At 46.4% G+C, this 115,343-nt stretch carries 104 protein-coding genes and 1 riboswitch (2 of these 105 running past the window's edge); of the genes, 36 read left to right on the top strand and 68 right to left on the bottom strand.

The genetic code is table 11. From position 1 onward, the window contains the following. The 17 genes from MKY66_RS02430 to serS form a co-directional block, all read right to left on the bottom strand. Positions 1-592, bottom strand: the 5' portion of a protein-coding gene (locus tag MKY66_RS02430) for an arsenic transporter (RefSeq protein ID WP_076215979.1). The gene continues 701 nt to the left of window position 1, outside the view; 592 of the gene's 1,293 nt are visible here — the first part of the coding sequence; the start codon lies at positions 590-592; its stop codon lies off the left edge, out of view. A 152-nt stretch (positions 593-744) separates the two neighbouring features. Next, positions 745-2,832, bottom strand: a complete 2,088-nt coding sequence (locus MKY66_RS02425) for a methyl-accepting chemotaxis protein (RefSeq protein WP_083657352.1) — start codon at positions 2,830-2,832, stop codon at positions 745-747. A 173-nt stretch (positions 2,833-3,005) separates the two neighbouring features. Beyond that, complete coding sequence (locus tag MKY66_RS02420; protein ID WP_076215982.1) at positions 3,006-4,064, bottom strand: EAL domain-containing protein; 1,059 nt, start codon at positions 4,062-4,064, stop codon at positions 3,006-3,008. A 211-nt stretch (positions 4,065-4,275) separates the two neighbouring features. Next, complete coding sequence (locus tag MKY66_RS02415; RefSeq protein ID WP_076216090.1) at positions 4,276-6,543, bottom strand: bifunctional 2',3'-cyclic-nucleotide 2'-phosphodiesterase/3'-nucleotidase; 2,268 nt, start codon at positions 6,541-6,543, stop codon at positions 4,276-4,278. Positions 6,544-7,026: 483 nt separating this feature from the next. Further along, the gene (locus tag MKY66_RS02410) at positions 7,027-7,443 is read right to left on the bottom strand and encodes a pyridoxamine 5'-phosphate oxidase family protein (RefSeq protein ID WP_074093246.1); all 417 of its coding nucleotides are present in this window, start codon (positions 7,441-7,443) and stop codon (positions 7,027-7,029) included. A gap of 650 nt (positions 7,444-8,093) precedes the next feature. After that, on the bottom strand, positions 8,094-8,552 hold the full coding sequence (locus MKY66_RS02405) for an NUDIX domain-containing protein (RefSeq protein WP_076215984.1): 459 nt from the start codon (positions 8,550-8,552) through the stop codon (positions 8,094-8,096). Positions 8,553-8,638: 86 nt separating this feature from the next. After that, on the bottom strand, positions 8,639-9,412 hold the full coding sequence (locus tag MKY66_RS02400) for a 5-oxoprolinase subunit PxpA (protein ID WP_076215987.1): 774 nt from the start codon (positions 9,410-9,412) through the stop codon (positions 8,639-8,641). After that, entirely contained in the window at positions 9,412-10,428 is a 1,017-nt protein-coding gene (locus MKY66_RS02395; RefSeq protein WP_076215989.1) for a biotin-dependent carboxyltransferase family protein, read from the bottom strand. Before MKY66_RS02395 ends, MKY66_RS02400 begins: the two co-directional genes overlap by 1 nt. Beyond that, positions 10,425-11,141, bottom strand: a complete 717-nt coding sequence (gene pxpB, locus MKY66_RS02390) for a 5-oxoprolinase subunit PxpB (RefSeq protein ID WP_076215992.1) — start codon at positions 11,139-11,141, stop codon at positions 10,425-10,427. The genes MKY66_RS02395 and pxpB overlap by 4 nt, the downstream gene beginning before the upstream one ends. Before the next feature lie 61 nt (positions 11,142-11,202). Beyond that, on the bottom strand, positions 11,203-11,793 hold the full coding sequence (locus MKY66_RS02385; protein WP_076215994.1) for a histidine phosphatase family protein: 591 nt from the start codon (positions 11,791-11,793) through the stop codon (positions 11,203-11,205). Then, positions 11,790-12,380, bottom strand: coding sequence for a DUF1572 family protein (locus MKY66_RS02380; protein WP_076215997.1), 591 nt, complete (start codon positions 12,378-12,380; stop codon positions 11,790-11,792). The genes MKY66_RS02385 and MKY66_RS02380 overlap by 4 nt, the downstream gene beginning before the upstream one ends. Before the next feature lie 68 nt (positions 12,381-12,448). Continuing rightward, complete coding sequence (locus MKY66_RS02375; RefSeq protein ID WP_076215999.1) at positions 12,449-12,778, bottom strand: DUF952 domain-containing protein; 330 nt, start codon at positions 12,776-12,778, stop codon at positions 12,449-12,451. A 51-nt stretch (positions 12,779-12,829) separates the two neighbouring features. Then, a complete protein-coding gene (locus MKY66_RS02370; protein WP_076216002.1) occupies positions 12,830-13,387 on the bottom strand; it encodes a GNAT family N-acetyltransferase in 558 nt (185 codons plus the stop codon). Between the two features lie 28 nt (positions 13,388-13,415). Further along, positions 13,416-13,823 carry a DUF2809 domain-containing protein gene (locus MKY66_RS02365; protein ID WP_076216005.1) on the bottom strand — a complete coding sequence of 136 codons (408 nt, stop codon included), beginning with the start codon at positions 13,821-13,823 and terminating at the stop codon, positions 13,416-13,418. Positions 13,824-13,827: 4 nt separating this feature from the next. Continuing rightward, positions 13,828-14,379 (bottom strand): GrpB family protein, encoded by a 552-nt coding sequence (locus MKY66_RS02360; RefSeq protein ID WP_076216008.1) that lies wholly within the window; start codon positions 14,377-14,379, stop codon positions 13,828-13,830. 337 nt (positions 14,380-14,716) lie between these two features. Next, a complete protein-coding gene (locus MKY66_RS02355; protein ID WP_076216012.1) occupies positions 14,717-15,823 on the bottom strand; it encodes an Ig-like domain-containing protein in 1,107 nt (368 codons plus the stop codon). Positions 15,824-16,096: 273 nt separating this feature from the next. After that, positions 16,097-17,395: a serine--tRNA ligase gene (serS, locus tag MKY66_RS02350; protein ID WP_076216015.1), complete on the bottom strand. Its 1,299-nt coding sequence runs from the start codon at positions 17,393-17,395 to the stop codon at positions 16,097-16,099. A 388-nt stretch (positions 17,396-17,783) separates the two neighbouring features. Between serS and MKY66_RS02345 the strand changes: the two genes are divergently transcribed. Further along, a complete protein-coding gene (locus MKY66_RS02345) occupies positions 17,784-19,019 on the top strand; it encodes an MFS transporter (protein WP_076216019.1) in 1,236 nt (411 codons plus the stop codon). Positions 19,020-19,438: 419 nt separating this feature from the next. Here MKY66_RS02345 and MKY66_RS02340 read toward each other — a convergent pair whose 3' ends face one another. Continuing rightward, positions 19,439-19,873: a hypothetical protein gene (locus tag MKY66_RS02340; protein WP_339806784.1), complete on the bottom strand. Its 435-nt coding sequence runs from the start codon at positions 19,871-19,873 to the stop codon at positions 19,439-19,441. A 203-nt stretch (positions 19,874-20,076) separates the two neighbouring features. Next, positions 20,077-21,366: a phospholipase D family protein gene (locus MKY66_RS02335; RefSeq protein WP_339806782.1), complete on the bottom strand. Its 1,290-nt coding sequence runs from the start codon at positions 21,364-21,366 to the stop codon at positions 20,077-20,079. A gap of 539 nt (positions 21,367-21,905) precedes the next feature. Next, a riboswitch (TPP riboswitch) is annotated at positions 21,906-22,018 on the top strand. A gap of 221 nt (positions 22,019-22,239) precedes the next feature. On the opposite strand from MKY66_RS02335, the gene MKY66_RS02330 reads away from it, so the two are divergent. The 5 genes from MKY66_RS02330 to MKY66_RS02310 all read left to right on the top strand — a co-directional run bounded on the left by MKY66_RS02330 (position 22,240) and on the right by MKY66_RS02310 (position 26,397). After that, a complete protein-coding gene (locus MKY66_RS02330) occupies positions 22,240-23,280 on the top strand; it encodes an ABC transporter substrate-binding protein (protein ID WP_076216025.1) in 1,041 nt (346 codons plus the stop codon). 216 nt (positions 23,281-23,496) lie between these two features. Then, a complete protein-coding gene (locus MKY66_RS02325; RefSeq protein WP_076216027.1) occupies positions 23,497-23,787 on the top strand; it encodes an MTH1187 family thiamine-binding protein in 291 nt (96 codons plus the stop codon). After that, entirely contained in the window at positions 23,787-24,545 is a 759-nt protein-coding gene (locus MKY66_RS02320; RefSeq protein WP_076216030.1) for an ABC transporter permease, read from the top strand. The genes MKY66_RS02325 and MKY66_RS02320 overlap by 1 nt, the downstream gene beginning before the upstream one ends. A 37-nt stretch (positions 24,546-24,582) precedes the next feature. Then, positions 24,583-25,485: an ABC transporter ATP-binding protein gene (locus MKY66_RS02315; RefSeq protein ID WP_179088579.1), complete on the top strand. Its 903-nt coding sequence runs from the start codon at positions 24,583-24,585 to the stop codon at positions 25,483-25,485. A gap of 81 nt (positions 25,486-25,566) precedes the next feature. Then, entirely contained in the window at positions 25,567-26,397 is an 831-nt protein-coding gene (locus MKY66_RS02310) for a TatD family hydrolase (RefSeq protein ID WP_076216033.1), read from the top strand. A 320-nt stretch (positions 26,398-26,717) separates the two neighbouring features. Here the strand turns inward: MKY66_RS02310 and nfsA are convergent, their stop codons facing one another. The 20 genes from nfsA to MKY66_RS02210 form a co-directional block, all read right to left on the bottom strand. Beyond that, positions 26,718-27,461: an oxygen-insensitive NADPH nitroreductase gene (gene nfsA, locus MKY66_RS02305; protein ID WP_076216035.1), complete on the bottom strand. Its 744-nt coding sequence runs from the start codon at positions 27,459-27,461 to the stop codon at positions 26,718-26,720. Beyond that, on the bottom strand, positions 27,454-28,053 hold the full coding sequence (locus MKY66_RS02300; protein WP_076216037.1) for a TetR family transcriptional regulator: 600 nt from the start codon (positions 28,051-28,053) through the stop codon (positions 27,454-27,456). The genes nfsA and MKY66_RS02300 overlap by 8 nt, the downstream gene beginning before the upstream one ends. Positions 28,054-28,208: 155 nt before the next feature. Continuing rightward, the gene (locus MKY66_RS02295) at positions 28,209-29,369 is read right to left on the bottom strand and encodes an ABC transporter permease (RefSeq protein WP_047840376.1); all 1,161 of its coding nucleotides are present in this window, start codon (positions 29,367-29,369) and stop codon (positions 28,209-28,211) included. 351 nt (positions 29,370-29,720) lie between these two features. Further along, entirely contained in the window at positions 29,721-32,198 is a 2,478-nt protein-coding gene (locus MKY66_RS02290; RefSeq protein ID WP_076216099.1) for a heavy metal translocating P-type ATPase, read from the bottom strand. 224 nt (positions 32,199-32,422) lie between these two features. Further along, a complete protein-coding gene (locus tag MKY66_RS02285; protein ID WP_036673156.1) occupies positions 32,423-32,623 on the bottom strand; it encodes a copper ion binding protein in 201 nt (66 codons plus the stop codon). A gap of 59 nt (positions 32,624-32,682) precedes the next feature. Further along, a complete protein-coding gene (locus tag MKY66_RS02280; RefSeq protein ID WP_256704334.1) occupies positions 32,683-33,081 on the bottom strand; it encodes a metal-sensitive transcriptional regulator in 399 nt (132 codons plus the stop codon). Positions 33,082-33,205: 124 nt separating this feature from the next. Continuing rightward, positions 33,206-33,694: a GNAT family N-acetyltransferase gene (locus MKY66_RS02275; protein ID WP_076216040.1), complete on the bottom strand. Its 489-nt coding sequence runs from the start codon at positions 33,692-33,694 to the stop codon at positions 33,206-33,208. Positions 33,695-33,817: 123 nt separating this feature from the next. Then, positions 33,818-34,003 (bottom strand): hypothetical protein, encoded by a 186-nt coding sequence (locus MKY66_RS02270; protein WP_036616704.1) that lies wholly within the window; start codon positions 34,001-34,003, stop codon positions 33,818-33,820. A 266-nt stretch (positions 34,004-34,269) separates the two neighbouring features. Further along, entirely contained in the window at positions 34,270-34,539 is a 270-nt protein-coding gene (locus MKY66_RS02265) for a hypothetical protein (RefSeq protein WP_339806778.1), read from the bottom strand. 351 nt (positions 34,540-34,890) lie between these two features. After that, complete coding sequence (locus MKY66_RS02260) at positions 34,891-35,424, bottom strand: hypothetical protein (RefSeq protein ID WP_076216042.1); 534 nt, start codon at positions 35,422-35,424, stop codon at positions 34,891-34,893. A gap of 554 nt (positions 35,425-35,978) precedes the next feature. After that, positions 35,979-37,805 (bottom strand): ABC transporter ATP-binding protein, encoded by a 1,827-nt coding sequence (locus tag MKY66_RS02255; protein WP_076216048.1) that lies wholly within the window; start codon positions 37,803-37,805, stop codon positions 35,979-35,981. A 26-nt stretch (positions 37,806-37,831) separates the two neighbouring features. Then, positions 37,832-38,359: a hypothetical protein gene (locus MKY66_RS02250; RefSeq protein WP_076216050.1), complete on the bottom strand. Its 528-nt coding sequence runs from the start codon at positions 38,357-38,359 to the stop codon at positions 37,832-37,834. A gap of 280 nt (positions 38,360-38,639) precedes the next feature. Then, entirely contained in the window at positions 38,640-42,689 is a 4,050-nt protein-coding gene (locus tag MKY66_RS02245) for an FtsX-like permease family protein (protein ID WP_083657358.1), read from the bottom strand. Beyond that, complete coding sequence (locus MKY66_RS02240; protein ID WP_076216053.1) at positions 42,683-43,378, bottom strand: ABC transporter ATP-binding protein; 696 nt, start codon at positions 43,376-43,378, stop codon at positions 42,683-42,685. Before MKY66_RS02240 ends, MKY66_RS02245 begins: the two co-directional genes overlap by 7 nt. A 671-nt stretch (positions 43,379-44,049) precedes the next feature. Further along, a complete protein-coding gene (locus MKY66_RS02235; protein WP_076216056.1) occupies positions 44,050-44,838 on the bottom strand; it encodes a nucleoside phosphorylase in 789 nt (262 codons plus the stop codon). A 228-nt stretch (positions 44,839-45,066) separates the two neighbouring features. Beyond that, the gene (locus MKY66_RS02230) at positions 45,067-45,738 is read right to left on the bottom strand and encodes a sulfite oxidase-like oxidoreductase (RefSeq protein ID WP_017691010.1); all 672 of its coding nucleotides are present in this window, start codon (positions 45,736-45,738) and stop codon (positions 45,067-45,069) included. 46 nt (positions 45,739-45,784) lie between these two features. Then, positions 45,785-46,708 (bottom strand): ABC transporter permease, encoded by a 924-nt coding sequence (locus tag MKY66_RS02225; RefSeq protein WP_017691011.1) that lies wholly within the window; start codon positions 46,706-46,708, stop codon positions 45,785-45,787. After that, positions 46,692-47,759, bottom strand: coding sequence for an ABC transporter permease (locus MKY66_RS02220; RefSeq protein ID WP_076216059.1), 1,068 nt, complete (start codon positions 47,757-47,759; stop codon positions 46,692-46,694). Before MKY66_RS02220 ends, MKY66_RS02225 begins: the two co-directional genes overlap by 17 nt. Next, positions 47,756-49,255 (bottom strand): ABC transporter ATP-binding protein, encoded by a 1,500-nt coding sequence (locus MKY66_RS02215; protein ID WP_076216061.1) that lies wholly within the window; start codon positions 49,253-49,255, stop codon positions 47,756-47,758. Before MKY66_RS02215 ends, MKY66_RS02220 begins: the two co-directional genes overlap by 4 nt. 114 nt (positions 49,256-49,369) lie before the next feature. Beyond that, positions 49,370-50,401: a BMP family protein gene (locus MKY66_RS02210; protein WP_017691014.1), complete on the bottom strand. Its 1,032-nt coding sequence runs from the start codon at positions 50,399-50,401 to the stop codon at positions 49,370-49,372. Positions 50,402-50,677: 276 nt separating this feature from the next. Here MKY66_RS02210 and MKY66_RS02205 point away from each other — a divergent pair, with 276 nt between their 5' ends. The 4 genes from MKY66_RS02205 (at position 50,678) to MKY66_RS02190 (ending at position 56,616) form a co-directional block, all read left to right on the top strand. After that, entirely contained in the window at positions 50,678-52,099 is a 1,422-nt protein-coding gene (locus MKY66_RS02205) for a hypothetical protein (protein ID WP_083657359.1), read from the top strand. A gap of 354 nt (positions 52,100-52,453) precedes the next feature. Next, complete coding sequence (locus tag MKY66_RS02200) at positions 52,454-53,632, top strand: IS110 family transposase (protein WP_076217271.1); 1,179 nt, start codon at positions 52,454-52,456, stop codon at positions 53,630-53,632. Positions 53,633-53,881: 249 nt separating this feature from the next. Beyond that, a complete protein-coding gene (locus MKY66_RS02195; RefSeq protein WP_076216483.1) occupies positions 53,882-54,472 on the top strand; it encodes a DUF5317 domain-containing protein in 591 nt (196 codons plus the stop codon). A 311-nt stretch (positions 54,473-54,783) separates the two neighbouring features. Next, complete coding sequence (locus MKY66_RS02190) at positions 54,784-56,616, top strand: diguanylate cyclase (protein WP_076216485.1); 1,833 nt, start codon at positions 54,784-54,786, stop codon at positions 56,614-56,616. A 133-nt stretch (positions 56,617-56,749) separates the two neighbouring features. Here the strand turns inward: MKY66_RS02190 and MKY66_RS02185 are convergent, their stop codons facing one another. Further along, positions 56,750-56,917, bottom strand: coding sequence for a hypothetical protein (locus MKY66_RS02185; protein ID WP_017691019.1), 168 nt, complete (start codon positions 56,915-56,917; stop codon positions 56,750-56,752). Between the two features lie 304 nt (positions 56,918-57,221). Between MKY66_RS02185 and MKY66_RS02180 the strand changes: the two genes are divergently transcribed. From MKY66_RS02180 to MKY66_RS02165, 4 genes are all read left to right on the top strand, one after another. Then, positions 57,222-58,052, top strand: coding sequence for a histidine kinase (locus tag MKY66_RS02180; protein ID WP_076216487.1), 831 nt, complete (start codon positions 57,222-57,224; stop codon positions 58,050-58,052). A gap of 1 nt (position 58,053) precedes the next feature. Beyond that, positions 58,054-58,710, top strand: coding sequence for a response regulator transcription factor (locus MKY66_RS02175; RefSeq protein WP_036616682.1), 657 nt, complete (start codon positions 58,054-58,056; stop codon positions 58,708-58,710). Positions 58,711-58,959: 249 nt separating this feature from the next. Continuing rightward, entirely contained in the window at positions 58,960-60,675 is a 1,716-nt protein-coding gene (locus tag MKY66_RS02170; protein ID WP_083657378.1) for a copper resistance protein CopC, read from the top strand. Positions 60,676-61,137: 462 nt separating this feature from the next. Continuing rightward, positions 61,138-61,914: a YcnI family protein gene (locus tag MKY66_RS02165; protein ID WP_076216489.1), complete on the top strand. Its 777-nt coding sequence runs from the start codon at positions 61,138-61,140 to the stop codon at positions 61,912-61,914. Between the two features lie 227 nt (positions 61,915-62,141). Here the strand turns inward: MKY66_RS02165 and MKY66_RS02160 are convergent, their stop codons facing one another. The 4 genes from MKY66_RS02160 to MKY66_RS02145 form a co-directional block, all read right to left on the bottom strand. Then, a complete protein-coding gene (locus MKY66_RS02160) occupies positions 62,142-62,414 on the bottom strand; it encodes a hypothetical protein (RefSeq protein WP_076216491.1) in 273 nt (90 codons plus the stop codon). Between the two features lie 51 nt (positions 62,415-62,465). Beyond that, positions 62,466-63,806 carry a hypothetical protein gene (locus tag MKY66_RS02155; protein WP_256704352.1) on the bottom strand — a complete coding sequence of 447 codons (1,341 nt, stop codon included), beginning with the start codon at positions 63,804-63,806 and terminating at the stop codon, positions 62,466-62,468. Between the two features lie 15 nt (positions 63,807-63,821). Further along, positions 63,822-64,103, bottom strand: coding sequence for a hypothetical protein (locus tag MKY66_RS02150; RefSeq protein ID WP_076216493.1), 282 nt, complete (start codon positions 64,101-64,103; stop codon positions 63,822-63,824). Between the two features lie 353 nt (positions 64,104-64,456). Further along, positions 64,457-65,713: a DUF445 domain-containing protein gene (locus tag MKY66_RS02145; RefSeq protein ID WP_076216495.1), complete on the bottom strand. Its 1,257-nt coding sequence runs from the start codon at positions 65,711-65,713 to the stop codon at positions 64,457-64,459. Positions 65,714-66,046: 333 nt separating this feature from the next. On the opposite strand from MKY66_RS02145, the gene MKY66_RS02140 reads away from it, so the two are divergent. The 3 genes from MKY66_RS02140 to MKY66_RS02130 all read left to right on the top strand — a co-directional run bounded on the left by MKY66_RS02140 (position 66,047) and on the right by MKY66_RS02130 (position 68,515). Continuing rightward, complete coding sequence (locus tag MKY66_RS02140) at positions 66,047-66,874, top strand: aldo/keto reductase (protein ID WP_076216497.1); 828 nt, start codon at positions 66,047-66,049, stop codon at positions 66,872-66,874. Between the two features lie 274 nt (positions 66,875-67,148). Further along, the gene (locus MKY66_RS02135) at positions 67,149-67,667 is read left to right on the top strand and encodes a sigma-70 family RNA polymerase sigma factor (protein WP_036616657.1); all 519 of its coding nucleotides are present in this window, start codon (positions 67,149-67,151) and stop codon (positions 67,665-67,667) included. Beyond that, the gene (locus tag MKY66_RS02130) at positions 67,664-68,515 is read left to right on the top strand and encodes a hypothetical protein (RefSeq protein WP_076216499.1); all 852 of its coding nucleotides are present in this window, start codon (positions 67,664-67,666) and stop codon (positions 68,513-68,515) included. Before MKY66_RS02135 ends, MKY66_RS02130 begins: the two co-directional genes overlap by 4 nt. A 152-nt stretch (positions 68,516-68,667) precedes the next feature. On the opposite strand, the gene MKY66_RS02125 is transcribed toward MKY66_RS02130, so the two are convergent. Next, a complete protein-coding gene (locus MKY66_RS02125; RefSeq protein ID WP_076216501.1) occupies positions 68,668-69,126 on the bottom strand; it encodes a cupin domain-containing protein in 459 nt (152 codons plus the stop codon). Between the two features lie 200 nt (positions 69,127-69,326). On the opposite strand from MKY66_RS02125, the gene MKY66_RS02120 reads away from it, so the two are divergent. Further along, positions 69,327-70,178: an AraC family transcriptional regulator gene (locus tag MKY66_RS02120; protein ID WP_076216503.1), complete on the top strand. Its 852-nt coding sequence runs from the start codon at positions 69,327-69,329 to the stop codon at positions 70,176-70,178. Positions 70,179-70,332: 154 nt separating this feature from the next. Here the strand turns inward: MKY66_RS02120 and MKY66_RS02115 are convergent, their stop codons facing one another. After that, positions 70,333-71,946, bottom strand: a complete 1,614-nt coding sequence (locus tag MKY66_RS02115; protein WP_083657379.1) for a glycoside hydrolase family 28 protein — start codon at positions 71,944-71,946, stop codon at positions 70,333-70,335. Between the two features lie 447 nt (positions 71,947-72,393). Here MKY66_RS02115 and MKY66_RS02110 point away from each other — a divergent pair, with 447 nt between their 5' ends. The 4 genes from MKY66_RS02110 to MKY66_RS02095 all read left to right on the top strand — a co-directional run bounded on the left by MKY66_RS02110 (position 72,394) and on the right by MKY66_RS02095 (position 75,693). Next, a complete protein-coding gene (locus MKY66_RS02110) occupies positions 72,394-73,122 on the top strand; it encodes an amino acid ABC transporter ATP-binding protein (protein WP_051449904.1) in 729 nt (242 codons plus the stop codon). A gap of 39 nt (positions 73,123-73,161) precedes the next feature. Continuing rightward, positions 73,162-73,995 carry a transporter substrate-binding domain-containing protein gene (locus MKY66_RS02105; RefSeq protein WP_076216505.1) on the top strand — a complete coding sequence of 278 codons (834 nt, stop codon included), beginning with the start codon at positions 73,162-73,164 and terminating at the stop codon, positions 73,993-73,995. A 101-nt stretch (positions 73,996-74,096) separates the two neighbouring features. Continuing rightward, the gene (locus MKY66_RS02100) at positions 74,097-74,819 is read left to right on the top strand and encodes an amino acid ABC transporter permease (RefSeq protein WP_076216507.1); all 723 of its coding nucleotides are present in this window, start codon (positions 74,097-74,099) and stop codon (positions 74,817-74,819) included. Positions 74,820-75,042: 223 nt separating this feature from the next. Further along, positions 75,043-75,693 (top strand): amino acid ABC transporter permease, encoded by a 651-nt coding sequence (locus MKY66_RS02095; protein ID WP_076216508.1) that lies wholly within the window; start codon positions 75,043-75,045, stop codon positions 75,691-75,693. A 451-nt stretch (positions 75,694-76,144) separates the two neighbouring features. Here MKY66_RS02095 and MKY66_RS02090 read toward each other — a convergent pair whose 3' ends face one another. From MKY66_RS02090 to MKY66_RS02045, 10 genes are all read right to left on the bottom strand, one after another. Further along, positions 76,145-77,482: an FAD-dependent oxidoreductase gene (locus tag MKY66_RS02090; RefSeq protein ID WP_143760397.1), complete on the bottom strand. Its 1,338-nt coding sequence runs from the start codon at positions 77,480-77,482 to the stop codon at positions 76,145-76,147. A gap of 58 nt (positions 77,483-77,540) precedes the next feature. Further along, the gene (locus tag MKY66_RS02085; RefSeq protein ID WP_076216510.1) at positions 77,541-78,395 is read right to left on the bottom strand and encodes a carbohydrate ABC transporter permease; all 855 of its coding nucleotides are present in this window, start codon (positions 78,393-78,395) and stop codon (positions 77,541-77,543) included. Continuing rightward, positions 78,379-79,293, bottom strand: coding sequence for a sugar ABC transporter permease (locus tag MKY66_RS02080; RefSeq protein ID WP_076216512.1), 915 nt, complete (start codon positions 79,291-79,293; stop codon positions 78,379-78,381). Before MKY66_RS02080 ends, MKY66_RS02085 begins: the two co-directional genes overlap by 17 nt. Before the next feature lie 276 nt (positions 79,294-79,569). Next, entirely contained in the window at positions 79,570-80,280 is a 711-nt protein-coding gene (locus MKY66_RS02075; protein WP_076216514.1) for a hypothetical protein, read from the bottom strand. A gap of 30 nt (positions 80,281-80,310) precedes the next feature. Next, a complete protein-coding gene (locus MKY66_RS02070; protein WP_076216516.1) occupies positions 80,311-81,606 on the bottom strand; it encodes a sugar ABC transporter substrate-binding protein in 1,296 nt (431 codons plus the stop codon). A gap of 103 nt (positions 81,607-81,709) precedes the next feature. Then, the gene (locus MKY66_RS02065) at positions 81,710-82,477 is read right to left on the bottom strand and encodes a response regulator (RefSeq protein ID WP_076216518.1); all 768 of its coding nucleotides are present in this window, start codon (positions 82,475-82,477) and stop codon (positions 81,710-81,712) included. Between the two features lie 5 nt (positions 82,478-82,482). Continuing rightward, positions 82,483-84,306: a sensor histidine kinase gene (locus tag MKY66_RS02060; RefSeq protein ID WP_076216520.1), complete on the bottom strand. Its 1,824-nt coding sequence runs from the start codon at positions 84,304-84,306 to the stop codon at positions 82,483-82,485. Between the two features lie 241 nt (positions 84,307-84,547). Continuing rightward, entirely contained in the window at positions 84,548-84,736 is a 189-nt protein-coding gene (locus tag MKY66_RS02055; protein ID WP_036616818.1) for an aspartyl-phosphate phosphatase Spo0E family protein, read from the bottom strand. A gap of 310 nt (positions 84,737-85,046) precedes the next feature. Further along, positions 85,047-85,571: a pyruvate kinase gene (locus tag MKY66_RS02050; protein ID WP_076216522.1), complete on the bottom strand. Its 525-nt coding sequence runs from the start codon at positions 85,569-85,571 to the stop codon at positions 85,047-85,049. A 209-nt stretch (positions 85,572-85,780) separates the two neighbouring features. Beyond that, a complete protein-coding gene (locus tag MKY66_RS02045; RefSeq protein ID WP_339806760.1) occupies positions 85,781-86,995 on the bottom strand; it encodes a transcriptional regulator in 1,215 nt (404 codons plus the stop codon). Positions 86,996-87,430: 435 nt separating this feature from the next. On the opposite strand from MKY66_RS02045, the gene MKY66_RS02040 reads away from it, so the two are divergent. Continuing rightward, positions 87,431-88,555, top strand: a complete 1,125-nt coding sequence (locus MKY66_RS02040; RefSeq protein ID WP_076216526.1) for an LLM class flavin-dependent oxidoreductase — start codon at positions 87,431-87,433, stop codon at positions 88,553-88,555. 100 nt (positions 88,556-88,655) lie between these two features. Here MKY66_RS02040 and MKY66_RS02035 read toward each other — a convergent pair whose 3' ends face one another. Then, positions 88,656-89,234: a TetR/AcrR family transcriptional regulator gene (locus MKY66_RS02035; protein WP_076216527.1), complete on the bottom strand. Its 579-nt coding sequence runs from the start codon at positions 89,232-89,234 to the stop codon at positions 88,656-88,658. A gap of 280 nt (positions 89,235-89,514) precedes the next feature. On the opposite strand from MKY66_RS02035, the gene MKY66_RS02030 reads away from it, so the two are divergent. Beyond that, complete coding sequence (locus MKY66_RS02030; RefSeq protein ID WP_076216529.1) at positions 89,515-90,729, top strand: MFS transporter; 1,215 nt, start codon at positions 89,515-89,517, stop codon at positions 90,727-90,729. 112 nt (positions 90,730-90,841) lie between these two features. Here the strand turns inward: MKY66_RS02030 and MKY66_RS02025 are convergent, their stop codons facing one another. Beyond that, a complete protein-coding gene (locus MKY66_RS02025; RefSeq protein ID WP_076216531.1) occupies positions 90,842-91,252 on the bottom strand; it encodes a DUF2000 family protein in 411 nt (136 codons plus the stop codon). Beyond that, the gene (locus tag MKY66_RS02020; RefSeq protein WP_076216533.1) at positions 91,249-91,812 is read right to left on the bottom strand and encodes a hypothetical protein; all 564 of its coding nucleotides are present in this window, start codon (positions 91,810-91,812) and stop codon (positions 91,249-91,251) included. The genes MKY66_RS02025 and MKY66_RS02020 overlap by 4 nt, the downstream gene beginning before the upstream one ends. A gap of 217 nt (positions 91,813-92,029) precedes the next feature. Between MKY66_RS02020 and MKY66_RS02015 the strand changes: the two genes are divergently transcribed. Together MKY66_RS02015 and MKY66_RS02010 are read left to right on the top strand one after the other, a co-directional pair. Beyond that, entirely contained in the window at positions 92,030-93,271 is a 1,242-nt protein-coding gene (locus MKY66_RS02015) for an ATP-grasp domain-containing protein (RefSeq protein WP_076216535.1), read from the top strand. Positions 93,272-93,337: 66 nt separating this feature from the next. Next, positions 93,338-94,621, top strand: a complete 1,284-nt coding sequence (locus MKY66_RS02010) for an MFS transporter (RefSeq protein WP_076216537.1) — start codon at positions 93,338-93,340, stop codon at positions 94,619-94,621. 45 nt (positions 94,622-94,666) lie between these two features. On the opposite strand, the gene MKY66_RS02005 is transcribed toward MKY66_RS02010, so the two are convergent. Beyond that, entirely contained in the window at positions 94,667-95,722 is a 1,056-nt protein-coding gene (locus MKY66_RS02005) for an alkene reductase (RefSeq protein WP_339806756.1), read from the bottom strand. 164 nt (positions 95,723-95,886) lie between these two features. Here MKY66_RS02005 and MKY66_RS02000 point away from each other — a divergent pair, with 164 nt between their 5' ends. Beyond that, on the top strand, positions 95,887-96,750 hold the full coding sequence (locus MKY66_RS02000) for a LysR family transcriptional regulator (protein WP_076216541.1): 864 nt from the start codon (positions 95,887-95,889) through the stop codon (positions 96,748-96,750). 153 nt (positions 96,751-96,903) lie between these two features. Here the strand turns inward: MKY66_RS02000 and MKY66_RS01995 are convergent, their stop codons facing one another. The 4 genes from MKY66_RS01995 to MKY66_RS01980 all read right to left on the bottom strand — a co-directional run bounded on the left by MKY66_RS01995 (position 96,904) and on the right by MKY66_RS01980 (position 102,960). Beyond that, positions 96,904-98,979, bottom strand: a complete 2,076-nt coding sequence (locus tag MKY66_RS01995; RefSeq protein WP_076216543.1) for a methyl-accepting chemotaxis protein — start codon at positions 98,977-98,979, stop codon at positions 96,904-96,906. A 232-nt stretch (positions 98,980-99,211) separates the two neighbouring features. Further along, the gene (locus MKY66_RS01990; protein ID WP_076216545.1) at positions 99,212-100,318 is read right to left on the bottom strand and encodes a Glu/Leu/Phe/Val dehydrogenase; all 1,107 of its coding nucleotides are present in this window, start codon (positions 100,316-100,318) and stop codon (positions 99,212-99,214) included. Positions 100,319-100,605: 287 nt separating this feature from the next. Further along, positions 100,606-101,235 carry a sporulation-specific diadenylate cyclase CdaS gene (cdaS, locus tag MKY66_RS01985; RefSeq protein WP_083657381.1) on the bottom strand — a complete coding sequence of 210 codons (630 nt, stop codon included), beginning with the start codon at positions 101,233-101,235 and terminating at the stop codon, positions 100,606-100,608. Between the two features lie 210 nt (positions 101,236-101,445). Continuing rightward, positions 101,446-102,960: a DUF6359 domain-containing protein gene (locus tag MKY66_RS01980; RefSeq protein WP_256704356.1), complete on the bottom strand. Its 1,515-nt coding sequence runs from the start codon at positions 102,958-102,960 to the stop codon at positions 101,446-101,448. A 389-nt stretch (positions 102,961-103,349) separates the two neighbouring features. Between MKY66_RS01980 and MKY66_RS01975 the strand changes: the two genes are divergently transcribed. Then, positions 103,350-103,505 (top strand): hypothetical protein, encoded by a 156-nt coding sequence (locus tag MKY66_RS01975; protein WP_017691064.1) that lies wholly within the window; start codon positions 103,350-103,352, stop codon positions 103,503-103,505. A gap of 124 nt (positions 103,506-103,629) precedes the next feature. Next, entirely contained in the window at positions 103,630-104,187 is a 558-nt protein-coding gene (locus MKY66_RS01970; protein ID WP_076216551.1) for a GNAT family protein, read from the top strand. A 114-nt stretch (positions 104,188-104,301) separates the two neighbouring features. On the opposite strand, the gene MKY66_RS01965 is transcribed toward MKY66_RS01970, so the two are convergent. Continuing rightward, positions 104,302-105,078: a Crp/Fnr family transcriptional regulator gene (locus MKY66_RS01965; protein ID WP_256704353.1), complete on the bottom strand. Its 777-nt coding sequence runs from the start codon at positions 105,076-105,078 to the stop codon at positions 104,302-104,304. A gap of 373 nt (positions 105,079-105,451) precedes the next feature. Between MKY66_RS01965 and MKY66_RS01960 the strand changes: the two genes are divergently transcribed. The 6 genes from MKY66_RS01960 to MKY66_RS01935 all read left to right on the top strand — a co-directional run bounded on the left by MKY66_RS01960 (position 105,452) and on the right by MKY66_RS01935 (position 109,662). Further along, a complete protein-coding gene (locus MKY66_RS01960; protein ID WP_076216553.1) occupies positions 105,452-105,883 on the top strand; it encodes a GAF domain-containing protein in 432 nt (143 codons plus the stop codon). Positions 105,884-105,990: 107 nt separating this feature from the next. After that, positions 105,991-106,641 carry a response regulator transcription factor gene (locus MKY66_RS01955; RefSeq protein ID WP_017691068.1) on the top strand — a complete coding sequence of 217 codons (651 nt, stop codon included), beginning with the start codon at positions 105,991-105,993 and terminating at the stop codon, positions 106,639-106,641. After that, entirely contained in the window at positions 106,634-107,749 is a 1,116-nt protein-coding gene (locus MKY66_RS01950; RefSeq protein WP_076216555.1) for a PAS domain-containing protein, read from the top strand. Before MKY66_RS01955 ends, MKY66_RS01950 begins: the two co-directional genes overlap by 8 nt. A gap of 270 nt (positions 107,750-108,019) precedes the next feature. Further along, positions 108,020-108,514, top strand: a complete 495-nt coding sequence (locus MKY66_RS01945) for an Lrp/AsnC family transcriptional regulator (RefSeq protein ID WP_036616550.1) — start codon at positions 108,020-108,022, stop codon at positions 108,512-108,514. Between the two features lie 12 nt (positions 108,515-108,526). Then, positions 108,527-109,114: a chromate transporter gene (locus MKY66_RS01940; protein WP_076216557.1), complete on the top strand. Its 588-nt coding sequence runs from the start codon at positions 108,527-108,529 to the stop codon at positions 109,112-109,114. A gap of 2 nt (positions 109,115-109,116) precedes the next feature. Next, the gene (locus tag MKY66_RS01935; RefSeq protein ID WP_017691072.1) at positions 109,117-109,662 is read left to right on the top strand and encodes a chromate transporter; all 546 of its coding nucleotides are present in this window, start codon (positions 109,117-109,119) and stop codon (positions 109,660-109,662) included. A gap of 189 nt (positions 109,663-109,851) precedes the next feature. On the opposite strand, the gene MKY66_RS01930 is transcribed toward MKY66_RS01935, so the two are convergent. Further along, positions 109,852-112,227 (bottom strand): Ig-like domain-containing protein, encoded by a 2,376-nt coding sequence (locus MKY66_RS01930; protein ID WP_339806750.1) that lies wholly within the window; start codon positions 112,225-112,227, stop codon positions 109,852-109,854. Between the two features lie 208 nt (positions 112,228-112,435). Here MKY66_RS01930 and MKY66_RS01925 point away from each other — a divergent pair, with 208 nt between their 5' ends. Continuing rightward, positions 112,436-113,041 (top strand): class I SAM-dependent methyltransferase, encoded by a 606-nt coding sequence (locus MKY66_RS01925; RefSeq protein ID WP_036616541.1) that lies wholly within the window; start codon positions 112,436-112,438, stop codon positions 113,039-113,041. Between the two features lie 345 nt (positions 113,042-113,386). Here the strand turns inward: MKY66_RS01925 and MKY66_RS01920 are convergent, their stop codons facing one another. Together MKY66_RS01920 and MKY66_RS01915 are read right to left on the bottom strand one after the other, a co-directional pair. Then, the gene (locus MKY66_RS01920; RefSeq protein ID WP_076216561.1) at positions 113,387-114,523 is read right to left on the bottom strand and encodes a glycoside hydrolase family 88 protein; all 1,137 of its coding nucleotides are present in this window, start codon (positions 114,521-114,523) and stop codon (positions 113,387-113,389) included. Positions 114,524-114,723: 200 nt separating this feature from the next. After that, a protein-coding gene (locus tag MKY66_RS01915; protein ID WP_076216563.1) for a glycosyl hydrolase crosses the window boundary here: on the bottom strand, positions 114,724-115,343 show its 3' portion. The gene runs 1,333 nt beyond the window's last position; the window shows 620 of its 1,953 coding nt (coding positions 1,334-1,953); its start codon lies off the right edge, out of view — the gene reads right to left on this strand; its stop codon occupies positions 114,724-114,726.

Raw genomic sequence — 115,343 nt, 5'->3', positions numbered from 1 at the left:
ACAAAAACAACATCCCCGTACTCGCTACGATGGAGAACAAATTGGGTACAACCATGCGTACCGCATACTCCACAAAGGTAATACCAAAGAAATCGGCCGATACAATGTTAACCAGATTGCTGACGACCAGCGGTAACGATGTGGTATCGGCGATAAACCCACTCGCCATCACAAAAGCCAGCACCATTCGCTCATCAAACTTCAATGCACGCACCATTGCCAGCACAATTGGCGTCAGAATGAGCGCGGCACCATCATTCGCGAACAGAGCAGACACCGCGCCTCCCAGCAGAATGGAGTAGAAGAACAATCTGCGACCGTCTCCTCCAGCCAGCCTTGCCATATGAAGCGCAGCCCATTCGAAGAAACCCGTCTCGTCGAGAATGAGAGAAATCATAATAATGCCGACAAAGGCCAGCGTTGCATTCCATACAATGGATGCTACATCCGAGGCATCATTTAAGCTAACAACTCCACATAACAGGGCAAGCAATGCCCCGCCAGAGGCAGTCCAACCGATACCCAACCCACGAGGTTGCCAGATCACCAAGGTGATTGTCACTACAAAAATCAGTATTGCTACGTATACCATAGAGCCTCCTGCTGTACCCTGTATCAATATATTATTTATATGCGCGGAATGACCAGACGATATATTTATACAGGGCAACAGGAACATTGTCTATCTTTATTTTCTTCTATTATAAAAGATGTGGTAAATTATAGTGTTTACAATGTTAGATTTTATACTTTGCCCTTATCCTTCGGTGTATCCTCCACCATCTTGAACATGCCAAGCAGTCCTTGTAATTGTTCCGCCATGCTGTTCAGATGTGCCGACGATGATGCGATCTCTTCTACCGATGCCAGTTGTTCTTGCGAAGATGCAGATACAGATTCTGTATTTGCAGCCGATTCCTGGGTCACATTCGAAATATCACTCATCGCCTTGGCAACGTGGGATGCACCACTCTCCAGTTGTTTCGTTGTTGCGGACAAGTCATCCAATGTATGAACAGCATCTTCCACCGCCTCCCGAATCTGAGCAAAGGATTGTCCTGACGTATTTACAGCCTGAATTCCTTCTCCCACCCGAGTCTGTGCTGCATTCATGGCGATTAGAGCGGCATCCATGTCCTGACGGATATTATGAACCACCTCACCGATCTGCGCTGCCGAACTTCCGGATTCTTCTGCCAGTTTGCGTACCTCACCGGCTACAACTGCAAACCCACGACCCGCATCCCCCGCTCTTGCCGCTTCAATAGAAGCATTTAATGCGAGCAAGTTCGTTTGTTTGGAGATGGATGCAATGACATCAACCATGCTACCAATCTCAACCGAACGGGCATTCAGAGATTGAACCACCGTCCCCAGCTGCTCCACTGTTTCCTGGATACTGTTCATCTGCTCCACAGCCTGTCCTGCTGCCTCATTACCAGAAGAAGCTGCTCCGGACGTATTCCGCATATTCGCCGTAATCGATTGCACACGCTCCGACATCATTCGAACATCTTCTGCCATTCGGCTCATCTGTCCAGATCCGTCTTTCACGCTGTTTACCTGCTGCTCTGCACCTTCAGCCAGTTCCTGAATGGCCTGTGTTGAATGTTCAATCGCTTTGGTGGTTTGTTCTGCACTCGCAGACAACTCTTGAGAAGAAGCAGATACCTGCTCTGTCGTTTCCTGTACGCCCAGAATCATCATCCGCAGGTTATCGACCATTCGTTCAAAATACTTCGCAAGTTCTCCGACTTCATCTTTACGCCCTGTTTCCATTTTCACGGTCAGATCACCTTTACTTACAGCTCTGGCTGATTCCTGCAGACGCTTGATTGGGCGCAGCATGGAGCGTGTAAACCAGATAATAAAGAGGAGCGTAAGGAACGTAGCCGCCAGAATAACAATAAATGTGGCCATACGAATATCCTTACTCGCATTGGTTATTTCACTCTTAAACATCGTGCCGGCAATTTTCCAGCCTGTTGCTTCATTTGTTGAGAAAATCATCATCTTCGGCTGATCGTTGTACACGTAATCGAATTGACCTTCTGTACCTTCATACATCTCATCCAGCAAGCCACTCGTTTCCGGCGTACCTGCATCTGCTACAGGGGATACAACATAGTTTTTGTTTGCATCCATAATAATGACGTAGCCTTCTTTGCCCACCTTAATGGATGCCTGTTCTTGCAGGTCTGTCAGGTCGAGAGACAAACCGACAACACCGGATTGGTCCTTTAATGTTTTGGAGATAAACACAACTGCAACACCATCCGTATTAACAGACACAGCGGATACAACAGCTGTACCTGGCTTTTCCATCGCTAGTTTGTACCACTCCCGCTCCCTAGGATCGTATGCATCTCCCCGTGTGCTGCTCGCTGTTGGTTTACCTCGAACCATGACTCCGTCTGTTGTTCCTACAAAAATATTCATGGCATCGGGATGCAAACCCAGGTATTGCTCCAGCTTCACCTGAAGCTCGGGACTATCGTTCTCCCCTTTGACCAGGCTCGGATCAAGGGCATCCGCGAAATAGTTAATGTCATGAATCTTATATTTCACTTGGCTTTCTACAATGGTATTGGCAGTGCTCACACTTTGCATGGCACTATCCACTAATTGTCCTTGTACGCTATCTTCGGCTATCGTTAGTGTGATCAAGCCGATCGCCAAGCTTGGCAGAAGCAGAACGGCCAGGAAGGAGACCAATAGTTTGTTCCTTATATTCCAAACAAAACCTTTCTTTTTCTTCTTTTTATTTTGATTATGTTTTGGTTTGGCAGGTTTAGCTGCTTTCATTGGTTTATTATCCTGAGTTTCACTCATGTCTTTCTCCCCCTCAAAATGTAAAAATGCCCTCTTTCTTTGTATGTATGGATCAATCTAAAAGGCTTATCTTATATATCGGCTAAATGAAGGTTTTTATTTGAGAGAAAAATGTGCAGGCACGCCAAACAAGCCACCTCTGATCAGAAGCGACTTGTACAAGGTACAGGCTACTAATTATTACATGAATTAGATGAAGTATTGCAGTACGGACCGCCTGGGGGTTGTGCCGAGGGTTTCCCAAAATAGTAGCCCTGTGCAAGCTCAATACCTATGGAACGACAGAATTCAAACTCTTCCATTCGTTCGATCCCCTCGGCAAGGACTTGCCCTCCAAATCGACTCGACATCTCAACAATATGAAGAATTTGCTGTTGTTTGGTCGAATCCTGATCACAACGGTCGATAAGACTTCGATCTATTTTGACAAAATCTGGTTCTAACCGGTTCATCAACTCTATTGTTGAATATCCGGCACCCACATCATCCAGTGCAACCGACATTCCACGGGAGCGATACACCTCAAATATTTGCTGTAAGATGGGCATATGCTGAATCTGCTCTGTTTCCACGACTTCAAACACAAAATCTTTAGGGTCCAGCGAAAGGCGTTCAATCGCTTCAAACGTATGTGTCAGACAATATTCGGGATTGTATATGGAGGAAGGCAGGAAATTTACGAAGCGTTTGACACCATGCGGTAGAAAAAGGGCACTGGTCTCAATAGCAGTAATACGCGCCAATCGATCCAGAAAAGAATGCAGTCCAGTCTCACGCGCAACTTCAAATAATTCATAGGAACTGAAGGATTTTCCATTCTCAGCAGGACGAAGCAAAAACTCATATCCGATAATCTGCTCTGATGCATCAACGATGGGTTGCATATGACTGCTGAATTGGTGCTCCAGAATAATGGAAACAAGCTCCGCATGCTTGAAACGGGACTCCTGCATGGTTAGACTAATCCAGCTTTCTTCATTAGCCTGTTCGTATATAGGCATAATCTGAACAGTTAGGGAATCACGTAATGTCGGATCCATTTCGCCGATCTTTTCTATTAAGCTCTGCACCGTCTCCAGATTCGAAAAATGCATCCACATCATGTCATCCGACGTCTCGATAAGTCTTCCCGGCGTTTGTAGCGCTTCCAGCAAAGCGGGGGAAATGGGACGCAAGTATAAGGTACCTTGGCCCTCTATAGGATAGATTGGACTGCAGCCACTGCAATTCATGTAGGACCCCCCTTGCCAATTTAGATTCCATGTCCATTAATGTTCACTTGTATATACCCAAAGTTTGTAAATATTATATCATGGGTCTTAAAATTAATCTCTACTGTTTTGATGACTTCCTGTATGACGGTTCTTGGAACAAATATATTCAAATTTGCAGAAAAAAGACCGACAGTCTGATGACTGTCGGTCTCCCTCAACTTATAAAACTTTAAGAAGTGGGAATTACGATTTTCTGTCCAACTTTCAGGTTGTGTACATCTGGGATTACGTTAAATGTGACAATCTTGCGCCAGTCCACACCATATTTTAAGCCGATACGGTACAAGTTATCCCCTTTTTTCACCACATATACCACTTTGCCGCCCGCTGGTTTCTCAGGCTGTGGCTTGGTCGTTGGTTTGGTTGGAGTAGTCGGCTCCGTAGGTTTAGTTGGCTTTGTAGGCGTAGGAGCAGGCTCCGTACCTGGTTTCGGAGTTGTTGTTGCTTCTCCAGTCAATTTCATGCCGTATTCAGCAAAACCATCATCATTTGTACCAATGAAAGACATCGCCGGGTTCGCTTCTACCAGATTTTTGGCATCCGGGGAAGATGCGAATACCACTTCAAGGTCGTTAAGTGCTGCTGCGGTTAACCCAGCAGATGGTTTGATTGGTGCCAGGGACCAGTTCCCGTCCGCTGCCGGATTAATCGTTTTATTCTCACGGATGTAGTCGATGATCACTTGACGGTTCTCATCCGGTGCAGCCAGAACGATCCGTTTGCCGTCCGGGTTAGCCAGTTTGGATGAAGAAGCACGGTAGTTATTTGTCGCTACAATGAATTTTTGTGCTGGGTCAACCGGTTTGCCGTTAAAGCTCAGGTCCTTGATCCGGCTTGCGGATGCATTTACAACGGTTGCTTTGCCGTCATACTTGGCTGGTTGTGTCACATCGATCTGATACGTCACACCATCGATAACATCAAAGTTATACGTTGGGAAGTCCATATTGATCAGTTGTTGTTGTCCACCTTTAGCCGGGTCGATCTGGTTGAACTGGCCTGCAGACCATTCCAGCCATTCTTTCAGTTCTGCGCCGTTAACCATTACAGCATGTACCGTATTTGGATATACGTACAGGTCAGCAACGTTTTTGATCGCAATGGTGCCTTTAGGAATATTCGTGTAATACGAAGCGCCTGAACGTCCACCGGCTTTGAATGGTGCACCTGCGGACAACACAGGGATTTTTTCATATTCCGTACCTTGCATATGTTTTTCGACATACCATTTCTGTGCATTCGTTACGATCTGAATGGATGGATCATCCTGAACCAGAGCGAAGAAGCTGTTGATAGGTGCAGTCGTTTCGCCCACCGGACCACGAACATACTCCAATGTACCTTCATGCTCTTCATGAACCGCATCAATGATGTCCTGATCCGCATCTACCAGTGGCTTTTTGCCCGCTGTGTCATAGATTGGGCGTGCTTCCGTTTTGGAATCTACCACTTTCCATTTGCCATCAACCAGCTCCAGATCCAGGTCGATAATACCAAGATGATCACCCCAGAACCCTGGCTCTACAGCAGGAACGCCGTTAATTGTACCTTTCTCAAGGTCTACCCCTTTTTTGCCGGCAAAATCAGCACTTGGGAATACTTTGTGAGCATGTCCAAACAGAATGGCATTAATGCCTTCTACCTGGCTCAGATACAGTACGGAGTTCTCCATCAGATCCGTTTGAGGGATCTCCTCAAATCCGGAGTGAGGGATGGCTACAATAATGTCGGCACCTTCAGCCTTCATTTTTGGAATGAATTTTTTCGCGGTAGCAATAATATCCTTGGCGATTACTTTGCCTTCAAGGTTAGCGCTGTCCCACTGCATGATTTGAGGCGGTACAAATCCGATCACACCCACTTTAATCGTATGTTCCTTACCAGTTTCGTCCGTTACCTTTTTATCCAAAATCTCATACGGTGTGAAATAGTTCTTGTCATTTGTCTCATCATCATCACCATCGTCTACATAGACATTGGCATTAATGTAAGGGAAGTTCGCTCCCTCCAGCGTCATGTCCAGGAAGTCCAGACCATAGTTGAACTCATGGTTACCGATGTTACCTGCATCATAATCGAGCAGATTCATCGCTTTATATACAGGGTGAGTCTCACCCTTTTTCAATGGATCAATTTTGGCAGTGTAGTCTCCCAGCGGATTCCCCTGAATTAGATCCCCGTTATCAAACAGCAGGCTGTTCTTCGCTTCGTCACGGGCTTTCTTAATCAGTGTTGCTGTTTTGGCGAGTCCATATTGGTCTGTCTCTTTGTCGGAATAATAATCATAGTTAACCAGATTGGTATGAATGTCTGTGGTCTCCATGATCCGCAGTTTAACTTTGGCAGCATCCGCAGCCGACACAGGTACCGGAAATACCGCAAGCACGTTTAATGCAACCAAAGCGGCAGTCAGGCTTGATAATACTTTTTTTCTCATTTTCAAAATAACCCCTCCCGGTTATGTACATTGAATCATGCATTAATGGGCAAACGAAGAGCGCAGAAAAAAGATAGATTTCATGGGTTGTGCGTACTGACGCTCTGATGACATGCATCGGAATTTCAGGTAAGTTTATCTCACATGAACATCTATTTATGTCTGTGCTTGTCGTTTACATTCCAAATCATAACGCAATGTTCAGTCATTGAAAAGCATTATTTTTTACATTACCCGCACATACCTAGGCAAGTTTACATTATCATGCGTGAATTCGACAATTTTTTCAACATTTTAGTAGGTATATAGTGCTTATTATCTTTAAAATACGTATATTACATGTGTCTTACATGTATATCCAATTCAGCGTTATTCATCCACACCAAAAACCGTGAAACCTTAATGGCTTTCACGGTTGGATTAAACTCTGCGCGTATTTTCGCATAAGGACGCTACTTTGCAGAGGTTATGTTCATATTCGGATTATTGTTCCCACACATGATGTTCATGATCTTTCCCTGTGTATTCAATACGAGTCGGGGTGATGTCCAGAATGACATAGTTCGGATCATTAGGTCCATCGAACCACGCCTTCAGTTCGTCGTTCCACACTTGCTCACGCAAGCCTTCGTTCTTTGTCACTTCACAGGTTCCTTCAATCTCAACTACTTCCTTGGAACCACCAGCCTCATAACCAAGTAGCAGGCTAACATTCGGATTATTCTCCAGTTCCTCTACTTTGTGTGTACGGCGGTTCGTTGCCAGATGAATGTTCAGTCCATCGTTGAAAAGCGCCATATAGCGGGATTTCGGTTTACCATTCTCCACAGTGGAGAAGCTGCAAAAAGGGTTGTTTTCCAATGCTTTTACAATGTTTTGTTCCAATTCAGTCTGGTTCATGGGAAGTGCTCCTTTCGGTTTGGGGGAATATTGGAAGGACTATGTAGAAGGCCGTTGCGGGTACGGATCGTTCTTTGGATCGCTGTTATCTCGCAATAATCCTGATCTCTTCATCGTATACATTGGATTAAAGACGATTTACACTGACACTACGATGACAGAATAACCTTCCAATCGCTGTTAGCCCCAGATTTTTTTGATTCCCTTTTCTCAAGGGAAAAATCCGGTGATAAAGGCGACCGCTTCGCTTTTTCAGGTTTCTTCTGTCCTCTCCGTTATCGTGTAAATGTTTAATTCAATGGATATACAAGTGAAAATCCAGGATACCAGCAGACACTTCGCTTCCTCAGAATCGATTCCGTCCCCTCCACTACTTCTACCGTTCTTCCAATTTGAGGAGTGGGTAAGCTAAAGTTCAAACAGAAACCTGTACTTAACTTAGCAGGTTTCGCTTCTTTAGGTTTTATCCGCTCCGTTGCTGTGTATAAGTACAGTCAACTTACGTTAGGTGTAATAAGCCTGTACTTATAGTGTACCCACCTCACCTATGGTGAATCCATGAACCGATACGCTAACGTGACAAAATTGGAAAAGTTCTTTATAAAAATGTTTACATAAAGGGGTTAGCACGATATTTCTTCTTGGCTGATTTAATTCAGATCTCCAAGATAGATTGAAGAAGAGCCTGATTTAAGAAGCAATTCGCCAATTGTTTTTGGATATAAACGAATGTTGGACAGCTCTTCAAGTGCAATCCATTCCACGGCGACTTGGTGGTCGTCTGGATTGGAGCCTTCAAAAATAGTTGCAGCCGGATCTATCAGGCTGCACGCAAAATAAAATTCAACCTGGTGGATGTCTGCATCCCACTCGGCGAATTCATGATTTTTACCGATATACTCCCGGATATGTAACAGCTCTCCCACGTTCACGGCCTGACCAATCTCCTCCAGACATTCGCGTGCGACCGCATCCTTGAGTTCTTCACCTTTCTCCTGTCCTCCACCTGGGAACACATAAGCGGTACCATATTGGTCTTCCAGCCGGATGACCAGCAATCGTCCATCCTGCACAATGACAGCCTTTGCCGAGTTGCGTATGGGTTTCATTCTGTTCATTCACTCCTTGTCATTCCAAAATTTCAAAGTTCAATCCAAACAACCTGGTACTACTATTGTTCTGCTGAACATTAATATCATCCAGTGGTATGCGCGGATAACTTAATGCCTTCCGATTCCAACACACGACGAATCTCTTGAGCAAATGCGAGAGCATATGCTCCGTCACCATGGATACAGACCGTCTCTGCCTTAATGGGAACCAACGTACCATCCGTGGATACAACGACTTCGTCTTTCACCATCCGAAGCACTTGAGCAATCGCTTGTCCCGATTCTTCAATGAGGGCCCCAGCTTGGCTGCGAGGGGTTAGCTTACCATCCGCCCCATAGGTTCGATCTGCAAACACCTCGCTCACACTGCGCATACCGATGCGATCCGCGGCGTGAATCAACTCACTGCCCGCCAGACCATACAGATACAGTTCAGGCTGTACTTGAAAGATTGCCTCCACAATGGCTTCAGCAAGCTTCATATCTTCTGCGGCCATATTGTATAAAGCTCCATGCGGTTTTACGTGATGCATTCGCCCTCCACTTGCCCGGACAAATGCATCCAGCGCACCGATCTGATACACCACCATGTCATATGCTTCCCGTGGCGTAATGTCCATACGTCTTCTGCCAAACCCTTGCAAATCCGGCAACCCGGGGTGGGCTCCTATCGCAACCTGATGCTCCAATGCCCTCTCCACCGTCAGCCGCATTGTAGCCGGGTCTCCTGCATGAAATCCACAGGCAATATTGGCTGATGTAATCAAGGGTAGAATGGCCTCGTCCGATAGCGTGCGATATATACCATAACTTTCGCCCAGATCACAATTGATATCCAAGGTTTTCGAGGTATTCATTAAGCGCCCCCCATTCCAGCCATTCTTCTGCGTATCAGCTTATCTATGAGTTGCATATTGATTTCCTGTTCCATATACAACTGTCCGGCTTGATCATGCGTAATCTTTTTAAAAGAAATTTGGGTTCCTGGCCTAGCCTGAGCCAGGATTGGCATATCCACCCGGGCTACCTGTGCAATGACAGGATAACCTCCAATCGTCTGATGGTCTGCCATCAAGATGATGGGCTGACCATCCGGTGGCACCTGCACCGTGCCATAGGTAACGGCTTCAGACAGCCGATCCAGGGGCTGATCCAGCTCCAGTATGGAGCCTTGCAAGCGATAGCCCATCCGATCGGATTGTGGAGAAGCATAGAATTGTGCAAGACTCTCTTGGCTGAACAGCGAACTATCCTTGCTCTCCATCACACGAATAACAGGTTGCCCATAATAGTCAGGTCTTTCACGTTCAGATAAAAGCCACGCAGGCGCCAATATTTGGTGGTCCCGCTCACTCTCCTTTACCTGCTGCTCCATACGCTGCATCCAACCTCGCGCTTCGGCAGAAGGTGCACCATTGGATAACAGATCCCCCACGCGCAAGGCTCGGCCCTCCATACCGCCAAGACCTGTCTTGAGATCTGTACTTCGACTGCCCATCACTTCAGGCACAGCTATTCCACCCGCAATCGCCAGATATCCACGCAAGCCATGACGACATTGACCAAACTTCAGTACACTTCCAGCCCGCACCAGCACAGGACGCCACAAAGGTACAGGCAGATGATCCACCGTTGCTGTCAGATCGGCTCCACATAATGAGACTAGCTGGCTCTCCTGAAATCGAAGCTCTGGCCCCGTCATCGTCATCTCCAGTACTGCCGCATGTCGGGAGTTGCCCACAAGCATATTGGCTGCTCTGGCTGCAAAGGTGTCCATGACCCCGCCAGGATGAATACCATACCGGCGATAGCCGGTTCTGCCTTCATCCTGAACGGTAGATAACAGACCAGGGCGAATCACTTCAATACTCATCGTTCGCCCTCCTTCCGCTTCAACGCCAGATAGTCCTGCATCGTAATCTGTTTGAATCGAACCCGATCACCTGCTGCCAGCAAACTCGGTACATTCTCTTCCGGCCGAAACAACCGGAGTGGCGTTCGACCAATACATTGCCATCCACCCGGTGTATCCACCGGATAGATTCCCGTCTGTTTGCCACCAATACCTACTGTACCAGCCTCAACCCGAAGCCTCGGCGTTGCCCGTCTGGACGTAGCAATCTGTTCAGACAACCCGCCGAGATACGGAAAGCCTGGTGCAAATCCAATCATATGTACGAGATAATCCCCGGATGTATGAATCGCAATAACGTCTTCTGGGGTCAGTCCATGTTCATTGGCAACGTAGTCCAGATCAGGGCCCCACTCGCCACCGTAACATACGGGAATCGTGACCGTTCTGGGTTTGTCTTGTATGGATTCCTTCATTTGATTCAACTGCTGAAGCAGAATCCGGCATAACTCGGGGTACGGGGAGATGAACGGATCATAAAATAGCGTGACGGACGTATATGAAGGTACCCATTCGATCATGGCTGGCAGAGTGCTTTTTTCCAGCAAAGCACATACAGACATCACTCTGCGCTGCACAGCGTCAGACAAATGATCTCCGCACTGGATGATAACTGCTGTCTCACCCAGCGGAGATAAAATCTCCTCTATCCATGCATACGTCTGTTTGGTCATGCGCCATCTCCCCCTTTTTCCACAAAGTTTGCTAGCGTTTTAACGTCAGAGCATCCATCTATTAAGACTCCCTGGACGAATCCAAATGCACGCTGCAATTGTACAGTTCGCATTGCCACACATTCTCATTCTTGGCGATCCGGGTAATGGATGTGTTGGACAGCTTCACGCTGATATCCAGTTCAGGCACCAGACCTCGCAGTGTATTCCGTAGAATGGCTCCGTGACTGACAACGATCACTCTTCCATCGGGGTGCTGCTGTACAATATCTTCAAGTACCGCACTGCCTCGAACAGTCCCTGCATCTGCAAGCTCACGTCCCAGATCCAGAGTACTCCAGTCCGCTCCCCACTTGGCTAACCGTTCCTCTTCCGTCGTTCCTTCGACCTGTCCTCCGCCCATCTCACGAAGTCTAGGGTCCAGATGAATCTCCTGAATACCCAAACGGTCACCGATGATGCGAGCTGTCTCACTTGCACGTTCCAAGTCACTTGCATAGATGGCATCCCAGGATTCTTCGGCCAGTCTCGCGGCAAGTAATACCGCCTGTTCCCTGCCATCCTGATCCAGCGGATTATCCGTCTGTCCCTGTGAACGTTTTTCCTTATTCCACGCTGTACTTCCATGGCGAATCAATGCAATTTGAGTCATTGTTGTTCCTCACCTTTTTCTATATGAAGTTCATCTTCTGTAAAATGTTTGCGTACCTTCGGCTTGGAAAATTTGCCGCCATTATATTGATCTGACCCGTTTCTCGGAATAGAGAGACTGTCCCAAGCTGTTTCTTTAAGCATTTTTGCGGCAAATACAATCTGCCCGACATGATACGGATAATGTGCTAATTGCCGAATAATGGCCTCCATCACGGTATGACCTTCATTCCGAATGTATATGATATGAGACAATTGTTCCGGGGTAAATGAACGAATGGATTCGAGTAGACAATTCCAGCCTTCCTCCCATTTGGAGAGCAAATCTTCCCGGGAAGAAATATCATTCACGAATTCGGCATCCCGTTCACGCCACGGTTTCTCACCATCTGTTGTCAGTACGTCCGTCCAACGGGACAGCATATTGCCCCATAGATGTTTTACGATTACCGCAATGCTGTTCGCGTCTTCATTCCAGGATTGAAACAATTGCTCGGACTCCAGTTGTGCCATAGCTTTTTCCCCGAGCTGCTTATAATACAGGAATTGCTTCTCCGCTGTCTCCAGAAAAACCTGATTCATATCCATCCGTTAACCACCCTTCGGAAAAGTATGTTGTCCCCAGATCATGTTCAAAAAGAAGCGTCACATGTTATTTATTCAGGAAATGAGAATGTCCCGTCTGCATTCGGTTCAAATGGAATGACTTTGCGAACCGCATCCAGATTGAGCTCTCCATAGATATGTGGATAGAGTTCATTCAATTCGTAGAGATCCTCATACACCAGTTCCGGCTTCAACGCCTTCTCATCAATACTAAGTAATAACAGATCTGTACGGCCTGCATAATATTCCCCGGCTACCCATGGAATCTGTTCCTTGGTGGAACAATGAATGAATCCGTCCGTCTTCAGGCTATCTGGTGCATACTCACTCCCCTTTGACACTTGCTCCCACAACGAACGGGAAATAATACTATAGATCATGGTTCCGCCTCCTTCAATTTCTGCGATGTATCCTATGTGTCATTGGAAGTATTATAGATCATCCCGGATACGGGAGTACAATTTTTGATCCGTAAATACACCTTTGATCTTCAACTGTTTGCGTAACAAACCTTCGTACGACATGCCCAGCTTCTCCATTACGCGTGCAGAGCCTATGTTGCCTGCATTACATTTCCCATCCAACCGATTGCAGTCCAATTCCTGAAAGCAATAATCCACGATGGGTTGCATCGCTTCTGCTGCGAGCCCCTTACCCCAGTGACTGCTGGCTATCGCGTACCCTAGTTCAGCACTCTGCATGGGTTCGTTGAGATGAAAAACGCCACCCCTCCCGATCAAGGTCCCTGTTTCCTTTAAAACAAAAGCCCAGATATGTACCGTTTTCCGTTCATAATTATCCAGTACCCGCTGAATATATTGAATTGAATCCTCCACCGTCTCATGGCAGTTCCACAAGCTTTGCTGACTCACTAGCGGATCAGAGGCAAATGCATAATATTCATCGAGATCATCCATGGCAAGCCGCCTCAGTTTTAACCGCTGTGTTTCGAATTCGGGCAATTCGACAAAAAGTTTTTCTACATTCATGCAGCACACCTCCATGATTCACTTGAGTTCATGATCCAGCCATCTTATTTCTCAGGAAATAACGATCTATCATAACCATGCACATAATACCGACCGTATATCGAATCAGATCGATCACCAGAAAACCATGTCCCAAAATAAGAGCACCTAATACGGTTGAACGTATCTCAATCAGCCAAGGCGTCTGAATCAACTGCGAGAACTCAATCATCCAGCTGAATACACAACTCAAACACATCGCCCATACCAAGCTGCGATGAGGCCACACCATGCGTACTCCGAAATAAATCATGCCCGCCCAACATGCATCCCCGAAATGTTCATGCACCCAACCCGGCAATCGTTCACCAAAGTGTCTGGATCCGAGTCCTGCCGCCATGGTCATCATGACTGCGAAAATATAGATTAGCCTGTCTTTGATAAGTACGCTTTTCAATCAATCACACGCCTTCATCAAGCACTTGTAAAATAAATTGCGTTTTGGCAGCGGTATACGATTCCCTATCTTCCTTATTCTCATCAGCAAGCTTTGCCTTCAGGACGGCGTAAGCTTCCACCAGATCTGGGCGTTTTCTCAGCACATCCCGAAACCGAATTTGACGATCCCAGCGTTCTTCTCCCGGGCGCATCAGATGAAGGTGTACAGCTCTCTTGCCATCCTTAACCCTGACCCAGAATCGTCTGTACTCCCGTCCATCCAGTTCAGGCGGAACGTAGTTCCAGCCCAACGGATTCAGCTGATCCGCAATCAGATCCATGTCATCCCATGACTGTACCTCTGCCATCAGATCAATAATGGGTTTGGCGGGTAACCCTGGAATGGACGTGCTTCCGATATGTTCGAATTGATGGATATTAAACTGCTCTAGAAGACGTTTGAGTTGCCGGATTTCATCCTGAGCCTGTGCGTCCCAGTTGGGGTTGGCCGGAGCAATCTCTACTGACTCTGTCGCCCAGGCAGGCCAGTTTTCCGGTTGTATTGGATCTTTCATTAGCATGCTCCCTCCTTGATCTCCCGATATAAATTGAACTAAAGAATATTTACACTGCACACTCCGATGACAGAACAACCTTCCGATCGCTGTTATCCCCAGATTTTTTTGATTCCTTTTATAAAGGGGAAATCCGGGGATAAAGGCGAACGCTCCGCTTCTTCTGGTCCTTTCTGTCCTCTCCGTTTTGTGTAAATGTTTAGTTCAATTTATATTGATTTCTATATATCCAAAAAGGAGCGTATGTCTACGCCCCTAATTGTCTGATACCCTTGATCATATAATGCTATTTAACTTTATGTTTGAATTGATGAAAAGCACTTCATTATATGAAGATTTATTTTACCGTAACAGGGATCGTCACTTTTTTGTTGCCCCACTTGGCCGTGATGGACGTTTTCCCTTTGCCTACAGCCACGATCTTGCCATTTGTAACTGTCGCTACGCCCGGCTTTGTGCTTCTCCACACCGCGCTGTTCGTCACAACAGTGGTTTTACCCGTATCATACTGGGCCATCACACTCAGCGTTGTGCTTCCCTGTGGGGACAAAACCAGTTTTTTCTGGCCTGTAATCAACTTTTTGAGCAAAGGTACAACGGTAACCTCTGCCTTTATTGTCTGATTTTGATAAGTTCCTGTCAAGGTGGCTTGTCCCTCAGTCAGCGTCTTGACTGCTCCATTTTTCACGATAGCTACATTTGTATTGGAAGAGGTCCATATCACTTGTTTCGAAAGGTTGATCGTTTTGCCGTTTGCGTAGGTGCCGATCACCTTCAACGCTTTGGACTTCTTGATGTTCAGCTGCATAGTTGCAGGGGTAACCTCGACTTTGGTAATCTCGTCCGTTACTGCAACGGGGACTTTCACAATCGTTGTTCCGTATTTGCCTTGCAGCAATACTCTACCGGGTGTAATGCCTTTGATTTTACCGTTTTCCAGGACAGCCGAAGAAGTGGATACGGACCATACAATCTCAGACGTCACATCCTCTTCCTTACCATTCGCACGGGTAATGCTTACTTTCGGAAGGGTGCTTTCACTGCCTTTAACAAAACTGTAGGATTTCGGTGAAGCTTTGATGCTTTTGATCTTCTCCTGAACTTGGACAACCAACTGAGCTTTAGCCCCGTCTACCTGTGCAAAAATGGTTGCTTCGCCCGCGGCCACGGCCTTGACTTTACCTTTCACCATCGTCGCAACTGTTGCATTGCTGGTGGACCATGTGACACCTTCGGTAACATCCTGTTTGTTATCAAAACCTTCTACGGTTGCCATCACCTGAAGCTTAGCTGTCTCGGAAACGCTCATCTTCTGCGGGCTGCTATTGGTAATTTCAATCGATGTCACGTCACCGGTAGCCGCCAAAGCCAACGAAGGGACCAGTACGGTCAATGCAATCATTAGAGCAAGTGTGCCTCGAAGCGCCAGTTTGATTCTATTCATTTCAATATCCATCTCCCATAATCCAATATTTTACTTCTATTATATTATATCGGATACGAATTGCATAAAGTTGAATGTCATAAGTGAGAGTCTTGGAACAATTCATAAGATCAGCGTGTAATCGTTATAAAAACCTTTGAATCTCGCCCAACATAGTAGGAGCTTGGTTTATGTAAATACTATTTCAGTTTAAAAGGGGATGTTCCATCGTCACATACAACATGACGTGTGGAACATCCCCTTTTTGAATTACTAAAGCGTTACCTAACCTCTCTACTTCACTGCATCCTGCTCTGGCAAAATCAAGCTCTCGGCCCCGCCCATATAGGGCCGCAGGGCTACCGGAATGTGAATGCTTCCATCCTCCTGCTGATGATTCTCAAGCAACGGTATCAGGATACGCGGCGATGCCACCGCCGTATTATTCAGTGTGTGACAATACGCCAACTTGCCTTCGGCATCCAAGCAACGAATATTCGAACGCCGCGCCTGAAAATCATGCAGATTCGACGACGAATGCGTTTCTCCATATGCACCGCGGCTTGGCATCCACGTCTCGATGTCATACTGTTTGTACGTTTTCTGCGACATATCCCCGGTACATACAGCGACAACACGATACGGCAGTTCCAGTAATTGCAGCAATTCTTCGGCGTGTCCTGTAATCTCTTGCAACATGCGCTCCGATTCTTCCGCATCAGGAGCACAGAGAATGACCTGCTCAACTTTGGCAAATTGGTGCACACGGTATAATCCGCGTACATCCCGTCCGCCGGAGCCAACTTCACTGCGGAAACACGTCGATACCGCGGCCAGCTTCACAGGCTCTTGAACATCGACAATCTCATCCGCATAATACGAGACCAGCGGCACTTCAGAAGTTCCCACCAGCCACTTGTTCTCCCCTTCGAGTTCATAGACCTGATCTAGTCCGGTTGGGAAGAATCCGGTGTTCACCAACGCATCCTCCCTGACCATCAGCGGTACCTCCATCGGTGTAAACCCGTGCTTCAGCAACAGATCCAGCGCAAGTTGCTGTACTGCCCGATGTAATAACAGGCCAGCACCTTTTAATACATAACTTCGCGTCCCGCCAATCTTAACTCCACGGGGAATATCGATGAGATCATGCAACTCCCCAAGTTCCACGTGATCTTTGATGTTATACTCGAACGTTGGCACCTCTCCCACACGTCGCAGCTCTACATTGTCTGCGTCCGACGAGCCATTGGGGGTATCCGGGGATACGATATTGGGTACCAGCCATTGCAGCTTGGTTACTTCCTCCTGCACAGGGGCGAGCCTCGCTTCCACATGTTCCAACTGTTCATTGATCTGTTTAACCTGAGCCCGCAAACCCTCGGCCTGTTCCCGATTCCCGGCTTGCATGAGTCTGCCAATATCAGCAGATAACGTATTGCGCAACCTGCGACCTTCTTCAATTTCCCGCAAAAGTGTTCTACGTTCTTCATCCCGCTCTAACAATGTGCGAATGTTGATCTTGATTTTTTTCCCGTCTGCTGCGGCCTGAACCTCTTCTGCATGTGCACGAATCCACTTCATTTCTAACATGGTCACCGTCTCCTTTGGCTGTAAAAATACAAAGAGCGCCCTCATCCCTTGGGACGAGGAGCGCTCTGCTCGCGGTGCCACCCAACTTGCTGAATCAGGATATCCTGCTTCCAGCCTCTTGGTCCGCGATAACGGGCGGTTCCGGTTAACTTGGGGAAATATCGCTCCCCTGGCGAAAACGCCTCCGAGTTGGATGCTCTTCAACGGCATGTTCCGATCTGTAATTGTTGTGTCTCAGTATATACGAACGCCGGACCTAATTGCAACCTTCTGTATTGATCAGGAATTCATGGCACAACTTAACATGTCCTGTTATGATAGACTTTGTCTTCAAGATTGCGCTTTATTGTGATCCTCAATTTATGTATATAAGTAGAAGGAGTTCTTTATGAAAAAATTACTTTGGATCGGATGTCTGTCCTATTTCCTGATTGGACTTGCCCACGTTGTGCTCGGTTCCATTCTACCGGTTGCACTTGAACATTACGGCAAAGATTATAGCCAAGGCGGAACGCTGATCTTTGCTCAATTTGCCGGATTCCTGGGTGGTGTATTGTTATCTCCATGGCTGAACAGACGCTTTGGTAAACGGGGAGGCCTGTTAATCGCCACAGCGTTGCTCTGTATTGCAGAATTATCCTACATGCTGCTGCCACCATGGGGCTGGATGTTCGTCATTGCACCCGCGGCCGGCTTTGGATTCGGAATGGTTGAAGCTGTTATTGGCACCATTATCATCGCTGCAATCAAAGACAATACAGCCGTTGCCATGAGTCGACTGGAAGTGTTATTCGGGATTGGGGCGATGGTCATGCCGCTCATTGCAAGCGGTCTGATTGCTGCCGGATACTGGCGTCTCTCCTTTCTCGTTGTTGCGATCTGCGCAGCGCTGACCTTTGTTTTCTGGGCGAAAGGATCATTCGGTGAACTCGATAAGTTTCTGGAGCGACAGAGTTCAAATCATGCTTCCGTAAATACGCACTCTGCTGGGACATCGGGTGAGATGCATCCCGCATCTGCAAGTACATCCAGTCCAACCTATCGTGGCCGTAACAGGACTCTTCTGGTATTATTCGTTCTGTTCTTCTTCCTCTATGTTGGCACAGAGATGAGTCTTGCGAACTTCATGCCGGCGATCCTGATTGAGAAAATGAACATGAAGGAAGCCGGAGCAGCCCTTAGTGTCACCTGTTTCTGGATTGCCATGTCCGTGGGACGACTCTTCGCCGGGTATATCGCAGAGAAATTCCAATACCGCGTCTATGTTCTGTACAGTTGTCTTGCATCTGTTCTTTTGTTAATGGTATTTCCATTTACAAACCAAATCTGGTCTTCATTTCTCATCATCTTACTGCTTGGACTGGCGATGTCAGGGATATTCTCCATTGCCCTTGTCTTTGCCAGTAAACTGCTGCCCGGAACAGAAGAATCCACACCCAGCATTTTGATTGCCTCAGGTGGGGTTGGCGGTGCCATTCTGCCTTTGACTACGGGATGGAGTCTTGATCATCTGGCGGTTAATCAGTCTGCATGGATGCTTGCGATCTTTGCAGTTGGCCTGCTTGTCATTAGCGTAATCACGTATCAATGGCAGAACAAACATATAGCCAATTCTGCGACTTAACAGTTCTGTGTTGATCCAGTCCTGAGGATTAGAAATACCTATTAAAGAAATTGTAATGTCTACTGTCATGACCTGACGGTGGACATTTTTTTGTAGCGTTACTTTGTATAAAGAACCTAGCACACGTTATTTATCTGCATTTTAGGATATTTGAAATCTAACGAATCCTAGAGACGTTATTATAGATAATTATCTCAAATTCAAGGTCTCGTTGCAGTTTTTTATCATAATAACCCGCTGAGATTCGTTAGATTTTTTATTCCCTAAAAATTGGCCTAATAAGATGTTCTCGATTCGTTAGCGCTGTAATCGTGGTGGAAAGTATCCTATCTTTGCCTCAGATCACCTTTCATTACAGGTAAGAATACGATCTATTCATTTGCACACGATTGCCCAGGAAATACTTAGGGCCAGCCGAATCACACACTTTTGTTAACGACAGGCATTACGGGCCCGTTATCCTTGATGAATTTACCGAATACATATCGGACGAGCGGTCCCAGAATGATTAACTGATATGGAAGCGCAAGGCTGAAGTTACGAGCAATGGTATGGAGATACGTACGGAGTACGGATGACCCACTTAATTGATCAGCGAGATATGCTGAAACCATCCCATACAAGGACATGATCAGAACCATGCCAATCACCATAAAAAATGACATGGCGAGTACACCCAGAATTTTGTTGGACTTGTCAAAGGGTAAGGAAAAAGCAATCTTTCTCGCTATAGGTCCGACAATGAAGGACTCTACCACAAACGCGATGACAAAACATAATATGAATTGAAGCAGTATCTCAAGCGGGGACATCTTACCGAGTAACCCACTATGCCATAAATTGAATGTCATCATGACGACAACCATTCCTGTACACATCATTAATCCGAAAATAATTTGTTCCTTCTTGCTTGTTGGCAATTCTCTCATCCTCTCTGTTTACCTTCGTAATTATAGAGATGAGGAAACCCTCCACATAAGTGAACATTCTGTGAACAAATCTGATTTTTCCAAATTAAAATTTATGGAAGTAGCTATATCTAATAGCTGGTTCTTTCCTACAACAGAAATCTCCAGAGAAAAGACAGTTTGGATAAAGCTGTGATTGCCATTCGTTTGAAAACAGAGCCTTTCTGATTCGTAGATTCTGCTAGTTGCTCACCTTTATTCACACGTGTACTAAGTGTACGTTTGATATCCATAGCTTCTGTTAGTTCGTTGGCGAATGCAGAACCAGAAATGACCACAGCAGATTCGGTATTTAGAAAGGCGGATCTGGGATCAAGGTTATACGAACCAACCATGCTGAGGTAATCATCCATGACAAATGATTTGCCGTGTATGGAATAAGGGCCTTGGTATTCATAAATGGCCAGATTGGTATCAAGCAACCGTTTCTTAGAGCTTAAGTATCCCGCGAAAGCCAAAGGGTTAGGGGTCTGCTGGATTGAATTGGTTAACATGACCCATTCTGCTTTTGGATTCATCGACAGATGTACGGCTTTCTTCATTTTCTTGGTAGGAATGGCATATGGCGTCTGAAGGTACACTTTCGACTTTGCTTGATTGGCGAAATGAACAAATGCTCTCCACATGGTCGGGTCTTTATACAGCCTCTGGATTGGATTGTGAATGAAAGCGACGTGGTCGGAACGAAGAGCCCCTTGAGCCCATTCCTTCGGCAACACTTTAACAAAAGGATCGCTCTCAGCCTGAGCTTTTTTATATAACTCAGCCAGCTGATCCAGCTCTTGTAACCCCTTTGTATGATGCTGACGTTTGGCATGTTTTTCTGGTTTGGTGAATGGATGTTCCCATAACCGATCTATATATTTTTTCATTTCAACAACCGTGCTGTTTTTATTATGGTTTGGATTGTAAACAAGGACATCCCGATCGAATACATAGTCTTTTTTGGGTTGCAATGCCATGTATCTATCACCAATATTTTGGCCGCCAATGATGCCATATGTGTTGTCGACAAGAAAGATCTTGTCATGCAGACGGTTATGCCATGTCCATGGCATAACTATGTTGAGTGGTTCATAATACCTTAACTCCACATTGGGGTGAGCTGCAATGGCATCTGGAATATCACGCAATTCTCCGCGCATGTTGTGAAAAATCCCGTCTAAAATGATTCGAACATGAACACCCCGATCAGCCGCATCGAATAAAGCAGCAAAAAAGAGTTGAGATGTTTTTCCTTTTTGGATGGAGTAATAAGCCAGGTCGATGCTTGTTTTCGCCTCTCGAATGGTCTGGATTCTCACCTGACCGGATTGAAAGCCGTCCTCCAAGAGCAGTACGCGATCTGTCGTACTTCCTGCTGTTAACAATTTTTGCATATCCGTATTTTCAATAGTAGATGGAGACGGAACCAAAAATAAAAGGTAAGCTGTGAAAAAAACGTAGACACAATAGGACAGAATAATTGCGAATATGGTTTTAAGGATCATTCAGTACGCCCCCATATGTAAAAAATAATTATTTATATAGCAGTACTATCTCCTTTTGTATCTAAATTATGTTGTTTAAATGAAGCAAGCGTCTCCGGTCAAGGTCAAACGATCAAAAGCTGATCACTGAAATAGGGAAAGCAGCCCTGATGCGATGAGATATCAAACATCGGATTTGATCCAAGTTTTTGTTGGAAACCTTCCAGATCCTCAGCACTGAGGCTATGGCCCACTCGATGCTTTTGCAATCAGCCAGATTTCCTTATATGATTCGCCACGATAATTATTGAAAATAACACATCTAAACAGGCTGATATACATATGTATAACGGCCTGTTTGATAATTTCATACGTGTCCCCATCCAGTTCCTGACTGGACACGTTCCACCTGCTGGCCTATAATTACACCTAGTAATGCCCGTAACTTCATAGTTTCCCAGGGGAGTCGGAATTGGCCGGCTGAGAGTGTATCCCACCAAGATACTAACCCTTAGACCTGATCTGGATTATGCCAGCGTAGGAATCGGAGTATATCGAAATGGCACAGCCCTATGGCTGAACGCCACCTCTCTAACGCCTGCACGCGTCCCGGAATACGGGACGCTTTTTTAATGTTCTTTTATATAGCCAGAGAGCTAAAAAAAGTGACGTTATCCAGATCTCAACTGGTATAAATCTGTCGATTTATGCAAGATGATTGGATATGAAGCCAAGGAGTACCCCGGGCCAATCGGCCGGACATACCGAAGGAGAGAACCACAGATGAAATGGCGTAAAACGATGGGATTGTTGCTCTTATGCGTGCTTATGGTGACTGTAGCCGCATGTGGTGGCAAAGAAGCTGCCCCAGCTGGGCAGAACGGCAACACAAATACGGAAAGCAGCAACGAAGGTGACACTGCCGCCCTGAAAGATATTAAAGTGGTGCTCGACTGGACACCAAATACGAATCATACCGGCCTGTATGCGGCTGTAGATCAAGGTTTTTACAAGGCCGAAGGCTTGAACGTGGAGATTGTACAACCAGGTGCCGGTGGCGCAGATACGATGGTTGCCTCCAATGAAGTGCCTTTTGGCGTAAGTTATCAGGAGAGTGTAACTCAAGCCCGCACACAGGGTGTTCCATTGGTCTCCATCGCAGCAGTTATTCAGCATAATACATCTGGTTTCGCTGCTCCGGCGGATCGGAATATCAAGTCACCGAAAGACTTTGAAGGTAAAACCTATGGCGGTTGGGGTTCCCCTGTGGAAGAAGCCGTGATGCAATCCATTATGGAAGGCGACGGAGCTGATGTATCGAAAGTGAAAAATATTAACATGGGTGACGCTGACTTTTTCACCGCAGTGAAACGGGATATTGATTTTGCGTGGATTTTCTACGCCTGGACGGGTATTGAAGCCGAACTGCGCGGGGAACCAATCGACATGTTATATGTGAAGGATTATTCAGATGCATTGGATTACTACACGCCTGTCCTCGTAACCAACGAGCAGACGATCCAAAACGACCCCGAGTTGGTGAAAGCATTCCTGAAAGCCACCTCCGAAGGGTATCAATACGCAATTGATCATCCCGAAGACGCAGCAAACATTCTGATCAAGGCCGTACCGGATCTGGATAAGGAATTGGTACTGGCAAGCCAGAAATGGCTTAGTCCAAAGTACACAGATGACGCCCCGCGCTGGGGAGAACAAAAACAGGAAGTGTGGCAAAACTACACTGACTGGATGTTTAGCAAAAAACTGCTGGATGAACAGATCGATGTGAGCAAGGCATATACGAACGCGTTTTTACCCCAATAAAAATTGCTTAAGTTTAACTTTTTTACACAAGAACGAAGAGTGCAGAACCCATCTGAAGAAGCGAAGCGCTCACCTTTATCCCCGGATTTCCTCCATTAGAATTCATTAAAGAAATCCGGGGATAACAGTGATCGGAAGAGGGTACTGCAATCGGAGTGATAAGTGTAAACCTGGTTCAATTCATGCAATTTATCACGAAAGGAGCCGTGATCTCTCATGGCAAGCACATTACTTAGCATTCAGGTTATCCCGAAAACGCCAAATGGCGAGAACTCTTATCCTTACGTAGATCGCGCCATTGAAGTTATTCAGCAATCCGGCCTGAAATATCAGGTGAACGCACTCGACACCACGATCGAGGGGGAACTGGAGGAACTGCTGGAGGTTGTCCGTAAAATGCACGAGGTACTTGTGGAGGCTGGCAGCCCAAGCATCATCTCCCAGATCAAAATTGCCCATAGCCCTACTGGCTTCAGCATGGATACCCTGACGGAGAAGTATCGCTAATGCATGCCTATTTCAAAAGTGTATGGCCGCCCATTGTGGCGGTTATTCTCTTTATAGCGATATGGCAGGGAGCCGTCTCCCTCTTCCATATTGAGAAATGGATGCTGCCTGCACCGTCCGACATCGCCCGCGAAGCGGCAACTCAGGCCGAGCGACTTGGCATGCACGCCTCCGCAACCATTCAGTTAACGCTGATCGGATTCGCGGCTGGCACGGCGGTCGGATTGCTGATTGCGATGGTGCTGCATTTGGTCCCTTTTCTCAAGTCAGCCCTGTATCCTTTACTTATTCTTAGTCAAAATATCCCGACCATCGCGCTCGCACCGCTCCTGTTAATCTGGTTCGGATTCGGGCTGCTGCCCAAGCTGATTACGATCATCCTGGTCTGTTTCTTCCCCGTTGCGGTGGCGGCTATGGACGGCTTGACCCGTACTGACGCGGCCATGATGAACTATATGCGCATGGCTGGTGCGAAACGTCATCATATCTTCTGGAAGCTGGAGCTCCCCCATGCGTTGCCATCCGTGTTCTCCGGTGTCAAAATCGCCGCTACCTATAGTGTGATGGGAGCCATCATCGCCGAATGGATTGGCGCAGACAAGGGTATTGGTTATTATATGATGCTGCAAAAGTCAGCTTATCGCACCGATCGTTTATTCGTGGCGATTATGATTATTGTCGCGCTCAGCTTGCTGCTCTTCCTGTTCATTGCCCTGCTGGAGAAGCTTCTCGTGCGCTGGCGGCCACAGAAGCGATAGTAAAGAAGTAATCTGTATATTAGGAAGTGATGACCATATGAATTGGCAACAGGACGAACACGACCAGCCTGAACGAGGAGCACGCGCAATGGAGCCAAAGCACGGTGAAAAGCTTCACCCGGCTACCCCTGATCGACCTGCCAATACTGCTCCGGTTCCGCCTGCATTGGACGTCGTTGACGTTCATGCTTCATTCCGCGAACGGCGAAGCAGGTTACCGGTTCTGAACGGCCTGTCCCTGACCGTGGAGCAAGGCGAGTTTGTCGCTATCGTTGGGCCATCCGGCTGTGGTAAAAGCACCCTTTTCCATATCATCGGTGGTCTGCTTAAGCCACAGGAAGGCCAAGTACTTATGAACGGTCAGAATGTAACGGGACAGCGTGGCAAGATTAGTTATATGCCACAACAGCCTGCTCTTTTCCCGTGGCGTACCATTGAAGACAATGTACTGCTTGCTGGTGAAGTAGCTTCAAGCGCTCCCCCTCGGGCCGAAGCACTTGCAGAAGCTCGTAAGTGGTTAAGTAGCGTGGGTCTTGCCGGATTCGAGCAGGCATACCCTCATATGCTGTCGGGCGGAATGCAGCAGCGTGCGGCATTTTTGCGCGCCCTGCTCAGTCCGCAGGAACTCATGCTGCTGGACGAACCTTTCAGCGCGCTGGATGCACTGACACGTAGTGACATGCAGCGCTGGCTGCTCGATATCTGGGAACAGAACCGCCGCTCGGTGCTGTTCATCACCCATAATATCGAAGAAGCATTGCTGCTAGCGGATCGGGTCTATGTGTTATCCAACCGACCTGCAACGGTGTTGCACGAGGTACATGTTCCTTTTGATCGCCCAAGACGAGAAGAAATTACGGAGCAATCCGCTTTTCTGGAGCGTAAACGGCAGATTGCACAGTGGATGAGAGAAGAACAGCAGAAAGCCCGCCTATCTTGATAGTGCGGGTTTTTAAGTTATTATTTTCCTTTAATGGGTGATCCACCACAAGGAATTCTGCGTAACATAGTTAGAATATAAATGACCACAAGGAGGAATTCCCTCGTGCATTCTCAAGCTTTTGCACCATTAATTGATGCTCATATTCACTTCGATCAGTATACCCCTGACGAACAACGCGAGATGCTGTTATCTTTCCCGTCTCAACAAGTCGAGGCAGTCATCGCCGTGTCCATGAATCTCGCTTCTGCCCAGGCCAATCTGGAGCTTGCAAAACAACATCCACGTAACATCTATCCAGCCTTCGGTTTCCATCCAGAACAGGAACTGCCGTCCGTTGCAGAAATGAATCTGTTCTTCCAATGGATCGAAGAGCATATCGGACAAGCTATAGCCATCGGAGAGATCGGTCTTCCCTATTACAACCGTCAGGAAGCGGAGAAGGCAGGGCAGCGCTTCGATCAGAGCGGGTATATCGAGTTGCTTGAACGTTTCATCCAGCTCGCCAAAAAGCACAACAAACCACTTGTCCTTCATGCGGTATACGAAGATGCGGATATCGTCTGTGATTTGCTGGAGCAAAATCAGTTCCGACGCGCCCATTTCCACTGGTTCAAGGGTTCTCGCGAAACCATTAGACGCATGGCTGATAATGGCTATTTCATCTCTTTCACGCCAGATATTCATTACGAAGAAGAGATTCGTGAACTCGCCCGGCAATATCCATCGGAGCAAGTGATGGCCGAGACCGATGGACCTTGGCCCTTCGAAGGGCCGTTTCAGGGACGAATGACACACCCGGCCATGACCAGACAGGTTATCCAGGCATGGAGTGAGATCACCGGTATGGGAACCGAGCGGGCCGCCCGGCTCTTTTATCAGAACACAAAGCGTTTCTATGGCTTAACTTAAGTACAATCAGGTAACAGCAAGTACTCTCGCTTGCCCTGCCAGCACAGCACAAAGAAGCCAGTCGGCTTCGCCACCGACTGACTTCTAGTCTACTATTATATATCAGTTGAACTAAATTTTTACACAGGAACGTAGAGGACAGAAATAACCTGAGGAAGCAGCGTTCGCCTAAAAGCTTTCTGCAAGAAAGCTACTTCGGAAGCATACGCTATCACTAGATTTTCACCTTCACAAAAATTGGATCAAAAAATCTGGGGATAACAGCGATCGGAAGGTTGTTCTGTCATCGGAGTGGCAAGTGTAACTACCTTCAGTTCAACTTAACGCTTCAAGAATCCTTTGCCTTCCAGGAACGGTCTCACTTGCAACCTTGTCGGCTCAGTCAGGCGCTTCGCCATCAGTTCGGACCATGGGGTCGTTCGTTCACCGTTAGTCCGTTCTTTCATGTACGCCGTCGTTGTCTCATCATACTGCTCAACACCTTTGATGCTCTGCTCGGCATTATAACGATTATGATGCAGGACTGCATCCAGCGGCAGACGCGGCCGAATTCCCGTTTCCTGATCTGCAACACCAATGCACATGCCATACACCGGATATACTCCTTCCGGCAAATCCAGCAACTCAGCTACTTCCTCAATCCGGGTACGAAGCCCCCCAATATATACGATTCCGAATCCTAGTGACTCCGCTGCAAGAGCGGCATTCTGGGAAGCCAGAGCAGCATCAATCGTGGCTACCATGAAATTCTCTGTTGAATCAGCATACGATTCCTTTTCAGGAAGATGACGTTTCGCAGCATCACTCAGCCGATACAGATCAGCACACCATACGAGAAACACCGGACATTCATTGACGTAGGCCTGATTGCCTGCCAATTCAGCCAGCTTGGATTTCTGCTCTATGTCAGTCACAGCAATGACGGTATAGGCTTGTACACTACTTGAAGAAGAAGCCATCTGACCCGCTGCTACGATGGCTGCAAGCTGCTCATCACTCACCGGGTCTGGCTTGAATTTGCGTACAGAGCGGTGTTTCATCATTAACTCAATGGTTTCATTCATGGCTGTTCACTCCCAATCCTCGAAGTACGAACTCAATTGTCTGCTCAGCGAGTTCGTCTGTATTCATATCCTGATATTCAAAGCCAAACCGTGAATTCTTGGCCCGTTTGTGTGCCAAGGCCACACCCATCACCTGAAGCATCGCATAAGTTACGGACTCAATCTGAAACAATCCCTGGTCTTTTCCTTCTTGCAGAAGTTCCTTAACTCGAGTCCAGACGGGGTCCAGAAAACGAAATACGGTAGCTGTGCGATGTGTACGAAGTGTAATTTCTAGCTGCACAATATCGCTCATCTCCCGATCCGTCATCGTGAACTTCACAACTTCACCAATAATTCGTCGGATGCCTTCGACAGGCGAGGACATGGATTCTTCCGCCAGCGAGTTCATCATATGCCCAGGGAAAAAATGCTCAAATAAGGCTTCGAACACCTTTTCTTTGCCGCCAAAATGGTATGAGACCAGTGACACGTTCGCACCCGCCTCATCACAGATTTGACGAACACTCGTCCCGTCATACCCTTGCTGTGCAAAAAGCTTCTTGGCTGCAAGCAATATCCTCGTTTTGATATCCAACTCCGGTTCCGTCATTCCGTCCCGCTCCCTCTTGTCCGTTCATCTCATTCGCTCCAGCTCAAGAACTGTAGCCAGCGACTCATCTGTCTATTATATTACACCAAGCACCCCGATGAAAATCATCGGGGTGCTTGTCCTATCCTATGATGCAATGGTATACATCTGCTGTATTAGTTGTTTGCTTGAGCAGGGCTTGGAGCCATAGCTGGCATGCGTTGTTTTTTCAACAATGTCACGACCAATGATAAAGCAACGGCAACCAACAGTACAATCACGATGGAACCTGCAGCGGATTGTACTCCTGGGCCTCCCAACTGCACGCTCAGAATACCCTGAACGGCGTATGTTGCAGGCAGGTACTGCCCAATGCCGCTATAGAAGCTGTTCAGCAATTCACGCGGTACCATTGCACCGGAGGATACCAGTTGCAAGGACAGTGAGATGATATTGAACAGACTTCCTGCAGGTCCGAAGCAGATCAGGAAGAACTGGGAGAAGAACATGAACGTGCACAGGAAGAGCGCCTGGAACAACCAGAATGCAACGAATCCTTGTGCAATCTGTCCTCCCAATGCCACGATCAGCGATGATCCCAGCAAGGAAACGACCAATGCAGAACCCACGTTGATGACTACTCTCGCGCCAAACAAAGTCAAACGGGAATAGGTAGATGACAACATGCCCATCGCTGTCTGGAGATTCATCCCCATGATCATGGCACCTACATAGGAAGCCAGTACCATCATCATCGGCACCATCTGATTATTCATCCCGTTAACCGGGTTAATGGACGTTGTCGTTCCTTCCACTCGGGTAGCCAGGTTTGTCGCGGCTTCAGCAGCCTGATCGGCAGGCGCACCTGAAGCGGTTAACACCGTCTGTACTCCTTGTGCTGTAGCTTGTTTGTTAATCGTGTTTGTCACACTTTGGGATACACCTTGCATCATGCTTTTAATCGTAACCGGGTTTGCTTCATTAATGGTGTATTTAATCTCGGCGGTTGAGCCAGCCGTCTGAAGCAATTCGTTAAATCCAGCCGGGATATCCAGCACCATGTGGACTTGGTGATGATTCAGCTGATCCAACGCTTCAGCCGCGCTTAGATTGGATACGGTATGGAAAGGCAGTGTTCCTGCGAGTGAGTCTGCGATTCCTTTGGACATTTCGCCGTCCTCATTCACAATCGCAACCGTCAACTCTTTCGTACGGTCATTTACTCCAGAATATGCGGTCATCCAGATCACGCTAAAGATCACTTGGAACATAAGTGCTGTTACGATCCCTACAATCACTGGCGGTTTTTTAAACAATGTACGTAAAGCCTGTAACATAAAAGGTGTCCTCCATTACTCAAATAGTTCTAATTTGATTTAAACAGTTGTTTGAATCAAACGATCGTTTAAATTTTATGTGAATATGTCCATATTGTCAACTCATTTTTTGAAAAATTCAGAAAACGTAAGCTTTATTCATGAATACAATTGATCCATTTTCACAAAAGTGCATTATGCTTCCTTTCTCCGTAGAAAAGAACATCTAATACCACCGATTCAGGCTACTTTCTGGCGACGCAACTGTATTTTTCTCAACAAAAAACACGGTCCGCCGCAGCGAACCGCGTATTTATTCATCCTCACTTCATTGACAATGACGCGTTGAATATATCTCCAAACAAAGGTCGGTCAGTCATTTCTCTTCAGCTTCATGCGTTGCAGACGCAGCGAATTCAGTACAACCGACACGGAGCTGAACGCCATCGCCGCCCCTGCCAGCCATGGAGCCAAGAAGCCAACTGCCGCAATGGGAATACCAATAACGTTGTATCCGAGTGCCCAGAACAGGTTTTGTTTGATGTTACCCATCGTGCGCCGGCTCATCTCAATGGCATCTGCAATGCTGTTCAGATCACCACGCATCAACGTAATATCCGCCGCTTCCATCGCTACATCCGTTCCTGTTCCGATGGCCATCCCAATATCAGCAGTAGCGAGTGCCGGAGCATCATTAATGCCATCACCTACCATGGCAACTTTCAGACCACTCTCCTGAAGTTTCTTCACTTCCGCAGCCTTGCCTTCCGGCAGAACCTCAGCCAGAACTTTACCGATCCCTGCCTGTTCTGCTACAGCACGAGCTGTTCGCTCATTGTCTCCCGTGATCATGATGACATCGATCCCCATCGCCTGAAGACGACCGATGGCTTCACGAGAGGTATCCTTGATGGTGTCAGCCACAGCCACGATGCCTGCCCACTGACCATCTACCGCAACCAGCATTGCTGTACGTCCTTGTTCCTCCAGACGGTTCATCTGCTGAACGGTTTCCTCAGAGACATTCACCTGTGCATCTGCAAGCAAACGACGTGTGCCGACCAGAATCTCCTGCCCTTTTATTGAAGCTCGAACACCATATCCCGGTATGTTCTCAAACTTCTCTGTTGGGGTTAGCTCCAGACCCTTGGCACGAATTCCTGCAACAATCGCCTCTGCCAGCGGATGCTCGGAACTCTGTTCGGCCGCTCCCACTCGCTCAAGCAGATCAGATTCCGTCCAGTTCGGAGCCGTGATAACATCCGTAAGCACCGGTTTACCTTGGGTTACTGTACCTGTTTTGTCGAGCACCACGGTCTGAATCTGTTGTGCCGACTCCAGATGTTCGCCGCCCTTGAACAGAATGCCATATTCAGCCGCACGTCCTGATCCAGCCATGACGGAGGTCGGCGTTGCCAGCCCCAGTGCACATGGACAGGCAATAACGAGCACAGCAATCGCTTTTTCAAGAGAACCAGCGAAGTCACCCGGACTTGCAAACAAATACCAGATCAGGAATGTCAGCGCGGCAATACCCACGACAATGGGAACAAATATGCCTGAAATGACATCTGCAATCCGCTGAATTGGTGCTTTGGAACCCTGAGCTTGCTCGACTACTTTGATGATTTGAGACAAAGCCGTGTCCGAGCCCACTCGGGTCGCACGTAGCCGTAATACCCCGTTTTTGTTCAGCGTAGCACCTGTAACGGGATCTCCTGGTTTTTTATCCACGGGAAGGCTCTCTCCACTTAGCATGGATTCATCCACAGAGGATTGCCCTTCTTCAACAATACCATCCACCGGGATGCTGTCCCCCGGCTTCACCAGGATCAGATCACCCACCGCAACATATGCGGCAGGAACCATCACTTCCTGTCCGTCCCGGATGACACGTGCTTCACGTGGAGCCAGTTCAATCAAGCTTTTGATCGCCTGTGAAGAGCGACCTTTCGCCACAGCTTCGAACCATTTTCCCAGTAAAATTAACGTAATCAGAATTGCACTTGTCTCATAATAAAGTTCTACCGAAGGCATGGCGGCTGTGCTCGTTCCCATTGCCCCATGATCCATGGTTGTAGAAGGTAAGTACCCACTGGATAACGTCAGATAGAGACTGTAGAAAAACGCTGCACTGGTACCCAATGCAACGAGAACGTCCATATTGGCACTGCGGTTACGTAGCGCTTTGTATGCTCCCACATAGAACTGCCACCCAATCACGAACTGTACTGGCGTTGCCAGAATCAGCTGGAACCAAGGGTTCATGAACAGATCTGGGACATAGATTCCGGATGTGAACGAGAAATGCCCCACCATTGCCCACAGTAAAGGAATCGATAACAACGCAGATATCATCCATTTCCACTTTTTGCGTTGCAGCTCACGTTCACGAACCGATGTGGTCTCTTCTTGCGTCAATTGCAGTTCGGCACCATAGCCCATCTGCTTGATCTTGGCGGTAATATCCGAAGGTTTCAATGTGCCAGCCGCATATTCGATATGCCCTGTTTCCAGCGCCAGATTCACATTCGCCTGAGATACCCCCGGTAGTCGGGAAAGCCCTTTTTCAATCCGGGCAGAACAGGCAGCACACGTCATACCGGTGATGTTCAGATCAACCGATTCGGACAACGTACCGTAGCCCAATGCTTCCACCTTATCTCGCAACGCATTCACGTTGGTTGTCTTTGGATCATAAGAAACGGTTGCCTGTTCGATGGCCAGATTCACATTGGCCTGCTGAACCCCTTCCATGCGGGACAATCCCTTCTCCACTCGTGTCGAACATGCAGCACAGGTCATCCCCGTGATGTGCAGTGTTGTCTTTAGTCCTGGTGCGTCTGCCATAGGTGGCATTGGGGTTGGTTCGGATGATCTATCCATTGGTTTATTCGTTGAGTTATCCATCATGTCAGCTCCTTTCATGTCGATTCAATTTATTGTATTTTGCATCCGACATACCCCTTAGGGGTATATATCAGACAGAAAATTAGGCTTAAACCTGACTCATGGGAAAAGGGGTTTGCCCTCTTTGTGCCCATGAGCATGTTCGGTTTAAGCCTGTGATCCCGTTAGACTACATCGTATCCCTGATCTTCAATGGCAGCTTTGATCTGATCCACGTTCACTTTCTGCTCATCATATTCCACCGCTACTGTTCCCGCTGCCAGATCAACCTTACCACTCGCACCGGTATTCTTCACAGCTTCTTCAACTGATTTCACGCAGTGATTGCAGGACATTCCAGTAACGTTCAACGTAACATTAGACATTGTAAATTCCTCCTTGGGGTATATTAAAATGATAAATTAATTAGGTAAATTGATTCAGCTTACTTCATTAACTTCCGCATCGTAACCAGCAGTTCATCCACAACCTCATGTTCACCAGCCTGAATACGCTCAACGATACAACTCTTCATATGACCTTCAAGCAGAAGCTTGCCTACCGAATTAAGAGCAGACTGAGCCGCCGCAATCTGCGTCAGCACATCATCACAGTACGTATCCTTTTCGATCAATCCTTTGATCCCGCGAATCTGACCTTCCACACGGTTCAAACGAGAGACCAGGTTACCCTTCATCTCCTGCGAATGGTGACTCTTGCGCACATGCTTCCCATCACTGCCCTCGGCATGACAGGTTGCCGCTTCTTGGACTGTAGCCAAAGCTTCCGTTGAATCTGACTTGGAGGATTGCAAAGGTTCCTCGGGATGGCTCTGATGATCCATCATGAACACCCCTTTTCTTTCGTTCTTTTCTAAGAGTAACATACCCCATGGGGGTATTCAAGAGTGTTCTGATATTTTATTAAAAATGGATAGGCTTATTCGGAATTAAATAGAGCGATGCATCTTACAAGATATACTCCATCCTGCTACTACGAACAACCAGACCCATCTGTTCATAGAAAGCCTGTGCCCCAGAGTTAAACGTTGACACGGACAATTCCACGCTATCTGCCTGAAGCTCTCTCCCTAGCTCGATGAATGCTTGTAGTAACTGTTTACCTGTTCCTTGGCCCCGATGTTTGGTATCCACTACAAGTTCATGGATGTACAACATCTTGCGATCCACCATCAATGAGTTATCTTGAATAACACTTAACTGTGCACTCCCGTAACCCAGAATCAACCCCGTTTCGGAAGACTCGGCAACATACAGGTAACGCTTGTCCGTTTCCAGCAGTTCGGTGAACTCCTTTTCCTCCATTCTGGTCTCTAACGCTCTGTATAGGTCCGGCCGCGCCTCGACATGCATCTGGTGCAGGTCATCCATCAACAATGACACGCCAGAGTAGTCCCTCATTTCTGCCTTTCGGATGTTAATCGTACCTGTACTCATCCCCATCACTCTTTCGTCTACTTAATTTTACATTATTATACAACCAAAAAGCAGATACCATAAGGGTACCTGCTTCGCTAAATTTATCTTCATTCCATCAAGCCCGTAGGATGCTCATGTTGTTTATTTTTTCGAAGAAGTATTTCCTTCATTAAAAGCAACAGGTGATGGCTTCGCCGCCCATTCGTCCGCCTGCGGTTCAATGTCTACTCCGCTCAAAATCTTCTTTTTCTCCATCAAGGAATCCCCGTCTTCATCCAGCTTGTTGCGAATTTCCGCCTCGTCCTGAGGTTGATTGTTCTGTGTCATCGTAGAATCCTCCCTTATGTGTTTATCTTCAATATGATGTTCCTTTATATAACGTGCCCACTTTCTGCATTATCATTCTCTTCGAGGATCAGGCCGTCCCAAGTTATGTGTTACTTGGAGCCGAGCCTGTTGAATATCCTAATCATATAATTTTTGGTGAAAAACCAAATTAAAAAATAATTCTGTTGCATCACCATTCATCATTCTATGGGCAATTGTTCGTAAGAAACAAACGCAACAAACGAGTATGTGAAAGTTCTACTTGCTTAGGTTCGGTCATTTTTGCCGACTCCCGCCGTATGCTGACCCTGAACTTCATTTTTCGTCATTCCAAATAAGTTAGACACATTCAGATTTTGCTTGATCCAGCTGGAAAAGGACTTCACCTTGCCAGCAAGTTTTTTTACATTCGAGCAATTTGCCCACCACTGATCTCTATTAATCAGTAGCCACTCGAAATACAGACCACGAAATTGCTTAGGCTGGAAGACGGCCGAATCTTTTACAAACGAACTGTCACACACTTGGTTTGACAATTATCTGCCAGTACATATATAGTTGAATAACAAAATGCTCCCTCAAAAATAATGAGAAAGCATTTTGTTATATTCCTCTATTGATAAATTAATTTCCAAAGTTCTTAATAATCCTATCTCCTACAGCATTCTTCAAGAACCACTGAACTGCACTCTTCTCCAGTAGTACAGTCAACAAGGACTGATGATCCATGTCCCGTAGCATTAATATTACAAATCCATGGTGAGTGAGTACAAATATTTTTTTTATAAGTACACGAGCATATTTCTATTCTTGCAGAAACCCCTATAGATTTAGCGAAAAAGTTCATTTATCTCACCTCCTTTCGAATTTGGATGAATTTTAATTAATCAAGCCTCTAAAAGGTTATCAAGGTTGTTAGCATCCTTTAATTCATCAATCCCCTGAATCACTCCGTTTTTATCCAAGGTAATAAATAACGGAACCTTTTTTACTCCAAATATATTCATTACTTTAGTAGATCGAATAATGGGATGCCTTTGTTCCTTGTCACTCAAAGTTAAAGGAATATCTTTATTAATGTCTCTCTTGATAACCAGATATTTATTTGGATCTGGAATGTTGGACAATCTATCAAGTACTTCATTGCAAGTACCGCATTCATCACTTAAGAATAACAATTTTGTAATGGAGGAATTTTGAATTTTTAAAGAATCAAAAATATTCCCTCTCTGGTCTTTACCTTTAAAAACAGGAACCTGTTCGCCTAAAATTACATCTACAGCTGTGGAATCAACAGGAGCTGTCTCTTGAAACTTATTTATAAATGAGACCATCGACTTCGTTAACAGATACATAAATACCAATTGAATTAGAACAATAATCCATAGGGATATATTAGAGATAATAAAAAATCGTTCCATAACTAGCTCCTCATCGTGTAATTTTGTAAAAAGTATAAAACTTAATAACCTTTCGCACATTCTGGGTGATCAAGAATATAAAAACAAGAGAAAAGAAAGCAAGTAGTTTTAACAGATAACTTGCGTTGTTTATCCTTTGTTCTACAATGTAACTACCGAAGTAAATCCCTAAAAGACACAATCCAACCAAAACTATGTTCCTCATCACTAACACCCAGGAAATGTTGTGATTTCCAACCATTCCATTACACCCACAACTTAGATCCGTCTTACCACGTAGTAAGTTTATAGTAATAGCAATCGTGTAAACTAACAGCAATAATGATCCTATCGAGAAAAAAACAGGATGATATAAGCCAAGTATTAAACCTATCCCGGTTAGAAATTCAAGAGATACATCCAGCACTCCAGCAATATGCAAAAATTGCTTAGGAACTATGTTATAATTCCTTACATTCCCCTTATGCTTGTTCATATCCAGCATTTTCTCTATGCTAGAACTTAGAAAGATGAGAGCCAAGAACAATTTCAAAACAAGTATTAATTCTACCAACTCAAACACCTACTTTTCCAAAATCATTCTTGCTGACCAGCCATCTAGACTGCATATCAAATAATTTATAGTACTCACCTTTTAAAGTGATTAACTCATCATGACTTCCTTGTTCAGCAACCTTACCTTCTTTCATCATTATTATTTTGTCAGCAAATCTTGCAGCAGCTATTCGATGAGAAACAAAAATAATTGTCTTATCTTCAGTATGACTGAATAATTGATTATAAATTCCAATTTCTGATGTTGGATCTAAGGATGATGTAGGCTCGTCAAACACCATGATCTCAGAATCTTTGAATAACGCTCTAGATATAGCCAGCTTTTGCCATTGCCCTCCAGAGATATCTACTCCTGGATTCAAGAAATTACTTAATGGTGTATCATAACCATCAGCAAGTCGCGATACTATATTATGAAAGCCTGCTTTTTTGCTAGATTCTATCATTTTTTCGTTGTTATCTGCATCTTCTATGTTTCCATAAGTAATATTCTCTTTAATGGAGTAGGGGTATTTAATAAAATCCTGGAAAACCACCGAAAATTTATTTCGAAGCTGATTTTCTTCGTATTTCCGGCTACTTATTCCTTGAATTCTAATTTCACCACTATACTCCATATAAAGCCCTACTAAGCATTTAAGCAACGTACTTTTTCCAGATCCATTTTCTCCAAGAATCGCTATCTTCTCACCTTTATTAACAGAAAAACTTATTCCATGCAGGGCGTCCTTCGTTCCGCTTGGGTATTTAAAAGAAACGTCACGAAAAGCTATGTGCTCATCACTTAAGTCCCCTTTCCCCTTCTCATATAATTCATCCAAACTTTGATCTATCTTGAGAAAGTGGTCATTCATAAAACTATAGAACTCATCTAAATATAAAATATTCCCTCTAATCTGAGAGTATGAATATGATAACTGTCTCAACGAACTTTGAGTGCTCATCAATGCTTGATTAATAACTACAAAATCACCAATTAATATAGAACTGCGTGTATTCTTCATTAGAAATAGAATTAAAAGCGAACATATTACGTAAAAAATTGAATTGATACCTTCTAGAGCCACTTTTATCTTGTTTTGTTTCATTTCAAGCTGTAGTGTTTTTTGTGCATGTTCTTTGAATTTTCGGCTCCATAATAATTTAAAATAATTATTCAAAGAAAAAATCCTTAATTCCTTTATATTTTGTCGATCTGTAAGAATAAAAGAAAGAAACCCAATTTCTCTATTCAACAAAGTATTTGTATAATTGAATTGGTACTTCCCCTTTTCAAGGCGAGTGAAAATAATACATAAGGGTACTGTAGCTGCCAAACAGATTAGTACTAGTATCCAATGTATTGAAAGTAATATTAGGAAATAAGACGTTAAGCTAATAATGGTTCTGAACATACTAACAATATTTTTTATGGGCGTCCAAAATCTCGTTGCAATATTGCTGTTTATTCGACTGAATTGATTATGAAATTCAGGATCATCGTAAACAAGTAAGGGAATAGTACTAGTTTTTTCAAACAATCCAAGTTTCAAACAGTGTTCAAGTAGAGCAAGGTTCTTCTTCTCATAATATTCTTGAAGATAGTTCATATAAGAAGTATAAATCTGTAAGAGGATTTGAGCGCATAATAACAAAATGATAATTGAATAGCTTGTAGTACCATTACCTATAAAATTAGATATCTCATTCAACAGTTCTTTTGTAACCAACAATGTGAAGTAAGGCTCAATTCCTAAGAGTACACTGAACAATACAGAAGTTATCAATAATTGTTTATTATGTATCCATATGTACTTAATCCCCCACAATAGACGATTATTTTTCATATCCCACTCCTGAATATAGATTAGACTTAGACAAATAAAGCTTCAACATTATGCATACTTTTTAAAGTAGCTTTAAGTGTGAGTTTCTGAATTTTGATCTCCCCAACATTATCAACCAGTATGTAGTAAGGTACAGAATAGATTTTTAATTTCCACATCGTCTCCATGCTCATTTCCACAATTTCCATTTCGTTTCCAAATTTAGAGTGAAAATCATCCATTGCATTAGTTTCTTCAGTAACCATTAATAAGCACAAAATTGGTACTGTTAGTTTATCTCTTTCCTGTAACAACTCCTCAATGGCTTCGTGGCAATGAGAACAACCCGTGCTTGCAACTAAACAAACGAAGGACCTGCTAGTCAAATGATCAGGAACGACGAGATGCTCATGAATGTTTACTCCAATGGATGAATTCAGATGAATCTGGTTATTAGTTTGGATTTGTTTGAGTTCGCCCCATAAATGATTAAGTTTTTTGAAAACAACTACACTTAACGTTATTACTGTAATAAGCAACAGCAAAACAATGAGAATCAGTAAATAATTATTCATTCAAAGTATCCACCTCTATGCTTAATCAAAATCTACTATTATTAAACTCAGTATAAGTTTTAACAAACTTATTAATCAAATATTAACAAAGTTTCCCTTATAGGTAAATATGACTAATGAACTAATAATATAAGTTTAATTAAGTTTTTTTGTCTTTTTTTGTCGTATTAAAGCATTTTAACTATTTTCCTCCAAAAAAGAGAATCAAAAAAGCTGACCTTTATATTACTCGGTCAGCTTATCTGTCGTAAGCTTGATTTCTATCACTTACTGTTCTAACCTATTTGATCCATCCTTCAAAAAACTTATTATCTGTCATCTGAAAGTATGCTTTCACAAATTCTACGAAGCCTTCCGTATTCACTTGTTTATAACGAAAGGTATTATAATAGTTTTTTAAAAAATCAGTACCTTCAACATCATAAGCCTCAAACAGTTGTCTCAATTTGATCACAGGCTGAGCATATAAGTAAGCTGCGACATCTCCAGACTCAAGCTCAGATAAAGGCAGATTGGATACTTTGGTATTTGCATTATGATATTCCGCAAATGAATAATCCATAAGAAATATAGATGTGCTAAGTTCTGTAATCCCTTCATCCAACCAGCCATCGTGGTAAGGATCACTGCTGACGATTGCATAAAACCATTGATGTGCAATCTCATGAACAATAGTATGCTTCATATCCTCTTTAAAATATACGGTGACTAATCCCGGGTATTCCATGGATAGACGCTCGCCAAGAACAACATCAAGCTGTTTATGTGGGTAAGGAGCTATCTTTTCATTAAAGTAGGTAATAGCAGCAGTCGCAGTAAGGAGTGATTGCTCCATCTGTACCCTCTGATCCTTAGTGCCCCATACTCTTACTTCAATTCCCTCTATTTTCTTCATGAGCGGTTTTAAATCCTTAGATACAATAACCGTCAATTCTTTTATGTTTCGAATATCTACTTTTCCAGTACTAAGCGCTTCATTAGGATCATTATCTGCTGAACTGATTAACCTGTAACCTTCCGGAAGTTCATATTGTAAGGAAAAATCGCTAAACCCAGTATGAAAAGATTCTATAGAGGGCGTGTAAGGTTGCTTATTCCAGCCTCCATTGCTATAGGTAGCAATCATCGGATACCATTCTGCCAAGTCATAGCTTTTTCCTGTTTTAGACAAACGAATTCCATTCTCAGGCACCGTAAATTCATAATTCACTTCAACCTGAATTTGATCAGATGGATGTAAATCATCTAACAGAGGAATGGAAAGAGTATCCCACTCAAGTGAATATGAAGCCTTCTCTCCATTGATAAGTACTTCTTTCAGAACGAATCGTGCATCTTTTCGGTAGGTTAGCGAATGTCCCTCTATCGTAAACACATTGGGTATCATATAAAAAACCAACTCATCCCACTTGTCATTTGAAACATTAGTAATGTTTACGGATGCTTTAGCAGTAAAGGTTTCTTCATCACTCATTTGTAAGTGCAAATCATATACTGCATGACTCCCATTGGGTACTGATTTAGCTGTATAACCCGTCAGATCACCAAGTCGTGACGATACTTGATTTTCATACGCACTTGAAGATGCACTTAGGGATGACTCACTGTCCACTTCTGGTTCGACTTCAGAATTCTGGGTCAGGATATGCATAAACGAAGCCAAAGTAACACACACAACTAGAATGACAGTGATCGGAAAGATTATTTTTGTCAAAGCCTTCATTAAGAATGAATCTTGTGCGAAACCAACTAATCCCTGTTGAGGTGTATCTCTTACTGCCAAAAATGCCGGAATCAAAGAAGCGGCAACAGATGCAGCAATAGGAACGAGGGAAACCAATGATAGATACCACAATTCAAGTATAGGGAACTTCTGATATAGTATTGTAATAGCAATTAATCCAAGTAAAAGGGTAAGCATACCGGCAATGCAGCCACTTATCACAGCCTCCCATACGATGAGCTGGCTGATAGAACGGTTTCTCCAACCAATAGCCTTTAATAAAGACAATTCCTGCTTTCGCTCCAATATATTTTGCCACATCAACTCAGCTACTGTCAGAACTGAAATAACAAGACATACTCCAACCGCAATATAGTGCAGAGGACCAATCTCAGCAGCAGCATACTGGCCTAACCAAGACGTATAAAAGGTTCCCTGTAAACGGATCGTAACGAAAACAAAGAACATCAGTAATACTGCCGGAAACGCCATAGAAATGACGGATAATACATTCCTCCTTATTTTACCAAAAAAATGAGCTATTGCCAGCTGTGAAATTCCAATAATAGGAATTATTCGCCAGGCATTAGTCGAAGATTCTCCTGATTTTATAGCATCTATAGGATTAATTTTTTGAATTAAGATAATAGGTATGACAGCACCAATGATGTAGATGAATAAACTGGATACACCTATGAACAGAAAATTCATTAACGAAATTTTCTGGTTGCCGTGAAATACGAAGTAACCACCAATGGACCAAGTGACTAAAGCAACGAACACAGAGATCAGTACAGCTTCTATTACGATTAATTTCCTGAGTTGAGCATGTCTCCAACCCAAAGTAAGCAGGATAGCAAATTGTTTTTTTCGAGCTAGAAAGGAAACTAGATTGGTCGCAATGACATATATAATAGCTACTAAAACAACTAATAAGAGCATACCCGAAAATCCGACCTTCACTTCATTTACTAATGTATATGTGGCCCCAAGCTTAATCCACTGTTGTTCAATCCATCCCAACTTTGTTTGTGAACCGCTTGCTGGGACTTGTATTAAAACAGGCTGAGGCGATGAAGCAAAAGTGATATCAGTTAATAAGCCGGTCTGTTCACGAATATCTGCTGCCACCTGCTCAAGCTTAAGTTTACTCGCCTGCGATATCTCGTTGACTCCATTCACCTTGATGCGAACGACAGAAATCGGCTTTTCTCCCATTATATAAGATGCTGCATCCAGTGTGGTCAGCATGGTAGGCGGACTTGTCATAAACCCTAAAGGATTATTAATCGTTGAGATAGATACCGGAGGATTAACCGTGCGTCCATTATCATCGAAAATATACTTTGCTACAGGAGTCGTATAAGTGTCCATTGGAAATCGAGTGTCGACTTGCTTACTTACCTGAAGCTTATCCGGGTCATACATTCCGACATAATGTGGCCTGAGAAAAAAATGATTAGACTCTTCAGGATTATCCGGATTACTGAACACTTCATATGGACGATAAAATTCGGGAAATTGAAGTTTCAAAGATGGATCATTATCATCAAATGTCTGAAGCCTATAAGTATATGGCCACCGCTCTGGAAAAGGACTTGGAACAGATTTAAAGGCCAAAGGCGTGGCTTTTTGAAGTTGCTGAAAGCCTTGATCTTGTAGTCTGGTATCAGAAAGGCTAGCTATCATTTGTTGTGCAGCCTGATCTGAATGAAACGTGTAGGATTGACTTTCATCCGTTTTTATTTGTTTTAAATAATTTAATCCTCCATTTTCCTCCACTTCTGTCATCGTAGCTTCCGTTTCTTCTGCGGTGTTAAATGGAAGATCCAAACGCTCGTATGTGTATGCATATGTTTTATTACCAAAAAGCTTATCACTCACAAGAATAGGCAAATTGATCAATTTATTAGAATCTTGTTGATCCATCTGGCTATAATCTGAGGACTCGAAATAACGACTGTCTCCGTTTGAAAGGGGAATCACCGCCTTCTCCAACCCAATAAGCTTATTCTCTTCCACGGGGTCAATACCGACTAGAAATGCATTCTCATATGCATATTGGTTCATAGTACCTTCACTGAAATATGATATACCATATTTTTGGTAGGTTTCAGAACTGTTATACCATGGCCCATAGGTTATGTAATTAGTGAATGTATTTGTTGTCTGATCCTGTATTCCATTGTTAGCTGTAATATTCAATTTTGCTTTATAAATACCGTAACTTTTTAAGTGGGCCTCTTCATTAAATTTGACACCTATTCTGTGATAGCCTATGACCGCAAGAGGAGCAGCAACTTCCACATCTGTTATTTTTTTTATTGTCTTTAGTTGTTGCTGAGATATGCCCCCAGATATCCCACCTTGTATATTAGGTTCGAATAGACCATTTTTTTCATCAGTAAAATTTGTCCCAGGAGGACGTACGAGGATATGATAAGATACCTCCCACTTATTCTGTAACGTTTCCATCACTGTTCCTTTGTTTGATTCACCTAACCCTAATAAGAAGCTAAGCCCTGAAGAGACAATCAATATGCCTACCAGCATAATTATGAATCGTTCCTTGTACCGCCACCAAAAAGACCAAATTAAACTTAACATCTTACAACTCCACAAGAAGAAATAGTCTCGGCTTGTACCCGGCCATCTTTTATTTCGATAATTCGATCTGCCTTTTCCGCAAGCTTCCCATCATGTGTAACTACAATAACTCCACACCCAAGTCTCTGCTTTAGATCAAGAAGTATATTGTAAAAATTCTCTGCATTATGAGAGTCCAAGTTGCCTGTTGGCTCATCAGCAAGTAGCCACTCCGGCTGGTTAATCAAAGACCGTGCAATCGCAACTCGTTGTTGTTCTCCCCCAGAGAGGTGTGATGGGAGAGATGACACTTTATTTTCTAGCCCCAGTTGTTTAAGTAACTCCGCTGCTCTTTCTTTATAATTAACCTTTGTTTTACGACCAAAGAACGGAGACATCACATTTTCAATTACTGTTAGTGTAGGTAGTAAGTGGAAGTGTTGAAATACTAAACCGATATTGGCAAACCTGAAATCCGCTAGTTTATTTTTTTTTAGTATGGAGATATCCGTATTCTCGTATGCTATTGTTCCTGATGAAGGTAAATCTAGAGTACTTATTAGACTCAGCAAGGTAGATTTACCCGACCCAGAACCTCCTATAATCGCTGTAAACTCATTTCTGTGAAACGTTAAATTAATATCATGAAGAGCATGAGTTATAACATTTCCGTTTGAATAGGATTTAGTAACGTCAATCAGTTGAATCATATGATTATTCTCCTCCTTTAATCTTCTTAAAACACTTCAGACTTATCAATTCACAATTTTATCGATACAAAATATAGAATATATTATCACTATATTACTATTTTACCAGCAGTCACACAACATTAAAGAGTAGGAATTCATCCATTTCTGATTAATAATTCATTAGCAATCTCAGGATTTTCTAAGCGTAATACAGATATTAGATTTTCTTTAAACCATACTTTGAAATGAAGTAGCATGAATGTTCATCCTAAAAAAATAAAAAAAAACATACATAAGTTCACATGTGTCTTCTCTTGTCGAATATTTACTTCCTCCCAGATTCCAATTCGTGTGAATCCTGTTGTTCCCGCCCATTACAAGGTGAGAGGAGACTATAACTAATAAAACTCAGTTCCAGCAGTGCAAACATAATCGATTCAAAGTTGCAGTTATTGGTTAATTGTCTTTTGTGAAAAAACTGTGGGGTTCTATCACATCTGTTAATCACAGGATTTCATGAGAGCTCACATTAAAACAGATCATGCACCTTATATTATTTATACTTCGATAGACTAACGAAAAATCCGGACTCCTTAGAAGGAAATCCGGATTTTTCGTTAGTCTATTCCTCTTACACATTCCATACTCCATTGATCAACCAACAAACGAAAGTCGAGTCATTCCCCTTATTACGAATCCTGGCGAGCCAGTGCAGCCAGCGCACGCAGCGCAGCTTCAATCTCGTGTTCCACCGCGTGGGTTACCGCATCTGTATGCGGATCATACTCGGCGGCCAGATCGCTGTCTGCGAAGCCGTCGATGGCAACAATTGCCCCGGCACGCGCACCGCGAAGGGTGCTGACAATGTAAAGCGCCGCAATCTCCATCTCGGCGGCAAGTGCACCCGCCTGCTTGTATTTGCGATGCGGAATCTCCTCCACCCCGGCGAAGAAGGCATCCAGCGTCACCGTAATTCCCACGCCGACTTTACCATCGCTCAGGGCTGGCGTTCCCGCTTCGCTAACGGTTGCTGCGTTGCTTGCGCCGCTATCCACCCCACGGGCCGCAGCGATCAATGCGCTCGTAACGCTGATATCGGCAACCGCAGGAAAACCATCCGGTACCAGTTGGCGTGTCAGCCCGTCCGAACGAACAGCTGCCGTGCTGACAATGACACTGCCCGCCGGATAATCGGCGGTATACGAGCCTGCCGTACCTACACGAATCAGCGTCGTTACACCTGCCCGAATCAGCTCCTCGAAGCAGACAGCCGCTCCCGGTGAACCTACGCCATGGCTGACCACAGCCATCTGCACACCTTCGAATTCTCCTACAAAGGTACGATATTCGCGGCTAAATGCGAGTTCCTTCGCCCCATCCAGCTTGTGGGAAATCTTCTCCGCACGTGCCGGGTCACCACACACGATAGCATACGCCGGCATGTCTTCCGAATGAATTTGCAAAATGGGCAGCAACATGTTCATCCACTCCTTTTAATCAAACTTTCTATAAGTACATGTTCAAAAATTCTGTTTTTCAGTACCGAGAAGATGGAATGAAGCTAGAAATGGAGTAGCGGAGCGTAGGGAAACTACGTGAGCAACGGACATTTCGGCTGAATTTCATCTTCGATGCTGATGATGCTACTAGGCATGATTCGTAATCAAAAGCGGACTTTTTGAACAACCTCTATAATCAAACTATCTTTAATCAAACTCCTTCTTCGTCCACTCGTCTTCCGGAATCGGCAGATCTTCACCCGAGAAGCGTTGTTCCTTGAACGGATCGGCAAAATGGTGGAAGCCATTCACTTCCCAGAATCCGTTACGGTCTTCTGTCATAAACTCCAGACCACGTATCCACTTCGCACTCTTCCAGAAGTAAAGTTGTGGCACAACCATACGCAGTGGAAAACCATGTTTGGGTGTTAGTGGCTCACCGTTATATTTGAATGCAAGCAATACATCATCATGCATCAATTCTTCGAGCGGTACATTTGTCTCATAATCATGATCTGCATGGATCATGACGTATTTTGCCTCTGGCTTAACCCCCAGAAGTTTCACAAAATCGGAAAAGCGTATACCTTCCCACGGCGTATCGAATTTCGACCAGCGGGTAACACAATGAATATCACTCACCGTGTTCACCTGAGGCATCGCCTGTAACTCAGCTAGAGAGAACACCTTCTCTTCCTCCACTTCGCCGAATACCTTCAAGTCCCAGGTGGACAGGTCATATTCCGGCACTTCCCCTTCATGCAGAATCGGGAATTTCTCCGTCAGCATCTGTCCTGGCGGCAGCCGATCTCCGTGATCGTTACCTGTTTTGGGTGCCGGGGTTTTACTTTTTTTCAAACGTTCAGCCTTGTTATGCAAGTGGAATTCCTCCTTCTTTTACTGTCTCTAACATAGACATTCAGAATTAACGCGAGCTTCCGCCCGCTTTCAGTGCATCCTGTGCATAGGTACGGTCTTTGAAAAAGAACATCGCGACCAGCGTCACAATATACGGCAGCATCAATGTGAAATGCGTTGGCAGGGAGAATCCTTGCAGACGAATACTTAATGCTTCCATGAAACCAAACAGTACACTGGAGCCCATCACGCCAAGCGGATTCGCTTGCCCCAGCATCGTTGCTACCAGCGCGATAAAACCACGACCAGCAGTCATGCCTTCGGTAAACATCGTTACCTGACCGAGCGACAACTGTGCTCCAGCCAGAGCACACAACACACCGCACATCAGAACGGCACCATACTGAATACCGCGTACCTTGATCCCGATGCTCTGCGCTGCAATCGGGTTCTCCCCGACGGAGCGCAGGCGGAAGCCGGATACACTTTTGAACAGATAAAATTGCAGTGCAATCACGAGCACAATGCCGAGGTAGACCAGAGGACTATGTCCCGATATTACATCGCCGACCCACGGAATGTCCTTAATCAGCGGAATATCCCACTTGGGAAGTCCAACCATGTCTTTGTCGTAGTATGCACCTTTTACATCAAAAATCGCACGCAATGCAAAGGTCGTCACCCCCGCAGCCAGGAAGTTGAGCGAGATCCCGACCACGATGGCATTGGCCTTCAGATTAATGCTTATAAAGGCAAAGAGCGCCGAGAATAACATCACAATTATAATGGAAAAGAGTACCGCCAGCAGCACATTGCCAAACAGATAATTACCGACAATAGCGGAGAACGCACCGATCAGAACCAGTCCTTCAAGACCCACGTTAAACAGACCTACACGAGAACATAAAGCCCCACCGAGCGCTGCAAGCAGGATTGGAGTCATAATCCGCAAGGTTGAGCCAAACATGGCTGCATCAAACAGTTGTTGCATTGGACTTTTTCTCCTTTCTCCGCTTCAGGAATGAATAACCGATCTGAGCTGATACAAATAACGTCAATACAGCTTGGATGACACTGCCAACTTCCAGCGGTACATCCGTGTTCCGTTCCATCCCCATGGCACCCGTCTGTAGCGCAGCCAGCAAAATAGCTGCTACAGCTGTACCGAGTGGATGCGAGCGGGCAAGCAACGTGGCCATAATGCCGCTCCATGCGTAACTTGCCGATGACAATGAGCCATCAAGGAAACGGTACTGTGTACCGAGCACTTCCCCCGCACCCGCGAGTCCAGCAAGTCCACCACTGATGACCATGGACAGCATCATCATGCGAATGCGGCGAACACCACCGTAGGTTGCAAAGGACGGGTTGCTGCCGAGCATGCGGATCTCGTAACCGGTCACCGTTTTATGCGTGAACCAATAGATCAGAATGGCCGCTACAATGGCAATGATGAAGCCTGCATGTAGCCCCATGCCCTGGAACAACTTCGGCAACCAGATACTCTGATCAATCATGGGTGTCTGAGCCATCGCTGCAGATCCAGTCCGATCCTTGAATGGATAGGAGACCATGTATCCACCAAAATAAATGGCAATATAGTTAAGTAGTAAGGTTGTAATCAACAGATTCATGCCGAAACGAGCATCCAGCCAACCAGCAAACAGGGACCAGATTCCTCCGGCAACAATACCAGCCACAATCGCAGCAATACACACAAACCAGCCTGGCCCTGGCAGATAGAGCGCCGTGAGCGCGGCACTGAGCCCTCCAAGAATCATCTGGCCTTCGGCTCCCATATTGAAAAATCCGGCACGGAATGCCAATGCTACGCCAAGCCCCGCCAAGATGATTGGTGTGGAACGAGCCAACGTATTGGTGAAGAAGTAGAAGTTGCCAAAGGCTCCTTTCCACATCTCCGCATACGTATCTACCACATCACCGCCAACGATCAGAATCGCTACAGCCCCTGCAATCAGACCGATGAATACGGCAAGCAGCGGCTGCACGAGTCCGCGAAGTGTTTCTTTTACCCGATTCATATCCGCTCTTTCCCTCCTGCCATTAACAAGCTGATCTGTTCCTCAGTTGCTTCCTCTGCTCTCAGTTCTCCGGCAATTTCGCCTTCATACATGACAATAATCCGATCAGATAATTGCAAAATTTCGGACAACTCCGATGAAATGAGCAGAATACCCGCGCCCTCGCTACGTTTGCGCAGCAATTCAGCATGGATTGTCTCCATCGCTCCGATATCCACACCACGTGTTGGTTCGGCTGCAATCAGAAACGGTGTATCCTGTGCAAATTCACGGGCAGCAATCAGCTTCTGCAAGTTTCCTCCAGACAGAAACTGTGCCTTGGTCTCCGCAGAACCTGTCTTGATGCTGAACTGTTGGATCCAGCTCTCTACCATTGTTCTTGCTGCTTTGGCTTTGATAATGCCGCGTGACTGCAAGCGATGATGGTGTCCCATTAGCCCGTTCTCGCGAACACTCGCATCCTTGGCCGCTCCCCACATATAACGATCTTCCGGAATATGAGCAAGTCCATGCTCGCGGATACGCCGTACCGGCCAGTTGGTTGTATCCTGCCCGGAGAGCAAGACGCGACCACTATCCGCCTTACGCAGTCCGGCAATGACCTGAATCAGTTCCGACTGGCCGTTACCCGAGATACCCGCTATACCAACGACCTCACCTTTTCGAACCTCCATATGGATCTCCTTGAGCGCCGAACGATCCTTCGCTCCGGACAGATTGATCCCTTCCACCTGAAGCACCGCTTCCGCTGGAACCGATGGCTGCTTGTCCATACGCACAAGTTCACGACCAACCATCAGACGGGACAATTCTTCCACATGTGTATCCTTCGCTTCCAACGTACCTGTCACCTGACCATCCCGAAGCACCGTGATCCGGTCGGCTACATCCATGACTTCTTGCAGCTTGTGCGTGATCAGTACAAAGGTTTTGCCCAGCTTGGCGAGAGATTTCATATTCGCCAGCAATTCCTTCACTTCAAGTGGTGTCAATACCGCCGAAGGTTCGTCCAATATAATGATGTCTGCGCCCTGATGCAGCACCTTGAGAATTTCAACACGCTGCTGCATGCCAAGCGGGCACTCGGACACTTTTTTCCACGGGTCGACCGGCATACCATATTTTCTGCCAAGCTCGTTTACTTGAGCCGCTGCTTTTTTGCGGTCAAATGCGCCTGCCTTAGCCGGTTCGCGTCCGATCACGATGTTCTCCGCCACCGTAAAGGAAGGGAACAGCATGAAATGCTGATGCACCATGCCGATGCCACTTGCCATCGCCTGGGATGGCGTGGCAAAGCTCACCTCACGTCCGCGGACTTTGATTGTGCCTGACGTGGGCTGTTCCATACCGTACAGCATACGCATCAAGGTTGTTTTACCGGCTCCATTCTCACCTACCAGGGCATGAATCTCTCCCTCACGCAAATTAAAACGGATGTCACGGTTAGCGGTGAAGCCGCCGTACTTCTTCGTAATCTGCTCCATCTCCAACAGCATATCTCGCGTTCGCTCCCCTCGGACTCGGTCATTTAATAGCAGCAAAACCGGCTGCCTGATCGGGCAGCCGGCTGATCATTTCCATCACTCATTCATTGAAAAGAACATTCAAAACTATTGTTGCAATGGATCTTTAACTACGATTTTGCCGGATACAATATCATCCTTGATTGCTTTAACCTTGTCGATCACTTCTTGTCCAACAAAAGCATTCAATGGGGATTCGCTATCACGTGTAACGTAAGTCAGGCCTACACCGTCTTCTTTCAAACCATAGTTTACTGCACCTGCTTTGAAGTTGCCTTCAACAAAATCTTTCACGGTCTCATAAGCAACCGTATCGGTTGACTTCAATTGAGACAATACGATATGTTCCGGGTCTTCAACAGTACGGTCCGTATCCTGACCGGAAGTGTAGAATCCTTTTTCTTTCGCTGCTTCGAACACGCCGAGATCACCTACAGCGGATGCGCCAGCGATGAAATCAGCGCCTTTGCCGAATTGTACCAGCGCCAATTCTTTTGCTTTGGCCGGGTCATTAAATCCACCTACATAGTTCACGAGGAATTCTGCATCCGGATTAACGGATTCCAATCCAGCTTTGAACCCTTCCGTATATTTCTTGATCAATGGTACATCCATTGCTGCGATCATGCCGACTTTGTCTGTTTTGGTGGACAATCCAGCAGCTGCACCGAGCAGGTACGCCCCTTCATATTCACGGAAACCAACGCTACGAACGTTAGGAAGATCAACGGTTGTATCTACAATTGCAAAAGACTTGTCCGGATTCTCTGCTGCGACTTTCTTCAATGCATCTTCTGCCTGGAAAGTTGCTGTAATAATCAGATCATAATTCTCGGCAACCGCAGCACGCAGATTTTGTTCAAATGCTGCCGGGTCTGTCGATTCAATCGTCTTGGTATCTACTTTGAATTCTTCACCTGCTTTTTTGAAGCCTTCATCCATCTGTACAAAGAAAGGGTTAACCCCTATTTTTTCGGGAAGTACGAGGGCCATCCGAAGAGATTTCTCCGAATCACTGCCTTGGGCGGATTGTTCGTCTTTGGAAGCCGAATTTCCACAAGCTGCTAACAAAATAGCCAACATGATGATCGATAAGACGAACGATAAACCTCTTTTCATTTTGAAAATACCCCTTTTCAACATTCTTTTTTCTTATCCTAGCGGATACTGTCGATCCTTGTCAATAAATCTTTGAGCGTATACACTCAAATAGAATATAATTGACAATTCACTTTCTACCAAGCTTTGGAAACCGTTCTGTATCAAGCTTTTTTTCGTTGACATCCAGCGCGTCTCCGTGCTAAAGTCAATCCAATTATTCTATTCTGATAGGAATTGTCAGAATTATAACCCAAAGCTAATTAATTTCCAACCCATTTTAAGGAGGCTATTCATTTGAAAAAAATCACCCAGATCACGTTGGCGGCCCTACTCGCCGCTCCGGTAACACTCGGCAGCCTAAGCTTGCCTGCTTCCGCTTCTGCAGCATCTGCAACTCCGGCTAAACCAACCACATCACAAAGTGTCAAAGGACCGGTGGCTCAGGCGCCAGTTGCCTATACGGAGAGCGCAGCGGATTTTGCTCAATTCTTGCAAGCGAAATATAACATTCAATTGCCGCAACAGATTACCAAAGGTGATTTCATTCAAGCCATTGCAGCCATCACGGAAGCAACTCAAGCAAGTGACAGTGAAGCCAAAGCTCCTGTCTTTACCGATCTGTCTTCTGGTGATTCTTCATATGATGCTGCCGTATCCTTGTACAATAATGGGGTTCTTACGGGTACAGAAGTACGTGCCAAGGATCAACTGAGCACTTATGCAGCGGTCTTCATCGCGGTGAAAACAGCCGGATTCAAGGAACTGGCTTATACATATCCTGCAGAGAAAACAGCCAAAGCGCTTGCCAAAGTTGGCATTAACCCGAACCGTGTTCAGGGACAAGCCGCACAGGAACTGGCTGCAGCGATCGATACAGGCCTGATTCCCGAAAGCCTATACCCCGCTCTCCTTAAAGGTGGCGTAGCAAGTAAAGATTTCGCTAATACTTTGCTTGGACGCGTACTGGTCAGTCAAGGGAAATACAAACATGAGATTGGGCGTTCCGGCGATGCGGACATCTATTCCAAACTGTATGCTGCATATCGCACAGCGGATCTGATCGAATCACCTGAGCTGAGAAAGATTGTGGATCAGGCGCTGCGAGATGATCTCGTAACAGGTTATAACCTGAAGGATAGCCGCTTTGATTCCAACTTTATCGATGAACTGACACTTACCTACGGCCACGATAATATTCAGCATGCTGTACAGTTGGTTGGTTTGCTGCGTAGCGAAGGTATTGACGCCGATGTACAATTCCAGCCGAAGACATCTGCCTTCATTTATTTGAAGGAATGGGGCGAGCCGAAGGAAACACCTGATTATAAAGTGACACAGATCGATAACGGTAACTATATTGCCTCTGCGAAGGAATATGATATTCAGTTCGAGTTCAACAATGTGGCAGACAAAGTCCACTTCAACGACATTGTGCTGAAATACGCCAAGAAGAACAGTGACAGTACATCTCCACTGATTCTCAGTTCCTGGTGGCAACCGCTGTATTATTCACCAACTGCATTGGCGAACTACCCTGTCATTTCCAATAATAAGATCGCGCTTGGCAATTACTATGCTCAGTCCTTCTCTCTGAAAGAGAATGCCAAATCCATTCGGGAAGGTTTCCTGAAGTTGGCACCTGATGCGGACATTACGACGTATGACTTCTGGGTGGATCAGCCTTTCTTCAACTATCTGAACGGTGGATCCGAATAAAATAAATGCCGTCTCCAACCGAATTAAAGCTCGTATTTTGGCACCATAAGCAGCCGTCCTTTACCGAATTTTACAGGGGTTTCGACCCCTAGATTCGTAAAGGCGGTTTTCGTATTATCAGGTTAGCCAGTAATTACTGGTTGGCCTTTTTTTGTGGTCGTTTTACGATGGGGGAAGCCGGGAGAACGTGGCGGTTTTAGGGGCTAGGACCTCGTAACAAAAACAGTTCTCCCACGACCTCCAAAAGACCATGTTTGGGCTGGTAGGGGCAGTTGACCCCGTATAACAAGCGAAGCTATGGGTTTGGAACCATCGTGGAAAGGACCGGCGAAACAAAAGATAAGGAGTGAGCATATGGAACCTGTTGTTGGTGTAGATGTCGCTAAAGGTTCAAGTGTGATACAGGCGTTTCAAAAACGAAATGAACCCGTTGGCAAAGCTATCGTCATTGAGCATGCTGCGAGTGGATTCGAACAATTCACGGAGATGTTAGGGGCCCTTCAAGCCGAAACGGGTGTTGCTCCTGTGGTTGTTTTGGAAGCGACTGGGCATTACCATCGTGCCTTGGTGTCCTGTCTGAATCGGAGTGGCTACACCTACTACATTGTGAATCCCTTGCAATCCAAGCGAGCCAAGGGAACGCAGTTACGCAAAGTTAAAACAGATGCTGCAGATGCTTGGCATCTGGCAGAGATGTACTATCGCGGCGACGTGAAGCCACATCGAAATTGGGATGAGACGTTTACAGAGCTACAGCATTTGACTCGGCAGCATGAGTTTGTCACGGGAATCTTTGTGCAGGCGAAGCTGAACAGCAGAGCCTTGCTGGAGCAAGTGTTTCCGGCGTATGAGCAGATATTTTACAATGTGTTTTCAACCACATCATTGACGGTGCTGTCTCATTGTTTGGAGGGAAGTGTGGCGAATTGGAATGAAGTCATTCAGGGTAATTCGGGACGATCCCATTCCAAGCGATGGGCCCATGAAAAAGCGAGAAAACTGGAGGAAGTACTGGATGAATGGAGAGGAATTCGGCGTAGCCCCGCTCAAAGCAAGGCACTGCTCGGAATGGTCTCTTTATTGTTGACGATGATTCAGCAACTGGAGGAACTCGAAAAACAAATGGAGGAACTCGCAGAAAATCTGCCCGAAGTCGAACTGGTGAGAAGTATCCCGGGAATTGGAACGAAACTGGCCGCAGCCATTGTAGCTGAACTAGGTGATGTGAAACAGTTTAGTGATGCGAAGCAACTTGTGGCGTTTGCGGGCCTTGACCCCGGGATTTTCAGTTCAGGAAAGTTCACAGCGACAAGTACACGAATCACGAAACGAGGTTCTAAAAGGCTCAGACGTTCGCTATATTTAGCGGTGCAATGTGGAATGCGAAAGAATGCGAATGCAAGAATCCGTTCGTACTACGAGAAAAAAAGAAACGAGGGCAAGCCCTACAAGGTGGCTGTGATCGCCTGCGCAAACAAGCTGTTGCATCACATTTTCGCCATCTTGCAGAAGGGCCAGCCCTACCAAGTTTAATCCATATTTAACCAAAACCTCCATTGCAGTGGAGGTTATTTGCATTGGTCGAAAAAAGTATAACATGAAAAGAAAACTCATCCAACCTGAAATGCTTGACAAACATTAGCTGGTTTTTGTTCAGCATTTTGCAAATTTCTTCTACAAAATCATTTTTCTCATGCAGGATTTACCAATATAAGGTCGAATCCTTTATGTACACAAACACGCAATCATATTGCATATCTCCGCACGAACAGGAGTTACTCCATGGTATATGACGGTATTCTACTAGGCTTGATCGTTGGATTTTTTCGGGGCGGGTTGCGGCATGGGCTCAACCAGTTTGCAGCACTCAAGCTGCGAAGCGGCTGGATTTTCCCTGTATTGTTACTAATCCAGTTCTTTATTTTCTATCTCCAGGAACGATTCGAATGGGTGGCATCCATTAATGGATATCTCTTTGCTGCCGTCTACATTACAGGGCTTGCTTTCCTGTGGCTCAACAGACACCATACCGGTTTCATGCTCATCTGGATTGGGGTATTTCTCAATTTTGCCGTTATGGCTGTAAATGGTGGGCGCATGCCTGTTTCTGTGGAAGCCTCCGCTGTACTGGGTCCCTATTATGTAGACATGCTCAGGGAAGGCGGCGCCGTATCAAAGCATTTTATGATGGATGCATCTACAAATCTGCCTTTTCTCGGTGATATCATCCCACTCTCCAGTCCTTATCCACGGACTCAGGTGATCAGTATCGGTGATGTGGTCATGAACGTTGGCATATTCCTTTTTATCCAATACATGATGGTGAATCGGGACAAAAAGGCTGTGCAACCTGCTAAAACTCATCAGGCTTAATGAGAACCAGGTAGACTCCAAGGAAGGGAGGTCTTCTCCATGAAAAAATTTGAAGGTGTGAAATATTCCCGCATTGTCATCAACGCAATCATCGTGGCTTCTGTCGTTGTAGCATTAACTTCGGGATACAAGCTGGGCGGCTAGTATCCATACCGCCAAACAAGACAAACAGGCTGCCAGCGGCCTGTTTTTTCTGTCTGGATTTTTGGCAGGCAACTTGGTATGTTATACATCTATATAGTATATCCCTATAGAAGAACACCAACTATATACACATCAAGATTAGACTAAACTCAAGCAGGAGATTTTTTATGAACTTTATTCGTAACCTTATCCATAAGGCAGATCGAAGCAGTCTGTATGTTATTTTGCTTAGTTGTACCGGGATCGGTGTTTTTCTGTACATGAATAAATGGTCTTACCTTCATCTAACCACGGCGGATTGGGTCATGGTCTACACCATGCTGGGTGCGGCGTTAATTCTGGATTATTTCACGTTCCAGATTCCACCCAAAGGCAATCAGCAATCCATGGATTCATCGGTATACCTTGCCTGTATATTCATGTTTGGCGGAGCTTTCAGTCTGTCTGTACTGCTACCTGTCTCCATCATCTTGTTAATCAAAGAGCGCAAGCTCACCTGGTGGAAACACATTGTCAATTTCAGCATCTACAGTATCATGATTACGGGAGCAGCTGCCGTGTTTGAGTGGACTGGCGGGCAATCGGGAACTCTGGACGGCTATAACCTGATTCCTTATTTTGCAGCGCTCGCAGCCTACTTCATCATCAACACGATCACACTTGGCTTATTCTTTCATTTCTCAACAAAGGATGCATTACAGCAGATGAAGCGGGCATTCGTTACGGAATCGCTGCTGGTTTATTTATGTACGCTGATTCTGGCGCTGGTCCTGACAATTCTGGTTGTGCACAATGGCGTACTTGGCCTGTTGTTGTATCTGAGTCTCAGCATTCTTCTGTCCCACGCATTCAGGCAGTTGTTTGTGATGTATCAGACCATTGAGGAGAAAGCTAACACGGATCAACGTACGGGTCTGTTCAACCATAGCTATTTTGAGAGTATGTTGGAAAATGAACTGACTACCGCTCGAACGCAGGGAACCCCGCTCTGTCTGGGACTTATTGATATCGATGATTTCAAAAAGTATAACGATCGGTTTGGCCACCTTCAAGGTGACAGTCTGCTGGCCCTGCTGGGGGATTTTCTGATGCGAAAGACGGAAGGCACACCTGTTACCGCCTTTCGTTATGGAGGGGAAGAGTTCACTTTGCTCATGCCAGGCATGGAGTTGGACGAATCCTACAGGTTCATGAACAAGCTGCGTAAACAACTGAACGACACGCCGTTTGAAGGCGTTGAAGTGTTTCCACACGGTTGTCTCTCCTTCTCTGCTGGCGTCGCGCCCTATCAGGTGGATATGTATAACAAATCCCAGCTTGTGGATCAGGCGGATAAAGCACTGTATTATGCGAAGAAACAGGGCAAGAACAACGTACACCGCCACGGCAGCAATGATGGCATGGAACACGAGATTGATCTGGTACAGGACGTTCGTGACATCGAGCAGCAGCTTAATTTGTTCAGATACAAGGATATGGATACGTTTAAACATTCCAAACGGGTCTACAAATATGCACTCGATATCAGTGAATTGCTCACACTGGACAATGCGGAGAAACGTCGTTTTGTGCTGGGAGCACTGATTCATGACATCGGCAAACTGGAGATTCCATGGTCCATTCTGAACAAAAAGGACAAGCTCACCGCAGAAGAATGGGAAACGATCAAAGGACATGTCACCTGGGGCAAAAAAATGGTGATCACGAACGATCGCTTCGCGGATCTGATTCCGTATATTGAACTTCACCACGAGCGCTATGATGGCAAAGGCTATCCTTACGGCCTGAAGGGTAACGAGATTCCCCGGCTCTGCCGGATGCTGACCGTGATTGACTCCTTTGATGCCATGACGACAGAGCGGCCGTATCAGGAAACCAAGAACGTGGAAGAAGCGATTCGGGAGCTACGCTCATGTTCGGGTTCACAGTTCGATCCGGAGCTTGCCGAGTTGTTCATTCAATATATTGAGAAAAGAACCGCTCAGCAACAGTTGCAGTAAAATAAAAAGAGCTTCTTCTATAAGCCCAGAAAAAGTAAAAGCGCTATCCCCGGTCTGATCGGAGATAGCGCCATTTTCATTTTCATGGAATGAATCGTACACCAGACAACTTCATTCTCGTGCAGATTCTACATTAAGATTTGGTATTCAGTTCATGTGAGGTCTGATGCAGCTCTTTAATCATCTGCTGCAAAAACATGTTGTCTTGGCGACTGATACCGTGCTGATTGTCTTGAACAAGCATCTGGTGAATGTTCTTTTTGAGCAATTCACTGCGACGTTCCAATACTTCTTGACTCATGTTGTTGCTTCACTCCTTAACATGTTTTGTAATGAATTCACGTTCTATATAAGTATAGAGGACCTTCTCCGATAGGGAAAACGGACTCAGCCTTCCTCAGCTGGTCACACCAACCCTCACCTAGCGTGACAACATTTCACCCCTTGTCATTCTTAGATATCCTTTTAAATACTCCCAGATCCTCCCCAGCTTTCTCCAAAGACACAGACTAGGGTCTTGGACAAGCTTGCGTTATAATGGTCCCATCCCTGTATAAATAAAGTACCTCATTAAGCTAATCCTAGATCAAAGGAGTTCTGCATTCATGTCCTATAAACAAATTAAATGGATGATTCTGCTGATCCCCACTTTCACGGTTGGCATCTGGGAATATATTCGCCATCAGTTTCTGATGCCGTACCTTTCGATGGATGCTGGAAACTGGTTAACACCCGTCATCGTTTACCTCGTCAGCGTGACCCTGCTCAGCCGATTGTTCCACATGCTCGAAGGTGCCAGGGCTGCTCTGGAGCAGGAACGTGCCGCGAAAGCAGCTCTGGAAGCTCGTGACCAATTGGCACGGGAACTTCACGACGGCATATCTCAGTCTCTTTTCCTACTGTCAGTAAAGACCGATAAAGCAGGCCGTAGTCTGGCAGGGAGCGGGCATGAGCATGAGATCCAGGAGATTCAAAAAACCGTGCATGAAGTCAATACATATGTAAGGCAAGCCATTGCCCAGTTGCGTTATGTTCCCTCCTCTACCGTGGCACCCGAGATTATTTCACTGCATGCGCAGGTCGAAGTTCTCGTCAAAGAAACGGTACCTGGTGCACAGATTCATTGGGACCTCAGTGGTGTAACGTTCTCTGCCAAGGAGCAAGTGGAACTGCTCGCCTGTATCCGGGAGGGTTTACTGAATGTACGCAAACATGCGCAGGCTACCCGCGTTCAGGTTCACGCGGAAGGTAACCCAATTGCCTGGTTCATTTATATTCAGGATAATGGGAATGGACTACGTGGAGATCCTCTTCATCTGAAGGATCGGTACGGACTGCGAATTACGAAAGAGCGTGCTGCCGAGATGGGGTGGTCTTTTACCCTCGATTCAAGATCAGGGCATACACGAATGACGATAGGAAAGGAGCATACTTAATATGGAACATGTACGTGTATTGGTTGTTGATGATCATGCGCATGCGCGTGAAGCGATCTGTAGCATTTTATCCGAGGACAGCCTGTTTGAAGTGATTGGTACAGCTTCGAATGGACAGGAAGCGCTGGAGCTCACCGGGCAATGGATGCCCGACCTGATCTTGATGGACGTGCAGATGCCGGGCATGGATGGGCTGGAAGCGACCCGTCAGATCAAGCTGCGATTCCCTTATGTTATTGTTGTTATGGTCACGGTATCGGATGATGTGACGTTTCTGTTCGAAGCATTGAAACAAGGCGCCCAAGGCTATTTGCTCAAAAATCTAACACCTTCCACCTGGCTTGAATACCTGCGCGCCATCGTCAGTGACGATGCACCGCTCAGTAAGGAACTGGCCTACCGGATTTTGCAGGAGTTTCCCGCACCACGCAGTGAAGATGTGCAAGATAACCCGCTAACGGCGCGGGAACTTGAGATCCTGCAATGGGTATCCGCGGGATATACCAATCGGGAGATTGCCGATCAACTCGGTATTTCAGACCAGACGGTGAAGAATCATCTCAAAAACATTTTGCAGAAGCTCCAGCTTGAAAACCGGGTACAACTCACCCGCTATGCGCTAGAGAGCGGGCTTGCAGGACGTAAACTTCGCAAATAGCGCAGTTTCGTAGTGATATGTGAATGGTAGCACAAACGCATCACATACCTATATGAGATTTGTAACATGAGACGAGATGTTGTTCTACAACATACACATTCATGCTTTTGTCACATTTATGTAGACCAAATCGTTTTTTTATAGCCCAATGTAGTCATACGCAGTCATTTTGGACAAAGTTATAATGGGTTAGATTGTGTTTAAAGGCCATGAATGACTACAAATCTATAACCTGAGGGTGATGATTTTTTGATTTTTACACGCTTTACCCTGAAATGGGGCAAACGGCACTGGGCATTGGTCACCTGTCTGTTGCTCGTGTGCTGCCTTGTTATGCCACAGTGGGCATCTGCCCATGCTTATATTGTTAAGGCTTCGCCAGGAGAAAATGAGACCCTCGTAGCTGCTCCGGAGCGGCTGACGCTGGAGTTCAACGAATCCTTGCAGACGGCCTTTTATGATATCAAAATTACCAGCCCTGACGGCAATCAGGCAGACGATGGAAATGTAAAGATCGATGTGGATCGCCCTCATATTCTGGAGACTGGCCTGCAGGCTGGACTCGGGAACGGGACTTATGCCGTTAACTGGAAAGCTGTATCTGCCGATGGACACCCGATTCAAGGGGCATATGTTTTCCATATCGGTGAACCGTCCGGTTCTCCTGCCGGACTGAGTGATCTTACATCCGGTTCCGGTTCAACAGGCGGGCCGCTGAAATGGATCGTTTCCCTGACAGACTGGATTCAGTATCTCGGATTGTCTGTTATTCTGGGGACACTTGCATTCTTGCTGCTGCGAATTGCACCGACATCCATGACAAGAGAACCTATGGACGTTCCGGGCAGCTACAGATTGTTATGGATCAGCTATGCTGCTGCTTCCTTTGCCGCCTTGGTCAGCCTGCCACTGAATACATTGTATGAATCTGGTGTGGCTCTGAACGAACTAAGCTGGGGACTGATCGGAAGTGCGCTCAAGCTGACATCCTTTGGTCAGATCTGGATGTTACAAATACTCATTGTAATGCTGCTGGCCGTCACGATTCTCTCCGGATATGATCGCGATCGATCCATCCGTGCTCGCATCTGGTCTTCTTACGGCTCACTTGTGCTCGTGCTTGGATGGCTGTTCACGCATGCTATGACGGGACATCCGGCTGCGGCGGATCAACGTGCTCTCGCGATTGCCATGGATTTCATACATCTGATCGGTGCCGCTTTCTGGATTGGCGCACTAACCGCCATGGCGATATGTCTGCCTCCACTGGCCGATAAGCTGCCATCGAAGGTACGAGGAGAAGTTTACTGGGTTGCTATTCGCAGGTTTACCGCCTGGGGGATTGGCGCCGTAGCCGCTCTGGTTGCTACAGGAATATACAGCAGTCTGATTATTCTACCAGCACCTGTGCTGACTTCCTTGTTCACTACAGCCTATGGCCTTGTCCTGATTGGCAAGATCGTCCTGCTTATTGTGATGGTTCTCTTTGCATGGCGTCATGCCAGATTGGCAAGAGCAGCAACGGGAAGCAGATTATCCGGCAGCCTGAAAGCCGAGCTTGCTACTGGTGCTGTGATTCTCGCTCTTGCTGCCGTACTAACACACCTGTCTCCGGGACAACCAGCAGCGGTCGGTCCGTATCAGGAGACAAAGACTACAGAAGACGGCTCGTCGATCACACTTCAGGTGAGTCCCAATGTAACGGGAGAGAACCAATTTGAAGTCGATGTGAAACGTGCAGATGGCAGTATCGTTAATGATCTGGAACAGATCACCCTTTCACTCACACATCTGGACATGGATATGGGAATCTATGAGATCACCATTCCGAAAAATGATACTGGTGTGTACAAGGCTGAAGATTACATCTCCATGCCTGGACGTTGGAATATCAAGGTACATCTCCTGACCAAAACGCTGGATGCACTGGATGCCGAATTTGAGATTGATACCACCAAGCCATAGTTACACAACGTTTATATTGAAAAGTGACCCAATCTAAAATGAGTGTTTCTACAAACTGCAAATGTAGTGAAGGGAACGAAATGATTCTGAGAAGCGAAGCACTCGCCTTTATTCCCGGATTTCAACTTATTACTATTTAAATTGAACTATTATTTACACTGAAACGGAGAGGGCAGAAAAAACCTGAAAAAGCGAAGCGTTCGCCTTTATCACCAGATTTTCCCCTTTGAGAAAAGAGAATCAAAAAATCTGGGGATAACAGCTATTGGAAGGTTATTCTGTCATCGGAGTGTATGTGTAAACCATCTTTAGTTCAATTTATATAGTTGGATCAATAAATTCCGGGAATAACGGTGATCGAAAGAACAATTCGTAACCGAAACGGCCTTTGCAGAACGTAGACACTCATTTAAGAAAATGGGCCGCATCATATATGATAAGAACTGAAAGGGGTTATTTATTTTGAAGAAAACATCATGGATTTCCAAACTAACATCCACTATCGCAACAGGTACCGCAGCATTCATGTTATTCGCCGGATTCGCGAGCGCTCATGTTACCGTTAGCCCATCCGTTGCACAGACAAGTGCATGGCAGACGTACACGATTAAGATTCCATCCGAGAAAGAACTGCCTACAACCAAAATCACCATGAAAGTTCCAGAAGGTGTTGCATTCAAGCAGTATCAACCACTGGCAGGCTGGAAAATCACTACAGAGAAAAACGATTCCAATGAAGTAACCTCGATCACATGGGAAATTGACGGCGATAACGAAGGCATTCTGGCAGGACAATTCCAGCAGTTCAACTTCGTTGCACAGAACCCTAAGGCGGAAGCTGAAGTAGCTTGGGATGCGTTCCAATATTACAGTGATGGCAGCATCGTAGAATGGACAGGCCAACCAAGTGACGCTAACCCGCACAGTATCACAACGATCAGCGAAGATCCGGCTGCTGCTGGTAATGCTGCGGCAGGTGGAGGTCATGCCAACGATGGACATGATAGCGCAGGTACAGAAGGCGCAACTGGGGATAATGCAGCTACCGACGATAGCAAAGCAAACGATGATACCACGCTGGGCGATGCACTCAATGACACCGTTACAGGTGAACCAAACAACACGGATTCAGACCCAGGTACACTGAAACTTCAACAAGCAACATTGATCGTATCCATTCTGGCCCTGATCCTGTCCTTCTTGGGGATTGCGTTGGCTACACGTCGCAAAAAACGTTAAGAACTAACTTACAGTTTTACGAAACCCTGAGAAAAATTCAGATAACAAAAAGCCTATGGCATACGGGTTCAAACCCGATGTGCCGTAGGCTTTTTAGCTATCATCATTTTGATTGGCTACCCATGTTCTTTACAATCCGTGGTTTAGGCACTAAACATGCTGTTCCACGGTCACACTCTTATCCGCGCTGATTGCCATCCGCAATATGGCATCAGCCTTACCACTCTTTAGCGTCCCTGATCCGTCTGGATCATGATCTCAATGTATTGCAGCAAGCTTTTCTTCTGCTGTTCAATGGATTGAATGCGTCTGGACAGGCCCGCAAAAAACTCTTCAATCTGCTGTCTTGTATGATCTGCGGACTGGCCTTTCCAATCGTTCAGGCGACTGTATAACGCCCGCGCTTCCTGTTCATCGGCTTGCAGACGGGCAAGCAGCTGTGTCAGTTCTTTTTCCGCAATTCGAAGATCATCCAATTCCACCAGCAATTGTCCACCCACTTGCGTTCCCCTCCCCCATGTACGTGATATCGATATTAACCAACCTGGTTCCTAATTAAAATGAACCGGGCTCTCGTCAGCCTGCCGGAAGGCATCTGCTTTCTCATCAATAAAGTTCAGGAACTGACTGGTATGTTTCATATGCCATGTGCTAAGTTCTTGAATCGACGCGTCCAGTTGGGTGACAATCGGCTCCAGCCTGCGACTGCGACTTGTATGCAGGTATTGAGCCATGCGGCTTCGTACCTGGTTTAGCTCAGCATTGCATTGTTGTGCATTTTGCTTCCACCGCGAAGCGACACTTTTCAGTTCTTCCGGCGTTACCTGAATCAGACCTGAAGCCGCAGCAGCCGAAGCCATACCTCCACCGCCACCAGACTTGGAACGTAACGGACCTAAGTTCTTGCTGAACGGTCCCATGTGATCCATAAGGCGTGGTGAATAGCGGATTCTCTCTCCAGTAATCGGATCGTACAGGTCATTGGATATGTAACCATTTTTGAAATCATATTGATCCAGACTGTGATAGTTCTCCCCGCCAAATGAGTTCTTGGCTTTATCGATAATACTCACGCCGTCATTCGCCGAGTCATAATCGGAGTTGATGTAATAGGTCGATCCTACATGCCGGTCATATCCTCCCAGCGTTCCGCTGGCTACCAGATCACTGGGATTTGCATAGTTCACAACCTGCCCGTCAAATGCACCCGATTCAGCTCGGCGTCGCATTTCTGGCGTCAAATTCCCCATTACAGATGGTGCACTAAACGTCACGGCTGGAATTCCTGTATAAGCAGAAGCATATTGTGCATTTCCCCCGCCCAAGGAATGTCCGGTCATCGAGAAATTCAGATCCTTATGCTTGTTCTGCATGTGATTTGCGTAGTCTTCGGATTGATACATCTGATTGGCCCAGCCTGTAGGGGAAACGGTTTTCTCGATATCTTTTACGCGATCACCCGTCCAGTTCTCCACATCTCTTACCCTGTCACCAGCCCAATCCTCCACTTTGGATATCCCCGTGAAGTCCTTGACACCTTCGACCCCTTTGTCGAGCCAATCCGGCGTAAGATTATTGACAAAATTCCCGGCCTCCTGCTGGCCCTTACGAATCAACTCTCCGCCCCCAATGCGACCATCCATGACAAAGTCAGGTACAGAGCGATCCAAGGATGCACTTCCTTCTGTACCGCGATAAGCAATGACAGCTTCCTTGGTCTCGGGATTATAAAATGTTACAGCATCAAAACCGGAAAATTTATTACTTTCCGTCCCCTCAAGGACCTCCCATCCGGGAAGTTCCGTTAATTTGTCTCCAGCCTTTTGATCCTGGTAGGCTAGATCAGACATCGTTTTATACGTTTCATCATCAATATTGGACCCGTTACTCAATAACTACACCTCCCTTTATTTGTCGTATGGATTATGTCCCTTGGCCATCATCGCTTCCTCAATCTCAGGGCTAATGACCAGGTTCTTGGTTACCTTCTTTTTGTAGTCGTACGAAATGCCAAAGCTCTGATCTTCATGTTCTTTCACATGCCCTTTCAGCCCAATCTGGGACACTGCCATTTCCGGCAACAACTCTTTGCTTGTAATTACAACATCCAGTTCAAATTTCTGCTTGAAGTGCTGAATTACGGTTGCTTCAGCTTCTTGGTATAGAGCTTCCTTCTCACTTGCGTTCATGTTCTGACAACCTCCCAAAAATATAGTAAACACCATCATTAGTGTGAATAAACCCTTCAACCATCCTGCACGTTTAATACGGATCCCCCCTCATGGTAGAATCGAGGCATTCACTATATGTGAAGTACACCCTATTCATCTGTTACCTGCATCATAGTACAAAATCAACATGAGCCATATCGGCTAACAGGATCGTTTTCATGTAACTTTCTTCCTATATGATTCATATAGGACACTTTGGTGTACATTACCCACTTTCCTAATTCTTGTATCAAGTACATGATAATTTTCCCATCCACGACAAAAAGAGCCTGCTCTTCGAAAGAGCGGCCCTCCTTTTACATGATTTACTGTTATGCCAATGCCATCTGCAGCGCAGTCAGCGCAATCCCGATAACAAATCCGGTAACGGCTCCGTTGATCCGAATCCATTGCAGATCCTGTCCAACCTTATCCTCAATCATCGAAACCAAAGTGGCATTGTCCATTTTGTCCACATTTTCGCGTACCAGTTTACCGATTTTGGAATGGTTTTTCTCCAGCAGTGTTGTGACGCCATTTATAATCTTGGCATTCATGCCTGTCATCAACTCGTCATCTGCCCGCAGATCAACCAATACCCGCTCAATGGCAGGCAGTGCATACGTATCTACATACTGTCCATCTTCCATCGCGGCGAGCGCCTTGTCTCTCAGTTCGGTGAGTTTGTTCAGCACCGTTTCCTCTGCGTTCCAACCCTCCAGCATATTGTTCTTCCAATTGTTGATTCCATCTTGCATAGCCTCGCTCATTGCCAAACGCACCGTCTGGGTACGTACCATATCAAGCACCTTGTACCTTAGAGCGCTGCCTTCACGTTTCATATCCTCTACCCGATCGAAGAGATATCCTTGTAAAATGCCACCCAGACGCTCCTCGTTCATATAACCCAGGAACGCATTCATCGCAAACTGCATCAATCCGTTCATCTGAATGCCGCTGATGGCTTTCATCCCGCTTTCACCCAAAAACATGATCGTCTCGGGTTTAACCAGCCACTCCTCGGCTTGCTTCAGTCCGTAGTCCAGCGCTTTGGCGTCATAACCCCGCTCTGTCATCTGGTGGGCAGCCCGTTCCAGAATCGGACCCAGATCAAAGGCGCCCGCTTGTAACTTGATCTCACGTGCTACGAGCGGAGCAATCTGCTCTAACGGCAGACCCGCCAGAATTCGTTTGCAGAGCGTATCAATCATGATCTTGATCCCGTCACTGTGAAGCTCACGTGTCAACGTATCGAGCACCGTCTCTGCTGCTTTGAAATCTGCAATTTTCTCGGTAATGCTGTCTTTGTTGAGCAAGTTATTCTCTACTGCGGAGACCAGACCTTCCGTCATTTTATCACGATTTTTCGGCAGCAATGCCGTGTGTGGAATGGGAATGCCGAGCGGGTGACGGAATAATGCGGTAACGGCGAACCAGTCCGCAAGTCCACCCACGAGTCCCGCTTCAAATGATCCTACCAGCAACTTGCCCACAGGAGCGCCCTGGAACGGCAAGGATGCAGCAAATCCTGCTCCCATCACTACGAGAGACCAGGCAGCTGCTTTTTTGGTTTGTTTAGGTTTAGCCATTGTATTCTTGCTCCTTTATCGTTAGTCGTACGGTCTGGTCTGTACCCGATTCCGTACTTCGTCTGTTCTTATGTAAACTCTCCAATTACAAAGTCTTGACTTCCATATTTCGTATACTTCATCTTATCACCCACAAGCGTCAAAACCAAACCTCTGGTTGAAGAAAAAGGATAATAGCAGCGTTTACTTCGTAATATGGATCAATCCCTTTTCCAAGACCAGGCAGAGTTTAGTATAATCATTCAAGACGGCCCTTCGATATCGATTGGCTGCTGAACAGCAGGGTAATTACATAGTGGAACAATGAATCAATAAGAGGAGGAATTTCGGACCATGAAACACGTGCAGGACACAACCACGCTCTATAACGGAGTCAAAATGCCATGGCTGGGTTTTGGGGTATTCAAAGTTAAAGACGGAGACGAAGTCGTTCATGCTGTCAAAACAGCCATTCAAGCTGGTTATCGCAGCATCGATACAGCCAAAGCGTATAACAACGAAACAGGTGTCGCTCAGGGTATTCGTGAATCTGGAGTAGCTCGTGAGGATCTGTTCATTACCACGAAAGTATGGAATAGCGATCAGGGATATGAATCCACGCTAGCTGCCTTTGAAGCCAGCATGGAACGACTTGAACTGGAGTACCTGGATCTCTATCTCATCCACTGGCCGGTTAAGGGCAAGTACAAAGATACATGGCGAGCGCTGGAGAAACTCCATAAAGAAGGACGCATCCGGGCGATCGGTGTGAGCAACTTCCAGATTCACCATCTGGAAGACTTGATGATTGATGCCACGATCAAACCGGCAGTTAACCAGGTAGAGCTTCACCCACTATTGATTCAGTCAGAGCTTCGTGAGTACTGCAACAAACATCAGATTCAGATCGAAGCCTGGTCTCCGCTCGGACAAGGTCATCTGATGGATCATCCGTTGCTCCAAGATATCGCCTCCAAATACAGCAAATCCCCCGCACAAGTGATTCTGCGCTGGGATCTGCAGAATGGCATCGTGACTATACCGAAATCCGTCACCCCTGAGCGTATTCGCGCGAACGCCAATCTCTACGATTTTGAGTTAACTTCGGAAGAAATAGAGCAGATTAACGGCCTGAACGAGAACAAACGCTTTGGTTCCGATCCAGATAACTTTAACTTCTAATATAAGCAGATGAATTCGATTACACCCGCCTTCGATCTTGGAAGAGCGGGTGTTTTGGTATGTAATGTTATAGGCCAACTATTCGTTGTTAAGAATGGAGGCGAGGCTCTTTATGCTATTCAGGGTCGAAAGAAAAAAATTTTTTTGACCGTTTAGAACTATTTCTTCTCCTCACCAGTCTAACGAGTGTCAAGCGAACTCAAGTACTTATATAGAATCCAGGCCTGGAACGAGCGGTGACTTGAATATTTAGGTTGATCAGGGGGGATCAGGAGTGATTAGACTGAACCATAGAAAGACAAAAGAAGAACAGTTCAGCGAAAAAATAACAGAGATTCAAAATAAATTATATCGACTGGCATACTGCTATGTTAAAAATGAACAAGAAGCGCTGGATATCGTATCCGAAGCGGTCTATAAAGGGTTCATCGCTTATGGAAAGATGGAGTCCATGACTTATTTTGATTCCTGGATGTCACGAATTGTGATTAATACAGCGATAGATCATATTCGACGTAACCAGCGAGTGACCTATATGGAGGATCATGTGCAGGAGTTTGTGGCTCCAGAGCGAGGGGCGTCGCTGGAAGAGAAAATGGATCTATATGATGCACTGGACCGGCTTATCCCCGAGGAAAGAGCCTATATTATATTAAAATTCTTTGTGAATCTGCCTTTTCGAGAGATGGCTGAAGTGCTCTCCATACCGGAAAATACAGTTAAGTCCAAATTCTATCGTATTATCAAAAAATTAAAATTTTATTTGATTGAAGGAGAGGTTGAGAACGTATGACAGGAAAAGATCGTTACGAAAATATTGAAATCCCTGCTCAACTTAATGATGTTATTCATCATGCACAGAAAAGAGCCGCTGCTCGCAAGAGTTCATCTCGAATGATTCGTTATGCCTCAGTCATAGCGGCATGTGCTGCTTTTCTCTTCGTGGTGAACATCCCTTCCGTAGCAAACGCCATGTCCAAAATACCTGTGGTCGGAACGATTGTTCAGGTACTTCAATTTGGCGGTGGCGGCAAGATTACCGATGGAGTAACTGTCGGATCGGAAGCAACCGAAAATACGCTTAAAATCAATTTTAGCACCGACGAGCAAGCTCAGACTAATGATGCACCCCATTATAATGTGGTACACAAAGAAGCACCGAATCGTATCCTCTTCACTTTTAGCGGTGCACGTTACATGGATATAGAAAAAGTCAAAGCCGACTTCATGACCCAGCCTTTAGTGAAAGATGTTTATGCATCCATGATTTTAGACGACTCTTCCGTCGGATTCGTAGTTGTTTTAAAAGAAGGGGTACAGTATGCCGTAACGGAATTCAAGAACCCTGGATACCTGGAAGTGAAACTGACTTCCGACGGCAAACCGGTCACACCTTGGAAGGTATACTCTCTCCGCACAGAATCAATGCCTTTTGGAGAATCGATGGGTATAATTAAAGAATCCTATCCAGATGAGGATATCTCTTTCCTCAAAACGTCCACTGGTGAGTTTACAGCAGTTATTGGAGAATATCTTACCGCTGAAGAAGCTGAACAGAAGCTCAAAGAACTCGCTCAGCAACCGGATTATCATGAGGAGTTTTATGTGGACAGCTGGATGAGTAACGAGAATCCGAAGTGATTAGTCATTGCCAAAAGTGATGCTTATTCAAAAGGGAATGATCTATCCCTGAACTAGGCATAGACCTCAGCATACTTTATACGCTCAATCCAAAAAAATCCCGATTCGGATGCCTATGCACCTGGATCGGGATTTCGTGATAAAAGTTATACTTAACCTTTGGATACCAGCTTGAAATCATCAAAGTGGAAACCTGGTGCTACTACGCAAGTTACCAGTACAGGCTCATCGCCCAGTGGACGCGCTGTCTGCCATACGCCGGCAGGAACGAGCACCTGTGGTGATTGCCCCGCAGCAATATCCATCCCCAGAACAAGAACTTCCTCGTTCTCCGGGTTCTCCCCGTTGCCGCCCAGCTTCAGTTCAACCGGACTACCGCTGTGCCACAACCAAAGTTCATCGGACAGAACCGTATGCCACTCGGAGATTTCATGTGCATGCAGCAGGAAATATGTGGAACTTGCCGAGAATCTTGGGCCGGAGTATGTATCCGGCAGAACGGACTGTGGAATCTGATAAGATGCCTTCCATTCTTCCTTATACCAACCGCCTTCAACGTGAGGCTGCATATTGAGCGCAGCAACCAATGGCGATAATTCATGTGTCGTCATAACCTGTTTCCTTCCTTCCAAATCATATTGGAGACACTCCTTAACCAGAGTTTCGCCTCTCTCCCCCTACTCTAAAACATCATTCAAGTTTTGTCACCTTGACAGCACACGATTTCCAATGATAGCGTTTACAAAAAGATGGATTTTCCGTTATGATATGGATATCGTTGTTAATCCGTGAAGCAGAGGGGAGCTGTACCATGAGTCTCATAGAGGATCGGATTGGACCCAAATACCGAATCGGTGAACATTCATTTACCATTGAACATATGCGAAGACATGATGGGAATGGTATGCCACAACCTCACGCTCATCCATTCTACGAACTGTATTACTTGCTTGAAGGTGAACGAGTCTATTCCATGAATGGTCAGATTCTGTCCGCACGCAAGGGTGATTTCATTCTGATTAATCCACACGATGTACATACCACCTCCAAAGGAAGTATTCCCGGCTTCGAACGGATATTAATCGGTTTTTCTCCTGCTTTTGCAACGGGGATGGAACTTGGCATATGTGGTCTGCTGCCTTTTAATTGTTCAAGACTCCTTCGCCTGCCTGAAGCGGAACAGCCCGAGATGGAGCGTATATTGTGGCAGATGCTGCAAGAATGCAAAGAGCGACGCCCTCACTATGAAATCGCCGTAAGAAGTCTGCTTGCCCAACTTTTGATCCGAATTCATCGGGTAGAGGAGAACATCCGGCAGTCATGCCCCGTTCCCTTGCATCCGATGCAGGACAAAATCAGTGAAATTGTCACTTATGTGAATAAAAACTATACCGAACCACTTACGCTGGAGGGTGCAGCCAATCGTTTTTATATCAGTCCATCCTATCTGAGCCGAATGTTCAGCCGATTTACCGGATTTCGATTCAGCGAATACTTGCGTGTTGTCCGGGTCCGAGAGGCACAGCGAAGACTGCTTTCCACACAAGAGCGTGTACAAATGATCGCAGAGAAGGTAGGATTTGAGCATACGGCTCATTTTAACAAAACATTCAAACAGGTTACCGGTACAACACCGCTGCGCTATCGCAAGGAACACCGGTAAATCATCAGATAACTTCATATAAAAAAGCCTAGTGGGTAGCCTCGCTCCAGAGATTACGTACTCCTTATATCAAAAGGCATCACGATTACTGGATCTATGGCTACGCCACTGCGGCTGAGTTTGACCCACTTGTATAAACCTTATTACATAACTTTTACCTGCGAATGATCACACCACTTCGTACCTCGGGACCAACAGAGATCTGGCGACCTTCTGTGTCGGCATCACCTTCTCGGCAGACAATGCCTGCGGATTCGTGTCCTGTCACCATCAGAAGTCGGCCATCCGCACCTTTGCCCTGAATGCTCTCTAATTCTGCCCCTTTACACTGGTGCAAATGAACCAGCGGACCTTCGGTGATCTGCGCCTGCAATTCAGCGATATGCAGATGTTTCGCATGAGCACATTGGATACCACTGCGAGCTTGCACGTTGTAACGCTGGATGATCACCCCATCCAAAGGCAGTTCCGGCAATCCACTCACAAGCAACGCAGTGTCGGCACCGGCACAGACTACATCCGATATTCGAATATCCCGGAACACTGGCGTCTCTTCGCTAACCTCCTGAGATAGATCACTGCCCCGGGCAGACCCTTCCTGATTTGCATAGAAAAAGGAAAACGAGATGGCTTCCATAATGATATCTTTCATATATATGCGCTCAATCTGAATGTCCTCGACCACTCCGCCGCGCCCACGTGCGCTTTTGAAGCGAAGTCCAATGTCCGTTCCGATAAACGTACAATCCGATACTCGCACATGCCGCACACCACCGGACATTTCACTGCCAATGACAAACCCGCCATGACCGTGATACACCGTGCAATCCCGAATGGTGACGTACTCCGATGGCAGGCCAAGTTCACGGCCTTCGGCGTCTTTGCCTGATTTCAGACAGATCGCATCATCACCGACATCGAATACACTCTTCTCCACCACCACATGACGACAGGATTCAATGTCCAGCCCATCTCCATTCTGTGAGAACCACGGATTCCGCACACTCACGTTACGAATGGTGACATGCTCAGATGCCCAAGGGTGCAGATTCCATGCAGGCGAGTTCTGGAACGTTGGACCGTCCAGCAATACCCGTTTGCATCTCCGTAAACTAACCATGTTGGGACGTAAAAAGTCTCTGACTTTTTCATAAGCAGCAATATCACGTACCTGTTCTTGATGCAATTGATTCGCAATGGTGCCGCCTTCAAGTGCAGCCGTGCTAGGCCACCAGATTTCTTCATCTCCGCCGGATTGCTCTACAACACCACCGGAAGCGACTAATCGGTTCCATTGTGAAGTGGTCATTTTCGAACGTTTCACTGGTCGCCAAGCTTCACCGCCACCATCCCATATCCCCTTACCGGTAATCGCAATATCCTCCAATTGATCACCATCGATCGGGGATTGGCAACGTACCACCTGCCAGCCTTCGAAGCTTGATGCAATTAATGGGTATTGATCAAAATCTCGGCTAAATGTAACCAGTGCCCCTGCTTCCACATGTAGCTCGATCCGGCTGCGCATTACAATCGGACCTGTGAGCCATACCCCGGCAGGAATAACGATTCTACCACCTCCTGCTTCAGCACATGAAGCGATGGCAAGTCGGAACATCTCCGTATTATCTGTTACTCCGTCTCCAACAGCTCCATAGTCTGTAAGCTGAAAATCCTGAGCAGGAATGACAGGCAAATTGGCTTCATAAGCTCGAACATCGGACTGGGCACTTGCTCCTGTCGACATTGGGGAGTGATATGTATTCATCGTTCAGAATCATCCTCTCTACATGTAATGGAATGGTTATGGGATCAGACGGATGCTCTCTTGCTCCATCTTATCAATGGCATGACGTGTAGGGTTGATCTTTCTTGCCATGTACACGTGGAACTTGATGCTATTTGTTTTGTTAATCAGAGTCATAAATCAGACATCACTTTCAGTATACTCTATACAACTATTCCAAAGGTTGGAAAACAACTAGGAGAATAGATTCATTTTTCTGTCAGGATTCGTCACAAGGGATTTAATAACATGACAGATATATAACACATTTTCTGGCTATAGCCCTAGAGAACCCATTACTTATGTCATGTTTTATCACAAACCAATTGCCATAAGCAGGATGACTATGTATGATTAAATAACTAGTTTCAATTTATTCCTTATTATCCCTTTTACACACAGACGTTGCAGAAAGGATGGGGTGTACTCTTGATTGAATTTAGGGGTGTCCAGAAGCATTTCGGTCATTTTCATGTCCTCAAGGATATCCATCTTCACATTGAAGAAGGAGAGGTCGTCGTCATTATCGGACCTTCCGGCTCCGGCAAAAGCACATTACTCCGCTGTATTAACCGCCTGGAGACCATTACCGAAGGTGAACTTGTCGTCAGTGGGATTCCTCTACATCAGAAAAAGGTGGACATTAACCTCTTCCGCCGTGACATCGGCATGGTATTTCAACACTTCAATCTCTATCCTCACAAAAAAGTCATCGATAACATTACCCTTGCACCCATGAAGGTGCGCAAACAACCCAAAGAACAGGCAGCCGCAACGGCAATGAAGTATCTGACCCGGGTGGGCATTGCCGACAAAGCAGACAGTTATCCCTCCCAGTTGTCCGGTGGACAGCAACAACGGGTAGCCATCGCCAGAGGACTCGCCATGGAGCCCAAAATCATGCTTTTTGACGAACCTACCTCTGCTCTTGATCCAGAGATGATCGGGGAAGTCCTCGATGTTATGCGTTCCCTTGCCCATAATGGCATGACCATGGTCGTTGTTACCCATGAGATGGGATTCGCCCGCGAAGTTGCGGACCGGGTCATCTTCATGGACGAAGGCCGAATTGTAGAAGAGGCCAACGCTGCCGAATTTTTTGACAACCCCAGAGAAGAACGAGCACAGCAATTCCTGAGCCGTCTGATTCATCATTGAGAATAATCCAATATTCCATTTTGAAAGGGGTCTTTATTCATGAAGAAATTATTGAAATGGCCATCATTTATGCTCGTCCTCATTCTCTCCCTTGTATTGTCAGGTTGTAGCACAGGTACAGATACACCTTCAGCGAGCGGTGGTGGTGGTGACGCCGAGGCGAAAGGCACAATTGAGCGGATTAAGGAACGCGGCAAGCTTATTGCCGGTGTGAAATACGATACGAAACTGTTTGGCTTGAAAGATCCCGCAAGTGGCAACGTTGAAGGATTCGATATTGATATCGCAAAGGCACTCGCCAAACAGATCCTTGGAGATGAGACCAAGGTCGAACTGAAAGAGGTCACTTCCAAGACACGTATTCCCATGCTGCAAAATGGAGATATCGACATCATCATCGCCACGATGACAATTACGGATGAGCGTAAGGAACAGGTGGATTTCAGTGATGTTTATTTCGAGGCAGGTCAGTCCCTGCTGGTGAAAAACGACAGTGCAATTACCGGCTTGGAAAGCCTCAGTGGGGTGAAAGTGCTCGCGGTGAAAGGCTCCACATCCGCTCAGAATATTCGCGAGAAAGCCCCGGATGCTGAGGTGCTTGAATTCGATAACTATCAGGATGCATTCACTGCTCTCAAAGCAGGTAAAGGCGAAGCGCTGACCACAGATAACATCATCCTCATCGGTATGCAACAGACGGATAACAGCTTCCAATTGGTTGGTGGTAATTTCACAAGCGAACCTTATGGTATGGCCATTCGCAAAGGCGACACTGCCTTCGTGGAGGAAGTCAACACGCTGCTCAAAAGCATGAAAGACAGCGGGGAATATGACACATTACATGAGAAATGGCTGGGCGCGAAGCCCGAGTAACCCGAATTAAGATAGATAAACGGCGAATTCGTCTGTTAGATGCGAAGCATGAGCAGACGTAATCGCCGTTTCTACATCTGGAGAACGGAGGCTTCGCCTATATGGGCACATTGGATTTCAGCGTACTAATGCGACACTCGGATCGTTTTCTGGAAGGGTTCCTGAATACCATTCAAGTGAGCATTATGGCTCTCATTGGCAGCTTTATCCTTGGCGCGATCCTGGCTATCTTTCGGATATCCCCTGTGAAACCGCTGAACTGGATTGGCACGGCTTTTGTGGAATTTATCCGAAACATCCCATTGCTGTTGGTTGTGTTTTTCTTCTATCTTGGACTGCCTGCACTAGGCATCTCGCTGGATGGATTTGTCTCCGGTACTCTGGGTCTGACCATCTACACCGCCGCTTTCATTGCCGAAGCGATCCGAGCGGGCATTCAGACCGTGCCGCGTGGACAACTGGAAGCAGCAAGATCCTCCGGCTTGTCCTATGTACAGGCCATGAACCTGATCATTCTGCCCCAGGCCATCAAGATTGTACTGCCGTCCATTGGCAACCAGTTCATCAATTTGGTCAAAAACTCATCCATTCTTGCCGTTGTCGCCGGTATGGATCTTATGTATTTTGCCGACTTGGTTAACTCGGATACATTCCAGCCGCTAAGTGTGTACACCATTGTTGCGCTGTTCTATCTGGTGCTGACACTACCACTCAGCTTCCTGGTGCATTATATGGAGCGCAGGTTTGGACAGAGCGATGCAGAGGAGCGCAACACGAAGGGCAAACCGAAAAAGAACAAACCGGCAGGTCAGGTCACCATGTAACAGATCGACTTGTACCTGCACAGATTTTTAGGGAGATATATCAGCTTGTCCAAGTGGTTTAAATGAGTACTGGATCGTCTGTGTTTTACTGGCATTGGTGATCATGTCACAGTGCATATTGTAATTCACTGCTACAGTGCTTGAGTTGCTTTATACACAGTCCATGCCCCATCTATTGATCTTCGATATTCCATTCCTGCATACAGAAGGAGGCTAATAAAATATGGACTTTAGCGGGGCCTATGCGTGGCCCAACCTTCGTTTCCTGCTCCACGGATTCCTGATCACCCTGCAGGTAGCAGGGCTATCCATTATACTCAGCTTTGTGCTCGGCACCTTGTTGGGTACAATCCGGTTTACCCGTATCCCTGTTCTGTCACAGATCGTGGCAGTGATCGTGGATACGATCCGGAATCTGCCGCTGCTGCTCATCATTTTCTTCATCCACATGGTACTTCCACAGCTCGGGATTAAAATGTCCGTCTTCTGGTCCACGGTCGTTGGACTGAGTCTGTTTGAAGGCGCGATGATCGCCGAGATCGTCCGTAGCGGTCTGAAGTCCGTTGAGCGCGGTCAAGTAGAAGCCGCCCGCTCCTCGGGCCTCAGCTACATGCAGACACTCGGTGGCATCATCATGCCACAGGCGCTACGTCGCATGTCCCCGCCGATGGTCAGCCAGTTCATCTCACTCCTGAAGGATACTTCACTGGCGATCATCATCTCTCTGCCGGAGTTGATGCACAACGTGCAGATCCTTGGCGGTCAAAGTTTCGATTACATTATCCCGGCCCTGCTGCTCGCAGCCGTACTGTATTTTGCCATCAACTACGCGCTGTCCATTGTCGCAAGGCGACTTGAGGCACGGATGAATTGATAATTGGAGGGAATAAGGCATGAAAGAACACGAAACATGAAGGAAATAATCTAATAGATGAAAAGAATGAAAGCGCCCCAAAGACTCTAAACCCACCTATGCAGTGGATATGGAGTCTTTGGGGCTACAGTTACGCTCATCAATTCACGAGCTTCCCACCAATTTCTAACGAACTGAGGGAAGCTTATTTAGCCTTTTTCGGGACATTTCCTAATCTAACGAATCGTAGACGCTCTATTCTTCCGATTCACCCCACTTTTAACCCCTATTAGAGGGTTTTGAGCAGAATAGCTTCACTGAGATTCGTTACATTTTTCATTTCAGCTTATATCCCTGAATTAGACGTCTCAGGTTCGTTAAACCTTACGCTACCGCGAATTAGATAAAACACCCACTCCCACTATTAATGATTCACCCGATTCGCCCAATTCGTCCACAATCAACTCATCCGCTAGATCGCCGCTCCGTTGTGACGTAATTCCGCCTGTAACAGCGCGATCGGCAGTTCCACCGGGTCCAGCATCATCTTCACTGTTAGTGCAGCCGCTGTCCCTGCCGCCTCCCCGGTAGCCATACAGCTTGGAGTCAACCTTGTCGTTGCATGCGCCTCATGTGTGGTGGAGATGCAGCGTCCTGCCGCCAGCAGATTGCGGATATTGCGAGAGATCAGACAGCGATACGGAATATCGTACGCCCCATCTCCTTCTATAAAGGCAGCCACAACGCCTTGACCCGAAGGGTCATGAATATCAATCGGATAACCACTTCTGGCAATTACATCGTCAAATTTCCGTCCTGCAACCACATCCACCTGGGTCAAAGCGTAATGACCTATAATCCGCCTGGATTCACGGATACCAATCTGCGGCGCTACCGCCGAGATCGAAGCCCGTTCGAATCCAGGCACATCACGCTGCAAAAACTCAGCAATCATCAGCACCTGCTTCCGGCCTTCCTGTTCCGCAGAGGTCAGATCCTCGGCATCTGTCGCATCGAGCCCCTGCACTCGGGTACAATTAATCAGCACTTCATCCTCTGCCGGTCCGGTAAAAAACAACACCTGATCGCGATTAATCGGCACACCTGCTTTTTTCCACTGGGAATAGAAACCACTCACCCCGGTTAACGGAATGCTGTCCAGTTCAGCAAAAGGAGTTTTCACATAGAAATCCTCCGGGTGCTCCAGCATGTATTGTTTCACTCGTCCAAGATCGACACCACGCATGCGGAATTTCATGGTCATCGGCTGTGACTGATGATCCCCGTCTCGTCCTTTTGCCACAGAAGCACCCGCAAGATAAGCCAGGTCCGCATCCCCGCTTGAATCCACAAATACATTCGCCTGGAATTCCATTCTTCCAGATTTGTTGGTCACTCGCACCGCTTCCACCCGATCCTCTACAACGACCACCTCGTCCACAAAGCTGTGCAATAACAGCCGGACACCAACCTCCTGCAACATCTCTGCTGCAATCACCTGAAAGATGGCTGGATGGTACGGCGTGACGGTATGCACAAACCCAACCGTATCACGCAGATGCCCCGGGGAGCCGCCACGTGCCTGCAATCGATCCACAATCTCCTGCGCAATACCTTTAATAACCTGCTCACCGCGCTCCGTATGGAAAGTCATCCAGGGATAAACCATAGCAGCAGTTGACATCCCGCCAACGAATCCATATCGCTCCACCAACACTGTTCGTATACCCTGTCGTCCAGCCGCAATGGCTGCCGCTATACCCGCAGGGCCCCCTCCCACAATAACGACATCTGCTTCTTCCTTTTTCATGCTCATCCGTTCACGCAAATGTTGTCCCTCCTTCGTTCTATTGCACGTATTACACGGCTTACTCTTTCAGTCCCGTCATGGCAACCCCCTCAATGAAGCGCCGTTGTGCCAGGAAAAAAACAATTAACAGTGGCAAGGTTGCCATGACGGTGGCACTCATCAGATATTGCCATGCTGTACCTACTTCATCTGTAAACAAAGACAAACCCAATGGCAGTGTCATCAGCTCACGCGAGTTAATGAATATCAACGGATCAAAAAACTCATTCCAGATCGTCACAAACGTAAAGATCGTCAGCGTAGCCATACCCGGCTTGGCAATGGGCAGCATAATTCGCGCATATATCCGGAATCGGTTGCAACCATCAATCATCGCCGCTTCCTCCAGTTCCGTTGGCACCGTAATGAAGAACTGCCGCATCACAAAGATGCCAAACACACCACCCGCGCCAAAGATCGGCAATAATATCAGCGGAAGATGGGTATCAATCCACCCCAGCTGCCGCATGAACAGAAACATCGGAATCGCTGTCACCTCATGGGGAATCATCATCGCACTCAGCAGGATGAGAAATACCACATTACGTCCCTTAAACGGAATTTTGGCGAATGCATAGCCGGCGAGAGAGGCAAAAAATACTGTTCCCAGCACAACCAACGCAGAAATGTAGATACTGTTCCAATAAAAACGGTGAAACGGAATCAATCGAAAGACATCGATGTAGTTCTGAAATCGGAATGGTTCCGGTATCCACTGCGGTGGATAGGTGAATATGCTCTGGGGTTCCTTGAATGATGTCGATATCATCCAGATAAATGGCACAATCATAATGAGCGAAATCAGGGTCAGCAACAAATACGTCCCCAGAGTACTTCCTATCTTCCGCCCCGAAGGACTAGGCATCGCCTTCATTGAATACCCACCTCTTTCGGAGCTGCCATTGCAGCAGCGTCAGAATTAGCACGATAAAGAACAGTACATATGCGAGAGCAGAAGCATAGCCAAACTGAAATAATTTGAATGCTTTTTCCCAGATATAATAAACCAATACCTTGGTGCTGTTGCTCGGCCCGCCCTGTGTCATCACATAGATCTGCCCGAATACTTTGAGTGAACCAATCACGGTCATGACTACAGTCAAAAATACGGTTGGCGTGATCATGGGCAGCGTGACGTGAAAGAAGGTTCCCCTCTTGCCCGCCCCGTCTAATGTTGCCGCTTCATACAGTGAACGCGGTACCTGCTGAATGGCTGCAATGAACAGCACCATATTCAGACCGACATTTTTCAGCACACTTGTCACAATCACCGCAGGCATCGCCAGATCCTGATTGTAAAGCCAGGCCGGACCCTTAATGCCCAGCATCAACAGAAGCTGATTAATCAATCCAGACTCTGTCGCATACATCAGCTTCCACACGATGGCCCATACGATCAACGAGGTCATGACCGGAACAAAGATCGCTGTTCGGAAAATTCCGATGCCCCGCAGATTTCTGGATAGCAGCAACGCGAGCAGCAGAGCGAGCACAATATTAAGCGGCACCAGCCCCACTGTGAAATAGATCGTATTGGCAAGCACTTTCCAGAACATCGCGTCTGTCATAATATTCCGGTAATTCTCCAATCCAATAAAATGATGATCCCCCAGCAGCGGCCAATCGGTCAGGCTCATGTATAACGCGAGACCCATGGGAAACAACAGCAACAGGGTAAACCCAAGCACCATCGGCGATACAAACAGCCAACCTGCGATCTGGGCCTCTCTGGCGAGCGGCCCCCCTCTTTTGCGTTTGCGTGAATGGGTCAATCAGGCCTCCCCCTTTTAATAAAATTTCCTCCGAAGCTGAACTCTGTGACGATTCTATATAAGGTGAACTATACATTTACACAAGAACGTAGATGACAGAAAAAACCTGAAGAAGCGAAGTGGTCGCCTAAAAGCTTTCTGGAAGAAAGCTGCATCGGAAGCATATGCTTATCCCCGGATTTCCCCTTTATATATGGGATTCAAAAAAAATCTGGGGATAACAGCGATCGGAAGGTTGTTCTGGCATCGGAGTGGCAAGTGTAAATATTCTTTAGTTCAACTTATATAGTCCGAACGGTTCAGACTGTCCACCGCATTGCGGAACCCGTTCACAGCCCTTCGCAGCTGTTCTTCCGTGTTGCCTGTCACGACCGCCCCAAGCATGATCGCCTTGACCCCGGTATCGCACAACACCCGAACATCCTCCGGTACCAGCTTTCGCTGGGAAGGAACCAATACCGGTACCTGGGCCTGCAAAACCAGACGGCGATACTTAAGCACATCCGCGAAGCTTAGCGGTGTACCATATTCTTTTCCAGGTACAATGGATGCCTCCAGAGCGGTGAAGCCGAAGTAAGATGCCGATGTTACGAGGGAAGCATCATATTCCTCATTGATCGCAAACGTTGGGTCCAGCCCTAAGTCATTCAACATGAAGGATGGCAAGTGATGTGCATAGATGGAATAGAAGTCAAAACCCAGCCCGGAAAGCCCCTCCACATCCTCCCTTTGTGCTCCATCTATACTGCCAGAAGGTACGACCCCAAACGGACCACCAAACTCACTGCGGATCGCCCGAAACACCTCGGCATACATGTCCAATGGACCAAAATGATTCCCGCTGGCGCGATGACCGACATTATAATGTACCTTCAGTGCATCAGCGCCCTCTTCCATGGCTGCCCGAGCCAAAGCAATATCATTCTCAGGCAGGCTGACCACCAGCGACAGCGGTTTCTGTTCAAGTAATTCTTTGAATTTCCCCATTGTTCTCACCTCCGGTTTCGATCAAATGATTTAGGGTTGTAACACACTTTGGATCTCTTCCTGCATTTGTTTCAGGTTATCCTCAGCTGTCGCTGTCTTTGCAAACAGTCGGTCAAATCCCTGCAATACCGCATTGTCGATATCCTGCCAACGGATATGACCGGGGATTAAGCGCGCTTTTGGCATTTCATCAATGACCGCCTGCACGATATGCTCTTTGCTCGGATTATTCGGCTGAAGAATGAATGCATCTGAGTTCAGAACAGAGGTACGCGGAGGCACAAAGTAGGTGGCTGTCGCCTGAATCCCCTGCTCACTGGCAAAATACTTCAACAGCTTCTTCGTTTCCTCTGGATGTTTGCTGTCGTTGAACATGGCATATCCGGCCTGCCCCAGCATCGGCACACTGCCTTGAGAACCGGAAGGCATAGGAGCGATGCTCCATTCAAAATCCGTAATCTCCCTTGCTTTGGAAACATAGCTGTAATTATCAAAGAACATGCCCACATTACCCGCATCAAAGCTGACCTGTTCGCCCGCCTTCGGGTGTGATTCATCGGTGAACATCATGCGTTCCAGCAATTCAAAGGTCTGTACACCATAGGCATCGTTCCAGGTGAACGTTGTCATGCCTTCGTCGAATGGACCGCTTCCATTCGACCAGGAGTAGGAGGATAGCACCGCCCAGGTCTTCCAGTCGCGAAAAAAGTTGGCACCATAGACTCGGTTGGTCACATCCTTGCTGGTAATGGCTTTGGCGGACTCTTCGAACTGTTCCCATGTCCATTTTCCTTGGGTGGCAAGTGAGTTTGGATCAGTCAGACCGGCTTGGTCAAACAGCGTTTTATTGTAAAACATGACCACCGGAGGTGTAGAAAAAGGTAGCCCCAGTAGTTGGTCGCCATCACGGAACAAATCCAATGTACTTGGAATATAATCATCCAGCTTAAACTGTGCATCATCCTTGAACTCGGATACATCGGCCAGAATGTGGTTGGACTTGAATTGTGGCACCATTCGCTCCGATACCCAGGCGAGATCGGGAAGAGAGCCTCCGGCGGCAAGCACCGAAATTTTTTGCTGGTATTCTGCGAAAGGTACGGATTCCATTGTTACTTTGATGCCTGGATTTTCCTTCGTGAAGTCAGCGATCAGCTTGTTGTATACATCCATATGCGCCTGATTGCCCCACATCATGAACTTCAGCTCGACCTCCCCATTCTCTCCGCTTGAACTGCCAGATTCACTGCCGGAATTGGAGTTTGTGCACGCGATTGAAGCCATCATCATAAGTACAAGCATCAGAATCAGTCCTGCTTTTTTCATGGAAATCCCCCTTATGGACATCGTGGTATACAGGTGCAACCAAAGTATAACGAAAGCATCGTTCCCCCTTAAATCACGTCAACTACAGAAATGGTATGGTTTTTCAAGAGATACTGAATCGGTCTCGATATTCTCCTGCGGTCCATCCCACCTGCTGCTTGAACACCAGCATGAAGTGTTTCGGGCTCTGATGCCCGGATAACCGTGCCACATCATAGATTTTGAGACCCGTGTTGATCAGCAACCACTTGGCCCGCTCCATACGTGCCTCCGTGATGTATTCGGAATAATTGATGCCTATTTCGTTCTTGAACAACTGGCTTAAATAAGTAGGGTTCAAGTTAACGAGGTCTGCTATCGTCTGAAGTCGCAGATCTCCATCAGGATGTTGCTTGATGTGCTCCTTCACATCTCGAATAATCTTCCGTGTATCTCCACCAGCGTGTTCTGCTCTCCCAGATGGCTCCGGGATAGAAAGGGTTGAAATACCGTATCTGCGATCCAGCAGCAACTGAATCTTTTGTATGCATAATGCCAGTTCATAACGATCGATTGGCTTCAACAGGTAGTTCAACACCCCAAACTCCATTGCTCTGCGTGCATATTCAAATTCGCCGTAGCCGCTAATGATGAGTATTAACAATTCAGGGTACATGTCTCTTGCTTTGCTTACCAAAGTTAGTCCGTCCATTTCACGCATGCGGATATCCGTGATTAACACGTCCGGCACCTCACATCTCAGAAAATCGAGTGCCTCGGTACCGCTCGACGCTTCGCCCGTTACCTGAAACTGAGAAGACACTTGTACGATCAGCTCCCTCAGTCCCTGACGGATGACCGTCTCATCCTCTACAAGCAATACTTTATACATGCGCTTCAATCCCCTTTCGGTAGAAGTTGAATGGATATCGTGACCACCAGGCCCTGCCCGGGACTTCCATCAATGCTTAGGCTGCCGCCTTCTCCATACATGAGGCGAATCCTCTGGGCGATATTGTTAAGCCCCAGACTGTCCCCGGCATGGCAACGTAATGCCTCATTGGAAGGCTGTTTTGATATGGACTCATTTAACTCGTCAATCTTTATCTGAGCCATACCCTTACCGTTGTCTCGCACACTAATCAGCAGCTCATGGTCGAATTTCAAGGCAGATACCCAGATTACTCCTCCATTTTCCTGCCCTTCAATGCCGTGGTAGACTGCATTCTCCACCAGCGGTTGCAGTACCAGCTTGGGAATCAAATACTCCGTTATTGCTTCTTCGATGTCATAGATAATCTCTAACTTGCCGTCGTAACGTACCTGCTGAATGCGTACATAGGATTGTACAAAAGCAAGTTCTTCTCCAAGTGGAACCATCCGGTCCACCTTATCAATCGTATAGCGCAGCAGCTTGCCAAGCGCCGTCACCATGTCCGACACCTCAGCATGCTTCTGGCGAATGGCCATCATGTTAATGGACTCCAGCGTGTTGTATATAAAATGGGGATTCATCTGGCTTTGTAACGCTGACAACTCTGCCTCCCGCTCTTGAATGCCCAGCAGAAACACCTCATTGAACAGTCGATGAATCTCTTCCATCATTCGGTTAAAGCCCCGGCTAATCTGTCCGAATTCATCACTGCTGAAGTGTGATACACGCTGGCTAAAATCTCCCTGCTCCACCCGAATCATGTGGTGCTTCAGTCGAATCAGCGGCCGGGTAATACGATAGGATAACAGAACCGCCAGAATCGCTATACCCGCCATACATAACACTGCGAACCATATTGTAAAGGTGAGCATCTCACCCGACTCCTTTTGAATCACAGCAATAGGTGTAAGACTGATCACCGAAAGCCCAGAATAGCTGGAATGGTGTTGTACATAGAGATAGGGCTGCCCATCCAGAACAACTTTTTGGTTTCCTGCATAGCTTTGAAGCTGTCCCTGCATTAGCAACTGGTCGTACGCAGACATTCCTCCGGTTGAGGTCCGTTCGAACAGCAGACGCTGTTTGCTGTCTACAATCATCAGGCTTGCATCTTGCTCATAATTCAGATTGGATAACAGTTGACCGAAGGCCTCCAGCCGGATATCAATCAGAATGTAACCCAGTCGCTGGAGCGTACCCGGATCTCGAAGCACTCTGCCCACCGATATATACGATTCTTGCTGACCACCCGTGTAATAGCTGGGATGATGCGGAGGAAGCAGGCGCCATGTCCCTTCCGAATCTTCAAGCTCTGCAAACCAATCATCCTGCCTGCTGTCCCATACCGGCTTGACCGCCAGTGAATCGAGATTGGAGAACAAAATACCGCTGTTGCTGATCAGATGAATTCCCCGAATCTCGGGCCGGTCATAAGCTTGACCCGATGTGTAAAGATTCATTTTCAGATAATCCTCAGACCTCGCCCATGTTCCCGACCCCATTGAAGCGTTGTATTTGCCCAGAATGCCAAGCACCATCTGATCGTAAAGCGGCAAGAGCGACAACCGCTCATAGTCCTTCAGCAGCCGATTCAGATTGGCGTTAATCTGGCGAACCAGTTCAATGGTGAACTGCTCGGTCTTGCGATCCATCGTCTTCGAGAAATGCTTGTAGTTCATCAATCCCTGCAAACTTAGCGGCAGCAACGTCAGCGCCAGGAACAACAGGAGCAACTTGGTGCGCAGGTTTACATTTTTTCCAAAAAAAATGCGTACCTTGTCTATCATTTCCGTTCATCCCTCCCTCTCCCGATCATTGTATGAGCCCCTTCACAGATCAATCTGGATATAACTGGGGTCATCATATCCAGTTTTAATGATCATCCGCTATCCTGCCAATCCTGGAATTGGTACGGAATTTCAAGTTATCCGCATAGGTTTCAGGGTGAACGCAAAAAAGCCGACTGTATCGCTACAGTCGACTACGCTATTTCTATAGAACACTAATTAGACAAAAAAACCGACTGCATTATGCAATCGGTTGTCTGTTCCTGAGATGGCTTTTATATTTGAATCGATTATATTCATTAATAAGCTCGTCCAGTACCATGGACTGTCGGAGGACTTTGTTGTCCTGCATGCCATGATTCTCCGCCAAACGACTCAACTCTTGCCTGTTCCGTTCGATTTTATCTGTGATCTGTACCGGTTCACTCACAGCATGCACCCCCTCTTTGTATAACATTTTAGGATACATTGCCAAAAAATTCATATTATATTCCTTTGCAGAATAAAATATTTATTTACATAGAGATACTTTCAACATCAAGCAATTTGCATAGAGAGTTGACGTCTCTTCTTTTCTACAAGATGTGGGCAAAGAAAATTATAACATGTCTACATATCGTATTCGAGAATACGCGAATCCTTTACCGTTAAAGTGCGTTATGGACATATTATCCATTTTACCCTAAGTATCTCTTGGACCTTTCTCTCGCGAGAAATTAATAAATTTATCGAAAAGTAATCTATTTGTATAGATAATTTTCATCACCGTTCTGCATACCAAAATAACGAAGTCTGTAGCCCTCTCGATAACGAGCACGCAATAGATTAATGAAAGAGTCATTCTCAAACTCAATGTAACCTGTTAAATAGAGTAGGATCAGATATTCCTCAAAACATTGATTGCCAAGAATCATCTCACTCTCTACCATCCCATAAAATACATCGATTTCAAGAGTTAATAGAAGAGAAAATCCTCGCACAGTGGAATTGATTATCCATGCAAATTCCAGCGGCTCATGGATATCTTCATCCTTGTTCAGGCTAATTAATTGCTTGGTTCCCCTCTCATCCTTAAATACATAAGCTGCAACCGCCTGATCAAATCCCGCATGAGGGTCGTTGCGCAAGTCGGAAAACTCTTCTAAATCTACCTTCTCAGCGTAGTATTTCTTGGTTAGTCGATCATGAATTTGCTCTAAAGTGAATGGATTAGGGATGTTTAACGTTATATATTTGTCGTAAAGCTTCTGAATATCAATCTGCAATGATAAATCCTCTTTTCGTTATGGATGATCTAATGGATAGTACAAATAAGCGCCCCATCTCCATATCCCGGAAATAAGACGCATGTTAATGAAAGAATTTAATATATCTTAGCTGTTATATTCTCCCAACACCATGAGAAGTACCCATTATTTGTATGATTTCATTACTATTAAAATTAGCTAAATCAATTACATTAATAATCATAATACTAAGCAAGATTATATAGTATATTTTCCTTTTTCTCATAAGCTTTCTGAACCTCCATCATTATAATTTTGTACTGATGCTCGATTTCAGTGGTGCCCATGTTTTTGTACTTCTCATACAAGGAAATACAGTGAATGATATCTGTTTGATTGTTAAATCGTACAGACTCTCTCAGACAGTGTATAAGTTGCTTCAAACCCTCTTGATATTCATAACGATTTAAGTGATAGAGAGAACGTTCTAACAAAAATGCAGCATAAACTTCATTTTTCATCTGTTCAGTGTATCCTTCTAAACAGTTAATTTCCGAATTAATTCTATCGCTGAACTTATACAAAATATCATCAATATTTTGATCAAATTTATTAGCTGCCTCCAAAATATTAATGATTGCAGGTAAAATTTCCTCTTCATTCTTTTCAATAAATTCTATATAAGCAGGTAAAACAGTGTGGTCACCCATCATTAATTTATATAAATAAGTATTGGCTTCCGCCCATCCAGCAAATTTATCAATAAATAATTGATCTTCTTCATCCAGTCCAGAGACTTTAGAAAGTTTGGCATAGAGCTCTGTATAGACTAAAGCCTCTTCATACCGCCCCTGCTTCTCACATACCGATGATTTAAGTAAATTTGAATAAGCTCTATATACAAACAAAGGATAGGCGGTAAGTCTATCACTTTTGTCTATTTTTTTCTTTGTATATGACTGCAAAATTTTCGTTTTCTGATCTAATTCTTCAGCCAAATTAAATACCTTTTCCCAATATCGAAGAGACGCATACGTATTCGCCAAATCCTTAATCGCATCCAGTTGCCGTTCCTCATCCAGCCGATTAATATATGGTTCAAAATGAACGGCTGCACGAAGATTCTCATGCTGGTCCTGACCGAGAGATAACGTGAAGATGCGATACTGGCACAGAGCCAGACGTTCCGAGTGTTGGTATTTCTCACACTCCGCCACACATTCGTACAACATCCGTGCAGCCTTCGTCTGTCCACGTTCAAGCATGCCTTCCGCCATCTCGAACAACTCCGAGATATACGAGCGATCATCCGTCACTTCCTGGATAACCTTATGAATACATTCCAGCTTGTCCAATTCAGCACAGCGTTGCAGGAAAGGTTCCAGTCTCCTCCAATGAGGTGCCGATTCCACGAAACATTCAGCCCCATAAATCTCGTAGAAATACCCCTCTTCCAGCTTCATGCCTTGGGTAATCAGATCCAGTTGCGCCATAGCGATGGGCCGAGTCCCCTTAATAATTGCGCTAAGCGTTCCAGCGTTAACTCCCGATATATCGGCAAAATACTGCAGGGTGTACCCCTGTTTCCTGATGTAGTCCTCAATATATGAGCGTATCGTAGTTGTAGGTTCCATGTATCCCACCTCCACAATGAAAATCCATAATTTTGAATTTATATGATAAGCACAATTTTAATCCTAAATTTTACAGCGGTCAATAAAAATCGTGGCAATTTCCTTCACATTTATGCAAGGAGGCCTCGCTGTTCCTGCTTATAGAAAAAATCCATTAGAAGAATCCGTGAGAACGTGATACATTTAATCCAACTTACATATCCTACTATTTCAATAGGATTATACGACACAGGTACTATCAATTCAGTTCGAGGAGAAGGTCAGATGAAATTTGCCTTGTTTAGTCTCATGATGAATCTGCCTAACGCCGTAACCGGGGAAGCTCTGACAACTCAGCAGAAATTCCACAATATATTAGAGCAGGCAAAGCTGGCTGAACGACTGGGATTCGATGCCTATGGAATCGGTGAACGACACGGTGCGCCTTTTCTATCTTCCTCGCCACCTGTCGTATTAACCGCAATAGCCGCAGCAACCACACGCATTCGGTTACTAACCACCGTCACTGTGCTTAGTATACTTGATCCAGTCCGGGTTGCCGAGGATTATGCCACGTTGGATCAATTATCGGGCGGACGGCTGGAGATGATCATCGGGAAAGGCAATGACCCTCGGCACTATCCGCTGTTCGGCATACGCGAAGAGGAACAGTGGGACTCACTCGATGAACGCTACCATCTGCTAAAACGGCTGTGGTCTGAAGAGAATGTAACCTGGCAGGGAACATATCGCCCTCCGCTTGATGGAGTGACCACGTGGCCCAGGCCGCTTCAGCAATCCATCCCCATCTGGCATGGTAGCGCGTCGAGCACGGTCTCGACCGAACTCGCTGCCAAATATGGCGAGCCGCTCTTTACGTCGAATTCTTTTCACCCGCAAGCCAAATACAAAGCGTTGATTGATCATTATCGGGAGCGCCTCGATTATTATGGTCATGATCCGCAGCAAGCAGTGATTGGCTCTGGTGCTGGCAGTCTCTATCTTGCGGATACGGGTGGAGAAGCCATTCGCCGCTATAAGCCATATTATGAAGCGTTCCATGCCACTGCCGCCGCACAGCATAACCAGTCGCCCTTCACCAATCTGGAAGATAACATTGCACGAGGTCCCGCTTTAATCGGCAGTTCGGAGCAGGTCATTGAGAAAATTCTGGACTATCATGCCGCTTACGGACATCAGGTGCTGAGTATCAGCGTAGATGGACTGACCCATAGCGAGCAGTTGGAGCAAGTAGAGCGTTTTGCCAAGGAAGTTGCCCCTGTATTACGCCGCGAACTGCCCAGTTCGGTATGGAATGAACCCCCGGTGTTAACCCAGCACTCATCCTTCCTTTCCTCTAATGCTACAGATTCGTGGCCCACAGCCATCTCACCTATATTCCAGGTCTAACAATCTCCCACGTACAACATACATGTGCTCCTTCCAGGGTGATTCCTACGAATCGCCCTCTTCTCTCTTCCTCCCACTTGTATCGCGACTATCCCTATATCTACTTGGACTGAATGCCTTCCAACAATGAACGGAGCATCACATCTACAAACGCATCATCCATCGCTTCCCCCGTCACTAACATACGATAGAACACCGGCCCATAGATCAGATCAATGTATAATCCAATGTCCACCCCTTCCTTCAATTCGCCGCGCTCCACGCCCTTCTCCAGAATCCCCCGAGCTTCACGCCGACGTGGTTGGATGTACCTTGTACGGTATTCTTCGGCAAGCCCTGCATCCGACTGCCCTTCCCCAATAATCTGTGTAATCACTTTTCCTTCCCGACTGGTCAAAAAACGAACCAGATTACTCGCATGTATGCGTATATCTTCCAATACCGAGCCTGTATCCGGTACAGGTAATCTTGCCGTTGCAGCAGACATATATCCGTCCATGATGACAGCGCCTTTATTCGGCCACCATTTGTAGATAGTGGCTTTGCTCACCTGTGCACGTTCAGCAATCTTCTCGATTGTAACTGCCCCGAATCCGTGCTCCAACAACAACTCATACGATGCTGTAAGAATGGCATTCTGGGTTTCCATGTTACGCGGACGTCCTCTTTTGGCAGTCATCTTGAACCCTCCTGGATGTATAAAATATATTTAATCATCAGTATTTTTCATAAAAACGATACGTTCATTATACTAAACTGCCATGAGTACACACAATTCCATCCTACGCTCACCTTTTCATCCTCATTAACTTTCTCATTAAAATATGTAGAGCCTATTTACAATACTATACGTTTAGTTTATTATATATTTGTAATTAGTGTACACGCCGTTTAGTAATTAACGTTTTTAATATTAGCTGTTTATTGTGAATACAAATTTATAACTGTGGAGGATGATTATGATGGATATGAGACAACAAGTGAAGAAGGCACCTGTACCCACCTGGATTATTTTTTTGCTGGCATCAGCTTGTGGATTGATCGTGGCAAACCTGTATTATGCTCAGACCGTTATCGGACCGATCAGCATCACAACGGGGCTGTCTTCTGCCGCTGCCGGATTAATTGTGACGTTAACACAGATTGGCTATGTCATTGGTTTGTTGTTCATCGTGCCACTCAGTGACATTACCGAGAATCGACGCCTGGTTGTTCTTTTCCTCATCGTACTGGTTGTTGCCCTGATTGCTGCAGCTTTCTTGCCCACCGCTGTTGTATTTCTGACTGCCTCTCTATTCATTGGTATAGGTTCTGTTGTCGCTCAAATTCTGGTGCCCTATGCAACATATCTTACTTCCGAGGAACAACGCGGACGGGTTGTTGGCAATGTAATGAGTGGTCTGTTGCTGGGCATTATGCTGGCTCGTCCTGTCGCAAGCTTTATCACCAGCCTCTTCGGATGGCAGACGGTCTTTGTATTCTCCGCCATTGTCATAACACTTCTAATGCTGCTCCTATCACGTGCTCTTCCTGCTCGCCAGCCTGAACCCACCTTGAAATACGGGCAATTAATCGTGTCCTTGGGCACACTGTTCAGAACGATGCCGCTGCTGCGCCGCCGGGCGTTCTATCAGGCCAGTCTCTTTGGTGCTTTCAGCTTGTTCTGGACCACGGTTCCGCTCAGACTCGCTAACGATTTTGACATGTCACAGCAAGGCATTGCCTGGTTCGCACTGGCTGGTGTCGGAGGTGCTATTGCGGCTCCTATTGCCGGGAGACTGGCTGATCGCGGATTAACACGTATTCTGACAGGTGCTGCCATGGTGATCGCTGCTGCTTCGTTTGGTCTTGCTTATGTGTTCCAGAGCCACTCCACATTTGCATTGATCCTGCTTGTGATCGTGGCGATCACACTGGATATGGCTGTCTCGGGAAATCTGGTGCTGGGTCAACGCATCATCTATTCGTTAGGAAGTGAAGCGAGAGGACGTGTGAATGGCATATTCATGTCGATCTTTTTTGTCGGCGGTGCGATAGGTTCATCCCTTGGAAGCTGGTCTTATGCTAACGGAGGCTGGAGTCTCACAACGCTGATTGGCCTGATTATGCCGCTGCTCGCTTTGGTGTATTACTTAACCGAAAAGAAAGCTGCCGTTATCAGCAATCATCTATAAGTGCGTGTTCAAAAAGGGCGGTTTTCAGTACCTTGAACAATCTCTATAACGATTCTTTCATATGTAAAGAAGGGCAGAGTGATCTCTAAAGATCCGCTTCTGCCCTTTTCCCTTATTTCATGACACTGAATTTTTTGGTCGCTGCCCTAACTTGATCATCCTCGCCCCATACAATGACACCTACCACTTTGGTAGCTTCCAATTCCATCGAAGCAATCTCAACTGCATATTGTTCAAAGGCATTGTTGAGCGACTGGCCTGTCTGTGAAAAAACAACATGGCTCAGTCCCCCGCTGTCATCTGAGCAGAGTTTGGCCAGATTGATCAGTTGATTCTCCCCGGCCTTCAGAATGACAGTGCTGTGTCGGATGCCCGCATGCTGAACGCCGCTATGATCCAGCACAGGTTGATCAGAATATAACGCCGGCTCATTCAGGGCTGCTTGTCCCATTAACAGGGCAGCCACATTGGCGGCGGCGCCAGGTTCCAGATTTTTATCCAGTATAATAGCAATTCTCTTCATATGACTGCATTCACCCTCTGTGTATTTTGTGTAAAACATACCCATGGCATGTTGATTCCCTCGCGCAACACCTTGTAGGTCACAAGCCCGTAATGATCAGCGCATAGCTGATTCGTGAGCGCAATGGAATTCTCCGTGTTGTGCAGAACCTTTCTACAGGCTTCGGGGTTGGACGACACGGTGCTGTTCTCTCTATAGGTTGTATCAAGTTCAGATAACAAGTATGTGGTTGCTGGATGATGATAGATAATGTCGATCTGATCCGGACATACCGCATGGCAGCCGGATAGAACCAGCGCAGGAATTTTCTCCACAAAGCTCTCAGACACCGCTAGTTCAGAATCCATGATGAAGCTGTTGAGCTTGGGATACGCCCCGGGGACCAGCAGGCAGGAAATGATCCCTGATCTCAAGTCTTCCGCAGCCGCTTCAAATTCGGGGTATGGCTTGATTCGTTCCGAGTTGCCTAGCTTCTTCGCGATATGCATGCTGCAAGTCAGGAATCCTTCATCGTCTCCCAGCGTTCCCAGTATGGCATATTTCTCTTTAACGATCTCCATTTATTTCTATTTCCTCCTTTTTATTTCTAATCCGCTAAAGATCGTATACCAAAAAATCCCTATTGTCAATTAACACTTTAACGTAACACAAATATGTATTTCCGTTCATATTTCCCGCCAAAAAGTGTATTGAAAATGGAAAATGTTGAGTTATAATGTTATGAAATGAATTTTTACTATTTTTAGCATTTTACTGAAAGGGGATTTACAAGAGCGTATGAAAACGATTGTATACATATCTGATTTCAGGCTACCTACTGGATTAAACTTCGTTAAACCTTTGCAGAAATTGGCGGATCACAAGAAAATTCTGATTATTGAACGGTACAATCTGCATCATGCCGAGCGGCTTCAGAATTTCTTCGACGAGATTAGATATGTTGATCATCTGGAGTCCGTAGATGCCATACGCGAGCATATGGTGCAGATCCGAGAATCCCATTCCATCTCTGCTTTGTTAACGCCGGGTGAGAATGCGATTGAGATCGGTGGTCAGCTCCGTTCCGAGTTCGGGATCCCCGGTATGCAGCGCAATCAGGCTGAGGCTGTTCGCAACAAATGGATCATGAAACAAATGCTGCATCAACGCGGAATTCGTACATCCGAAATTGCCATTGCTCTCCATGAACAGGACTATATTCGTTTCACTGCTGTACACGGCTTCCCGATTATTGTGAAGCCACTCAGCGGATATGGAAGTATCAATACGTTCAAATTGTCCAGCATGGAGGAACTGGTACATTATCTTCACCATACAAGACAAGCACAGCAAAGGGATTTGCTGGAGGAATTCATCCACGGTACGGAGTTTCATTGTGATTCCATTGTGTCCAAGGGCAAAGTTGTATTTGCATCTGTTTCCCAATACCTGTATAACTGCCTGGATATTGCGACGAAGCAGAAACCTCCGGCCAGTATTACGTTCCCTGAAGGCACGGAAGCTGATTTTATCCATCACATCAAAGAACTCAATGAACAGGTCATTGCTGCCTTGGGTATCAATCATTCCGTAACACATGCCGAACTTTTTCTGACTCCGGAAGGAGAAGTGGTGTTTGGAGAAATTGGTGCAAGAATCGGGGGATCACATGTTATGCCTCCTTGTATCAAGAACACCCATGGCGTTGATTTCTTCGAAGCCGTCACTGATCTAGAAGTTGGAATATATGAATTTAAGCAACAGGAGACGCGCCATAAATTCACAGGCATGATCTGCTTCCCTTCACACGCAGGGGTAATTCAACACATATCCGGGATAGAGGATTATGCCGATATCCCTGGCATCATTGAGTTCAATGTATCCTATCAAGTCGGGCAGCGCGCCGGGGACGTCAACGATACCATGACCCGATCAGGCTATGCTATCGTTGAGGGTGATTCGTTCGAGGAATTGCGTCAAACCCTGCTGGATATGTACGATCGTTTCAAGATTGAAGTGACGATTGCTGAAACCGTATAAGATGTACGGATCATCCTCACTGTTTTTGGTCTGGAGTGACGGTTATCTTGGGGAGGGCTGGAATTATTGTCGTTATTCAAAACCTACGCGGGTCTGAGCCGCGATATCTATTATCTCTGTTTAGCCAGAACGATTAACAGCACGGGAGATTTTGTATTTTCCCTAATTACCTTGGTGCTTACGTTGCAGATGGGCATGAATGTGGTCAGTGCAGGGATCTTTGTGTCCATGGCAGCCCTGATTAGCGGACCCGGTGTACTTCTCGGCGGCTATTTAAGCGATCTTATGGGCAAAAAAACGATTATTGTCATCGGACAACTGTTGTCTGCCATCCTGATTATAAGCTGCTCTTTTTGGTCAGGCACCATTACCGTTGGTTATCTTCTGATTGCAGTCATGTTTTTCATCAGCATTACCCGGCCTGCTTATAATGCACTGATTATTCAACTGTGCACGGAGGAGAAAGAGCGAAAGTCCGCCTTTTCCCTCATGTATCTGGGGGCCAATCTGGGTATAGCCATCGGACCACTGATCGCTGGTTTTTTCATCAAGGATCATGTCAACATTGTCTTTATAAGTATCGGTACCGTGTTTCTGATATCTACCTTTATCATCATCAACCAGGTTAAGATCGGCACGCGCAAGGAATTGGCATCAACAAACAGCGAACATGCTGGACAACAAGAACAACAACGATCGAGCCAACCGCCTTCGCCGTTATTCAGACTACTGCTGAAAAACCCACTCGTTGCCTTTTTCATCGTTGTGTCATTTCTTAACTATTTTATCTATATGCAATACTCATTTAGCCTCCCACTCCAGATGAATCACTCGTTTGGCGAGAACGGGGCAGCCTATTACGGCTCTGTCATGACTATCAATGCCATTAGCGTCATTATTCTTACCACCGTGATCCTGTCCGCTACACGCAAATTAACTGCCCTAAACTCCATAGCTACAGGCGCACTCTTCTATGGAATTGGATTTGGAGCCTTGAACCTGCTCGGAACCTTCCCCCATTTTTCCATCGTCGCCTTATCCACGGTGCTGTGGACCATTGGAGAGATTCTCGTGCAGACCAATATCAACCTGTATATTGCTTCGCGTGTACCCGATACACATCAGGGGCGGTTTAATGGCTTGCTGTTATTCGTAGGTTGCCTGGGTTATACACTTAGCCCATATTTGACAGGCATTTTCATCAAAAGCATGGACATGGAAAGTGTATGGATCATTATTCTGGCTGTCAGTCTGTTCTATGCGTTGTCTATGATCATTCTCTGGTATATCGAAAAAAGCTCAACAAGAGGAAACGAAATGAAACCACTGGATCACTCCAAAAGTATCTGAAACTCAGGGCAGGGCAGCCTATTCTGCCCTTTTTTCACTTTATTTTCACACCAACACGGGCAGATGCGTAGCAGCATCATACTCAATCAATTGCTGACCCGTATGCAATCTCTGTACCAGATCTGGATTGGCGATAAACGGTCTCCCGAACGCAGCCAGATCTATGCTTCCCTTACCAATCGCCAGCTCCGCGGTCTGAACATCCAAATCCCCCACACCAATGATGATTCCATCCCACCGACTTCGAATCCGCTCGTGAAAGGTCTGCTCCCCTTCCCATGCTTTCACATAATGGTCTGTTGAGGGATGCAAGATCGTAATTCCCGTCTCGCGGAACAAGTTCAGATATGCATCGATCATTCCAGCTTTGTCTGCCCAAGCATAGGATGCATTATCATCCTTTTTCTCAGAGAATCGTACCGATATGCGATCCACAGGGATCTCTTTTTTCACAGCCACAATAATATCCCGCAGGAACCGCAATCTACCCTCAGTATCTCCTCCGTATTCATCTGTTCTGTGGTTAGTCTTCTCATTAATAAACTGGTCGATCAGATACCCATGCGCAGCATGCAGCTCGATCCCGTCGAACCCTGCCAGAACCGCATTGCGGGCGGCCGTCTGAAAATGCTGAATGGTATCCGCTATATCCTGTGCACTCATCGCTTGGGGAACCTGATACGGCTTATGCAGCTTATGCACTCGTCCCTCTGCCGCAAGGCTGGAAGGTGCCAATGGAGCAGTTCCGATCAGATCGGAGTGGGACAACCTGCCGACATGCCACAGCTGAGCAATAATGGTGCCGCCATGTCTGTGAACAGCATCTGTGACCCTTTTCCAAGAAGCCGTCTGTTCATCTGTATATAAGCCGGGGATGCCATACGTGCCTTTGCCTGCCAAATTCGGAATAATGCCTTCGGTGATGATCAGTCCCACGCCATCCCGCGCACGCTGCTCATAATATGCCACCATCTCATCCGTCACGGTCCCATCCTGATCATCAGCAAATCCCCGGGTCAACGGTGCCATCACAATTCGGTTCCTTAATTGCCACTGATGAATCGTTACCGGGCTTAATAATGTTGTTGAACGTGTATTCATGTTATCCATGTCATATCCCTACTCTCTTTGTCATTAAGGATATTGTACGGCGGCTCCGATATATCGTAAAATGATTGAAATATATAGTTGTATCTCTCAGAGAGATACCTAACATCACCATCTGCCGAATTAATTGAAGGTAATCCACGTTCAGGAGGATACAAATGGAGCTTTCCGATATCGATATTGTTCTCGCGGTGGCACGTTCAGGCAAAATCTCACAGGCCGCCAAAGAACTGAATTACGCGCAATCCAATGTCACTACGCGCATCAAAAAACTGGAGCAGGAATATCAAATCCAGTTGTTCAACCGATTTCCCAAAGGTGTTGTACTGACCTCCAAAGGAGAACAGTTCGTCCAGTACGCCACACAGATTCACAACCTTTTGCACGATCTGAAGCAGGATATGACCGATCCCGGTGAGCCTTCCGGCACGCTGAAAATCGGCATTGTGGAAACGGCGGCATCCAGCCGCTTTATGGAGATTCTGAATGAATATCAGATAACCTACCCGAAGGTGTCCATCTCACTCGTCAACGCCACTTCACCCAAAGTACTGCGCAAGAAAATACAGGACGATGAGATTGATGGCGCTTTTATCAGCGGGGCTTGTGTGAAGGAGGGTCTGAAGGTGGAATATGAGATGCAGGACACGGTTCATATCATCTCCAAGAAGATGGATACATCACCTGAAAGTCTGTGCCAAGTATCATGGGTTGTTTTCCCCGAGGGCTGCCCTTATCGTGAAATGACCGAAGAATTTTTGCAGGAAGAGGGGCTGTCCGCTCGTAATATCATCGAAGTGAGTACGATGGAAAACCTACTTAGCTGTGTGGAGTCTGGAATTGCTTTTACCATTATGCCGTGCAACGTTATTCACAAGAAACCGGATGGTTTCTCCGTATTTGATCTGGCAGATCGTTTTACCCATACCACGACTACCTTTGTCCGCGGTGAGGATCGGTATGTCAGCAGTGCGCTGGATCAATTCATGAAGCTGCTGAATCAGAAGTGCATTACGTTTTGATATAGGTAACTCAGTCCCCCTCTTTCAACCGCTGATCTTCTTGATTACTAAATGGACTAGAGCACATTGATCGAGATCATAAAAAACAAAGCAAAAGGCACTCATACAGAGTGCCTTTTGCCTTCCTTCCCTCTATACCTATTCAACTAACGCTTACTCCACCTTGAATCGCGCAGCCGATTCGGCCAGTTTTTGCGTCAATTGATCGATCGTATCGACCATGTTGGCCAACTGCTGTACTGTCGAAGATTGCTCCATCATGGTTGCCGTTACCTCTTCAACCGAAGCAGATACCTGCTCCCCTGAAGCGGACAAACTGTGGGCTGACTCCAGTACGTCATCCTTGTTCTGCAACATCTCTTGCATCTGTCCTGCCATCGTGGCGATTTGTTGATTGATTACCGTTACTTTCTCCAGAATCATATCGAACGCCTGACGAGTCTGCAAGACAAGCTCATCCTGTCTGGACGAGATGGTGTGAATTTCCGCAACACTTTGGTTGTTCTCGGCTACATCGGCCAGATTCTGTTCGATGATGCTGGAGATTTCCTTGGACTGGCGGGAACTCTGCTCTGCCAGATTGCGAATTTCTTCGGCTACAACTGAAAATCCTCTGCCATGTTCTCCAGCCCGGGATGCTTCGATGGAAGCATTCAATGCAAGCAGATTGGTCTGCTTGGCGATCTGGCTGATGGCTTCCGTGATCTGACTAATACTGCCCGAACTCGTTTGAAGTTTGACCGTAATCTCCGAGATTTTCTCTACTTCCCGTTCGTTCACCTCATTAATACGCATCAGTTCATTCACGACTTCATTCCCGTTGTGGAATACAGTCTCGATCTCATCCGCTCTTGCCTTGACATCCTGTGCACTGCTGTTCATGGCAGCCACTTTATCGCCAAAGCTGTTGAATTTGCCTGCAATCTGCTCGGTATCTTCCGATTGGGCCTCCATCGCCTTCGCGATGCCCATGGACGTCGCCGACGTCTCATCAATGGATCTTGCCGTCTGTCTGGATGTCTCCTCCAATTCTTGAGTGCTAGCTTGAAGAACATGGATCGAACTATTCATATCGGTAATCAGGTTTCTGTTCTGCTCCACCATGCCATTGAAGCTCTCCGCCAGATCCTTGAATTCACTGTTATATCTACCATTGGCCTTGACGGTCAGATTCCCTTGAGCAAGCTGTTGGAACAGCCCGATCAGACGAACAATAGGTCTCGTAATACTACGAGAGATCAATAGTCCTACGCCAATAGCCAGAGCAATTCCGATCAATGTCACGATAACCATCTGGCGCTGCATATCCTCTAATGGACGTTTGATATCATCATAATCGTCAATAATGACCACGGAGAGATCTGCATCAGGAATCTGATTAACGCGATAATAGATGTTATCTCGATCCATCGAAGTAATTTTCACTTTGTCAGTGGCTCTAGCCTCGATGATTCCCATCGCTTCCTTGTCCGCTTCCAGCGTTTGTCCCACAATGGAAGGGTCCAATGAATCATACATGATGATACCGCTCCGGCTCAGCACTTCAACTCTGCCTTGGGCATTGATTTTAATGTCTCCCAGTTGCCCCAGGAAAAAGCTGCTGTCCACCGACATGGCGAACACACCCAGTATATTCCCCTGTACATCGGTGATAGGCTCCGAGAATACAATAATGAGCTTCTTGCCAGTCTTAGAGACAACCGCGTCACTGATAAAGGATTTCCCCTGTATGGACTCCTTAAAATATTCCCGATCTCCCCGTGACTGCCCAATGACTTCTGGCATGGTTCCCGCCACCATCGTTCCTTCCTTGTCAAACACGAACAAGTCCGGCTTGGTGCCTACCGTGTCGGATATACTGTCGGTGAGAATCGTATTTGCTCTGTTGAAATATGGATTCTCATCCGTAAAAAAAGTTTCGTCTGTCATTTCGTTTGTATCACGCAACTGCAAGAGTTCTTTGAACGTGTTATGTACAGATATCGCGTGACTCATCTGTTGCTGAAGCTGCATCGCTGTCCAAAGCCCTTCCCCAAGGCGGTCAGCCATCACATTCATTTCATCCTTGCTTTTCTTGACCACAACATCAGATGAAATCATATAACTTGTGGCCGTTGCACCGAGCAGAACCAAAACAACCAGTACACTGATCATGATTGGCAGCTTGATCTTAAGTGACATATTTTTGATCTTATACCCTATCCCTTGCTTTTCCCCCGTTTTTCCCATTCCCACTTCTCCCCGCTTCCCTGAACCATCTCCATCTAAACGATGTAAATACATTATCGGAAAAATCCATAGTGAAATTGATCGTTTAGGCAGATATTGCCACTGTTTTCTTTTTTTCGAAATTCTGATAGCAACATAAAAAAATGGCCTGTCAGATCGACTATCCATCTTTGAAATGGATGTTGCCGTTACCTAACAGACCGTTTTAAATTTGGTAATGGTTCTATTACGATTACTTGCGCAATCTCCGGGAACTCAATGCGTGATGACCATTCTGCAAGAATGTACTGCGCGTATTCTTCATCTGTTCAATCCGTCGCTCAGCCAGACGATCTGCGGCAACATAGGTAGCGATGCCCTCGGTACGTGAGCTTTCGAATATTTTCTCCAGAGTGGAATAGATCTCTCCGATCTTGCTCCACGCCCGATCCGCGTTGTAACCGTTCAACTCATCCGCAATGTTAATTACGCCACCTGCATTGATAACATAGTCAGGCGCATATACGATGCCCATATCATACAGCTGATCCCCATGACGTGTCTCCAGCAGCTGATTATTGGCACATCCCGCTACGACCTTCGCCTTGAGCGTTTTGAGTGTATCGTCATTAATCGTGCCGCCCAGTGCACATGGTGCATAGATATCACACTCCACACCAGTGATGTCTGCGGGATCAACAGCTGTCGCGCCGAAGCGGTCCACAGCCTGTTTCACCGAGTCCTTATGGATATCCGTAACGATCAGATGTGCACCTTCCTCATACAGATATTTGCACAGATGCATCGCCACATTGCCGACACCTTGGACCGCTATCGTTTTACCCTCCAGCAGATCGGTACCAAATGCTTCTTTGGCTGCTGCCTTGATCCCACGATATACACCCCAAGCCGTTGCAGGTGATGGATTACCGGATGAACCATAACTCGCCGAGATGCCTGTTACATAATCGGTTTCTTGATAGATCAGGTTCATATCCTCTTCCGTTGTTCCCACATCTTCGGCCGTGATGTAACGTCCGTTTAAGCCTTGAATGTATCGGCCAAAAGCCCGAAACATCGCTTCGTTTTTGTCGCGCCGCGGATCTCCGATGATAACGGTTTTGCCACCGCCCAGATTGAGGCCGGATACCGCATTCTTATATGTCATACCACGGGCAAGGCGCAGGGCATCTTCAATGGCTGCTTCTTCTGAAGCGTAAGTCCACATCCGCGTGCCTCCCAGCGCAGGGCCGAGTGTTGTGTCGTGTATGGCGATAATTGCTTTTAACCCTGAATTTCGATCCTGGCACAGAACCAGTTCCTCATAATCGTGATGCTCCATTGCTTCAAACCAACTCATGTGCTAACCGTCTCCTCCAACCATTTTTGCGATCCAATCGCATTGTTCTCTATTCATTGACCATCCTCTATTGTACCCATGAATACCCAGTTTGTGCAAAATCACATCGCAATGTCAGAGAAGCATCGATCGATGTTTCTCATATGACGGGAGCAAAGCTGTCGAATTTCAGAATATAATTTTATCGTCTATCCATAGAAAAACCTCTCTCCCTTACAGGAGAAAGGTACACTTCCCTCAACAGCCTCAACATAATCGCCCCAATTAGGCCACTTAATCCTTCTCATTTAAGGGAGCGTTTCAACCACATTGATTGGATGCAAATCGCCATCCACAGCAAATGAAGCCTGTCCCGTCTCTTCGGAGACAACCAGTACAACGGCGTCCGTCAATTCACTGAGTCCCAGCGCAGCCCGATGACGGGTGCCTATTTTTCGTTCATGCACTTCCGCTTGCGACAACGGCAGCACATTACCAGCGGATACAATCTGATTGCCACGAATCAACACAGCCCCGTCATGCAGAGGTGCACCGGGAATAAACAGCGATTCCAGCAACGCATGTGTCACTCGTGCATCCACAGTCACGCCTGAGTGAATGATCGACTCCAACGGTATCTCCCGTTCAATCACAATTAACGCCCCATATCTCCGGTCAGACAGATGCTGTACGCTCGATGTTAATTCAGCAAACTTCTCGGTAAAGGGTGACAGATAACAATCCAGATAAAACGAAGAGGCAAGCACCTCGATCTGCTTAATCTCCGCTCGAATCTCTGCAAATTGACCCAGCAGACAGGCACTGTCATTGTCAAATCGGGATAACGTCAGATTCATACGTTCTGCTACACGATGGAGGTCTGCCTTAAGCTTCTGCCTCATCGAGGAACTGTCACAGTCTGCTTGCCGAGTCATCATTCACCGCCTCCTCTGGTTGGGTTGAGCTTCACGCCGCATCATTAGTACCCATACCTTCCCCTCCGGAGCAGTTATTTATGCAATAGCAGGGCTGTAGGAGCTAATCATGGTCATGATGTAACTGGTAAAGCAAGAAAAAAAGGGCCTGTCCGCAAAACTCCACGGTCAGACCCTACTCGCATTATTTGATGTCCTGTCTATTTTACTTACTTATTGAGCTTTGCCATATGAACCTGTCTTAAATGTAGTCGGGTCATACCATTTGTACCCTGCCGCAGGTGCAGCCCACGGCTCAAGTTGCGGCTCGGTTGATGCAGCCGGAGCTTCGATAGGAAGCAGGCTTGTGGCCGTATCCAATGTCAGTCCTGGCACTTGTGCCAGACTGGTGTAGCTCTCTTTGACCGCGAGCCATTTCACGGTATTCACGAGGAACGTTGCATCATCCACTTCTTTGAATCCATCATAGGTCTTCTTGGTAGCACCAGTCTCTTCACGCAAATATTTCGGAGTCGCATCTTCCACAGGTGAAGAGTCGCCGATAAATGCGGCTTTGCCTGCACCAACCTTTGCAATGGCAGCATAGGCTCCTTCAGCTCGTCCACCACCATTATATACGCCCTGATCCACGGCATTGCCCCACTTGGACACACCACTTGGTACATACACCAATCCTTTGGCCTTGTTCGGGTCTATAATCGCAACGGTCGATCCTGCATGCATGGCTACAGAATTAACACCAGCCGTAATGCCGAAGGATTGTGCAGGTGCAACAATATCCGATGCATTTACATCTCCAAGGGCATTGTAGCGGAAACGGACACCAAAGTTCGTCGCGAGCCAGTCTGAACTCGTCACACTCTGCATCGCTGGTGATTCGGCTTCAGCTGAGGACATGCCTTTGGCCGGATTCAGGAAGGCACCGCGGCGATAGCCGTTAAATACTTCGGAAGAATCCCAGCGGTTTTTGTTGCGGTCTGCATTATAGTGGTCGGAGATGAAGAAGATACTTCCTCCGTTCTGCACGTACTGCACCAGCGCAGCCTGCTCAGTCGCTTTGAACGGCACGTTGGCTTCGCCGATGACAAAGACGTGGTAATCTTTCAATTTATTATAGGTGATGGCTTGCTCACCAAATGTATAGGGGATGCTGCGTTCCAGCTGATCCACGGCAAAGCCTGCGTTTCGCAAACCATTGGCAAAATCCGAAAATGCCCCGTCAATAATCCAGTCGGCAGCACCTGCTGTCTGGGCGTGGGTATTATCAAATAATACTTTCTTGCCGGTACCGTCCGGTAGTGTTGTACCCGGGTTCGGTTCTGGATCAGGATTGGTTGTTCCGGAGGAAAGTGTGATGGACGTTGGGTTTTTGACTCCTGCATAGCTGTTGTAGGCACCGAGGGTTCCGGTTACGATAATCTTTTTGCCTACAAGACTGGGATTGGACGCCAATCCATATTGCGAACGGAAAGATGAGGAAATCTGTACATCCAATAATCTGGCGTTGGTTCGCTCTGACGCTGAATCTGCAATCAGAACATTAAAATCATTGGCATACGGAGATGTAAACTTCGCGGTAAGTGACCCGGTAGCATGTCCAACAATGATTCCTTCAACCGTTGCTGTTCCTCCACCGCTCTGGGCAGCGATGGCCTGAGATACCGTAAGTGGTGCTGCAGCTTGTACCGGACTTTGCGAACCCGGCCCCAGCAGTGCGGTTGCCATCATGATAAAGACCAGGAATGCCCCGATCCAGTGCTGCCATAACGCCTTCTTCATATTCCCTTTCTCCTCCTCCAAATTACCTGATAATGGGTTATCCTCCTTTAATTTAATGGTTCATATGCTGAATTCCTCTTTCTTTTTGTAAAGTTTATGAAAAAGTTTAGAAGTTGAGTCTATTGGCCCATACTGATGATCATTAGAATTCCATTTTAATGAGCCTATTTTCAGAAAAAAGTTGAATTCGTTGCGGACTTGGGATTGCATTTTACCAGCGTTCATTGCATAATGAATATATAAACGTGATAATGATTATCATTATTGAACTTGTCTCTTTGTAACTTTCTACTGCATATGATTTTACGATTTTATAGATAAAGGGGAACGAACATCGAATGAATACAACTCTGCAAAAGGCTGATCTGCAGCTTGACGATTATTTGGATCTTCTGAACCTGGCAACCAACCTGGGTGATACGAGATGGCAAAAGGAAATTATCCGTAAGCTGGCTTATACTTATCCCGCAGTTCAATGTAAACAACCACAATAGCATTCACATACATCATAGATCTACATTATGGCTCATGACCGATTCATTCGTTGAATCTGTTATGGGCTTTTTTTGTTGTACAATGAACAGTAAAGTTATTCAAAACGTGAAGGAGTGAACAACGATGCAACTGGAGACTGACAGACTGATCATCCGGGAGATTCGGGAGACCGATTGGGAGAGGATTCATGCCTATACTTCCATACCGGAAGTTACACAGCATACAGCGTGGGGGCCGAATACCGAAGAAGATACACGAGCATACGTGCAGTTTGTGTTGGACATGCAGCAGACACAACCACGAGAAGGCTATGAACTGGCGATATGTTTGAAAAGTGATGGAAGACTCCTCGGCGGAGTAGGTATTCACGTGATGGAGAAAACCAATGCAGAGATCGGTTACGTCCTTAACCCCGCCTATCAAGGAAAAGGTTATGCCGCCGAAGCAACCAGTGCTCTACTAGGCTTTGGCTTCAACGAACTGGGCATTCACCGGATTTACGCCAAATGTCGTCCGCACAACACAGCTTCGGAGAACGTCATGAAGAAGATTGGCATGCAGCGAGAAGGGCTATTGCGCGAGCACTGGTTCTACAAAGGTTCCTTTCATGACTCTGTGATCTATTCGATTCTCGCCAGGGAATATGGCACGGCCAATGGAGACCCAATGCTACATATGTGATTTTCCGCATACATCAAAAAAGCTGACACCGATTATACGGATGCCAGCTCTTTTTATTATTCTCCGTAACGACCCCAATCGCTAATGGAGATATCCCCCCCGGAACAAGCTATGTTACAACCGGCACAGCTCTACCGGACAGCTCGGGAATGTAGGACATCCACACATACAACGCAGGGCTGCCAGGTCACGAATCATCAGTTTGCCGTCCATCATATCCAGCGTACCTTGTTCCTTCCATGCCCCCAGCATCCGCGTTACGCTCTCCCGGGTAGCTCCAATCATCTCGGCAAGATCGGTATGGTTCAGCTTCATGTCCAGCACAATACCATCCGGTGTAACCCTACCATACGAATTGCTGGCACGGATCAGTGTCGAAGCGAGCGCACCCGCCTTGCCATAGAGCAACAAATCACGGAATCTCGACTGGGTAATCCGCTGCGACAGCGCCATCCATTGCAAGAATTTCAGGGCAAGGTCGCCATGTTTGCTGAGTATACTTTCCAGATCGCTAAGCGAGATAATGGCCAGCTCCCCTTTTTCCGCCATCTCTGCACTGTAGCTATGATTCATTCCGCCGATGCCGCCGAATTCACCGATGAGATCGCCGCTTTGCTGAATGGATAAAATAATTTCCTTGCCATCCTCCGTCGACTTGGTCATTTTCACTCGTCCCGAACGAATGTAGTACAGATATCCGGCTTCATCGCCTTCGAGAAAGAGACTATACCCCGACTTTACCCGTTTGGGTTGCATTTTCGCTTCAATCAGGCCCCATTGCTCAGATGTAACGAACGAAAGGATTCCGCCTGTTTCTCGTGTCATTTTGCCCGCCTCCGTTTGTTTCTGCTCTGCTCTTTGGGTTGTTCTTTCTACAAATACTGTACCCATAACCTTCGTCCCCCTCGGTGATTCCTTATGTATCCATCATACCGCGAAAGTAGCTTCAGGGTTATCGGGGGATTACCTGATCATTGACAAGAAACTCCCTGAATTTGCTGTGAGAAAAGTCACATTTCACCGATATGCCTCATCCTTCGTATTTCTTCAATCCCTTGGTGTACCTGACTCAGGAGTCCTCCACTGCCCAAGTTCAGTAGATTACGGAACGGAAATAGGGGTTTTCCCTGAATTACAACGTACGTGAATGGGTCTACAATAGAATTAACATTGTAATACCCTTACTTTAAGATGATCCTGAAAGGTTAATGATAATAATTAAACGTTACGTACGTTATAATTTCGAAAAAGGAAGTGTCCTCTCATGCATGATGAACTGCCATCTGGCATTCAGGAGATGATCGACGGCCTGCGCCTGAACACATTCAGCGACTTCTGTGGACTTGCCTGTCTGAACGGTACGATGCTACGTTGGAAGTATACCTCTGGGGCTAGTAATGAACGGGTGAAACGCATGGAAATGCGCCCCGGACAAGATCTGGTAGGCACAGCCCTTCGGACCGGGCGTACAGCCCGATCTGGTGCACAATCCACCGGGGAGCACACCCCCGGTCGCTGCCCGTTAATGCTTGCTGAGCGGCTGGTAAGTGCCATAGCGGTACCTGTGTTCCAGGAAGGAAGCGTGCCTGGTGCCGTGCTGCTCGTTGGCAGCAGACTGCCTTGCACCTTCTCACCGGATATGATCCGGCAGACGGAGCAAATCGCTCTACATCTTCGGCCGAAGGTGTTTGGATAAAAGTTTGAACTAGCGTGAGAGAAGCTATTCGGAGATTAAAGCTCTGAATGGCTTCTTTTTTTGTTATGATATAGATAGAACTAAGGAAGCGGACAGGGGGAAATCATGTGATTCAACTATTAGTTGTAGACGACCATGTTGTCGTACGTTCCGGGCTGATCGCCTTACTTGAAGGAAAGAATGATATACATATCGTTGGAGATGCCGCAGATGGCGATGAAGCCATTGCCAAGGCTCAAGAGTTGAAACCAGATGTGGTCTTGATGGATTTCAGCATGCCGCCAGGCAAAGACGGTCTGACCGCTACCGCTGAATTGAAGAAATTGATGCCGGATGTCTCCATTTTGATACTAACCATGCATGACGATGAAGAATATCTGTTCCGCGCCATCCATGCAGGAGCATCCGGGTATATCCTCAAAAGTGCGCCGCATGAAGAATTGCTTGCTGCGATTCGTTCCGTAGCAGAGGGTAGCGCCTATCTGTACCCCAGTGCAACCAAGCGGCTGATGAGTGAATACCTGGACAAAGCCAAACAGGAAAACGCTGGACCGTATGACACGTTATCCGAGCGGGAGAAAGAGATTTTGTCCTGGATCGCCAAAGGATACGCCAACAAGGAAATCGCCGAACATCTGATCATCAGTGTCAAAACGGTCGAATCCCACAAAAGCAATCTGATGGAGAAACTTGGCCTGCGTACACGACCGGAACTGGTGAAGTTTGCCATGAAAAAGGGGTTGCTGAACTTTGAGTAGTGCACGCAAGAACAGATTAAGTGGACTCGCAGACCAGCCTGTACGCCTCCTGCTGAACGAAATCGATAATCACATTACAGATGATGAATTCCGCAGCAGGTTGAAGGGTTCCCTGCATCAACTAAGTGATCTGAAGTTTGCTCTGGATGAGTCCTCTATTGTTGCCCTCACGGACCGCAAAGGGAAAATCCAATATGTGAATGATAAATTCTGTGAAATCTCGCAGTATGAGCGCGAGGAACTGATTGGTAAGGATCACCGAATCATTAATTCTGGATACCATGGCAAAAACTTTATGAAAAACCTGTGGGACACGATATCTTCAGGTAAGGTATGGAACGGGGAGATTCGTAATCGGGCCAGAGACGGCAGTTATTATTGGGTCAACACCACCATCGTGCCTTTCCTTGATAACGACGGCGAGCCATATCAATATCTGGCTGTACGTAGTGAGGTAACCAAGCTGAAATCTGTCGAAGGCGAATTGCAAAAGATGATGTCCCAAGTGATGAACATTCAGGAAGAGGAACGACGCCGGATCTCGCGTGAACTGCATGACGGGATTGGACAGAGTCTCTTCTCTCTGGTGATCCAGATGGACCGGCTACTGGCAGATCAGCCTCAACCGGGCGTCGAAGCACTCCGGAAACAGGTCACGGGCATCATGGAAGATGTACGTGGTATGGCATGGGAGCTGAGGCCATCCGTTCTGGATGACCTGGGTGTTGTTCCGGCGATTCGTACGTATATCGAGAATTACACCCGTCACTACGGGATCGAAGTTGATCTGGAATGTAATTTGCGCAAACGATTGGAAATGAACCGGGAGATAGCCATCTACCGGATTATTCAGGAAGCCTTAACCAATGTCGCAAAGTATGCCGATGTTGCCGAGGCACGTGTTACTATAGAAGACGCTGAGGACATGACGATGGTTATTATTGAAGACCAGGGTGCCGGATTTAGCGAAGCAACCGCTGGTAATGGTGTTGGATTGTTCAGTATGGAAGAGCGTGCTCGTGGCGCAGGGGGAACGTTAAGAGTGTCTTCCGAGCCTGGCGAAGGGACAACCGTTACCCTTTTACTGCCCAAGACAGCACAGGGATAACCGGACATGCTTCGTATCACACTTTGCGCTTTACTCCAGCTTATCTATTATTTAACGGCTGCTCGCTATTGGACTGTGCGAGTGGTCTTTTTATTTCCAATTGGTCAAAATGACAAAATGAAGGCTCAAAATCGGTTAAATTCAATAATCATGATAAATAGATTGACTCCAGTTACGATTCGTCATTAAACTATGAATGCCACATACACATTGTATATTTAGTAAAATTTTATTGTTCATTTCATATAGCGAAGGAAAAGGATGGTCAACATGTCAGAGAAACGCTCCTCCAAAGGAGGAGAAATTCCGCAAATGTACAATCTGGACGAGATGGATCGCAAAATCATCGCCGCGCTTCACCACAACAGCCGGATATCCTATACGGACCTGGGTACACAGATCGGGTTGTCACGTGTGGCCGTTCAGGCGCGCATTAATGCGTTATCCGAAAAAGGAATCATCGAACGCTTCACCGTTGTGATCAACCCTGGCAAAGTTGGGCTTCAGGTCTCGGCTTTTTTCAATGTCGATGTTGAACCGCCCTTCCTGGATGAAGTCGCTGAGAAACTGGATGAAGAGCCAGCCGTCACCAGCCTTTATCATATGACAGGCCCAAGTACCCTGCACATGCACGGTATTTTTGCGGATATGGAAGAGATGGAGCAGTTCTTGCTGGAGAAGCTCTATAAGATGCCGGGTATCGTCAAAGTCGAATCACAGCTGTTGTTGAAACGCTATAAAAGCCGGATGGGCATGAGACTCTAGGAGGAAATCAGCATGGGTTGGAAAGATTACAAAGGTCTCGTGATCGGAATGGTACGAACCGGAATTCTCGGATACGGCGGTGGTCCTTCGGTTATCCCGTTGATCCGTTACGAAGCCGTTACACGTTACAAGTGGGTGAGTGATGAGGAGTTCGGCGAGATTTTGGCTATCGCCAATGCCCTGCCGGGTCCCATCGCGACCAAGATGGCTGCATATCTCGGTTATAAAACGAAAGGTGTGCTGGGCGCGATTGTGTCCGTACTCGCTCATATTTTGCCGACAAGTATTGCCATTATTGCTCTGCTCGGTTCCATGTATGCGCTACGCGAGTCGAAAGTGGTAGCAGGCATGGTAGCCGCCGTGCGGCCGGTCATTTTTGTCATGCTGGGCATGATGGCTTATGAATTTGCCATGAAAGCCTGGAAGGGACTCGGTAAAGTTTTTGCCGCCCTATTCGGCGTAATTGCCTTTGTACTATTGCAGCTGCTGGATATCCATCCAGGGATTGTGATCGCGGTTTTCCTGGGATATGGTGTCTTCCATCTGGATCTGGTTCAGCGCTTCAAGTCCAAAGGCGAGTCCGATAAGGGGGTGTCCTAAGGATGCTCCAGACCTGGTGGGAATTATTTTGGGGATTTTTCGTAGCGAACATCTTGGGATATGGGGGCGGTCCGGCTTCCATTCCGCTTATGCAGGAAGAGATTGTGAACCATTACCAATGGATGACCACAGAGCAATTCGGTGATGTACTGGCGATTGGTAACGCCCTTCCCGGCCCGATTGCAACCAAAATTGCTGCATTTGTCGGGTATCACGTGGCAGGCTGGTTTGGGGCATTTATCGCAAGTTTTGCCACAATCGTACCTTCCGCAACCGCACTAATTATATTACTTCGTCTGTTGAACAAACATCGCACGTCACCAAAAGTCAAAGGCATGACCCTACTCGTGCAGCCTGTTATCGCCGTACTCATGATTCTGCTTACATGGGAATTTGGGCAGCTATCCACTGATTCCATCGGCATCTGGCAGACGTTGATCATAGCAGGCATCTCGCTCTGGGTCATGACCAAGACCAAGCTGCATCCGGCCATTCTGATCGTGATCGCTTTTGCCTATGGTGCGCTGGTATTGTCTCACACGATGTAGTTATACAAACATACAGGGAACGTCACAGAATCTCTTGGATATACATCTGTAATAAAGTGGTGTATGCAAGGGTTCTGGACGTTTCTTTTTTTAGATTAGGTTATATACAAAAAAAACGGTGATACCCGCTATTAAGCTGGGCATCACCGTTTTTATTTACGCATTTCACACTCACATTTGGAAAAGCAATTACTTCGCTTCAACCACTACCGTTACTTTGGTTTTCACACCTGCAAATGTCACCGTAATTGTTGCCTTACCTTTGCCGTTCGCCTGAATAATACCATCTTTCACCGATGCTGTTGCAATACGGGAAGATTTCCAGAGAGCCGGTTTGGATACATTAGCTTCACTGCCATCGGCATACGTTGCAGTTGCAGCCACGGTTACCTTTTCACCAGGTTTCATGGTCAACGTTACTTTATCCGTCTGCAAATATTTCAGTGTATCCACCTCTACAGCAATCGTTACAGACTTGCTACCGTATTTGGCTGTGATTTTGGCTTTACCTGAACCTGTAGCTTTGACTTTACCTTTGGTCACTTGAGCTACTTTGTAGCTGTTCGTTTTCCATTCAGCTTTGTCAGAAACATCACGCTCGCTACCGTCGCTCAAGATAGCCGTTACCGTCAGATCAGCTGTATCGCCTGATTTCAGGGAAATAGCTGGCTCGGAAGCTTCAATACGTGAGATGACATCCACTTCAACCTGAATGGTCACTTTTTTGGAGCCGTATTCGGCTGTGATGTTGGCTTTACCACTGCTGTTACCTGTGATCACACCTTTTTTCACATCCGCTACACGTGCATTGCTGGATTTCCAGGTTGCTTCGGATGTTACATCCAACGTGTTGCCGTCCTCATCCGTACCTGTTAGAAGGATCGTCTGAGTTTCTTTGGCAGACAGAACAACAAAATTCACATCTGCTTCCAGTCCACTAGCCATACCTACTTCAACAGGTAGAGTCAGTGTTTTGCCTTCAATCTTCGCTGTGATGGTTGCCTTACCTGTGGCAACACCTGTGATAACCCCGTTGCTATCTACCTCAGCGATTTTGTCGCTACTGCTGCTCCAGGTTGCATCTTCGGATACATCTTTGGATGTTTCACCATACAACGCCAGCACTTTGGCCGAAGTCGTTCCACCAACGGCTACCGATGCTTTTTTCTTATCCATCTCATACTTGTCTGCTACGTCTACATTCACTGTGAATTTAACCGTTTTACCACCATAAGCTACAGTGATCGTAGCCGTACCGGATTTGTATGCGATCAGATCGCCGTTGGATACATATACAACATCTGCATTGCTTGAAGTCCATGTTGCTTTGGAAGTTACATTCTCCGTACTCGCATCGATATATTCGGCATTAGCTACCAATGTCTTGGACTTGTTATCACCCGTAACACTCATGGCGAGTTTGTCATTTACATCTTTGATATCCAAATATCTTGCCGTATCTACATCCACAGCAACTTCTACGGTTTTGCCACTGTAAGTGGCTTTGATCGTTGTTGAACCTGCGCTAATGGCTGTGATCTGTCCCTTGAATACCGTTGCAACCTTCTCGTTGCTGGATGTCCATGTTGCTTGATCCGTTACATTCACATCGCTACTGTTTGGATAAGAAGCCGTTACAACGACATTAGCCGTTTTGGATGTCTCGCTCAAACGGAAGAAAATACTTTGTTTCTCCACACTCAGCTTGCTGGTCAGATCTACATCCACGTCAACGGAAACTGATTTCGTACCGTATTTGGCTGTGATCTTGGCAGAACCTGCAGAGTAACCTGTAATTTCGCCTTTGAGCACGTCTGCGACCTTCTCATTGCTGGATGTCCACTCCGCCAGATCGGTTACATCTTTGGTTGTGCCATCTGGGTACGTAGCCGTCACTTTCACACTTTCACTTTTATTCAACAACAGATTAACTTGCTGTTTATCTACATCTACACGTTTAACCACTTCAACGTTAACATCCACCGTCACGCTTTGGCTGCCAACTTTCGCAGTAATAACTGCCGTACCCGCGCTTTGTCCAGTTACTTTACCATTCACAACGGTAGCAACCTTCTCATCACTGGTAGACCATTCTGCAGTCTCGGATGCCTTTTCACTTGTGGTATTGTCACTATATGTTGCTGTCAAAACGATATCTTTCGTATCTCCCGTGCGCAAATCCAGACTTTGCACGTTTTTCGAAAGGGCTTTGACCTTCTTCGTTACTTTCACTTGAACGGTCTGAGTTTGGCCCTGATACGCTGCGGTAATCGTTGCTGTACCTTCCTTTTTGGCTGTAATTGCGCCATTATATACAGTTGCTATCGAAGTATCACTGGTACTCCAGGATGAACTGATCGTTACGTTTGTCGATGTATTATCAGAATATACACCTGTCACTGTAACGGAACTGGAATCACCAACTTCGAGCGACATTTCATTCTTGGAAACCACAATTTTGGACAGTTCTTTGTCTGCCGCAGCGGCCAAGCCTACGTTGGAAATACTCAGCATCAACACCAGCATCATCACCATGTACTTGGTCAATCTTGGCTTTAACATCATTTCCCCCCGATTATCATCATTTTTTTCCTTATGTTTTATGTCGGCAAGTTCTTTCCAGATGTTTAGACTTTCAGGAAATTTTCAGGGAATTCTATGGAAATTAATTTATCTTCTATTCCTGTTTCAACCGATCATACCCGCGAATATTGCGCATACCTATGTATATTGACTGTCTTGAACTTCTTTTAACAGGATTGGAGGAAACATAATGCATCAGCCTTTTGATTACATCGGGTATTGGGAGGAAACATATCGTTCGGGTGAAACTTCTGGCAGGGGTTCATACGGGGTTTTGGCTGAATTCAAGGCCGAGGTCGTGAACGGACTGATTCAACGTGAAGGGATTCATCGTGTCATTGAGTTTGGATGTGGGGATGGCAACCAGTTGCAATACATGAATTATGAGGACTACCTCGGCGTGGATGTAGCGGCTTCTTCAGTAAAACGTTGTGCATCCCAATTTGCCAAGGATTCTTCCAAGAGTTTCATGCTGTATACACCAGGCCTATGGATTAACCGAGGTTTCCTGCAAGCCGATCTGACGGTCTGTCTGGATGTGTTATATCACATCACCGATGAAACAGATTTTCGGAACACCCTCTATGATATTCTGCACTCCTCAACAGCATGGGTGGTGCTTTACACCCGTTTGAAAGAAAACGGCAACCCGGGGATTGATACAATCCAGGACCGTAATCTGTTCGAATATCTCTTCGACTACCCTGATTTCAAAGTTCATGAGATTATTCCGCAGCGCTATCCAGATCAATCTTCTGCCGACTTTGTCATCCTGAGACGCACGCCTTCGAAGTGAAAATCGATTCTTTCAGTAAAGCATAGCTAAGTCTGCACCCCAACTGGACCCATAAGAATGAATATTCAACCGTAAGGAATGAGATATTCATATGTTAGGTTCTTCATTCGTCTTCCTTTACTTATGTACATCATCTGCCTGTCCGCCGCACTTGACTCGTCTATTTCAAGATTACCCTTAGGTGTGCTCTGCCTCCAATAGAAGGGATATTGTTCCTAATACTGGAGACAGCCGCACGCGGACAGGTGATGATGGTTTGCTAACAACTCAAAGGCTCATAACACTAGACCTTACTAATCCGTTCTCAACCTCAGTTCCTCTTGTGCATAGTTCTCAATTCTTCTTTTAAAATAACCCCGCATGTCCACGCAGCTTCGCCAGCGCTTCCATATAGAAATAATCGCCGTATATAATCGGCACATTCAACCCTCGCCCTTCCGGGTAATGCACCGTTCCCTGCATGATCAGACCTTCTTCCGCTGCCGAATCGCCGGAGCTATAGTGCTCATGCAAGCCGCGGACAATACGCTCTCCCGCGGCAGCATAGGTTTCCCCGCGTGGCGACAGCTTCGCCAGCTCAAGCAACCCGCTCGCGGCAATCGCCGCAGCGGACGAGTCCCACGCCACCTGATGTTCCGCAGGTGCGCGGAAATCCCACACCGGCACGATCTCTTCGCCAAGCATGGCGAGGAAGAAATCGGCCGCACGCTCCGCTGTCTCCAGATATCGGGCTTCGCCCGTATACCGGAAAGACAGCGCAAACCCGTGCAGCGCCCAGGCGGTACCCCGCGCCCAGGCGGAACCTGGAGCATGGCCCTGTCCGCCATGCTCTCGCAACTTCTGCCCCGTGTGTGGATCAAACTCCACCACGTGGCAGATGGACCCGTCAGCGCGGATGAATTCGCGCGCCACGGTGTCCGCATGTGCTTCCGCCAGCCAGCGGAAGCGAGGGTCGCCGCTCTGCTCGGATGCCCAGTAGAGCAGCGGCAGGTTCATCATGCTGTCAATGATGGCTACGCCGCGCGTATCCATTGCTGACGAGCTGAAATTCCAGGCGCGGATGAACTCACCGCGCACGTGGAAGCGGGCAGCGAGCAGGTTGGCGGCAAGCATGCCACGCCGCCGTCCATCCATGCTGCCCGTCTGGCGGTAGTTGGCTACGCCACTAAGCAGCCAGATGAACCCCAGATCGTGATCCACCGATTCGGGATCACGCAGACAACCTTCCAGTTGCCGCTCACAGCTTTCGGCAATGCGATGTAGCGAAGCCGCCGCTTCACTTTCAGGAGCATCCCCATAGACAAGCCATAACAATCCAGGCCAGAAACCTGCTGTCCACCATTCCGGATCATTCCGATCATACGTCCCCTGCGGGGCAATGTGTGGAAATGTATCCTTGATCCGCTTTGCATTCCGAATCGTTTTGGCAGCTCCCTGTTGCCACGCTTCCTCGAGCCATTTTACCGACGTTGATGTGTTCATGAACATATCCCTCCTCGATTCAATACCAGACATCTATGCTTGATGCTCCAGCTCATCCCCAACTTATCTATAGCGTCGTATGCCGCAACTGCAATAGCTATCCGTTAAATATCACTAATCATCCACGAATAACACTTTTAACTATGCTTCGAGCTGTTTTGAGATGTTTGGAGATCTAATGATCCTCAACCTGAACACCTTCAGTTAACCTCGCCCAAGCGGATCGTAAATGCCAGACTACGTGCTCCATTCACTTCAATCCGCGCTTCCTTCAGCAACCCATTACGTGAAGCCACAGCCTGTTCCTCCAGATGAATTATGGCTCCCTGATCCAGCGCTGTAGATTCTACATAGGCCCCCCGATACTCCGTTCGCACGTTTTGATCCGTGTGGGTAATCACAGCCTGTTCACGGCCATCATGGAAAATCAACGGAATGAGTGCACCTGCTGCCGCAATCTCACCTTCGAATTCATACGTTATAGTCAGCAAGTCTGCCTGTTGCACATAATGAGTACGCAATGTTTCAATTCCGGGTAATGGACCGACCCATGTCACGGCAAAAGAATTCTCCAAAGAATTCACACCATCTTCTGACACTTTTTCCGCCAGATGCTGCTCCACTTGATTCCGGGTGTCATGGTCCACCTTCTCGTACACAATGGAACCTCCTCCCTGTGCAGGGTCCAATCCAACATCCCGATCATATGCCCCAACAGATGGAATGCCCTCTGCAAGGCTATGCCATACTCCATCTGGTGTCTTCCAGGCAGGACAGTAGCTGAGCGGACGAACCGCCCCTTCAGCAAATTCCGTGAATC

It is taken from the genome of Paenibacillus sp. FSL R5-0766 (genome assembly GCF_037971845.1).
GTDB lineage: Bacteria > Bacillota > Bacilli > Paenibacillales > Paenibacillaceae > Paenibacillus.
The sequence above is the reverse complement of the archived record's forward strand: the minus strand, read 5'-3'. Positions and strand labels throughout refer to the sequence as shown.

Bases quoted from the DNA above. Each gene is read 5' to 3' on its own strand.
- MKY66_RS01920 (WP_076216561.1), bottom strand. From the start codon at position 114,523: ATGAACACATCAACGTCGGTAAAATGGCTCGAGGAAGCGTGGCAACAG.
- MKY66_RS02270 (WP_036616704.1), bottom strand. From the start codon at position 34,003: ATGACACAGAACAATCAACCTCAGGACGAGGCGGAAATTCGCAACAAG.
- MKY66_RS02035 (WP_076216527.1), bottom strand. From the start codon at position 89,234: ATGACTGCCAAAAGAGGACGTCCGCGTAACATGGAAACCCAGAATGCC.
- MKY66_RS02385 (WP_076215994.1), bottom strand. From the start codon at position 11,793: ATGACTCAAATTGCATTGATTCGCCATGGAAGTACAGCGTGGAATAAG.
- MKY66_RS02275 (WP_076216040.1), bottom strand. From the start codon at position 33,694: ATGAGTACAGGTACGATTAACATCCGAAAGGCAGAAATGAGGGACTAC.
- MKY66_RS02325 (WP_076216027.1), top strand. From the start codon at position 23,497: ATGGCAAGCACATTACTTAGCATTCAGGTTATCCCGAAAACGCCAAAT.
- MKY66_RS02185 (WP_017691019.1), bottom strand. From the start codon at position 56,917: ATGAGTCAAGAAGTATTGGAACGTCGCAGTGAATTGCTCAAAAAGAAC.
- MKY66_RS02310 (WP_076216033.1), top strand. From the start codon at position 25,567: ATGACCACAAGGAGGAATTCCCTCGTGCATTCTCAAGCTTTTGCACCA.
- MKY66_RS02290 (WP_076216099.1), bottom strand. From the start codon at position 32,198: ATGGCAGACGCACCAGGACTAAAGACAACACTGCACATCACGGGGATG.
- MKY66_RS01990 (WP_076216545.1), bottom strand. From the start codon at position 100,318: ATGAGTTGGTTTGAAGCAATGGAGCATCACGATTATGAGGAACTGGTT.
- MKY66_RS02195 (WP_076216483.1), top strand. From the start codon at position 53,882: ATGGTATATGACGGTATTCTACTAGGCTTGATCGTTGGATTTTTTCGG.
- MKY66_RS02345 (WP_076216019.1), top strand. From the start codon at position 17,784: ATGAAAAAATTACTTTGGATCGGATGTCTGTCCTATTTCCTGATTGGA.
- MKY66_RS02330 (WP_076216025.1), top strand. From the start codon at position 22,240: ATGAAATGGCGTAAAACGATGGGATTGTTGCTCTTATGCGTGCTTATG.
- MKY66_RS02375 (WP_076215999.1), bottom strand. From the start codon at position 12,778: ATGATCTATAGTATTATTTCCCGTTCGTTGTGGGAGCAAGTGTCAAAG.
- cdaS (WP_083657381.1), bottom strand. From the start codon at position 101,235: ATGATGACTCGGCAAGCAGACTGTGACAGTTCCTCGATGAGGCAGAAG.
- MKY66_RS02000 (WP_076216541.1), top strand. From the start codon at position 95,887: ATGGAGCTTTCCGATATCGATATTGTTCTCGCGGTGGCACGTTCAGGC.
- MKY66_RS01935 (WP_017691072.1), top strand. From the start codon at position 109,117: ATGCTCCAGACCTGGTGGGAATTATTTTGGGGATTTTTCGTAGCGAAC.
- serS (WP_076216015.1), bottom strand. From the start codon at position 17,395: ATGTTAGAAATGAAGTGGATTCGTGCACATGCAGAAGAGGTTCAGGCC.
- MKY66_RS02065 (WP_076216518.1), bottom strand. From the start codon at position 82,477: ATGTATAAAGTATTGCTTGTAGAGGATGAGACGGTCATCCGTCAGGGA.
- MKY66_RS02085 (WP_076216510.1), bottom strand. From the start codon at position 78,395: ATGAAGGCGATGCCTAGTCCTTCGGGGCGGAAGATAGGAAGTACTCTG.
- MKY66_RS02030 (WP_076216529.1), top strand. From the start codon at position 89,515: ATGATGGATATGAGACAACAAGTGAAGAAGGCACCTGTACCCACCTGG.
- MKY66_RS02210 (WP_017691014.1), bottom strand. From the start codon at position 50,401: ATGAAAAGAGGTTTATCGTTCGTCTTATCGATCATCATGTTGGCTATT.
- MKY66_RS02380 (WP_076215997.1), bottom strand. From the start codon at position 12,380: ATGGATATGAATCAGGTTTTTCTGGAGACAGCGGAGAAGCAATTCCTG.
- MKY66_RS02255 (WP_076216048.1), bottom strand. From the start codon at position 37,805: ATGAAAAATAATCGTCTATTGTGGGGGATTAAGTACATATGGATACAT.
- MKY66_RS02235 (WP_076216056.1), bottom strand. From the start codon at position 44,838: ATGTTGCTGCCCATTTTGCAAATTCATTCGGAAGACATGCCGGCGTAT.
- MKY66_RS02140 (WP_076216497.1), top strand. From the start codon at position 66,047: ATGAAACACGTGCAGGACACAACCACGCTCTATAACGGAGTCAAAATG.
- MKY66_RS02215 (WP_076216061.1), bottom strand. From the start codon at position 49,255: ATGCTGTTGGAGATGGAGCAGATTACGAAGAAGTACGGCGGCTTCACC.
- MKY66_RS02175 (WP_036616682.1), top strand. From the start codon at position 58,054: ATGGAACATGTACGTGTATTGGTTGTTGATGATCATGCGCATGCGCGT.
- MKY66_RS02335 (WP_339806782.1), bottom strand. From the start codon at position 21,366: ATGCAAAAATTGTTAACAGCAGGAAGTACGACAGATCGCGTACTGCTC.
- MKY66_RS02360 (WP_076216008.1), bottom strand. From the start codon at position 14,379: ATGAAAGATCCAATACAACCGGAAAACTGGCCTGCCTGGGCGACAGAG.
- MKY66_RS02415 (WP_076216090.1), bottom strand. From the start codon at position 6,543: ATGAGAAAAAAAGTATTATCAAGCCTGACTGCCGCTTTGGTTGCATTA.
- MKY66_RS02320 (WP_076216030.1), top strand. From the start codon at position 23,787: ATGCATGCCTATTTCAAAAGTGTATGGCCGCCCATTGTGGCGGTTATT.
- MKY66_RS02250 (WP_076216050.1), bottom strand. From the start codon at position 38,359: ATGAATAATTATTTACTGATTCTCATTGTTTTGCTGTTGCTTATTACA.
- MKY66_RS02150 (WP_076216493.1), bottom strand. From the start codon at position 64,103: ATGAACGCAAGTGAGAAGGAAGCTCTATACCAAGAAGCTGAAGCAACC.
- MKY66_RS02045 (WP_339806760.1), bottom strand. From the start codon at position 86,995: ATGAAGCTGGAAGAGGGGTATTTCTACGAGATTTATGGGGCTGAATGT.
- MKY66_RS02180 (WP_076216487.1), top strand. From the start codon at position 57,222: ATGTCCTATAAACAAATTAAATGGATGATTCTGCTGATCCCCACTTTC.
- MKY66_RS02100 (WP_076216507.1), top strand. From the start codon at position 74,097: ATGGGCACATTGGATTTCAGCGTACTAATGCGACACTCGGATCGTTTT.
- MKY66_RS01975 (WP_017691064.1), top strand. From the start codon at position 103,350: ATGAATACAACTCTGCAAAAGGCTGATCTGCAGCTTGACGATTATTTG.
- MKY66_RS01980 (WP_256704356.1), bottom strand. From the start codon at position 102,960: ATGATGGCAACCGCACTGCTGGGGCCGGGTTCGCAAAGTCCGGTACAA.
- MKY66_RS02105 (WP_076216505.1), top strand. From the start codon at position 73,162: ATGAAGAAATTATTGAAATGGCCATCATTTATGCTCGTCCTCATTCTC.
- MKY66_RS02245 (WP_083657358.1), bottom strand. From the start codon at position 42,689: ATGTTAAGTTTAATTTGGTCTTTTTGGTGGCGGTACAAGGAACGATTC.
- MKY66_RS02300 (WP_076216037.1), bottom strand. From the start codon at position 28,053: ATGACGGAACCGGAGTTGGATATCAAAACGAGGATATTGCTTGCAGCC.
- MKY66_RS02020 (WP_076216533.1), bottom strand. From the start codon at position 91,812: ATGGAGATCGTTAAAGAGAAATATGCCATACTGGGAACGCTGGGAGAC.
- MKY66_RS02220 (WP_076216059.1), bottom strand. From the start codon at position 47,759: ATGAATCGGGTAAAAGAAACACTTCGCGGACTCGTGCAGCCGCTGCTT.
- MKY66_RS02200 (WP_076217271.1), top strand. From the start codon at position 52,454: ATGGAACCTGTTGTTGGTGTAGATGTCGCTAAAGGTTCAAGTGTGATA.
- MKY66_RS02420 (WP_076215982.1), bottom strand. From the start codon at position 4,064: ATGAATTGCAGTGGCTGCAGTCCAATCTATCCTATAGAGGGCCAAGGT.
- MKY66_RS02260 (WP_076216042.1), bottom strand. From the start codon at position 35,424: ATGGAACGATTTTTTATTATCTCTAATATATCCCTATGGATTATTGTT.
- MKY66_RS02075 (WP_076216514.1), bottom strand. From the start codon at position 80,280: ATGGGGAAATTCAAAGAATTACTTGAACAGAAACCGCTGTCGCTGGTG.
- MKY66_RS02120 (WP_076216503.1), top strand. From the start codon at position 69,327: ATGAGTCTCATAGAGGATCGGATTGGACCCAAATACCGAATCGGTGAA.
- MKY66_RS02060 (WP_076216520.1), bottom strand. From the start codon at position 84,306: ATGATAGACAAGGTACGCATTTTTTTTGGAAAAAATGTAAACCTGCGC.
- MKY66_RS02095 (WP_076216508.1), top strand. From the start codon at position 75,043: ATGGACTTTAGCGGGGCCTATGCGTGGCCCAACCTTCGTTTCCTGCTC.
- MKY66_RS02400 (WP_076215987.1), bottom strand. From the start codon at position 9,412: ATGAATACCTCGAAAACCTTGGATATCAATTGTGATCTGGGCGAAAGT.
- MKY66_RS01960 (WP_076216553.1), top strand. From the start codon at position 105,452: ATGCATGATGAACTGCCATCTGGCATTCAGGAGATGATCGACGGCCTG.
- MKY66_RS02280 (WP_256704334.1), bottom strand. From the start codon at position 33,081: ATGGATCATCAGAGCCATCCCGAGGAACCTTTGCAATCCTCCAAGTCA.
- pxpB (WP_076215992.1), bottom strand. From the start codon at position 11,141: ATGACCAAACAGACGTATGCATGGATAGAGGAGATTTTATCTCCGCTG.
- MKY66_RS02025 (WP_076216531.1), bottom strand. From the start codon at position 91,252: ATGAAGAGAATTGCTATTATACTGGATAAAAATCTGGAACCTGGCGCC.
- MKY66_RS02410 (WP_074093246.1), bottom strand. From the start codon at position 7,443: ATGAACCAGACTGAATTGGAACAAAACATTGTAAAAGCATTGGAAAAC.
- MKY66_RS01970 (WP_076216551.1), top strand. From the start codon at position 103,630: ATGCAACTGGAGACTGACAGACTGATCATCCGGGAGATTCGGGAGACC.
- MKY66_RS02225 (WP_017691011.1), bottom strand. From the start codon at position 46,708: ATGCAACAACTGTTTGATGCAGCCATGTTTGGCTCAACCTTGCGGATT.
- MKY66_RS02040 (WP_076216526.1), top strand. From the start codon at position 87,431: ATGAAATTTGCCTTGTTTAGTCTCATGATGAATCTGCCTAACGCCGTA.
- MKY66_RS02340 (WP_339806784.1), bottom strand. From the start codon at position 19,873: ATGATGACATTCAATTTATGGCATAGTGGGTTACTCGGTAAGATGTCC.
- MKY66_RS02295 (WP_047840376.1), bottom strand. From the start codon at position 29,369: ATGTTACAGGCTTTACGTACATTGTTTAAAAAACCGCCAGTGATTGTA.
- MKY66_RS02425 (WP_083657352.1), bottom strand. From the start codon at position 2,832: ATGAGTGAAACTCAGGATAATAAACCAATGAAAGCAGCTAAACCTGCC.
- MKY66_RS02285 (WP_036673156.1), bottom strand. From the start codon at position 32,623: ATGTCTAATGTTACGTTGAACGTTACTGGAATGTCCTGCAATCACTGC.
- MKY66_RS02005 (WP_339806756.1), bottom strand. From the start codon at position 95,722: ATGAATACACGTTCAACAACATTATTAAGCCCGGTAACGATTCATCAG.
- MKY66_RS02090 (WP_143760397.1), bottom strand. From the start codon at position 77,482: ATGAAAAAGGAAGAAGCAGATGTCGTTATTGTGGGAGGGGGCCCTGCG.
- MKY66_RS02355 (WP_076216012.1), bottom strand. From the start codon at position 15,823: ATGAATAGAATCAAACTGGCGCTTCGAGGCACACTTGCTCTAATGATT.
- MKY66_RS02240 (WP_076216053.1), bottom strand. From the start codon at position 43,378: ATGATTCAACTGATTGACGTTACTAAATCCTATTCAAACGGAAATGTT.
- MKY66_RS02190 (WP_076216485.1), top strand. From the start codon at position 54,784: ATGAACTTTATTCGTAACCTTATCCATAAGGCAGATCGAAGCAGTCTG.
- MKY66_RS01945 (WP_036616550.1), top strand. From the start codon at position 108,020: ATGTCAGAGAAACGCTCCTCCAAAGGAGGAGAAATTCCGCAAATGTAC.
- MKY66_RS02130 (WP_076216499.1), top strand. From the start codon at position 67,664: ATGACAGGAAAAGATCGTTACGAAAATATTGAAATCCCTGCTCAACTT.
- MKY66_RS02125 (WP_076216501.1), bottom strand. From the start codon at position 69,126: ATGACGACACATGAATTATCGCCATTGGTTGCTGCGCTCAATATGCAG.
- MKY66_RS02070 (WP_076216516.1), bottom strand. From the start codon at position 81,606: ATGAAAAAAGCAGGACTGATTCTGATGCTTGTACTTATGATGATGGCT.
- MKY66_RS01940 (WP_076216557.1), top strand. From the start codon at position 108,527: ATGGGTTGGAAAGATTACAAAGGTCTCGTGATCGGAATGGTACGAACC.
- MKY66_RS01930 (WP_339806750.1), bottom strand. From the start codon at position 112,227: ATGATGTTAAAGCCAAGATTGACCAAGTACATGGTGATGATGCTGGTG.
- MKY66_RS01995 (WP_076216543.1), bottom strand. From the start codon at position 98,979: ATGGGAAAAACGGGGGAAAAGCAAGGGATAGGGTATAAGATCAAAAAT.
- MKY66_RS02145 (WP_076216495.1), bottom strand. From the start codon at position 65,713: ATGGCTAAACCTAAACAAACCAAAAAAGCAGCTGCCTGGTCTCTCGTA.
- MKY66_RS02395 (WP_076215989.1), bottom strand. From the start codon at position 10,428: ATGAGTATTGAAGTGATTCGCCCTGGTCTGTTATCTACCGTTCAGGAT.
- MKY66_RS02405 (WP_076215984.1), bottom strand. From the start codon at position 8,552: ATGAAACCCATACGCAACTCGGCAAAGGCTGTCATTGTGCAGGATGGA.
- MKY66_RS02315 (WP_179088579.1), top strand. From the start codon at position 24,583: ATGAATTGGCAACAGGACGAACACGACCAGCCTGAACGAGGAGCACGC.
- MKY66_RS01925 (WP_036616541.1), top strand. From the start codon at position 112,436: ATGCATCAGCCTTTTGATTACATCGGGTATTGGGAGGAAACATATCGT.
- MKY66_RS02015 (WP_076216535.1), top strand. From the start codon at position 92,030: ATGAAAACGATTGTATACATATCTGATTTCAGGCTACCTACTGGATTA.
- MKY66_RS02370 (WP_076216002.1), bottom strand. From the start codon at position 13,387: ATGAATGTAGAAAAACTTTTTGTCGAATTGCCCGAATTCGAAACACAG.
- MKY66_RS01965 (WP_256704353.1), bottom strand. From the start codon at position 105,078: ATGGGTACAGTATTTGTAGAAAGAACAACCCAAAGAGCAGAGCAGAAA.
- nfsA (WP_076216035.1), bottom strand. From the start codon at position 27,461: ATGAATGAAACCATTGAGTTAATGATGAAACACCGCTCTGTACGCAAA.
- MKY66_RS02115 (WP_083657379.1), bottom strand. From the start codon at position 71,946: ATGAATACATATCACTCCCCAATGTCGACAGGAGCAAGTGCCCAGTCC.